The organism is Streptomyces sp. NPDC085460, assembly GCF_044541975.1.
In the GTDB taxonomy this organism is placed as follows: Bacteria; Actinomycetota; Actinomycetes; order Streptomycetales; family Streptomycetaceae; genus Streptomyces.
Genome location: NZ_JBITTO010000001.1, coordinates 849,800 through 954,835, shown reverse-complemented (window position 1 = coordinate 954,835; position 105,036 = coordinate 849,800). Strand labels below are relative to the sequence as shown.

The window sequence follows — 105,036 nt, the reverse complement described above, 5'->3', positions numbered from 1 at the left end:
AAGCACGCCGCCAGCGTTCGTCCTGAGCCAGGATCAAACTCTCCGTGAATGTGTACCGGTAATCCGGTTCAACACTCGCGTTGAGCGGGACGGTCAAGTCGGAATGTGACCGACCGTCCACAGCGTCCTCGCTGTGTTTTGTTTCAAAGGAACCTCGACCAACCGAAACCGGCTGGACGGGGTATCAACTAATCTGGCGTTGATTTTTGGCACGCTGTTGAGTTCTCAAGGTGCGGACGCTTCCTTCGTTCCTGTTTCCAGGCCCTCCGGGCGCTTCCTTCGTTTCCGACTCTATCAGATCCTTTCGGCGTCTGATTCCCAGTCAGCGGGATTTGTCTTTGCGGCTGTTGGGCCGTTCCGACGAGTGAGACTTTAGCGGATTCCCCGGCTCCGAAGCGAATCGGGGCCTGCGCTCCGACTTCGAACGCGGATTCCTCATTCCGCAAAAGCCGACGGGAACCGGAAAGGCACGACGAATCGCGGCCGTCCGGCTTGTTGGTCTTGCGGAATCGCTGTCCGGGGCCGACCGGAGTCGGTGCTCACGTCGGACAACTCGGAGAACACTACGGACCGCTCCCCCATGTGTCAACTCCGGTCCTCGCCGCTCACCCCCGGCTCACGGGCGGAGGCTGGAGACCACCTCGGCGGTGGCGGCCACGCCGTTCTGGATGGTGGGGGCCATGCTCGTGCCGGCCAGGAAGAAGCCGAGCAGAGCGCAGACGACGGCGTGGGTGATCTTCAGGCCGCCGCTGCGGATGAAGACCACGGCCAGTACGAGGAGCAGCACCACGACGGAAACGGAAACGGCCATCGCACTCACGTCCTTCTTCTGCCGCACCGGAATTGCGGCGTTCGGCGGACAGTGTGACGGAATGGGCGATCCGTCCGGGGGAACGGCGGGGCGGCCATACGGGTGAGATCCGAGTGGATCAAAGGACGAGGGTCTCCGCGAGGGTGGGTGCGCGGACCGCTTCCAGGTCCCGGTCGGCGAGGAGGTCCGTGATGAGGGCCCCGCTGCCGAAGACCTCCGTGGCGCTCAGGTCCACGTTCGTCACGACGAGCCAGCTGCCGTCGGCGGCCCACCAGGTCGCGGGGAAACAGTGGTGGGGCGCGGCCTCGTGGTGGGCGGCGGCGTCGGAGAGCGGGCCGCGCCACGCGATGAGGGCCTCGACGGGCTCCGGGGCGGTGCCGGGCGGGACGCCGGGGCTGTTGGTGACGGGGGCCTGCGCGGCGCCGCACGGGGTGGCCTCGCCGGTGGCGCTGTGGCGGGCGAGGTGGGGGACGAGGGCGGTGAGGGTGGCGCGGTCCATCTCGCCGCCCATGGCGCCGTCGAGCGCGTCGGTGCCGGCGACGCCTTCGAGGGAGAGGTACGAGAAGGGGCGCGGCCGGTCGGAGAGGCGGGTGCCCGCCCGGGTCAGGACGTCGCGCCAGCGGTGCCGGGCGCCGGTGTCGTCGTACAGGGGGGTGAGGAGCCAGCAGTGGTCCTCGTACCCCTCTCGGGGTTCGTAGCCGCAGTCGGCGGCGGTGAGCCGGTCGCGCAGTCCGTCGAGGGGGTCGTCGGCGGTGGCGCGGGTCCAGGCCCGGGTCACGGGGTCTTCTCGGCCGGCAGGCAGTCCCGCCACTCCACCGTGCGGTCGCACCAGCGGTCGAGGAGGACGCGGTCGTGGCCGACGGCGAGGAGGCCGGCGCCGGTCTCCTCGCGGTAGGACTCGACGGCGGCGACCAGGGCGGCCGTGGTGGAGGCGTCGAGCATGGCGGTCATCTCGTCGCAGACGAGCCAGCGGGGGCGGAGGGTGAGGGCGCGGGCGAGGCAGGCGCGCTGGAGTTGCCCGTCGCTGACCGCGTGCGGGCGGCGGGTGAGGAGTTCGGGGGTGAGGCCGACGGCGGGGGCGAGTTCGGCGACGCGGTCGGCCGCCTCGGCCTTGCGGCCGGTGGCGCGGAGGGGTTCGGCGATGAGGTCGGCGAGGGTGAGGCGGGGGTCGGCGGCGGTGCGGGGCTGCTGGAAGACGACGCCGACGGCGGTGCGCCGCTCGCGCGGGGCGCGGTGGCGCCAGGCGGTGATCTCGGTGCCGTCGAGGACGAGGCGGCCGGCGTCGGGCCGGTGGAGGAGGGCGGCGACGCGGGCGAGGGTGGACTTGCCGCAGCCGCTGGGGCCGAGGAGGCCGACGGACTCGCCGGGGGCGACGGTGAGGGAGGCGCCGCGGAAGACCGGCTTGCGCGGCTCGTAGCCGGCGGTGACGGAGTCGAGTTCAAGCACGGGGGCGCTCCGGGTGGTGGCAGGCCACGCCGGCGCGGAGGTCCGGGACGGTGGCGCAGAGGTCGGTGGCGCGGGGGCAGCGGGGGGCGAAGGCGCAGCCCTCGGGGAGGTCGGAGAGTTCCGGCGGCATGCCGGGGATCGCGGTGAAGGCCCGGTCGGGGAGGGCGTCGAGGAGGCCGCGGGCGTAGGGGTGGTCGGGTCCCGTGGTGCCGAAGAAGCGGTGGGCGGGGGCGATCTCGACGATCCGGCCGGCGTACATGACGGCGACGCGGTCGGCGATGCGGGCGGCGGCGGTCAGGTCGTGGGTGATGAGGAGCAGTCCGCGGCCGTCGTCGGCGTGGCGGCGGAGCTCGTCGGCGGTGCGCTCGACGAGGTCGCGGTCGAGGCCCGTGGTGGGTTCGTCGGCGAGGAGGAGCGGGGCGTCGCCGATGAGGGCGAGGGCGGTGGCGGCGCGCTGGGCGAGGCCGCCGGAGAGTTCGTGGGGGTAGGCGTCGAGGTGGGTGGCGGGGAAGGCGGCCCGGTCGGCGGCGTCCTCGGCGGCCTTGCGGCGCCCGGCGCGCGGGGTGTCGGTGAGGGCCCGGACGGTCTCCTCCAGGTGCGCGCGGACGGTGCGGACCGGGGTGAGGTGGGCGGCGGGGCTCTGCGGTACGAGGCCGACGCGCCGTCCGCGTACGGAGCGGGCGAGGGTCTTCTCGTCGGCGGCGAGCAGGTCGGTGCCGTGGACGAGGGCGGTGCCGGCGGTCTCGGCGTTGCCGGGGAGCAGGCCGAGGAGGGCGGAGGCGAGGACGGACTTGCCGCAGCCGGACTCGCCGACGAGGGCCAGGCACTCCCCCGGCGCGAGGTCGAAGTCGGCGTCGGTGACGGCGGCGACCGTCCGTCCGCCGCGCAGGCGGAACCGGACGGTGAGGCCGCGGACGCTGAGCAGCGCGTCCTCGGCACGCTCGGCGGTGACGGCGTCCAGGGCGCGCGCGACGCGGGCGTTCACAGCATCAGCTCCGATCGGCGGCGGGGGTTGAGGCGGTCGCGCCAGACGCCGGCGAGGCCGGCGATGGCGAGGGTGGGGACGATGAGGAAGAGGCCGGGGAAGAGGGTGGGCCACCAGTCGCCGGCGAGGAGGGAGGAGCGGGCGGACTGGACGAGGTTGCCGAGGCTGGCCTGGTGGCTGGGGAGGCCGAGGCCGAGGAAGGAGAGGGCGGACTCGTGCCACATGGCGTGCGGGACCATCAGGACGGCGGCGAGGCCGGCCTGGGGCAGGACCGCGGGGAGCAGGTGGCGGGTGGCGACGCGGCGGCGGGAGGCGCCGCCGGAGATGGCGGCCTCGATGTGGGGGCGGGCGCGCAGCGAAAGGACTTCCGAGCGGACGATGCGCGCGGTGGAGAGCCAGTGGGTGACGGCGACGGAGACGATGACGGGCCAGACGCCGGGGCGGAAGAGGGCGACGACGAAGATGCCGAGGAGCAGGTGCGGCACGGAGGAGAAGGCGTCGACCAGGCGCATCAGGGTGCGGTCGGTCCAGCCGCCGAGGGCGCCCGCGGCGGCGCCGACGGCGGTGCCGAGGACGGTGGCGACGAGGGCGGCGACGAGGCCGACGAGGAGGGAGATCCGCAGGCCGTAGACGCAGCGCAGGAGGAGGTCGCGGCCGACGTCGTCGGTGCCGAAGGGGTGGTCCCAGGAGGGCGGGAGGAGCTTCTGGGAGAGGTCGACGGCCTGTTCGTCGAGCTGGACGATCGGCGGGACGAGGAGGACGGCGAGGGCGACGGCGCCGACGATGACGGCGGAGGTCCACAGGCGGAGGCGGTGGGTGCGGGGGTCAGCCATCGAAGCCCACCCTCGGGTCGGCGAGGCCGTACAGCAGGTCGGAGAGGAGGTTGCCGAGGAGGACGGCCGCGGTGGCGAGCACGGTGAGTGCGGCGAGCAGCGGGAAGTCGACGGCGGTGGCGGCCTGGACGGTGGCGGCGGCGATGCCGGGCCAGCTGAAGACGGTCTCCACGAGGAGGGCTCCGGTGATGACTTCGGGCACGCGGGAGCCGATGAGGGTGAGCATCGGGAGCATGCCGGAGCGCAGGGCGTGGCCGGTGAGGACGGTGCGTTCGGCGAGGCCGCGGGCGCGGGCGCCGCGTACCGGGTCCTCGTCGAGGGCGTCGCCGACGCCTTGGCGGACGTAGAGGAAGAACCACGGCAGCTGGGAGATGCCGAGGACGAGTGCGGGCAGCACGAGGTGGCGGGCGACCTGGTCGAAGGTGACGGTGTCGCTGGCGGTGTCGGTGAGGCCGCCGGCGGGCAGGACGCCGAGCTTGAGGGCGAAGAACCAGATGGCGAGGAGGCCGAGCCAGAAGGCGGGGGCGGCTTCCAGGGTGTACGCGAGGGAGCTGACGGCGCGGTCGAGGAGGCCGCCGCGGCGGCGGCCGGCGAGGACGCCGAGGAGGGTGCCGAGGGCGATCGCGATCAGGAAGGCGGTGACGGCGAGGAGGACGGACCAGCCGAGGCGTTCGGTGATGACGTCGGCGACGGGACGGCGCATGACGGCGGAGTCGCCGAGGTCGCCGGTGACGGCCGAGGTGAGCCATTCCCACCAGCGGGTGAGGAGGGGCTGGTCGACGCCGAGGTTCTGGCGGAGCTGGTCGAGGTTCTCCTGCGAGGCGGTGAGGCCGGCGGTGCCGGCGTACGCCTTGACGGGGTCGAAGGGGGATGCTTCGGCGACCGCGAAGACGGCGAGGGTGACGCCGAGGAGGACGGGGACGGCGGCGAGGGCGCGCCGTCCCGTCATCCGGGCCATGGCCCCCCAGGGGAGGCGGCGGCTCACTTCTTGTCGTCTCCGGCCTTCTTGGGCTTCCAGGCTTCGGCGTTCCACCAGGGGCCCGCGGCGAGGCCGTGGTCGTGCGGCTCGATCTGGGTGGTGAGGGGGGCGCCCTTGGCGTCGGAGTCCCAGGCGTCGTTCACGACGTAGAGGTGGTCGATGTGGGTGAGGAAGGTGTAGCCGGGGTTCTTGACGAGTTCGCGCTGGACGGTGTCGTACGCGGCCTTGCGCTTGGCGGGGTCGTTGGTGCGGCGGCCGTCCTCCAGGGCGCGGTCGACGGCCTTGTTGTCGTACCAGGCCATGTTGTTGAAGCCGTCGCCCGCGAGGGAGGAGGTGAGCAGGAGGTACTGGTCGAAGTCCGGGTCGCCGGGCGAGCCGCCGCCGGCGAGGACGGCGTCGGTCTTCATGCGGGGCTCGATGACCTCCCAGGTGCCGGCCTGGGTCTTGATCTCGATGCCGGCCTTGCGGGCGTCGGAGGCGTAGGCGAGGGCGTGGTCCTGGCGGAGCTTGTCGCCGGAGAGGTACCAGAGCGGGAAGGAGGCGCGGACGCCGTTCTTGACGCGGACGCCGTCGGAGCCGGGCTTCCAGCCGGCCTCGTCGAGGATCTTCTGGGCGCCGGCGAGGTCGTGGCGGCGCTCGGTGCCCTTGGCGAACCAGGGGCTGTCGGTGGGGACGGGGCCGTAGGCGGGCTTGCCGGCGCCTTCGAGGATCTTGTCGACCATGGTCTGGCGGTCGACGGCGATGTCGAGGGCGCGGCGGACGGCGGTGTCGCCGGCGACGGGGTTGTGGGTGGGGAGGGTGACCGTGCGGTAGTCGTAGGTCTTGGCCGCGTAGGTCCGCTTGCCCTTGTCGCTGCCGAAGCCGGCGGCGAGGTTGGGCGGGAGGATGGCGCCGTCGAGGTCGCCGGCGCGCAGGCGGGTGGCGCGGACGTCGTCGTCCTTGATGATCGCCATGGTGAACTTCTTCACCGCGGGGGCGCCGTTCCAGTACTTCGGGTTGGCCTTGAAGCTGATCTTCTCGCCCTTGGACCAGTTGGTGAGGACGAAGGGGCCGGTGCCGATGGGCTGGGTGGTGAAGGCGCCGGTGTTGACGTCCTGCTTCCCGGCGACGTGCTCGGGGGCGATCGCGTGGACGGTGCGCTCGGCGAAGGGCGCGTAGGGGTACTTGAGGCGGAAGACCACGGTGTCGTCGCCGACGGCCTCGACGCTCTTGAGGGCGTCGAGTTCGGTGCGGGAGGGGTTGTTGGTCTTGGGGTCGAGGATCGTCTTGTAGGTGAAGACGACGTCCTTGGCCGTGAAGGGGGCTCCGTCGCTGAAGGTGACGTCGGTGCGGAGGGTGTAGGTGTACGTCAGGCCGCCGTCGCTGACGTGCGGGAGCTTCACGGCGAGGGCCGGCTTGAGCTTCATGTCGGCGTCGAAGGCGAGGAGGCCGTCGAAGATCTTGGAGTTGCCGTCCTTGCCGTAGCCGAGGAGCGGGCTGAGGCTGTCGGGCTCGTAGGCGATGCCGACGACCGCGGAGTCCTTGGGTCCGCCGGTGCCGGCGGTATCGGCGCCGGGGTTCGTGCAGGCCGCGGCGGTGAGGGCGAAGGCCCCCGTGGCTATCGCGGCGGTCGCGCGGCGGACGGTTCGGGCGGCCATCGGGTCCACACCCCTTTTTGAAGATCAACAGTTATTGCGAGCAGCATGCAATTAAACCCCATGGTGCGAAGGAGCCCCAGGTGGGGTAATGCGTCCCGGACGACGGACTCCGGGAGGGGCGATGAGCGGGACGCACGAGGAGCGGGACGGCGCGGCGGGGCGGGACGGCGGGGAGGAGGGGGTGTCGGGGGTCGGCGACGGGGTGTTGGGGGCCGCCGAGCTCTTCGACGGGGTGGGGATCGACTACGAGCGTGCCTTCGGGCGGCTGCCCGCTCAGCTCGCGGCGGTGGAGTGGCTGAAGGGACGGCTCTCCCCCGGCTCCCGGGTCCTGGACGCGGGCTGCGGTACGGGGAGGCCGGTGGCCGCGCTGCTCGACGCGGCGGGGCACGCGGTGACGGGGCTGGACGTCTCGCGGACGATGGTCGAGCTGGCGCGGGCGCGGGTGCCGGGGGCCCGCTTCGTCCAGGCCGACCTGCGCGAGCACGTCCCCCCGGCGGGCGGTTACGACGCGGTCTGCGCGTTCTTCCCGCTGCTGATGATGGAGCGGAAGGAGCAGATCGCGGCGCTGCGGCGGATGGCTTCGTGGCTGGTGCCGGGCGGGCTGCTGGTGTCGGCGACGGTGCCGGCCGACGTCGAGGGGATCGAGATCACCTGGATGGGGCGGCGGGCCCGGGTGTCCAGCTTCTCCGCCGAGGCGTACCTGGGGCTGCTGCGGGAGGAGTGCGGTCTGGAGGTGCTCCACCACGAGCTGTCGGTGTTCCGGCCCGAGGTGCCGGGCGGGGAGCCCGAGGAGCACCTGTTCTGCTACGCGCGCCGCGGGACGGCGTCGGAGGGGTGAGGGCGGCCGGGGGCCGGTCCAGAGCCTCGGCGTCGGAGGAGTGAAGGGGCCGGGGGCCGGTCCGGCGCCTCGGCGTCGGAGGGGTGAAGGGCGCGGCGCCGCCGACCGGGGCCGGGGGCCGGTCCGGCGTCTTGGCGTCGTACCGGCCCCCGGTCTGTTCTCGCTGGGCCGGTGTCAGGCCGGGGCGGGCAGGTCCATCAGGTCGGCGAGGACGTCCTGGTGGTGGCCGGTGGAGCCCAGGGCGAGCTGGTCGGCCTTGGCGCGCTTGAGGGCGAGGTGGGCCGGGTGCTCCCAGGTCATGCCGATGCCTCCGTGCAGCTGGACGCACTCCTCGGCGGCGCGGACGGCGACGCCGGAGCAGTACGCCTGGGCGACGGCGACCGTGAGCTCGGCGTCGGCCGCTCCGGCGGCGAGGGCGTCGGCGGCGGCGCGGGCCGCCGCGCGGGCGCCGACGAGGTCCAGCCAGAGGTGGGCCATGCGGTGCTTGAGCGCCTGGAAGGAGCCGACGGGGCGGTTGAACTGGAAGCGCTCCTTGGTGTGCCGGACGGTCTCCTCCAGGCACCACTCGGCGAGCCCGAGCTGTTCGGAGGCGAGGAGGCCCGCGCCGGCGAGCAGGCCGCGGCGGACGGCGGTGCGCGCCGCCTCGGGGCCGGCCAGGAGGGTGCCGGCGGCTCCGGAGGCGTCGACGGTGGCGAGGGGGCGGGTGAGGTCGAGCGGGGTGGTCGGCGTGACGGTGGCCTCGGCGGCGGGCACGGCGTACAGGCCGGTGGGGCGGGGCACGAGGAAGACGTCCGCGGCGACGGCGTCCGCGACGGCGCGGACGGGCCCGGTGGCCGTGAAGCCGGTGCGCGGGGCGGTGGTGAGGGGGACGGTCAGGACGGCGGTGCGCTCCCCCGCCGCCAGTTCGGCGAGGAGCGCGGCGGCGGGGCCCTCGGTCACGGGGTGGGCGGTGGCCGGGCCGTCCGTCGCGATGTGGGCGGTGGCCGGGGCTTCCGTCGCGGTGAGCGCGAGGAGGGTCTCGGTGGCGATGACGGCGGCGGTGAGGTACGGGGCCGGGGTGACCGCCCGGCCCAGCTCCTCCAGGACCACGGCGGCCTCGCGGTGGCTCGCGCCCTGGCCGCCCAGCTTCTCGGGGACGAGCAGGCCGGCGGCGCCGATGCCGGCGGCGAGGGCGGGCCAGAGGCCGGCGGGGTACGGATCGCCGGTCTCGATCCGGTCGAGCACGTCCTGGTGGCCGGCCCGGTCGGTGAGCAGGGAGCGGACCGCGTCCCGCAGGGCGTCCTCGGTGTCGGTGTAGAGGAGGTTCGGCTCGTGGCTCTGGTGGCTCTCGTGGCTCTCGTGGCTCTCGTGGCTCATCGGGCGAGGTCCTTCCAGGGGACGTCCTTGTCGTTGCGGGGCTCCGGCGGGAGTCCGAGGACCCGCTCGGCGACGATGTTGAGGAGCACCTCGCTGGTGCCGCCCTCGATCGAGTTGCCCTTGGAGCGCAGGTAGCGGTAGCCCGCGTCGCGGCCGGTGAAGTCGACCAGTTCGGGGCGGCGCATGGTCCAGTCGTCGTACGCCAGGCCGTCCTCGGCGAGCAGTTCGACCTCCAGGCCGCTGATGGCCTGGTTGAGGCGGGCGAAGCCGAGCTTCATGGCGCTGCCCTCGGGGCCGGGCTGGCCGGCGACGAGCTGCTGGCGGAGCCGTTCGCCGGTGAGCCGGGCGACCTCGGCGTCCACCCAGAGGTCGAGGAGGCGGCGGTGGAGGGCGTGGGTGCGCAGCTCGGGGCGGTCGCGCCAGACGGCGGCGGCCTTGCCGATCATGCCGCCTTCGCGGGGGATGCGGGCGCCGCCGATGGAGACCCGCTCGTTCATGAGGGTGGTCTGGGCGACCCGCCAGCCGTCGCCGGCCTCGCCGAGGCGGTGGGCGTCGGGGATGCGGACGCCGGTGAGGAAGACCTCGTTGAACTCGGCCTCGCCGGTGATCTGGCGGAGCGGCCGGACCTCGACGCCGGGGTCGGTCATGTCGCAGACGAAGTAGGTGATGCCCCGGTGCTTGGGGACGGCGGGGTCGGTACGGGCGATGAGGATGGCCCAGCGGGCGGTGTGGGCGCTGGACGTCCACACCTTCTGGCCGTCGACGATCCAGTCGCCGGTGGTCTCGTCGCGGACGGCGCGGGTGGCGAGGGCGGCGAGGTCGGAGCCGGCGCCGGGCTCGCTGAAGAGCTGGCACCAGACTTCCTCGCCCGTCCACAGGGGCCTGAGGAAGCGGTTCCTGACCTCGTCGGAGCCGTAGGCGAGGAGGGTGGGGGCGGCCATGCCGAGACCGATGCCGATGCGGCGGGGGTCGTTGTCGGGGGCGCCGGCGGCGGCGAGTTCGGCGTCGACGACGGCCTGGAGGGAGCGCGGGGCGTCGAGTCCGCCGAGGCCGGTGGGGTAGTGCACCCAGGCGAGTCCGGCGTCGAAGCGGGCCCGGAGGAAGTCGAGCCGTCCGGTGTCGGCGGGCGGGTGCGCGGCGAGCAGTTCCCGGGTGCGCTTCCTGAGTTCTGCGGCGTCGGTCATGCGCGGGCTCCTTCCGGGAGGACGACGAGGCGGCCGGTGGTGGTGCCGTCGGCGACGCGCTGGACGGCGTCGGCCGCGCCGGCGAAGGGGACGCGTTCGGCGACGAGCGGCTTGACGACCCCCTTGGCGGCGAGCGCGGTGAGGGTCTCGTGGCACTGGAGGACGGCGGCCGGGTCGCGCTGGGCGTACAGGCCCCAGTGCAGGCCGAGGATCGTGTAGTTCTTCACCAGGGCGTGGTTGAGGGCGGGAGCGGGGATGGTGCCGCTCGCGAAGCCGACGACGACGATCCGGCCCTCGAAGGCGACGCACTTGGCGGACTGCTGGTACGCCTCGCCGCCGACCGGGTCGTAGATCACGTCGGCGCCGCGGCCCGCGGTGGCGGCCTTGACGGCGGCGACGACGTCCTCGGAGCGGCGGTCGATGACGACGTCGCAGCCGAGGGCGCGGGCGGCGGCGGCCTTGCCGGGGCCGCCGACGACGCCGATGACCGTGGCGCCGGCGGCCTTGCCGAGCTGGACGGCGGCGCTGCCGACGCCACCGGCGGCGGCGTGCACGAGGAGCGTCTCGCCCGCCTGGAGGGCGGCGCGGCGGTGCAGGCCGAACCAGCCGGTCTGGTAGCCGATGTGGAGGGCGGCGGCCTCGGCGTCGTCGAGGGCGTCGGGCGCGGGGAGGAGTCCGGCCGCGTCGGCGAGGGCGTGCTCGGCGAAGCCGCCGTGCGGGAGCGCGGCGGTGGCGATGACCCGGCGTCCGTCACGGGTCTCGCCGCAGATCTCGACGCCGGGGGTGAAGGGCAGCGGGGGGCGGATCTGGTAGTGGCCGCGGCAGAGCAGCGCGTCGGGGAAGTTGACGTTGGCGGCGCGGACCCTGAGGAGGACCTGGCCGGGGCCGGGCTCGGGGACGTCCGCCTCCTCGCGGCGCATCACCGCGCCGGGTTCGCCGTTCTCGTGCACTCGCCATGCCTGCATCCGTCGAGCCTCCGTCCGTACCGTGCGGTCGGTCGCATACTAAGCGGTCGCTTGTCCCTGGCGGAACAGCTCGGCCCGACTTCGTGCGCGGGCCGTGTCGTCCGCCGGCCCGCCGGTCTGCCCGCCGGCCTGTCCGCCCATCCGTTCAGCCGGACTTCTTGGGCCGGGCCCGTACGTGCATCCGCTCCCCCTGCGGTCCGTACAGGCTCAGGAACTCCACCGGCCCGTCGGCGGTGGGCCCGAACCAGTGCGGGACCCGCGTGTCGAACTCGGCCGCCTCGCCGGCCGCGAGGACCACGTCGTGCTCGCCCAGGACGAGCCGCAGCTTCCCGGAGAGGACGTACAGCCACTCGTACCCCTCGTGGACCCGCGGGTCCGGCTGCTCGGACGCCTTCTCCTGGACCACCTTGTACGCCTGGAGGCCGCCGGGCTGGCGGGTGAGCGGATACATGGTGCGGCCGTGCCGGACGATCGGGCGGGCCCGCACCCGGGGGTCGCCGACGGGCGGGGCGCCGACCAGCTCGTCCAGCGGGACCTGGTGGGCGCGGGCGAGCGGGAGGAGCAGTTCGAGGCTCGGCCTGCGCTGTCCGGACTCCAGGCGGGAAAGGGTGGAGACGGAGATGCCGGTGGCGGCGGAGAGGTCGGCGAGGGTCACCCCGCGGTCGCGGCGGACCCGGCGGAGCCGGGGGCCGACCTCGGTCAGTACGGCGTCGATGCGGTCGTCTTCGGTCATGACTCCAGTGTTGCAGAAACGGCAAGTTTCCTTGCCGGGGGAGGGGGACGGGGTGAGGCTCGTGGCATGAACGCACCTAGGGAGGCACTCGTGGAGGCCCGCATGGACGACGAGAACGGCTACGAGGTCGTGGTGATCGGTGGCGGCGCGGCGGGGCTCAGCGCCGGGCTGATCCTCGGCCGGTCACGGCGGCGCACCCTGGTGGTGGACGCGGGCGAGCCCCGCAACGCGCCGAGCGGCCACATGCAGGGCTATCTGTCGCGCGACGGGATGAGCCCCGCCGAGTTCCTGGCCGTCGGCCGGCGCGAACTCCAGGAGTACGGGGTGGAGGTGCGGCCGGGTGAGGTGACGGCCGCGACCCGGGAGGGCGAGGGCTTCGCCCTCACGCTGGCCGACGGCACCGTGCTCACCGCCCGGCGCCTGGTCGTGGCCACCGGGCTCGTGGACGAGCCGCCGGCGATCGAGGGGCTGGCGGAGCGGTGGGGCCGGGACGTGCTGCACTGCCCGTTCTGCCACGGCTGGGAGGTCCGCGACCGGCCTCTGGGGGTCGTCGCGCACCCGGCGATGCCGGTGCACCAGGCGCTGATGGTCTCGCGGCTGTCCCCCGACGTGACGCTCTTCCTGAACGGCGTGGAGCTCACCGGGGAGGACGCGCGGCTGCTGGCCGCGGCGGACGTCCGGACCGTGGCGGGCGCGGTCGAGGCGGTCGTCGTCGAGGACGACCGGCTGACCGGGGTCCGGCTCGCCGACGGGCGGACGGTCGGCTGCGCGGCGCTGTTCGCGGCGGGGACGCGGCTGCTGCCCCGTGACGCGGTGCCGCGGCAGCTCGGCGCGGAGACGTACGAGACGCCGTTCGGCGCCTTCGTGAAGACCGACGAGACGGGCCGCACGAGCGTGCCGGGCGTCTGGGCCGCGGGCAACGTGACCGGCCCGGCCGAGCAGGTCGTGAACGCGGCGAGCGCGGGCTACCGGGCGGGCGCGGTACTCCACGGCGACCTCCTCATGAGCGACCTGGCGGCGCGGGCGGCGGGGGGAGCGGCGGGCTGAGGGGGCACGGGCGGCGGACCCGGCGGGACGCCGGGGCTACGACGCGGCGGGGCGGGGGCCGTGGCGCCGAGCTATGCGTACCGCAGCAGCGGCGGGACGGCGGGTGCGGCGGGCGCCGTGGTTACGGCGGGACGGCGGGCGCGGCGCGGCGGAGCGACGGGCGCGGGCGCCGCGCGGTGGTGGGGCGGGGGGCGTGGGCCGGGTGGGTGAAGCGGGGTGGGGGTGGTCGCGTCGTTCGGGTGGAGGGCCGGGGATCGGTCATGGTGGCGGGATCCGGACCGGACTCAGGACGACGGAAGGACGGCACCGCCCCATGCTCGGCACCCAGTACACCCACGGTTCCCCCTGCTGGATCGACCTCGGCACCCCCGACACCGCCGCCGCGGCGGAGTTCTACGGCGGCGTGTTCGGCTGGGAGTTCCGGTCGGCCGGTCCGGAGGCCGGCGGGTACGGCTTCTTCCAGCAGGACGGCGCGACCGTCGCCGCGCTCGGCCCGCTCACCGAGGAGGGCGCGCGGAGCGCCTGGACGGTGTACTTCCGGACGACGGACGCGGACACGTCCCAGATGGTGACGGCCGCCGAGGGCGGCCGGGTCCGGGTCCGCGCCATGGACGTGATGGACGCGGGCCGGATGGCGGCGCTCACCGACCCGGGCGGGGCCCAATTCGCCGTCTGGGAGGCGGGATCGGTGAAGGGCCTGGACCGCACCTCCTCGCGGAACACGCTCGTCTGGGTAGAGCTCCACACGCCCGATCCGGAGGCCGCGCTCGCGTTCTACCGCTCGCTCTTCGACTGGCGCTGGGCGGCGATGGAGGCGCCCGGCATGACGTACCGGGTGATCTCCACCGCCGAGGGCGACCAGGAGGCCGCCTCCTTCGGCGGCGCCGCCGAACTCCAGGACTCCGGCGAGCGGTCCCGCTGGATCCCGTACCTGGAGGTCGGGGACGCCGACGCGACGGCGGACGCGGTGACCGTCTCGGGCGGTACGGTCCTGCTCCCGCCCGCGGACATCCCGGACGTCGGGCGCCTCGCCTGGTTCGCCGACCCCTCCGGCGCCGAGTTCGCGGTCCTCAAGCCGGCGCCGATGGGCGGCTGACGGTCGGCGGCGGGCAGCACGCGCCCCTGGGGCGGAACTCGCCGTCCCGGCAGTCCCGTTCAGCGGGCAAACCCCGGCGCGCGGCCTAGCGGGGGAAGAGCTCGAACGGCACCGCCGGACGTCCGCCGAAGCGGCCGGCCGACAGGTCGGCGGTGGAGGTGAGGAACTCGCGGACGTACTCCTCCGGCTTCTGGTCCGTCAGGGCCTCGATGTAGGCGCGGTGGCAGAGGAGCGACTCGATCGCCCGCTCCATGCCGGGCCCCGCGTCGACGGCGTGGGTCGGGGTGCTGGAGGCGGCGACGGCGACCCAGCGGACTCCGTCCCAGGGCGCGAGGCCGTGCTCGCCGAGTTCGGGGAAGATCCAGCGGTTGCCCGCGTCCGAGGCCGCGTCGAGGGTGGCGCGGCCGACCGCCACGTGGTCGGGGGTGTTCCAGGGCGCGCCCGGCCCGTCGCCCCAGCCGTCGCGGTGGTTGAGGGTCACGACCAGCTCGGGGCGGTGGCGGCGGATCGCCGCCGCGATGTCGCGGCGCAGGTCGGTGCCGTACTCGATGACGCCGTCGCGGTGGTCGAGGAACTCGACGGTGTCGACGCCGACGACGGCGGCGCTCGCCCGCTGCTCCTCCTCGCGCAGCGGGGCGCAGACGTCCGGGGCGAGCGTGTCGATCCCGGCCTCGCCCCGGCTGACCAGCAGGTAGACGACCTCCTTGCCGGCGTCGGTCCAGCTCGCGATGGCCGCCGCGCAGCCGTACTCCAGGTCGTCGGGGTGGGCGACGACGGCGAGGGCGCGCTGCCAGTCGCCGGGCATGTCGAGCAGTTGGGGCTGTCGGGACAGGCCGGTGGCCTCGGTGTCGGTCATGCCCGAAGGATACGGGCGGCGTCGGCCGCGCTCGGACGGAACCCTCCGGCAAGGATGACGGAGCGTGACTTGTGGCGCGGGCGATCGGGGTTGAGGCCGCGACGGGCGGCGAGGGCGACGGCGAGGCGCTGGGCGCGGACCAGCGCGGCGACCGGATCGACCGCGTCGGCGGTGAACAGGGCTCCGGTGGACTCGACTTCCTCGCGGAGGCCGGCCGGGACGGGGCCGAGGCAGCAGACGAGGCTGGACCGGTCGCTGACGCCGATGGGGCCGTGCCGGTACTCCATCGCCGGGTACGACTCCGTCCAGACGCGGGCCACTTCGCGGAGTTTGAGGGCCGCCTCCTCGGCGAGGCCGACGGTCCAGCCGGTGCCGAGGAAGGTGAACTGGCCGCGCCGCTCCCAGGCGGTGGGGAGGGGTTCGTAGAGGGCGAGTTCGGCGTCGGCGACGGAGGGCGCGAGGTCCGTCCCGAGCCCCGCGCGCAGGAGTTGGAGCGCGGTGGTGGCGAACCTGGTCTGGACGACGGAGCGTTCGTCGGCGAAGGACAGGTCGACGACCTGGCCGGCGCGGCGGGCGGCGGGGCTGTCGGCGACGCCGGTGAGGACCAGGGTGGGCAGCCGTCCCGCCGCGTCCGCGAGGAGGTCGACGACCTCGGTGGTCGTACCGGAGCGGGTGAGGGCGACGAGGCGGTCGTAGCCTCGGCCGAGCGGGGTCCGGTCGGAGGCGGGGAAGGCGTCGGTCTCGCCCGCGCCGAGGGATTCCCGCAGGGCGGCGTAGGCGCGGGCCATCAGGTACGAGGTGCCGCAGCCGACGACGGCGACCCGCTCGCCGCGCCGCGGCAGCCGGTCGGCGAGCGGCCCGGCGAGGGCGGCGGCGCGGCGCCAGGAGTCGGGCTGGCCGGCGATCTCGGCGGTGACGTGTGCGCTCATGGACCGAGTTGTAGCGGTCCGGGCGGGGACGGGCCATGGGCGTTCGGGGTCCGGTGCTTGGACTTTCGCGCGGGCCGCGCGGGTACGCGGCCCCGCGCGTGATGCCTCGCCGGCCCGCGCGTAGTGTCTCGCCGCCCCGCGCGGGCCCCGTCGGCCCGTGCCTGGTGCCTCGCCGGTCCCACTCGCGGGACCGGCGGCGTACCGTCAGAGCTCGTCGCGCGAGAGGGCGAGCAGTCTGTCGAGGACGCGCGGGCCGCCGGCCCGCACCCCGTCGTGCTCGAACTCGTCGGTGACCCAGGTCCGCAGTCCGCGGATCGCGGCGGCGGTCTCCAGGGAGTGGGCGGTGTCGACGTACATGTCGTCGTGGTAGACGGCGGCGGCCACCGGCACCCGGTTGGCGGCGAGGACGCCGGGGTCGTACAGCGGGGTCCAGTCGTCCCGCCGGGCGAGGAGTTCGGCGGTCTCGCGCAGCGGGCGCAGCGCGGGGTCGGTGGTGAAGTGCCAGGGGTGGACGGTCTCGCCGGTGAGCAGCACGGGGCGGCCCGCGGCGAGCGCGGCGGCGGCGTCGAACTCCGGGAAGTCGGCGCGGACCCGTTCGGCGGCCCAGGCGGTGGGGCCCTGGCCCTGGGCGTAGATGGCCTCGTGGAGGACGGCGTAGAGCGGGTGTCCGGCGTACGAGAGGTGGCTCTGGACCTGTTCGAGGAAGGCGTCGGCGAGGGCGGGGCCCGCGGGGGTGGGGACGAAGGCGCCTTCCAGGAGGTGGTGGAGCTGGTGGGTGCCGTCGCCGGAGCCGAGGAGGATGCCGAGGGACTGGAACGCCTCGACGGTGAGGAGCCCGCCGCCGGGGAGGGTGACCTCGTGTTCCAGGAGGTGGGCGGCGATCGCGCGGACGCGTTCGGCGTCGCGCGGGTAGCGGGCGAAGTGGGCCTCGTTCTTGCGCCGGACGCGCGGGTAGGCGGCGGCGTACACCTCGTCGGCGGTGGCGTCGAGGGAGGGGAGGCCACCGGTGACGAGGACGCGCTCCAGGCCCTCGGGGGCGGTGGAGAGGTAGTGGACGGCGCAGAAGCCGCCGAAGCTCTGGCCGAGGACGGTCCAGGGGGCGCCCCCGGTCAGGCGGCGGCGGATGAGCTCGCAGTCCGTGACGATCGAGTCGGCGCGGAAGTGTGTCAGGTGCTCCGCCTGGGCGGCGGCGTCGCCGCGCAGCGGGAGGGTCTGGCGGTTGGCGGGGGTGGAACGGCCGGTGCCGCGCTGGTCGAGCAGGAGCACCCGGAACTCGCGGAGGGCGCGGTCGAGCCACGCCTGCCGGCCGATGAGGCGGCGGGCGCCGAAGCCGGGGCCGCCCTCCAGGTAGACGAGCCAGGGACGCCGCTCGCGTTCGGCGTCGCCGAGGCCACTGGCGACGATCTCGCGTCCGTAGACCTCGATCTGCTCGCCCTCGGGGCGCGCGTGGTCGAGGGGGACGGGGAAGTGGTGGTCGGTGACGACGACGCCGGGCTGGCGGTAGGTGGTCAACAGTGCTCCCGCTGCTGTTCCTGGTCCGTGATCCCCCATTCGCCCAGTGGATCACAGTCCGCCGCCGCCGGTCGCACCGGCCCGCCCGGGTGGGCGGTCGGGGTCAGCCGGTCTGCATCACCGCGATGGTGTTGCCCGCCGGGTCGGTGAACCAGGCGATCGCCGCCGGTCCGCCCTCTTCGTGCTCGCCCTCGCCGGGCCGGACGACGCCCTTGTCGTCGGCCTCGAACTCGGGGTAGCGCTCGAAGGTCGCGCCCCGGGCGACCAGGTCGTCGACGGCCCGGTCGATGTCGTCGACCTCGAAGTTGAGGACGGTGTAGGAGGCGGGGGTGTGGTTCTCCTTGGGGTAGACGAAGACCCGGGCCCCGCCCGGCAGGGTCAGGTACATCATCCGCATGTCCCCGGTGCCGGTCTCCTCCACGGTCAGGCCGAGCCGGTCGCCGTAGAAGGTCCGGGCGGCGTCGAGGTCGTCCACCGAGAAGCTGCTGTACGCCGTGGTCTCGCCGAACATGGCGTGCTCCCTTCCGGGGCCCCGGGGCGGGGCGCCCACCCTTCCAGGATCCGCCCGTTCGGCGCGGGGCGCTCAGGGCGCGATCGGCAGCTGCCGCTTGTGCTCGGTGAGGTCGTAGCGGCGGACGATCGCCGCGTGGGCGGCCTCTCCGACGGGCTTGCCCTCCAGGAAGTCGTCGATGTCGTCGTAGGTGACGCCGAGCGCGTCCTCGTCGGGCTTGCCCGGGTCGAGGGTCTCCAGGTCGGCGGTGGGGACCTTCCAGACCAGGCCGTCGGGGGCGCCCAGCTCGGCGGCGACGGCGCGGACGCGCCGCTTGGTGAGGCCGGTGAGCGGGACGAGGTCGGCGGCGCCGTCGCCGAACTTGGTGAAGAAGCCGGAGACGGCCTCGGCGGCGTGGTCGGTGCCGACGACGAGGCCGTCCTGGGCGCCGGCGACCGCGTACTGGGCGATCATGCGCTGGCGGGCCTTGATGTTGCCGTGCACGAAGTCCTGGTGGTGGGCGTCCCGGAAGACGACCCCGGCGGCCAGGGCGGCGTCGAGGGCGGCGTCGCTCGCCGGCTTGATGTCGACGGTGAGGACCTGGTCGGCGCGGATGAAGCCGAGGGCGGTCTGCGCGTCCCGCTCGTCGGCCTGTACGCCGTACGGGAGGCGCATGGCGTAGAAGGTCGCGTCGTGGCCGGCGGCGCGGGCGCGCTCGACGGCGAGCTGGCAGAGCCGGCCGGCGGTGGTGGAGTCGACGCCGCCGCTGATGCCGAGGACGAGCGAGCGCAGGCCGGTGCCGGTCAGGTGCTCGGTGAGGAAGGCCACCCGTCGTTCGATCTCGGCGGCCGGGTCGAAGGTCCCGGAGACCTGGAGCTCCCGGGCGATCTGGTGCTGGCGGGCGGTGGGCGCCGGGTCGGTCACGGAAATCTCCTCGTCGGGACGGGTACGGGCGACGGATCCGACTCTACGGCGTCGTGGGTGGGACGGGTCGCCCCGGCTCCGGGGTGCAGAGCACCTCGACGCGCTGGACGAGGTTGTTGGCGAAGCCGCCGCGGTTCCAGGGCGCGGTGAGGGGCTGGACGCGGCCGGTGGCGTCGGTGGCGCGGACGGTGAGGTGGCGCAGGCCAGGGGTGGCGGTCCAGGTGGTGTGCCAGGCGGCCCAGGCCCAGGGGTGGGCGGGGTCGGGGACGACCTCGGCGTCGGTCCAGGCGGCGCCGCCGTCCTCGCTGACCTCGACGCGGACGACGGGTCCGTGGCCGGACCAGGCGCGGCCGGTGAGGGGGACGGGGCCGGGGCGGACGACGCGGGCCCGGCTCATGAAGTCGGGGAAGCCGGGCGGGGCCATGAGGGCGCGGGGCGCGATGAGGGTGACGGGGGTGCCCTCCTCGCCGGGCTCCTGCCGCACGCGGTAGGCGGCGGTCTGCTGGTAGCCGGTGTAGGGGGTGGCGGTGAGGGTGATGTCGCGGAGCCACTTCACGTGGGCCATGCCGTACCAGCCGGGGACGACGAGCCGGAGCGGGCTGCCGTGCTGGGGCGGCAGCGGGGCGCCGTTCATGGCGTACGCGACGAGGACGTCCCGGGCGGGGTCGGCGGCGGTGGCGAGCGGGAGCGAGCGGCGGTAGTCCTGCTCGACGCCGCGTTCGACGCCGTGGTCGGCTCCGGTGAAGACGGCTTCGACGGCGTCCTCGGCGGTGCCGGCCTCGGCGAGGAGGGCGGCGAGGGGGACGCCGGTCCACTCGGCGGTGCCGACGGCCTCGACGAGCCAGGGCTGGCTGACCGGGCGGGGGGCGAGGCGGGCGCGGCCGTTCCCGGCGCATTCGAGGGTGACGCGGCGGGTGGTGGCGGGGCGGGCGCGGAGGGCGTCGAGGTCCAGGTCGAGCGGGCGCAGGACGCGGCCGCCGACGGTGAGCCGCCACTCGTCGGGGTCGGTGTCGGGGATGTCGTAGTGGACGAGGACGTAGTGGAGGCCGGGTGGGGTGAGGTCGTACCGGAGGGCTTCCAGCGGGAGTCCGTGGTTGCGGGTGGCGAGGGCGAGTTCGTGCGGGGTGATGGCCTCGTCGGGTTCCGCGACCCGCGCCGGCGTGCTGAGGGCGCCCAGGTCGCCCGGCGATCGGTCCATGTCCTCATGGTGCGCCGCGCGGGGTGGGGCCGCGCGGCGGCGGGGACGGCGCGGCGCCTCGGGCGGTCAGCCGGTGTCGAGGGCGCGGTCCAGGCCGGTCTGGGGGTGGTCGGTGAGGGCGCGGAGGAAGATCTCCTCGTAGGCGGGGTCGCCGAGGGCGGCGCGGACGTCGGCCGTGTAGTGGGCGTGGAGGGCGCGCAGGCCCGGCAGGCCGCGGCGGGGCTGGCCGGTGGCCCGCCAGTACGCCTCGCCGGTGCCGGAGGCGTCGGCCGCGCGGGCGCCGTCGCCCGCGGCGGCGTAGGCGGTGGCGAGGACGTCGAGGCCGAGGGCGGTGCCGAGTCCGGCGCCGAGGGCGCGGGTGCCGGCGAGCATGGCCCTGGCGTGGTCGGCGGCGGCGGCCGGGTCGCCTTCCAGCAGGCCGGCGAGGGCGAGCTGGTACTCCAGGGCGGTGCGGATCCAGTGTTCGTCGAGCGTGTCGCAGAGGGCGCGCAGGGCGAGGGCGTCGGGGCGGGCCTCGGCGAGCCGGCCGAGGCCGGTGAGGGCGAAGACGCGGACGAGGTGGCAGCGGAGCATCGCGGCGGAGTCGGCGGGGCGGCCGCGGGCCGAGGCGAGGACGTGGTCGACGACGAGGAGGGCGGCCCGGGCGCGGCCGGTGGTGAGGGCGAGGAGGCCGGCGAGGGCGGCGGCGTCGAGGGTGAGCTCGCCGGGGCGGTACGGCTCCGGGGGCGTGCCGGCCCGGTCCGGCGGGTGTTCGGTGTGGCGGGCCTCGCGGGCGCAGCGTTCGCTGACGTCCTGGGCGGGGCCGAGGTCGCCCTGGAGGACGAGGGTGACGCCGAGGGCCCACAGGGCGCGGGTGCGGGCGCGGCCCCGGGTCCCGCTGAGGAGGAGGGCCTGTTCGAGGCCGTCGCGGGCCTCGCGGAGCCGGCCGCGGCAGGACCAGGCGAAGGCGACGCAGCCGACGAGGTCGAGGGCGGCGTCGGGGTCGGTGCGCAGGAGGCGGTCGAGGGCGGTGCGCAGGTCGGTGTGGTGGGTGTCGACGGCCCGGTACCACTGGAGCTGGCGGCTGCCGTGCCAGGCGGCCGGTCCTTGTCCGGCGAGGGCGCGGAAGTGGGCGGCGTGGCGGTCGGCGACGGTGCCGGTCTCGCCGAGCCGGTCGAGCCAGCCGGCGCCGTACTCGCGGATGGTGTCGAGGAGGCGGTGGCGGCCGGCGCTGTCGGCGGGGCGGACGACGGAGGCGCGGACGAGGCCGTCGAGGGCGGCGGGGAGGGTGTCGGGGGTGAGGGGGCCGCCGGTGCAGACGGCGGCGGCGGTGGGGAGGTCGAAGGGGCCGCGGAAGACGGAGAGGCGGGCCCAGAGGAGGCGTTCGAGGGGGTCGGCGAGTTCGTGGCTCCAGCCGATGGCGGCGCGCAGGGTCTGGTGGCGGGCGGGCCAGACGCGTTCGGGGTGGGCGAGGAGGTCGAAGCGGGCTTCGGGGGGTGCGGTGAGGCGGCTGCCGAGCTGGTCGCGGACGGCTTCGGCGCCCTGGAGCCGGATCTGGGCGGCGGCGAGCTCCAGGGCGAGGGGTATGCCTTCGAGGCGGACGCAGATCTCGCCGGCGGGTCCGGCGGCGGGCAGGTCCACGCCGGCGGCGGTGCGGAGGAGGGCGAGGGCGTCGTCGCCGGCGGGCGGGAGCGGTTCGAGGAGGACGGTGTGTTCGCCGGGGACGCCGAGGGGGCGGCGGGAGGTGGCGAGGACGGTGAGGCCGGGGGCGGCGGCGAGGAGTTCGGCGACGAGGCGGCCGCAGGCGTCGGCGAGGTGGTCGCAGCAGTCGAGGACGAGGAGGAGGCGGGTCTCGGCGAGGCGGCGGCGCAGGGCGCCGGAGTCGGTGCCGGGGGTGTGGTCGGCGAGGTCGACGGAGTCGGCGACGAGGGCGACGAGGAGGCGTTCGCCGTCGAGCTGGCCGAGGTCGGCCCACCAGGCGCCGTCGGGGTGGCGGTGGCGGACGCGGTGGGCGGCGCGCAGCGCGAGCCGGGTCTTGCCGACGCCGCCGACGCCGGTCACGGTGACGAGGCGGTGCTCCGCCAGCGCGGCGGTGATGCGCTTCAGTTCCGTGCGGCGGCCTGCGAAACCCGGGTTCTCGTCCGGTAGATGTCCACGCACGGGAGCAGTGTCCCTCATGTCCGGCGCGAAATCTGCTGTCGGAAGCTACGGCTTGGGGGGCTCCCCCGGCGTGGCGAGGTCGTCGACGGCCTCGGCGGTGACGACGGCGCCGGTGGAGCGCTTGCCGCGGCGCAGCCGGCGTTCCAGCCGGTTGGCGACGGTGGTGAGGGCGAGGTTGAGGAGGACGAAGAGGACGGCGACGACGGTGAAGCAGGCGATGGTGTTGGCGCCGTAGTTGGCGCTCATGGGGCGGACGGAGGCGAGGAGTTCGGAGAAGCCGAGCATGGCGCCGCCGAGGGCGGTGTCCTTGACGATGACGACGAGCTGGCTGACGAGGGCGGGCAGCATGGCGGTGACGGACTGGGGCAGCAGGACGTACGTCATGGTCTGGCCCTTGCGCATGCCGATGGCCTTGGCGGCGTCGGTCTGGCCCGCGGGGAGGGCGAGGATGCCGGCGCGGACGACCTCGGCGAGGACGGAGGCGTTGTAGAGGACGAGGCCGGTGACGACCGCGTAGAGGGGGCGGGTCTCGGGGCTGATGTCGGTGAACTCGGCGTAGGCGGCGTTGGCGAAGAGCATGAGGATGAGGACGGGGATGGCGCGGAAGAACTCGACGACGGTGCCGGCGGTCGCGCGGACGGTGCGGTGGTCGGAGAGGCGGCCGATGCCGAGGAGGGCGCCGAGCGGCAGGGCGAGGACCATGGCGAGGGCGGCGGCGACGACGGTGTTCTTCAGGGCGGGCAGGAGGTAGGTCTCCCAGACGCGCGGGTCGGTGAGGAACGGCTCCCATTTGACCGCCTCCAGCTGGTTCTTGGCGGCGAGGCCGTCGATCACCCACCAGACGACGGCGCCGAGGGCGGCGAGGAAGAGCACCGTCCACAGCAGGTTGCGGCGGCGGGCGCGGGGGCCGGGGACGTCGTAGAGGACGGTGGCGGGTTCGCCCTTGGCGGCGCGTTTGCCGGAGGCGCGCCGGGCGGGGCCGGACGTCACCGTTTGACCGCCACTTTCTTCGCGAGCCGTCCGAGGAGGAGGCCGGTGGGGAGGGTGAGGCAGATGAAGCCGAAGGCGAAGAGGGCGGAGATGAGGATGAGCTGGGCCTCGTTCTCGATCATCTCCCGCATGAGCAGGGCGGCTTCGGCGACGCCGATGGCGGCGGCGACGGTGGTGTTCTTGGTGAGGGCGATGAGGACGTTGGTGAGGGGGCCGACGACGGAGCGGAAGGCTTGCGGGAGCACGATGATCCGCAGGATCTGGGGGAAGCTGAGGCCGATCGCGCGGGCGGCCTCGACCTGGCCGAGGGGGACGGTGTTGATGCCGGAGCGCAGCGCCTCGCAGACGAAGGCGCTGGTGTAGGCGGTGAGGCCGAGGACGGCGAGCCGGAAGTTGATGGTGGTGAAGCGGTCGGCGCCGAGGTCGACGCCGAGGGTCTGGAAGAGGCCGAGCGAGGTGAAGACGATGATGACGGTGAGGGGGATGTTGCGGACGATGGTGACGTAGGCGGTGCCGAAGCCCCGCATGAGGGGGACGGGCCCGACGCGCATGGCGGCGAGGAGCGTCCCCCAGACCAGGGAGCCGAGGGCGGACCAGAAGGTGAGCTGGACGGTCACCCAGAAGGCGCCCAGGAGGTCGTAGCCTTCGAGGAAGTCGAACACGGCGGCCGGCTCACTCGACGATCACGCCGATCTTCGGGGCGGGTTCGTTCTGGTAGTTCGCCGGGCCGAAGTTCTTCTCGACGGCCGCGTCCCAGGAACCGTCCTCGACCATCTTCTCCAGCGCGGTGTTGATCTTGTTCTTGAGGTCGCTGCCCTTCTGGACGCCGATGCCGTAGTTCTCGTTGCTCAGCTCGAAGCCGCCGAGCTTGAACTTGCCCTCGAACTCCTCCTGGGCCGCGTATCCGGCGAGGATGGAGTCGTCGGTGGTGAGGGCGTCGATGACGCCGTTCTCCAGTCCGGTCAGGCACTCGGAGTAGCCGCCGTACTCCTGGAGCTGCGCGTCGGGGGCGATCTCGTCCTTGACGTTCTGCGCGGAGGTGGAGCCGGTGACGGAGCAGAGCCGCTTGTCGTTCAGGTCGGACGGCTGCTTGATGGAGTCGTCGTCGGCGCGGATCAGGACGTCCTGGTGGGCGAGGAGGTAGGGCCCGGCGAAGTCGACCTTCTCGGCCCGCTCGTCGTTGATCGAGTAGGAGGCGGCGATGAAGTCGACGTCGCCGCGCTGGAGCATGGTCTCCCGGTCCGCGCTCTTGGCCTCCTTCCACACGATCTGGTCGGGGTCGTGGCCGAGTTCCTTCGCGACGTACGTGGCCACGTCGACGTCGAAGCCGGTGTAGGTGCCGTCCGGGGTCTTGAGGCCGATGCCGGGCTGGTCGAACTTGATGCCGATGGTGATCTCCTCCCCGTCGTCGTGGCCCGCCGGGACCGCGCCGTGGGCGAGCGAGGCGGAGCCGAGGGCGAGGACGACGGCCGTCGCGGAGGCGACGAGGGTCCTGGTGGTCCTGAGCGGGTTCATGGTCATCACCCCGTGGGTCTCAGTGGTGGAGGATCTTGGAGAGGAAGTCGCGGGCGCGGGCACTGCGCGGGTTGCCGAAGAACTCCTCGGGGGTGGCCTCCTCGACGATCCGGCCGTCGGACATGAAGACGACCCGGTTGGCGGCGGAGCGGGCGAAGCCCATCTCGTGGGTGACGACGGCCATGGTCATGCCGTCCTGGGCGAGCTGCCGCATGACCTCCAGGACCTCGTTGATCATCTCGGGGTCGAGGGCGGAGGTCGGTTCGTCGAAGAGCATCACCTTCGGGTCCATGGCGAGGGCGCGGGCGATGGCCACGCGCTGCTGCTGGCCGCCGGAGAGCTGGGCCGGGTACTTGTCGGCCTGTTCGGCGACGCCGACCCGGTCGAGGAGGGCGCGGGCGCGTTCCTCGGCTTTCCCGCGGTCCTTCTTGCGGACCTTGATCTGTCCCAGGGTGACGTTGTCCAGGACGGTCTTGTGGGCGAAGAGGTTGAAGGACTGGAAGACCATGCCGACGTCGGCGCGGAGCCGGGCGAGCTCCCGGCCCTCGGCGGGCAGGGGGCGGCCGTCGATGCGGATCTCGCCGCTGTCGATGGTCTCCAGGCGGTTGATCGCGCGGCAGAGGGTGGACTTGCCGGAGCCGGAGGGGCCGATCACGACGACGACCTCGCCGCGTCGGATGGTGAGGTCGATGGAGCGGAGGACGTGGAGCGTCCCGAAGTGCTTGTCGACCCCGCGCAGGACGACGAGCGCGTCGCCGTCGTCCGGGACGGGAACGTGCCCGGCGGGAACTTCCGGGACGGGCATGTCACCCTCCTGGCTCACGCCCCCCCTCGGCCGTTTCCTCCTCGGTCTCATGCTCCGCCCTGCACCGCCGGGACGCACCCCGGGACGCCTGCCGGGGCTGCCGGGGGCGGGGGCCGGGGCCGTCCGCCGCCTGCGGACCGGTCGCGGCGGGCGGAGACTGGGAGCGGAGCCGTACGCGCGAGGAGGAGGGCCCGTCATGAGGAGTGCCGCACCCAAGGTCAGCACGCTGCCGGCGGAGCACCGCGAGCGGCTGATGGCCTTCGCAGAGGATGTGTACTTCGATTCCGGAGACCGGCTCTTCGAGGAGCAGCAGCACGCGGAGCGGTTCTGGATCGTGAAGACCGGCGCGGTGAGTCTGGACGCGAAGGTGCCGGGGCGGGGTTCGCCGGTGATCGAGACACTGCGCCACGGGGAGCTGGTCGGTCTGTCCTGGCTGTTCCCCCCTTATCTGTGCCAGTCGGGGGCGGAGGCGATGACGCCCGTGCGGGCGTACGAGTTCGACGCGACGGCGGTGCGGTCGATGTGCCACTCGGACCTGGAGTTCGGGTCGGCGGTGTACTTCTGGGTGGGGTCGATCCTGGCGCACCGGCTCCAGGTGACCCGGGTGCGGCTGCTCGACCTGTACGCGCCGCACGGGAGCGGAATCATGGCCTGAGGGTCTGAGGGGCCTGAGGCTCCGGGCGTGCGGGGCCGCGCGGTTCGGCGCGTTCGGGTTTTCGCCGCGCGGGAGTTGAAGTCTCGGGGGTGGGGCCGTACGGTCCGCGCGTACCGCTCCTCCCCGGATGTCAGGAGCAGCCCATGGACCCGCTCGCGCCCGTGTCCGGCCGCCGGCGTGCCTGGCGGGCGTGGCGGCGGAGGCGGCCGTTCGGCGCGGGGCTGCTGCTCGTGCTCGGCGGGGCCGAGATCCTGCTGGTCCAGCGTGCCGGGCCCGGCACTCTGCTCGCGGCGGGGGCGGACGTGCGGTACGCGCTGCCGCTGCTGATGTGCGGCTGCGGGGTGCTGCTCCTGGCCGCTCCGCACGGGCGGCGGGCGGCCGCGGTGGTCGGCGTCCTGGCCTCGCTCGGGTCCTGGGTGGCGTCCGACCTGGGGGGCTTCCTGCTCGGCATGGCGCTCGGGATCACGGGCGGTCTGCTCGCGCTCGGCCACCGTGCCGCACCGGTGGCGCCGGGGCCGGGGTGATCTCCGCCGCACCCGGGCCGGGGGCCGGTCCGGGGCGGCTACCCGGCGGTACGGTGACGGGACCGGGCGACGGGCGGGAGGCCCCGTATGACAGCACCTGCGAACGCGCGCGAGGCCCTGGCCCTCGTCTCCGACGACTTCACCGAGCTCCCCGGCGAGGACGGCCCCCCGGACGACCGGGGAGACGGCTATGGCGACGGGCCGATCGGCTGGCCCGGGTACGGGCGGGCCAGGGCCGCGGCGGCGGCCCGTTCCGGCGCGTCCGAGTCGGTGGTGTGCGGCACCGGCACGGTCGGCGGGACGCGGACGGTGCTGGTCTCCTTCGAGTTCGGCTTCCTCGGCGGCTCCATCGGCGAGGGGACCGGTGCCCGGGTCGCGGCGGCGCACGCCCACGCGCGGACGCACCGGCTGCCCGTGACCGTGCTGCTCGCGACGGGCGGCAGCCGGATGCACGAGGGGATGCGGGCGCTGGTCCAGCTCCAGCGGCTCGCGGGTGAGTCGGCGCTCACCCGGGCCGCCGGTCTGCCCCAGCTCGCGGTCCTGCGCGACCCGACGACCGGCGGGGGCTGGGCCACGCTCGGGGCGGGCTCCGACGTGGTCCTCGCGCTGCCGGGCGCGCAGGTGGGCTTCGCGGGGTCCCGGGTCCGGCCGGTGGACGCCGACCCGGCCGCGTACACGGCCGAGTCCCAGCTCGCCCACGGCCATGTGGACGCCGTCGTCCCCGCCGGGGAGCTGCGCGGGGTGCTGGGCCGCTGGCTCTCGCTGCTCACCCGCCCCGCCGTGGGCTCGGTGCCGCCGCCGTATGCGCTCGGCGGCACCGAGCCGTCCGCGAGCGGACGGGAGGCTGTGGCGCGGGCCCGCCGTCCTGAGCGGCCCCGCGCGGACCGGTATCTCGCGGAGGTGTTCACCGAGCGGGCGGAGCTCTCCGGAGACCGGGTCGGGGGGACGGACGCGGGGATGCGCTGTGGCTTCGGGCGCCTCCCGGACGGGCGTACGGCGGCGTACGCGGCGCAGTGCGGGACGGCGACCCGGCCGGCCGGGTTCCGTACCGCCGCCCGGCTGGTGCGGCTGGCCGGGCGGCTCGGGATCCCGGTGCTGACGCTGATCGACACCCCGGGCGCCGCCAACGACGCCGAGGCGGAGCGGGCGGGCGCGGGTCCGGCCATCGCGGAGCTCTTCGGCGCCGTCGCGGAGGCACGGGTGCCGGTCACCGCGCTCCTGGTCGGCGAGGGCGGCTCGGGCGGCGCGCTCGCGCTCGCCGCGCCCGGAAACACCTGGGCGACCCCGGACGCGTACTTCTCGGTGATCGCCCCCGAACTCGCCACCGCCATCCTGAAGCTGCCACCGGAGGAGGCGGACAGGACGGCCGACCGGCTGCGGCTGCGGCCCGAGGACCTGGTGGAGCTCGGTGTGGTCCGCGGCGTGGTCGGGGCCCGGCCCGCGGATCCGGGGCGCTGACGCGGGAGGCGGGGGCGGACCCCGGCAGGGGCGGGCGCCGGGGTCCTCGGTGGTTCAGTGGTCCTCGGTGGTTCAGTGGTCCTCGGTGGTTCAGTGGCCGAGCTTCTTCTTCAGTTCGGCCTTGTTCATCTGCGACCTGCCGTGCAGGTTGCGGCGCTGGGCCTCGGCGTAGAGCTGGTCGTACGTCGGGCCCTCGGCGCCGCTGTGCGAGCGCTTGCCGCCGCGCCGGTACGAGGACATGTCGTCGAGGGAGCTCTTGCTCGCGGTCTTCGACTCGCCCGCGCGGGCCCGTTCCTTGTTGACGGTCCGGGCGGCGATCTCCTCCGCGCGCTCCTCGCTCTCGCCTCGGTCCAGCACGCTCTCCTTGATGTGCTCGTACTGCCTCTCGCGCTTGGCGTTCGATCCGCGGGGCATGGTGCGCTCCTCTCGTACGGTTCAGTCGGCGGGCCGTCCGCCGCCCGCGTGGCGCCGGGTCCAGCGGACCACGAGGCGCAGCAGCAGGATCAGCGTGACCACCCATGCGGCGGCGAAGGCCCAGATCAGGGCCGGGGCGGAGGTCGCGACGGCGAGGACGAGCAGGGTCAGCGTCGCGGCCCCGAGCAGGGCGGCGGCCGGCGCCCCCAGGCGGCCGGCGGGCGGCGCGGGGAGGCGGCGGGCGGGCCGGTGTCCGGTCATGCGCCGGGCGAGGCCGCCGTCGGCGCTCAGGTCCTCCTCGATCTCGGCCAGTACGCGCCGCTCGTACGCGGAGAGCCGGGTCTCGTCCATCGCGGCCACCTCCTCCGATGCGGAATCCCCCCACCGGGCGGCGGGGTCGTCCCATCCGGGCTGCTACCCGCCCCGGGCCCCTTCAGACAGCCCTGTCCGGGCCGGTGGCGGGAAGGAGATCTCGCACCAGACCGTCCGGCCGCGCTCGCGCGGCACCCAGCCCCAGGCGGCGGCGAGCCGCTGCACCAGGTAGAGGCAGTGCCCGGACGGCTGGGCCGGCCGGTGCCGGCCGCCGGGGCGGGGGCGGTCGGCGGCGGTGTCGCTCAGCTGGAGCCAGACCCCGTCCACGGAGCGGTCGATGCGGAGCTCGTACGGGACTCCCCCGCGCCGTGTCGCGTGGGCGACGAGCTCGGTGACGAGCAGCTGCACGTCGGCGGCGGCCGTCCGGGTGGCCGGGGTCAGGGGGCCGTACCAGTCCGTCACGGCCTGCGCGGAGAGATCGCGGAGCCGGCCGGCGGTGCCCGGTCCTCCGCCGAGGACGTACCGACGCGACGACGCCGTCCCGCCGCTCCACTCCGCCGTCCCGCCGGTCCGCTCGCTTTCCGTCATGGTCAGCGCCTGACCATGACGAGCGGAATAAAACCCCATAAATGACTCAAATCACCCAGAGGGGGAATCCTCCTTACAAGGACGCTCAACCGACGGGCCGCGACACCCGCCACCCCCCGATGGCGGCGCCGGTCCCCCGGAACCGTCGATCGGAATCCCATGGCCATCGGCCACGTCGCACACCGTCCGTCCCCGCGCCTCCACGACGATCACCGCACGCCCGCCGGCACCACGACCGCCGCCGCCGTCCGGCATCGGGCCCTCGGGGGCCTGGCCGAGCCGGAGAACCCGACGGCGGCGACGACGGACGACGCCCGGACCCTCTCGGTGGCTCTCTTCCAGCGGCTCCGCGCCCTCGACGTGGGCACCCCGGAGCACGCGTACGTCCGGAACACCCTGGTGGAGCTGAACCTGAGCCTGGTGAAGTTCGGTGCCCGCCGGTTCCGCGGCAGGCCGGAGCCGGCCGAGGACATCGTGCAGGTCGGGACGATCGGCCTGATCAAGGCGATCGACCGCTTCGACCCCGGCCGGGGCGTGGAGTTCTCCGCCTTCGCGCTGCCCACGATCGTCGGCGAGATGAAACGATTCTTCCGGGACACCGGCTGGGCCGTCCGGGTGCCGCGCCGCCTCCAGGAGCTGCGGATCGACCTGGCGAAGGCGTCCGACGCCCTGGAGCAGCGGGACGGTCACCGGCCCGGCCGCGAGGCGCTGGCCGAACGACTCGAGCTGACCGTGGCGGAGGTCGCCGAGGGCGAGCTCGCCTCGAACGCGTACACGGCGCACTCGCTGGACGCCCCGATCGGCGAGGACGACGACGAGCGCGCCCCGCGCGGCACCGACGGGCGGCGCACCGCCGTCGAGGAACCCTCCTACGAGCTGATCGACGACCTGGACTCGCTCCGGCCGCTGCTGGAGCGGCTCGACGCCCGCGACCGGCTCATCCTGTCGCTGCGCTTCGGCCAGGAGCTGACCCAGGCCGAGATCGGCCGGCGGATCGGCCTCTCCCAGATGCACGTCTCCCGGCTGCTCGCCCGGATCCTCGGCGAGCTCAGGTCCGGTCTCCTGGACGACGGCGCCACGGCGGACGGGACGGCCGGCTGACCTCCAGCCACACCACCTTGCCCGTGGCCGCCGGGCCCCGGTCCGTGGAGCCCCAGTCGCTCGCCAGCCGGTCGAGGACCATGAGCCCGTGGCCGCCGGGCAGCGAGGGCGAGCGGGGCGCGAGGCGGCGCGGGTGCTCGGGGCTGCGGTCGGCGACCTCGACGCGGAGCAGGCCGTCGGCGTGCCGGAGGACGAACTCCTCGGGCCCGCCCCCGTGCAGGCACGCGTTGGTGACCACCTCGGAGACGAGCAGCAGGACGTCCTCGACGCGTTCGCGCGCCCGGGGGCTCTCGGCGGGGATCCAGCCCCAGTCGGCGAGGGCCCGCGCCGTGAAGTCGCGGCAGCGGGAGACCGCGCCCGCACTGCCCCGCAGCAGCAGCCTGCGGGTCTGCGCGGGTGTCCCGTCTCCCTGGGCCATCTCGCCCTCCCGCACGACCGGCGGGCCCGTCACACCGGATCCCCGGGGCGGGCGTCCCCCGCCCCGTCGGCGGCCAGCGCCTCGGCCACGTCGGCGTACACCTGGAAGACGCGGTGGGCCCCGGTGATCTCGAACATCCGGTCCACCGGTGGTCGCAGCCCGGCCAGGTCGAGGCGCGCCCCGGACTCCAGGGCCCGCGCGCGGGCCCTGAGCAGCAGGTTCAGGCCGGTGGAGTCGCAGAAGTCGAGTCCGGCGCAGTCGACGACGATCCGCGCCGCGCCCTCGTGCTTCTCCAGCGCGGTGCGGAGCGGTTCGACCGTGTCGTGGTCCAGCTCCCCGCGCGGCGCGACGACGACGGCGTCCGTGCCCCAGTCGGCCCGGACGTCCACCGTGAAGCGATCGCGCCGCGCGGGCGGCGGCCCGTCGCCGAGCGCGCCCTGTTCGCTGTCCATGCGCACCTCACCTTCGCCGGTGAGACCATTTTCGGCCAGTTCGGCACGGTATGCGAGGAGAGGCCGCCGGGCGGGGTCAGACGGTGACCGGGGGTGGGGGGCAGATGGCGGCTGGGGCGGGCTCGGACGGTGGCCGGGGGCGGGGGAAGGAGGTGGCCGGGGGCGGGGAACGAGCTGGCCGGGGCGGGGTCAGACAGTGACCGGGGGTGGGGTCCAGCGGCGGTTGCGGGCCACGCCCCCGTCGACTCCGTACTCCTTCCTCAGGTGCTCCGGGATGGCGTAGTGCATCACGCGGCCCCGGGTGAGCGTGGACAGCTCGAAGACCGAGGTGAGGTGGCCGAGCCGGTCGAGCGCCCAGGCGGCGAACGGCGAGGCGTCCTCCACCGACTCCAGGACGCCGAGCAGCGCGGGCAGCGCCTTCACCGCCGTGTCCCAGCGGCTGCGCGGTACGTCGAGCCAGTCGCCGGAGGTGTCGCCGACGAGGTGGCGGATCAGGGCGGAGACGACCGGGTCGAAGAAGGTGCCGGGGACGACCTCCTCGTACAGGCCGATCAGCTGCCGGGTCAGCAGGACGCCCTCCTCGGAGGGGCCCATGTGCCGCAGCAGGTAGAGGTCGAGGTAGCGGCGGGCCTCGTCGAGGGTCTTGGGCACGGCGGTCTGGTCGACGCCGAGGATCGCGCCGACCACCCGCCAGGCGTAGTAGTACGCCTCGGCGCCCTCGGTGGACATGTGGATGCCGAGCCGGTGGAGGCTGTCGAGGACGAGCATCGAGAAGAACATCTGCCCGCCGATCATGTCCTCCTGGCAGATGGGCACGCCGTCGGCGGCGGTGTCCCAGCGGTCGGAGCGGATCAGGTGGTGGCGGATCGAGGCGTGCAGCAGACGGACCTTCTGGGCGGCGGGGACGAACCGTCCGCCGGCCTCGAAGGCGTCGGGCCGCATGAGGTAGACGGTGAACTGGCCGGTCTCGGCCATCCGCTTGCTCGGGTAGTGCAGGCCGTGGGTGGCGGAGAGCAGGCGGGCCACGCGCGGGACGACGTAGCAGGCGGGCATGGCGGCGAAGGAGAGGGCGGTGTTGATGTGGACGTTGTTGTCGGTGGAGAAGAGCCGGGCCTTCTCCATCTCGTTCCAGTCCACCCAGGCGGGCGCGACGGCGGTGGTCTCCAGGTACTCGCGGGCGACGTCGGGGAGGCCCGGGGGGAGCTCCTGACCGGAGACGGAGACGTACCGCATGAGGGAGTTGAAGAGGCCGACCTCGCCGCGCTCGAAGAGGGTGGCGACGACCGCGTCGGCGAGCTCGTCGCCGCTGTTCCGCAGGGCGTCGAGGGACGCCTCGGTGTACGGGGTGGTGGTCACGGGTGCGCTCCTGGGGTGGTTCCGGGGTCGTTCCGGGGTCGTGCCGGGTCGGGTACGGAGTCGGGGCCGGCGTCCGGGGCCGGGGTCGGGGCCGGCGTCCGGGGCCGGGGTCGGGGCCCGGGGCCCGGGGTCCGGGGCCGGGAGTCCGGGGCCGGGGCCGGGGTCGGGGTCGGGGTCGGGGTCGGGGTCGGGTCAGTGGTGGCGGACGGCGGCGCGGTGGGCCAGGTCCGTGAGGGCGCGGTGGGCGGTGCCGGGCAGGTCCAGCTCGTCGAGGGTGCGGACGGCCTCCTCGACGCGGCCGGCGATCATCCGCTCGACACGGGCGGGCGCGCCGAGTTCGGCCATCAGGGCGCGCACCTCGCGCAGCGCGTCCTCGCCGGGCCCGTGGGGCTCGTCGTGCGGTCCGTGCCCGGCGAGCGTCCGGCGCAGCAGCTCGCGCTGGGCGGGGTCGGCGGCGCGCCAGGTCTCGGCGAGGAGCACGGTGGGGCGGCCGGTGCGGAGGTCGTCGAGGGGGGCCTTGCCGGTGCGGGCCGGGTCGCCGTAGAGGCCCAGCAGGTCGTCCCGCAGCTGGAACGCCTCGCCGAGCGGCAGCCCGTAGCGGGAGAGTCCCTCGCGGAGCGCGGTGGGGGCGCCGGCGAGGAGGGCGCCGAGCAGGAGGGGCTGTTCGACGGTGTACTTGGCGGTCTTGTAGCGGATCACCTTGAGGGAGGTGCCGGTGTCCGGGAGGCCGCCGGTGTGCAGGATCTCCAGGGCCTCGCCGGCGATGAGTTCGCGGGCGAGGGCGGCCCAGAGGGGCCGGCCCCGGGAGAGGTACGCGGCGGGCAGCCCGGACTCGGCGTAGAGCCGGCCGGCGAGGGCCATCAGGTGGTCGCCGAGGAGCAGGGCGAGCGCGCGGGCCGCCGCGCGGGGCCGGCGGCGGGGGTGGGGCGGCGCGGCGAAGGCGTCGTGGGCGGTGGTGCGGGGATGGGGCAGCGCGGCGAAGGCGTGGTGGGCGGTGGGGCGGCCGTGCCGGAGCGGGCTGTCGTCGATGAGGTCGTCGTGGACGACGGCGGCGGCGTGGACGAGTTCCATCGCGGCGGCGGCGCGCATCAGGGCGTCGCTGTCGGGCTGTCCGGCGGCGCGCCAGCCCCAGTAGCAGAAGGCGGCGCGGAGCCGTTTGCCGTGCCGGGCGGTGGAGCGGAGGGCCTCGGCGAGCGGGTCGAGGGTCTCGTCGACGGCGAGGAGTGCGGTGGCCTCCTCGTCGAGGAAGCCGGCGAGGACGGTGTCGGTGCGGGTCTTGAACGCCGCCGGTTCCCAGTCCTCACTCATCGGGGTGCGCCCCGGCGGTGGCCCTGCGGGCGGTGGCCTCGCGGGCCAGCACCTCCATGTGGGCGAGGCCGGCGGCTCCGTCCCGGTCGGGGGCGAGGCGGTCGAGGGCGAGCCGGCCACGGGCGCGGAGGTCGGCGGCGGCGTCCTGGGCGAGGTCGGTGGCGTCGGCGCGGCCGAGGAGGGAGCGGAGGGATCCGGCGGCGCCTCCGATCGTCTCCACCACGAGGTCGGCGAGGCCGGCGGCCAGCAACAGGGCCTGTTCGTCGGGGCGTTCGCCCGGTGTGGTGCGGTGCGTCATGCGGTCCGGCTCCTGGAGGAAGGGGCGCCCGCGCCGGGCGCGTACCGGGCCAGGATGGACCATGGGCGGGCGGCTCGGGCGGGCCGCTCACTCGTTCAGGTGATCATGGTCGGGAGTTCCGGCGAGCGGGGTTCCGGACCCCCTCAAGTCTCCTTTCACGAGTGGTGGTTGAGTGCCCCCATGAGGCTCATGTCGACGGTTCTCGCGCCGCGCGTTCTGCGGCGCCTCCTGCCGGCCTCCGGCGCGGTGGCCGCCGTCGTGGCGCTGGCGGCCGGCTGCCAGGCGGACTCGGAGGGGCCGCGGGACGTGGCGCTGCGGTTCACGGTCACCGACCCGGCCGAGGGCGGCCGGGTCGTCTACGACCGTTCCACACGGGTCGAGTTGAGGGTCTTCCACCCGAACGGGGAGGGGTGCGGTCCCGCCGTCCGGCAGGGAGGCGCCCGCGCGGACCCCGTCCGGGGGCTCGTCACCCGGGACTGACCCTGCCGGGCCGACCGACCCTGCCGGGGCGGCCGACCCTGCCGGGGCTACGGGACCCAGTGGTTGCCGGAGACCGTGATCATCACCTGGAGCTGGATGCTGGCGGAGAAGTAGCTGCCGGTGTCGATCGGGGTGGCGAGCATCTTGTTCCACAGGGCGTCGAGCCATGCCTGGCTGCCGGAGTCCGTCATGGCGGCGACGGCGAAGGGGGCGAAGAAGGCCGCCTCGCTGCCGGCGGAGATCTGGGTGCCGTTGAGCTTGTAGCCCATGGCGATCTTGTTCGGGTCGCCGCCGGTCTTGCCCTTGATCCAGCTGTTCATCTTGCGCGCGGCGGCGAGCGACTTGCTGTCGCCGCTGGTCACGGCGTCGTCGGCGATGCGCCACGGGGTGCGGCAGGCGTTCCACCAGTACTGGCCGTCGTTGGGGTCCTCCAGGACCTGGTTCGGGGCCGGCTTGGGGCTGGTGTTCGTGTCCGCGACGAAGTCGGGGAGGAGCCCGGTGCCCGGGGCGTACCCGGACTGGAGGTTGGCGATCTGGGTCTGGTGGGCCGTGCGGACGGCGTCCCACGTGGTGTCGCCGGTGGCGGCCCTGAAGGCGCGGAAGTGGTCGACCATCCAGTCCGAGGTGCGGGAGATGTAGTAGTACTGGTCGCCCGCGCTGGACCAGTCACCCAGCTTGAGCAGCTTGGTGGTGGGGTTCAGCTCGTCCTTCTTGATGGCGGCGATGTGCTTGAGGGCGAGCGCCTTGTAGTCGTACGTGCCGCCGCTGCCCCACTGCTTGTCGGCGAGGAGCAGGCCGTAGGCGACGTCCATGTCGCCGTCGGTGGCGCCGTCGCCGCCGTTGACGCTGCGGCAGTTGACGTCCTGCTCGGCTGCGAGGAGGTCGGGGTTGATCGACGAGGGGTGGTCGAGCTTCCACTTGACCAGGCCGTCGAAGATCTTCTTCGCGTCGGGGTCGGCGCCGGCCATGGTGGCCGTGACGACCATGCCGTAGCCCTGGGCCTCGGCGACGTACGGGTGGTCGGCGTCGGGCGAGACGACCTGGTACCAGCCGTTCCCGCAGTTCTGCCGGACGAAGGCGGACTTCCAGCGGTTGTAGTAGTCGACGACCTTCTGGTCGAGCGCGGCCTGGCCGCCGGAGGGCTTGAGCATGCCGGCGGCGTAGGGCTTGAGGTGGCTGCCGAAGGGGACGGCGGGGCCGGTGCCGCCGCCCGTGCCGGTGGGCGAGCCGTAGACCTGGAACTCCCAGAGCGAGTAGCCGTACGGCGTGCCGCGCCCGGTGCCGTACATGCGGACGTAGCGGCCGCTGCCGGAGACGGCGAGGTCGTCGACGGCGCCGTCGCCGGTCGTCGTGGTGTGGATGTCGGTCCAGGTGGTGCCGTCGGCCGAGGTCTGGATCCGGTACGTCTTCGCGTACGCGGCCTCCCAGTCGAGCTTCACCCGGGACACGGTGTGGTTCGCCCCGAGGTCGATCCGGATCCACTGCGGGTCGACGCCCTCCAGGCTGGCCCAGCGCGTGCCGGTGCTGCCGTCCACGGCGAGGCCGGGGGCGAAGCCCGCGCCCTCCACGGAGGAGGAGGTGGCGGTCTTCCCGGCGGAGACGAGACCGTCGGCGGCCTCGGCGCGGGACTCGGGCAGGAGGGTGAGGGGCAGGGCCAGCAGAGCGGCGAGTCCGAGCGGGATGACGCTTCGTCGGCGCATGACAACTCCCTTTCTCTTCGGTTCTCTTCACGTCCACCGCTCGTTAGGAAACGTTCCTAACTATCGGCGGGCCGAGCGTAGAGAGCGGCGGGGGCCCCGCGCAAGACCTCTGCGCGGGGCCCCTGCGGTACGCGGCCGGAAAGGTCCTATCGCGGCGGCGGGGGCAGGGTCAGCGCCGCGGCGAGGGCGGCGGCGAAGCCGTCCGGGTTGTCCAGCATCATGTTGTGGCCGGCGGCCGGGACTTCGAGGACGGGGACGCCCATGGCCGCGGCCTGCTCCGCGGCGGTGTCCGGCAGGCTCTTCTCCCCCACCAGGAACACCCGGGGCACGGCGAGCCCGGCCAGGAGGTCGCCGGGCTCGGGGTCGCCGCCCTCGACGAGCGCGACCGCGCTGCGGTGCACGGCCCTCGGGTCGGCGAGCCGCAGCCGCGCCGCGTAGTCGGCCCGGTCGGCGAGGGCGAGCATCCGCGCGAAGCCGCTCGCCACGAACTCCTCCTCCGGCTGGCGCGCCACCGGCCTGCTGAACGCGCCTCCGCCCGCGTACAGGTTGGGCTCGGCGACGACCAGCCGGGCGATCCGCCCGGGCCGCGCCGCGGCCAGGTGGAGGGCGACGGCGCCGCCCATGGAGTGACCGACGAGGTGGACGCCGGTCAGGTCGAGGTGGTCGAGCAGCGCGGCGACGGCGGCGGCCTGCCCCTCGGGCCGGTAGTCGAAGTCGGCGGGCCGGTCGCTCAGCCCGTACCCGAGCAGGTCGACGAGGAGCGCGCGCCCGCCGCCCAGCGCCGGATGCGCGGCGATGTGCGCGAAGTCGGAGGCGGCGGTGCAGCCGAGCCCGTGGAGGAAGACGCGCACGGGCCCGTCACCCGGAAGCTCGATCCACCGCAGATACGCCTGCCGGTCCGTCAGGAACAGTTCTCTCATGCGGCCAGCGTACGAACGGGGAGGCGGGGGCGTACGCGCAGGTGGCGGGGGGGGCGGGGCGTACGCGCAGGTGGCGGGGGTCGGGGCGTACGCGCGCGTGGCAGGGGTCGGGGCGTACGCGCAGGCGGCAGGGGTCGGGCGGCCGGCGCGGTGGGGACCGGAGTACGGTGAGCGTCCATGGCATCGAGCACCGCACTGTGGTCCTTCGCGCTCGTCGTGGGACTCCTCACCCTCACTCCGGGCCTCGACACGGCTCTCATCCTGCGCACCGCCGCGCTCGGTCGCCGCACCCGGGCGTGGGGCGTCGTCCTCGGCATCCAGACCGGCACCCTGATCTGGGGCGCGCTGACCTCGCTGGGCGTCACGGCCCTGCTGACCGCCTCGCACCTCGCGTACGAGATCCTCCGGTGGGCCGGCGCCGCCTACCTGCTGTGGATGGCGGGACGCATGATCGCCGCGACCTTCCGGCGCGACGGCGACGGCACCGGCGCGGGCGCGGAGGTGGAGGTCGGCGGGGCGGACACGCTCTCCGGCGGCTGGCGGCAGGGCACGCTCACCAACCTCCTCAACCCCAAGGTCGGCGTCTTCTACGTCGCCGTGCTGCCGCAGTTCATCCCGGCCGAGGCCCCGCACTTCGCGATGGGCCTCGCGCTGACCTCCGTCCACGTCCTCCTGGGCATGGTCTGGTCGACGGTCCTGATCGCCTCCGCGACCGCGCTGGGCACGTGGCTGCGCGGGGCCCGCGCCCGGCGGGTCCTGGACCGGGTCACGGGCACGGTGATCGGCGCGTTCGCGGTACGCCTCGCGGTCAGCGACTGACCTGACCTCCACGGCCCCCGGAGCGCTACTTGTACTGGGCGATCTGGATGAGGTTGCCGCAGGTGTCGTCGAGGACGGCGGTGGTGACGGGGCCCATCTCCACCGGCGGCTGGGTGAAGCGGACGCCGAGCGCCGTGAGGCGGGTGTGCTCGGCGTGGACGTCGTCGACGGCGAAGGAGGTGGCGGGGATGCCGTCGGCGACCAGCGCCTCCTTGTAGGGGCGCACCGCGGGGTGGCCGGAGGGCTCCAGGAGGAGTTCGGTGCCGTCGGGGGCCTCGGGGGAGACGACGGTGATCCAGCGGGCCTCGCCGAGCGGCACGTCGTGCTTGAGCTCAAAGCCGAGGACGTCGGTGTAGAAGCGCAGCGCCGTCTCCTGGTCGTCGACGAAGACGCTGGTCAGATTGATCCTCATGGGGTGTCCTCCGGGGGTGCGGGGGCGAGCCATCGCGTGACGATGTGCTCCAGCGGGCGGGTGTCGAGGTCGTGGAACTTGTAGCGGCCCTCACGACGGGCCGTGACCAGGCCGGCGGCCTCCAGCACGGCGAGGTGCTGGCTGACGGCCTGGCGGGTGAGGGCGAGGCCGTGCCGGGTCGTCAGCCGGGCGCATATCTCGAAGAGCGACTGTCCGTCCCGTTCGGTCAGCTCGTCGAGGATCACCCGGCGCGTCGGGTCGGCCAGCGCCTTGAACAGATCCTCCTCCATGCCGCCACGATAGGCAAGCCGCCACTTGCCTATCAACTCGGGGGCGGCTGTCGGTGGCGGCGCCTATCGTGGGTCGCATGCCCGCACCGCCTGCGCGGGTCGCGTTCCCGGGTCGCGTACCGGCCCGCCCTGACGAGGGAGAAAGCTTTGAGCACGGCCAAGCGGAAGGGCGCCACGACGGCCGCCGCGCACCTCGCCGACAGCCATGAACTGATCCGCGTGCTCGGCGCGCGCGAGAACAACCTCAAGGACGTCAGCGTCGAGATCCCCAAGCGTCGCCTGACGGTCTTCACCGGGGTGTCCGGCTCCGGCAAGAGCTCGCTGGTCTTCGACACGATCGCCGCCGAGTCGCAGCGGCTGATCAACGAGACGTACAGCGCCTTCGTCCAGGGCTTCATGCCGACGCTCGCCCGGCCGGACGTCGACGTGCTCGACGGTCTGACCACCGCGATCATCGTCGACCAGCAGCGGATGGGCGCCGACCCGCGCTCCACCGTCGGCACCGCCACGGACGCCAACGCGATGCTGCGCATCCTCTTCAGCCGGCTCGGCACCCCGCACATCGGCTCCTCGCGCGCCTTCTCGTTCAACGTGCCGTCCGTGAGCGGCGCCGGCGCCATCACCGTCGAGCGCGGCGGACGGACCGTGAAGGAGAAAGCCAGCTTCTCCATCACCGGCGGCATGTGCCCCACCTGCGAGGGCCGGGGCCGGGTCTCCGACATCGACCTGGCGCAGCTGTACGACGACACCAAGTCGCTCGACGAGGGCGCGCTGACCATCCCCGGCTACACGGCGGACAGCTGGTACGGCCGGATCTTCCGCCTCTCCGGCTTCCTCGACCCGGCCAAGCCGATCCGGAAGTACACCAAGAAGGAGCTCGACGCCTTCCTCCACAAGCCGGCCACCCGGATCAAGGTCGAGGGCATCAACGTCACGTACGAGGGCCTGATCCCCAAGCTCAAGAAGTCCTTCCTCGCCAAGGACGTCGAGTCGCTCCAGCCGCACATCCGGGCCTTCGTCGAGCGGGCCACCACCACCCAGGTCTGCCCCGACTGCGACGGCACCCGGCTCAACGAGGGGGCCCGCTCCTCGAAGATCAAGGGCGTCAGCATCGCCGACGCGTGCGCCATGCAGATCAGCGACCTGGCCGCCTGGGTCGGCGGTCTCGACGACCCGTCGGTGGCGCCGCTCCTGGAGTCGCTGCGCCAGACCCTGGACTCCTTCGTGGAGATCGGCCTCGGCTATCTGGCCCTGGACCGTCCGGCGGGCACGCTGTCGGGCGGCGAGGCGCAGCGGGTCAAGATGATCCGGCACCTCGGCTCGTCCCTCACCGACGTCACCTACGTCTTCGACGAGCCGACGGCCGGTCTGCACCCGCACGACATCCAGCGGATGAACGAACTGCTGCTGCGGCTGCGGGACAAGGGCAACACGGTCCTCGTCGTGGAGCACAAGCCGGAGACGATCGCGATCGCCGACCACGTGGTGGACCTCGGTCCGGGCGCCGGCAGCGGCGGCGGCACGGTCTGCTTCGAGGGCACCCTGGAGGCGCTGCGCGGCAGCGGCACGGTGACCGGACGGCACCTGGACGACCGGGCCTCGGTGAAGGACGAGGTGCGGACGGCCACCGGGGTCCTGCCGATCCGCGGCGCGACCGCCAACAACCTGCGGAAGGTGGACGTCGACCTGCCGCTCGGCGTCCTCGCGGTGGTCACCGGCGTCGCGGGCTCCGGCAAGAGCTCGCTCGTGCACGGCTCGATCCCGGCCGACGCCGGGGTGATCTCGGTCGACCAGAGCCCGATCCGCGGCTCGCGGCGCAGCAACCCGGCGACGTACACGGGTCTGCTCGACCCGATCCGGAAGGCGTTCGCCAAGGCCAACGGCGTCAAGCCGGCGCTGTTCAGCGCCAATTCCGAGGGCGCCTGCCCCAACTGCAACGGCGCCGGCGTCACGTACACCGACCTGGCCATGATGGCCGGTGTGGCCACCACCTGCGAGGAGTGCGAGGGGCGGCGGTTCCAGACCGCGGTCCTGGAGTACAAGCTCGGCGGGCGGGACATCAGCGAGGTGCTGGCGATGCCGGTGTCCGAGGCGGAGGAGTACTTCGGCGCGGGCGAGGCGCGGACGCCGGCGGCGCACCGGATCCTGGAGCGGCTGGTGGACGTCGGCCTCGGCTACCTCACCCTGGGGCAGCCGCTCACGACGCTGTCCGGCGGCGAGCGGCAGCGGCTGAAGCTGGCCACCCACATGGGCGACAAGGGCGGGATCTACGTCCTCGACGAGCCGACCACCGGTCTCCACCTCGCCGACGTGGAACAGCTCCTCGGTCTCCTCGACCGGCTGGTGGACTCCGGGAAGTCGGTGATCGTGGTCGAGCACCACCAGGCGGTGATGGCGCACGCCGACTGGATCGTGGACCTCGGTCCCGGCGCGGGCCACGACGGCGGCCAGATCGTCTTCGAGGGGACCCCGGCCGACCTCGTCGCCGCCCGCTCGACCCTCACGGGCGAGCACCTGGCGCAGTACGTGGGCGCCTGATCAACCCCGGCGGCCGGTCACCGGCCCCTCCCGCAAGGTCGCCGGCGGTGTTTCCGTCACCGAGGCCGGCGGGGCTTCCCGTACCGCCGTCGGCGGGGCTTCCCGTCCCGCCGTCGGCGGGGCTCCGAGGAGCGCCGCCGGCGGGAGGAGGGCCGGCCGGCCGGTCGACACCACCGCGGCCACGGCCGCGCGCCGGTGGTCCGTCCACTCGGTGAGGTGGCGTACGGCCTCCGGCTCCGGCGGTCCCGCCTTGAAGCGGGCCTCCGCTCGGACCCAGGCGCGCAGCAGTGCCGGGCCTGGGTCGGGGTGGTCCGCCGCCTCGCGCAGCTCGGCCTCGGGCAGCAGGCGGCGGAGGACCCGGAGAGGGCCGGGGCGGCGGCCCGACGGCTCGACGTCGACGCCCGTGGCACCGGGCCCGGCCGCCGCGGCGACCAGGCCGTCGGCGTGGCTCAGGCTGAGGCCGAGCCCGGGATGGCCGGGAAGGTACGGGCGGCCGTGGCCGTCCCGGCCGCACTCCAGGCAGCGCTGGGCGAGCCCGGTCGCGGCCGGGGGCCGCCCGGTGAGCCGGGCGGCGCAGAGCCGGAGCAGGAGGCGGGCCGCCAGGACGTCCTCGCGGCGGGCCGGGACGCGGATCGCGTCGAGGCGGCGCAGCTCCCAGGGGGCGAGCAGGTGCGGCCCGATGCCGGGGAGGTCGAGGACCTCCCGGGTGGTGGCCAGGACCGCGAAGGGGGCGGTGGTCACCCGGCGGGGGTGAGGAAGCGTTCCCGGACGCGGGCGAGGGTGCGGAAGTCGTCGATGGTGACCTCCTGGAGGTCGATCGACGTGCCGGAGATGTCCTCCAGGAGGTCGATGAACTCCAGGAAGTCCATGGAGTCGATGAGCCGGGCCTCGATGAGGTCCTCGTCGACGTCGACGGGCCCGTCCAGGCCGGGGTTCTTCTCGTGGAGCCAGGCGGCGACGCGTTCCATCGGGGTGGTTCTCCTGTCGGTGCGGTGGTGTCAGGCGGTGGCGGCGGTGGTGGCGGTGGTGGCGGTGGTGGCGGTGGCGGTGGCCTCGTGGAGGCGGTCGAGGGCCTGCTCGGGTCCGCCGTGGGCGAGGAGCAGGGCGTGCACCCAGCGCTCGACGCCGAAGGCGACGCAGGCGCTGTAGGCGGGGCCGTGGCTGCCGGCGCGGATGTCCAGGCGCTCGCCGAAGAAGTTGCGGTGGCGGTTGACGGAGGCGATGGCGGTGCCGTCGGGGGCGCTGAACTCGTGCTTGACGGGGTCGAGGGCCATCAGCCGGGCCCGGGAGCCGCCCTTGTCGTAGAAGGGGTCGTCGGCGGTGGCGCGGGTCAGGTCGAGGCCGAGGAGGGCCGCGGTCTCCTGGATGAACTCGCCGCCGCGTTCCAGGTGTTCGACGGCGCCGTCCTTGGTGCCGAGGTAGACGACCTCGCGCATGTGGAAGCCCCAGAGGCGGCGCAGCCCGTCGTAGTGCGTCTCGTTGCGGAAGCAGCGGCCGGCGGCGGAGATCCGCAGGCCGTCGTCGCCGACGTCGGTGCCCTCCAGGGAGAGCAGCAGTCCGTAGCAGGTGGCGGAGGGCAGGAGGTAGCCGGTGGGTTCGAGGGGGCGGCCGGCGGGGCTCAGGCCGGCGGCGAGCGGGTCGTGGGCGTCGGGGGTGAACCGGCCCGCGGAGACGCCGAGATGGGGGAAGTTGCGGAAGTAGTCGAGGCGGGCGAGTCCGTCGGCGGCGAGCAGGGGCGGGCCGGTGACCTCCGGGGCGGAGAGCCGGGCGGCGAGGCCGGTGAGCAGCCCGTCGAGGCCGCGCAGCAGGGCGGTGTGCACCGGGTCCAGCGTGATCAGGCCCGGGCCTGGGCTCCGCAGGCCGATGGCGGGCGGGGTCGTGGCGCTGGGTGTGCTCATGGAACCGTTCCCTCTCGGCGTGGTGGTCGGTCGAAGGCGTCGGTCGCGCGGGAGCGGGCCGACTCCCGTCGCCGTTCCTGCCGGGCGGGGGGCGGCGGGCGGGGCCCTGCACGCGGTCGCCGTCGACCGGGGCGCAGCGGTCGTGCCGGGTCCGAGGGGTCGGGTCGGCTCCGGCTCTGCGCACTGGGACAGTAGGCCAGCCTCACGATGGTTGTCTAGACCAAAGATCACGCGTCAAGTGAGCGCGTGAACAGTCGATTTCGGGCGGTTGGCCGACACGCGGGGCATACCGGCGGGTCACTTGACACCGGCGATGGTCTACACCAATTCTGTCCCTCGTCCCCCGCGGTCCCTCCGTCGTCGCCAGGTCCGCGCCCCGTCCCGCCGTGCCTCCGCTCCCCCATGCCCGCACGCCGTCCGACTCCCGCCTGGAGGGACCCTTGACCGCACCGTCCACCCCCGCCGCCGCGCGCCGCCCGCGCACCCCGTACCTGCACCGGGCGGCGACCGAGCGCCCGTACTTCAGCGAGGACGGCGAGTCCTACCTGGCCGCGACGACCCTGCGGGAGCTGCGGAAGTCCCGGCCGCTGCGTGTGCTCTCCGAGGAGGACTTCGCACACTGGCAGACGTACGGCTACGTCATCGTCCGCGGGGCGATACCGGCCGCGGCGGCCCGCCGGCTCCTCGACTTCACCTGGGACTTCCAGGGTCTCGACCCGGACCGGCCGGACAGCTGGTACGAGGACCGGCCGTTCCGCTCCGAGCTCGACCAGCAGCTGCACATCTACGGCTTCGTCGAGGCGTACCACCACCAGCTGCTCTGGGACAGCCGCCAGGCCCAGCGGGTCTACGACGCCTTCGTCGACGTCTGGGACTGCGAGGAGCTGTGGGTCACCCTCGACCGGCTCAACCTCAACCCGCCCAACGTCCGCAACCGCGACCGGGCCCTGATCGAACCCACCGACCGGGGCTTCGACATCGAGCTGCACTGGGACATCGACACCACCCTCGGCGTGCCGCCGCAGCGCGTCCAGGGCATCATCGCGCTCAACGACACCAGCCCCGAGACCGGCGGCTTCCAGTGCGACCCCGAGCTCTTCCGCCGCTTCGAGGAGTGGAAGCTCGGGCAGCCCGAGGGGCGCGACCCGATCCGCCCCGACCTGGACCGCGCCGAGTTCCCGGTCGTCCGCCCCGACCTGCGCCCCGGCGACCTGCTCATCTGGAACGGCCTGCTCGCCCACGGGGTGGCCCGCAACGCCTCCGCCGACGGGGTCCGCGCGGTGCAGTACCTGTCGATGATGCCGGCCCTGGAGGAACACGCGAAGCTGCGCCGCTCCCGGGTCGAGTCCTGGCGCCACCTGCGCACCCCGCGCTGGAACCGCACCCTCGTCGGCGACCCCGTGCTGCACGAGTCCAAGCGCTACCCGACCGCCGAACTCACCGAGCTGGGCGCCAAGCTGCTCGGGCTCACCTCCTGGCACGAGCCCGCGGGCGAAGCGGCGGAGCCGGTGGCCGCGCCGACCGGGGAGACCGCGTGCGCCGCGTCTGCCTGACCCTGCCCACCCACCGCGCCTGCGCGGCCACGATCGCCGCCGTCGCGGAGGAAGCCGCCTACGGGGCCCGGGAGTTCGGCGTCGAGGTGCACCTGCTGGTCCTGGACTCCTCCGCGCCCGCCGACCTCGCGGGCCACCGGGCCGCGGTGGCCGCGCTGCCGCCGGCACCGGGCGTCGTCGTCCACCACCTCGACGAGGACCGGCAACGCGCCTTCCTGGAAGAGGTCCTGGCGGCGTCCGGGCTCGCCGGGGCCGACCGGCTGCTCGACCTGATGCTCCCGGACGGGGTGTCGTACGGCGCCTGCACCAACCGCGCCTTCCTGATCGCCGAGGCACTGGGCTGCGCCTCGGTGCACCGCCGCGACTCCGACAGCCGCTACCAACTCCTCGACGGCGAACCGGTCTTCCCGATCCGGCACGAGCTGACCGCGCTCGGGCGGCGGGCGGCGGACCTCGCCGGCGACGTCACCCGCGGCCGGCTCGACCCCGGCTGCGCGGACCGGACCGTCGTCCTCGCCGGCGCGTCCTTCATCGGCGAGCTCTCCGTGGACCTCGCCGAGCTCCGCGCCCTCGACCCGGAGGCGTACCACGAGGTCGTCGGCCTGTCGGTGCCCACCGACTACCCGGAGATCTGGCGGCGGAACCTGATCGACGAGGCGTTCCGGGGCGCCGGCGACACGCCGTTCACCACCGACCTCACCACGCTCACCCTGGTCGCCCCGACCCGCGTCGACATGTGCAACGTCGCCCTCGGCCGCGAGGTGTACGGGCGGGTCCCGCTGCCGCCGGCCACGGACACCATCGGCACCGACTACTTCCTGCTCCACCTCGTCCAGAAGGCCCGGCTGCCGGGCGTCCTGCACAACCGGCACATCGTCAACTACCACACCGACGAGCGGCGTTCGGACAGCGGCTTCCTCGCCTACCAGCTCCGCTTCGCCAAGTACCTGCTCGCCACCGCCCACCTCGACGCCGTGTACGCGGGCCTCGCGGCGGCCGGGGACACCCTCCTCGACCCCGCCGGACGGCTCCGGCCCGCCGCCGTCGCCGCACTCGTCCGCGAGAGCACCGCGATCGACCCGGCCGGCAACGCGGCCCGGCTCGACGTCCTGGACCGCCGCTACCGCTCCCTCGGCGGCCGGTACGCCACCGCCGCCGCCCTCTTCGCCGAGCGGCGCGGCCGGCTCCTCGCCGAAGCCCGCGACGACATGGCGGACTTCGCCCTGCTCGTCGACGCCTGGGGCTCCCTGACCGCGCACGCGAAAGGCACCGCAGTGAACCACCCGCCTCACCCGCCGACGGCGGCCGGGACCGCGCCCGCCCCGGCCGTGGCGCCGTGACGACCACGCACGCCCCGGACGGCGTCACCGGCTCCCGCACCCTCACCGTCCGCTACGCGGGCGGCGGCACCCGCCGGGGCCCCGTCACCATGGGCCAGGCCAACATGATCCGCTGCATCCTGCGGGACGAGCCCGGCAGCATCAACATCCACGACGTGTGGCCGGTCCCCGACGGCACCGGGATGGACCGGGCCCTCGACGCCCTCGCGGCGCTCGCGGTCCGCCACGAGGCCCTGCGCACCACCTTCCCGCGCGAGGCGGGCGGCGGCGCGCCCACCGAGCAGGCCGTCGCCGCCGCGGGCTCGTTCACGGTCACCGTCCTCGACCACGACGCCCTCCCCGAGGACGCCGACGCGTACGCGGAGGCGGTGGCCCGCGCGGCCCGGGACACCCGCTTCCGGCTCGACCTCGACTTCCCGCTGCGCCTGCGGATCCTCGCCCGCGCGGGCCGGCCCGTCCGGGTGGCCCTCGCCGCCAGCCACGCCGTCACCGACGGCAGCGCCCTCGGCGTCCTGCGCGACGAATGGCTCGCGCTCCTGACGGGCGAGCCGCTGCCGCCGGTCACCTCCCCCACCCCGCTGGACCTCGCCGCCGAGGAGCGGACCCCGGCGGGACGGCGCAAGTCCGCCGCCTCCCTGGCCCATTGGGAACGGATCCTGCGCACCGGACCGCAGGCCATGTTCGCCGAGGACGGCGCCACCGGCACCGAGACGGACACCCCCGGCCTCACCCTCCGCTCGGCGCGCGGCGCCCGCGCGCTGGCCGCCGCCGCCCGGCGTACCGGCGCCCTCCCGGGCACGGTGCTGCTCACCGCCTGGTGCGTGCTCACCGCCCACCGGGCCGGCCAGTCCGTCTGCGTCGCCGCCGTGCCCACCTCGAACCGCTTCCTGCCGAAGCTCGCCCGCTCGGTCGGCACCCTCTCCCAGGACGCCCTGCTCGACCTCGACGTCCGCGCGCCGTCCTTCGACGCGCTGCTCGCGAAGGCGTGGGGCGCGGCGATGAACGCGTACCGGCACAGCCGCTTCGACGCGCTCGACCTGTGGGCGCTGATCGGCCGGGTCACGACCGAGCGCGGCAGCCAGTTCGCGCGCGACGCGGTCTTCAACGACATCAGCGCCCTGCCCAGCACCCTCGCCGCGGCGGCGGCCCCCGACGAGGCCGCCCCGGAGCTCGAACTCGTCTGGGGCGAGGCGCAGGCGCTGCCGACCCGGCTGCTGACCTTCGTGTACGAGACGGAGCCGGTGCTGCGCCTCGCCACCTGGGCCGATCCCGCGCTCTTCCCCCGGACGGCGGCCGAGGAGCTGGTCACCGGCCTGGTGCTGCTCCTGGAGGCCGTCGCCGAGGGTGATCTGCCGCTCGACCCGCACGGTCTGACCGGGGTGACGGGGGTACGGCCGGCGGCGCGCGGGCCCGAGTGGGTGCGGGTGGACGGCTGCTGGGTCTCCCCCGCCGCCGTCGCCGCCGCCCTGTCCGGGGCGCTGGGCGGACGGGCCGTCGAGGTCGTGGCGGAGCCCGACCCCGACGGGGACAGGGTCGGTGACGGTGACGGGGACGGGCGTCTGCTCACCGCGTACATCGGGACCGACGAACGGGCCTGGGCCGGGCAGGAGTCGACACCTCAACAGGCCCACACGGCGCTGATGGCGGTGCTGCCGGGACGGCCCGGGGTGCTGGCCCCGCACCGGTACGTGTTCGTCGAGGGCCCGCCGCGGCAGCCCGCCGCGGCGCAGCGGATTCTCAGGGAAGGGACCGGCCGGGGCCGGGATGCCACATGACCACCGATGACACCGCCGCGGAGCACGCGGCGGGACCCCTGCCCAGCCCGTGGCGGTCGCGGCTCTTCCGGCTCTTCTTCACCGCCCGCAGCGCCTCGCTGCTCGCCGACGGCATGCTGATGGTCTCGGTGACCACGTCGGTCCTGGGCGCCGGGTTCGGGGCGACCGGCGTGGGGTACGCCCTCGCCGCCTGGATGGCGCCGATCGTGCTGCTCATCCTCTTCGGCGGCGTGCTCGCCGACCGGTTCTCCCCGCAGGTCATGATGGTCGGCGCGGACGCCGTCCGGGTGGTGGCCATGCTCGCCATGGCGGGCCTGTTCGCCGGGGGCGGGGTACGGCTCTGGCAGATCATGGCCCTGATGGCGGTGAGCGGCGCGGCGACCGCCATGTTCCAGCCGGGCCTGGCGAGCATCGTGCCGCGGGTCGCGGACGACATCCAGCGGGCCAACGCGCTGCTGCGGATCTCCGAGTCGATGAGCACCCTCATCGGCCCGGGACTGGCCGGCTTCCTGGTGGCGTACTGGGACCGGGCCGGCTCCTTCGTGGTGATCGCGGTGGCGTACGCCGTCAGCGCCGGCGGACTGCTGCCGCTGCGGAGGCTCGCCCCCGCCCGGGACGCGGGTGACGAGAGCGACGATCCGATGTGGCGGCGCCTCGCCACCGGATGGCACGAGTTCCGCTCCCGGTCCTGGCTGTGGGGCGTCATCTCGCTGTGGGCGGTGTACGGCCTCTTCGTCTTCGGCCCGTCGCTGCCGCTGGGCGCGGCGCTCCTCACCGAGCAGCACGGTGCCACCGGCTACGGCTGGATCGCCTCGGCCGACGGTCTGGGCACGATCATCGGCGGTCTGCTGGGGATGCGGGTCCGGCCGCGCAGGCCCCTGGTCGCGGGGGTGTGCGCGATGTTCTTCTTCGCCCTCAACCCGCTGGCGCCGGCGCTCGGCTGGAACTTCTGGCTCACGGCGATCACGGGCATGGTGGCCGGCTGCGGGTTCGCCTTCTGGGGCGTGATGTGGGCGACGAGCGTGCAGTCCCACATCCCGCTGGCCGTGCTCAGCCGAGTCTCGGCGTACGACATCGCCGGTTCGATCATGGTGATCCCGCTGGGGCGGGCCCTGGCCGGTCCCGTGGCGGAGTCGTTCGGCGCGGACCGGGTGCTGCTGTTCTCCTCGGCGGTGTCGTTCCTGCTGCTGGGCGCGATGCTGTGCGTCCCGGCCATCCGCGGCCTCGGCAGGCGCGACCGGCCGGCACCGGACCGGGAGAAGGCCGCCCCCGCCGGGCCCGCCTCGCCCGCCGCCCCCACCGCCACGGACCCCGCAGCGCCCGCCGCCCCCGTCGCCACGGAGCCCGCCGCGCCGGAGCCCGCGGCGCCCGCAGCGCCGTGAGCGCCGGGGCCCGGCCGGGAAGCGTCCGGCCGGGCCCGCGGCGTCACTCCCAGTCGTCCCAGGACGGCTCGGTCTCGTCCTCGCCGAAGAAGAGCGGCTCGTCCTCGGGTGCCGCCGGGGGGCCGGCCGGCCGGGCCGCCGGGGCGGACTTCCGGGCGGCGGGGGCCGGCTTCCGGGCGGCAGGAGCGGACTTCTGGGCGGCCGAGGCGGGCCCGCCGCCGGCAGCGCGGGCCGCGCGCTGATCGGCCGCCGGCGTCCCGTCGCCGGACGGGGTGGGGGCCGTGGCCGTGGCCGTGGCCGTGGCCTGAGTCGTACCGCCGGGCGACGTCTCACCGTCGGCCGGGGACGTGTCGCCGGGGGAGGACGGGGCGGCGCTCGCTCCGCCCTCGGCCGTGAACTCGGCGAGGGCTTCCAGCAGGCCCTCCCCGTACTTGGCGAGCTTGGCCTCGCCGACGCCGCCGACCGTGCCGAGCTCGGCGACGCTCGTGGGGAGCGTGGTCGCGACCTCACGGAGCGTGGCGTCGTGGAAGACGACGTACGCGGGCACACCCTGCTCACGCGCGGTCGCCGCGCGCCACGCGCGCAGGGCCTCGAAGACGGGCAGGGCCGCGGCGGGCAGGTCGACCGGGACGCGGGACTTGCCGGAGCGGCCGCCGCTCTCCTTGCGCGGCGCCGCCGCCTTCGCCGCCTCCTTGCGCATCGGGACCTGGCGCCGGCCGCCGAGGACCTCGCCGCTGGCCTCGGTGAGGACGAGCGTGCCGTAGTCGCCCTCCACGGCGAGCAGCCCGAGCGCGAGGAGCTGGCGCACGACCCCCCGCCACTCGGCCGTGCCGAGATCGGCGCCGATGCCGAAGACGGAGAGGGTGTCGTGGTCGAACTGGATGACCTTGGCGGTCTTCTTGCCCTGGAGGATGTCGATGATCTGGCCGGCGCCGAACTTCTGGCGCCGCTCCCGGGCCAGCCGCCACACGGTGGAGAGCAGCTTCTGCGAGGCGACCGTGCCGTCCCAGGACTCGGCGGGGGTCAGGCAGGCGTCGCAGTTCCCGCAGGGCCCGGACTCCTGGCCGAAGTAGGCGAGCAGGCGGACGCGCCGGCACTCGACGGTCTCACAGAGGGCGAGCATGGCGTCGAGGTGGGCGGCGAGGCCCCGCCGGTGGTTCTCGTCGCCCTCGGAGCCGTCGATCATCTTGCGCTGCTGGACGACGTCCTGGAGGCCGTACGCGAGCCACGCGGTCGCGGGCTCGCCGTCCCGGCCCGCGCGGCCGGTCTCCTGGTAGTAGCCCTCGACGGACTTCGGCAGGTCGAGGTGGGCGACGAAGCGGACGTCGGGCTTGTCGATGCCCATGCCGAAGGCGATGGTCGCGACGACCACGACGCCGTCCTCGCGCAGGAAGCGCGCCTGGTTCGCGGCGCGGGAGGCGGCGTCCATGCCCGCGTGGTACGGGATCGCGTCGACGCCGTGCTCGGCGAGGAAGGCGGCCGTCTTCTCCACGGACGACCGCGACAGGCAGTAGACGACTCCGGCGTCACCCGCGTGCTCGGCGCGGATGAGGTCGAGGAGCTGCCGGGTCGGGTTGTTCTTGGCGACGATCCGGTACTGGATGTTGGGCCGGTCGAAGCTGGCGACGAAGTGGCGGGCCTCCTCCAGGCCGAGCCGGGTGGCGATCTCGCCGTGGGTGGCCTCGGTGGCGGTGGCGGTCAGCGCGATCCGCGGCACCTTGGGCCAGCGCTCGTGGAGGAGGGAGAGGGCCAGGTAGTCCGGCCGGAAGTCGTGGCCCCACTGGGAGACGCAGTGCGCCTCGTCGATCGCGAAGACGGAGACCGTGCCCCGGTCGAGCAGCCGCTGGGCGCCCTCGGTGCGCAGCCGCTCGGGGGCCAGGTAGAGGAGGTCGAGCTCCCCGGCGAGGAACGCCTGCTCGACGGTCTGCCGCTCGTACGGGTCCTGGGTCGAGTTGAGGAAGCCCGCCCGGACGCCGAGCGCGTTGAGCGCGTCCACCTGGTCCTGCATGAGCGCGATCAGCGGGGAGATGACCACGCCCGTGCCGGGCCGCACCAGGGCGGGGATCTGGTAGCACAGCGACTTGCCGCCGCCGGTCGGCATGAGCACGAGGGCGTCGCCGCCGGCCACGACGTGGTCGATGATCTCCTGCTGCTCGCCCCGGAAGGAGCTGTAGCCGAAGACGCGGTGGAGCACCTCCAGGGCGTCGGAGGATCCGTCGGGGCGCGGTGCGGAGGAGTCGGAAGAAGCGTCGATGAGGGCCACCCGAAAAGCCTATCCGCCCGGACACCGCCACCGAGCCGACCGTTGGAACCTGTGGACAACTCGTCCGGGCGGGCGCGCCCGCCGGCGCTATCCACAGGTCAGGGGCGCCCGCGGGGGTCCTGCCCGGCGGGACAGGGGTCCCGGCGGCCTCGATACTGGGGAGGAACGCCTCCTCCCCCGAGAGAGGAACCGGCTCTCATGTCCCAGCACACCGACAAGCAGCCGCACCGTCCGGCGACCGTGACCGTCAAGGGACGGGACATGCGGTTGCGGACCATCGGATTCCTCCTGATCGCCGCGCTGGCCATCTGGTTCATCGCCGCCAACACCGGCTCCGTCACCATCCGGCTGTGGGTCCCGACGGTCACGCTGCCGCTCTGGATCGTCCTCACCGTGACGCTCCTGGTCGGCGCCGTCCTCGGCTTCTTCCTCGCCCGCCGGCGCGCACGGCGCTGACGGGGCTGCCGACGGCGCTCGTCGCGGTCAGGAGTTCTCGGGTTCGTCGGATTCCCGGGCGGCCAGGAGTTCCAGCAGCCCGGCGATCTCGTGCCCGGCCTCCGCGGGGTGCCGGAAGGGGGCGTCCGGGTTGACGCGGTAGCGGTTGCGGCGGCCGTCCGCGGCCCGGGCCCGGGCGAGGTAGCCGCCGTCTTCGAGGTCGGCGACGATCGCCTGGACGGTCCGCTCCGTCACCCCGCAGCGCGCCGCCACGTCACGGAGCCGTGCCTCGGGGTCGCGGGCGACGGCGAGCAGGACGCGGGCGTGATTGGTGAGGAAGGTCCAGCCGGCCGGGCCGCTTCCATTCGCTCCCATACGAGTCCACTCCCCCGGATCACGCCGGATCATGCGAAGCGCATTTCATGCAAACATTTACGCATTTCCCCACAAAGCGGACACTCGGAGTGAGGCGTCGCCCGTGCGGCGCCCTGGAGGACCGGAGCCTTCCATGAGCCGCGAACTCGTCCACCAGGTCCAGACCGTGCTCGCCGACGCCGGATTCGGCCCCGACAGCGGCCTGACGACCCGGAGCGAGGGGGTGGCGGTGATCGTCTCCTGGCATCCCGACCGGCTCATCCGCCCCACCATCGCGGCCCACGCCGCCGACCCCGACGTCCATGCCGCCGCCGAGATCACCGGCATCCGTACCGCCCTGGACACCGCCCTGACCAGCGTCTTCCTCGCCGCCGGCCTTGTCCCGCTCACCCGCCCCGAGGGCTCCATCCGCGTCACGACGGCGCCTGTCCGCGTCACGACGCCGCCTGTGCACCGAGCCCGGGGTCGCTGAGCCCGGGGAGGACCCTCTTGGCGCCGAGCAGGACGCCGTACCGCTCCCGCGCCGCGAAGTCCTCCGGCCGCCACACCACCGGACGCCCGGCCTCCGCGCACAGGTGGAGGATCTCGCCCTCCCCCGCCCAGACGCCGACGTGGGCGCCGTAGGCCCGGTCGACGGAGTTGAACAGGAGCAGGTCGAGCGGGCGGAGGCCGTCGACCGGCACACGCACGGTGCGCTCCGTGTCGTCCCACAACTCCGACGAGCGCAGGTCCGGCGGGTTCAGGCCGAAGTGCCGGAGCACCTCGTAGGCGTACAACTGGCAGTTGGCACCCGGCCCGAGGCCCGGCCGGGCGGCCACGGAGGCGGCGCCGGGGAAACGCGAGCCGTCGTAGCGCACGGACAGGAACTCCGCCGGCAGACGGGACATGAGCGACTCCATCCCGCCATCATCGCCCACCCCGCGCGGTGCGCGCACCGCCGCCGCGCACGGCCCGTCCCGGAGCTCTCCCCGCCCCTTCCGGCACAGCGGTCACAGGCGCCCCAGAGGCTCCCGGCGGAACCCTTCCGTGACATTTTCACAGCAGGGTCACCCCCTGATGACCAGTGGGTTCGCACGCCTTTCCAGCGGTGTCGGGCCCGCCCTAAGCTTGCTCTGCGTGCCGGTCGACTCGCGGCGTGTGAGACAGGAACCGCCGCCCGTCGCCGGCTTGCTTCGCGTTTCGTCATCGGATCCGTGACCAATGGAATTGGGTGACCATGCCTCCTCGGCTCGTCGGCCATCAAGGCTCCCTGACCGGACAGCAGTTCCCGATCGGCACCTCACCGGTGACCCTGGGTCGCAACGGCGACAACAGCATCGTGATCGTCGGTGAGAACGTCTCACGCTTTCACGCCGAAGTGCGCCGTGAGAACCACGGATTCGTCCTGTACGACAGCGGCAGCAGCAACGGGACACACGTCAACGGCGCACGGGTCACCTCGCACGAACTCCAGCCCGGGGACCTCATCGGGATAGGCACCGAGACGTTCCGCTTCGAGGCGGCCGACGCCATGGAGACCATCCTCGACCTCTCCGTCCTGCGTCCGCTCGGCGTGTCCTCGCAGGCGACCCTGGCGGCGGGGCCGGTCCTCGACGTCACCGTGTCGGGCGGCGGACCCGTCGGCCTGAGCTTCGCGCTGCTCCTCGAACACCTCATGGGGCACCGCGTCGCCATCACCGTGTACGACGGCCGCTGGACCCAGGACGGGGCGCGTGTCGTCTGGAAGGGCGAGAACGAGGGCAACGTCCGCCGGCAGCAGGTCGTCACGGTGCAGAGCCGCCAGTACCTGAACCTCCCCGAGGAGGTCCAGGAACGCCTCTTCCGCGACGGCGCGTTCACCGAGATGTGGCCGGTCGGACCGGATTCGATCCGCGGCCGCAGCCCGAGAAACCTGCGGATCGCCTATATCGAGGACACGCTCCTCGAACTGGCCAACGAGAAACCGGACCGCATCCGTCTGGTCCCCGCCGCTTTCGACCCGGCCGAGCACCAGAATTCCGACGCGAAGAACCATGTCCTCGCGATTTGCGAAGGGGGCCGGTCCCGGACCCGGGAGCATTTCGCGGACAAGTTCGGGAACGCCGACAAGTCCATCTATTCGCTGCACGGCCGGCACGTGCAGGACGTCGTCCTGGGTCTGCGGGTCAAGTCGGCCCTGAGCGACCCCATGACGGTGCTGCTCACCGTCGCCCAGAACCGGTTCCTCCTCAACGCCCTGCGCGGCGAGGGGTTCCTCAACATGCGGCTCACCGACGACGAGGCCGCGGAAGTGGTCGGCATCGACCCCGTCCGGCACGTGTTCGAGGACTGCATCGCCTCGCGCCCGTGCGTCATGGGCCGCGACGACCACGGCGACTTCCAGTGCTCCACGCACAGCACCCTCTTCCTGCCCGCCATGGTCAGGGGTTCGGCCCTGTGGAAGCGGGTGCGGGAGGGGCTGGCGCTGTTCGGCGTCGCCGAGGAGGACCTCAGCGCCGTCACCGCCTTCCGGCTCGACATGGTGCAGCGCCCGAGGTTCACCACTCGCCTCACCCCGGCCACGCCGACCTCGCCGGGGACGTACGGCTTCCTCCTCGGGGACGCGGCCAACGCCATCCACTTCTGGCCGGGCCGCGGGCTCAACAGCGGTCTGGGCTCGGCGATCTCGCTGGCCCGGTCCCTCAACGGGGCCTGGACGGGGCGCCCGTTCCGCGACGCCGACTTCGCCCGCCACGAAGCGGCCATGTCCATGCTCCAGTACCGGCACAAGAGCCGCGCCTGGAACACGATGATCACCACCGACGAACACGGCGTCAGCCGCCCGATCAAGGAGAAGATCGCCCAGAGCATCGCGGAGCACGAGGGCAAGGACCTCGACAGGAACGCCGACCTCGACGCCCTGATGGAACGGCTGCGGTCGATCCGCGGCCGGCTCGCCTCCCGCCTGCCCGGCATGCCCGACGACCCGACGCTCCGCGGCCACCTGGAGTCCCTCGGCGCCTCCACCCTGCGCACGCTCTGGGAGAGCGGGGCCTGGGACACCCTGATCGTCGGCGGCGAAGAGGTGGACATCGACATCTTCTACCGCCAGGACGCCCCTCCCGCAGCCGCTCCGGCCCGGACCCCCGCCGTGCCGTAGCCCGGACGACGACGCCCCCGGCTCACGCCGCCCCGGCACGGCCCCCGGCTCAGGCCGCCCCCGGCGACCGCGGCCGGGGGCCGTGCCGCGCCCCGACCACCCCCTCGCCACCCTCCCCTCACCGCGTTGTCAGTGGGGCGGCATAGCGTCTTACCCATACCGCAGTTCGGGGGTCGTCGTGCCCTCTGGTTCGGGCTGCGTGGACACTTCGGTTCCCAGGGAGGGGCGCGGCTCATGGTGTGGCTGGACGCGGGTGAGGGGTACGAGGTCACCCTCGACGACGGAGGGCGGGTGGTCGCCCGCCGCGCCGGCGGGCGGGTGCTGAAGACGGTGCCCAAGGCCCTGCGGGACGACCCGGGGGTGGACCGGCTGAAGCAGCTGGCCGAGTGGCTGGACCGGCACGCGGACGCGTGCGTGGCACAGGTGGATTCCTGGATGGTGTCCTCGCTCCCGGTGCCCACCGAGTTGATCGCGCGGGTGTGGCCTGACGAGGCGTGGCGGGCCGCGCTGCGCGACATGGCCGTGGTCGGGGACGACCCGGACGAGGTGGGCTTCCTGCGGGACGTGTCCGGGGACGGCGGGCTGAAGGTCGTCGACCTGGACGGTGAGACGGTGCGGATGACGCCGCGCACGGTGACCCTGCCGCACCCGGTGCTCCTCCCCGACCTGGAGGACGTCCGGGAGTTCGCGGCCGAACTGGGCATCACGCAGCGCGTGGAGCAGATCCACCGCGCGACCTGGACGCGCCCGGAGACCCTCGCGGCGAACGCGACGGAGGTGCGGGAGTACGCGGGCGGCAGGTTCGCCTCGCGGTTCGGGCTCGCCGCGCGGGCGACCGGACTCGGCTACCGGGTCTCCGGCGGGTACGCCACCTGCAAGGTCCGCGACGGCGGCCGGAGCGTCGAGGCGTCGGTGTGGATCGGCGAGCCGTACTGGGACGGGGAGTCGGAGACCGGCGGTCTGAGCTGGCACGACGAGGACGGCCGCGCGATGCGGCTCGACGGGGTCGGGCCGGTGGCCTGGTCCGAGGGAATGCGCATGGCCGCCGCGCTGTACGCCGGCCGCACGATCGAAGAGGGTGGGAACGCGTGACCGGCACGACCGCGACGAACGACATCGAGCTGCTGAACGCCGGGGCCGTGCTCCCGGCGGACACGGTCGGGGCGGGGCCCTCCGCCGTGGAGCTCACCGCCCGGACCTACCGTCACCCCGTGTTCGCCGAGGACCGGGTCGTGGTGCGGCTGACGGCCGCCGAACTCGGCGCCGCCGAGGACCTGGCCGCGGGCTTCCTCGGGCTCGAACCCGCCGCCGAACCGGCCGTGGTCGGCCTCGGCAGGCGCCAGGAGCTGGGCTTCCCCGAGTGGGTGCTGGTGCACCACCCGGAGGACGGGCACCACGCGCTGGCCGTCGTGCCCGAGCTCGACCGGCTAGCGCGGCAGGCGAAGAGCAAGCCGAAGGCCGCGCTCGACGCCTGCCTCGAACTCGCGGGGCGGCTCGCCTCCTCCGTGCCGCACTTCCTGCCCGTCTTCTTCGAGCAGGCCGCCCGGGTCTTCCTGGCCGTGGAGAACACCACGTACGCGGGGCAGTTGTTCGGCCGCGCCCGCACCAGCGAGGCGCAGCACGGGCTGCCCGTGGACGAGGACCGGCTGGACGCCGTGTTCCTGGAGTTCGCGCTCGCCGGCGCGCTGCCGGTGAAGGTGCTCTCCGGGTACGGCAAGGAGCTGTCCGCGCGGCTCGCGCCGCAGGAGGCGTACGAGCGGTTCCGCCGGCTCTGCGTGCGCCGCACGGCGGGCGGTCTCGCTCCGTCCGCGCAGGCGGCGACCGAGCTGCGGCGGCTCGCGCGGGCCGCCGGGCTGCCCGCCGCCGAGGCCGAGCAGGACCATCTCGCGGAGCTGCTGCCGCTGCCGGCCACACTGCGGGCGGCGACGGGCTGGTGGAAGGCGCAGCGCGCCGCGCTGGTCGCGCTGGCCCGGCGGGTGCCCGAGGCGCGCGGCACGCTGCTGACGCTCGCCCCGTCGTCGGACGACGGCGCCCTGAGCGAACTGTGGCTGGACATCCTCGCGGAGTCCGGGGCCGACGCCGGACTGGTCGACGCGGACCTGCCCGCCGAGGAGCGGTGCGCCGACGGCGCGGCCGGCTGGCTGGAGCGCTTCCACGCCGCCCGGCACAGCGGATGGGGCCGGCGGCCCACCCCGACGCCGCTGCTCGACCTGGTCGAGCGCGCGGCGGGCCGGATCCGGGCCGATCTCGCGGACCGGCCCGAGGGCGGCCGCGCGCTGCGGATCGGGCTCGAGGACACCAACCTGCTGGACCTGCTGCTCGCCCTGGACGTGCCGGTCACCGACCCCGAGCAGGACGAGCGACGGCAGGGCCCCGCCCTGGACCTGACGGACTGGCACCAGTCCGAGCGGCCCCGGGACCTGGCGGCGCTCGCCGCCGACCCGCGCTTCCACCGCGCGTTCGACCGGGCGGCGAGCTCCTTCAACGGCGCCGGTCACAGCGCGGACGTCATCCGCCGGCTGGCCGCGGCCGAGGGCGGCCGGGTGCTGCTCGCCCGCTGGACCCGCGCGGTCGCCCGCTCGTCCGTCGCGGCCGGACTTCCCGGCCTGCCGGAGGCCCTCTCCACCCTCGGGTGGCTGCCGTCCGAGGCGCTGGCCCTCGCCCCCGACGAGGTGGCCGCGGCGGCGGGCGCCGACCTCGGCGAGACGCTGGCGCGCACCCTGCGCGGCGGCCTGTGGGAGGAGTTCCACTGGCCGGAGTGGGAGCGAGCGGTGGCGGAGCTGGCCCCCGCGGCCGCCGACCCGTCCGAGCTGACCGTCGTCGAGGCGTGGCCCCACCTGATCGTGGCGAACGCCTCCCAGGCACGGGTGATCGGCGCCGAGGAGACCCTCCTCGTGCACGACCTGCGCATCCCGCGGTCCACGGCGTCGTCGATCCGCAGCCTCGGCTTCCACTACGTGGACGGCGCCCTGCTCGTGTTCTGGACCGAGTACGGCGGCGGCCCCGCCCGCGCGTACTGGCACACGGCGCCCGACCGGCCGTTCACGCTCGACGACGTCAACGTGTGGTCGCTCCGCCCCGGCCGGGCCAGCCTGGAGCTGCCGGGCGGCGGGCGCACCACCGGCCGTGGCGTGCTGCACGCCGGGGACACCCGGCTCCCGGCGGAGGTGCCCGTCATCACGGACGGGACGTCGTACTGGGCGTACGAGAACGGCGGCGGGCAGGAGGAGAGCGGCTGGGTCGAGTACGACCCCGTCGAGGGCGCCTACGGGCGCCGCTCGCAGCCCGGCTTCCTGGCGGACGCGCTGCGGCCGCACGCCCCGGGCGCCCGGCTGGGCGACTTCTCGTCCTGGCTGCGGCCCGCCCCGGCCGTCGAGGACTCCGCCGTGGGCGCGCCCGTCGACGGCCTCCTCGGCTGGCGCGTGGTGCGCCTGCCCGGGAACGGCTGGCACGCGGGCGACCTCGCGGGCCGCGAGGTCACGCTGCCGGAGGGGTCCGACATGCCGCTCGCGGCGCTCACCTTCCCCGGCGACGCCCGCCCGCGCGCGCTGACCCGTGAGTGGCGGACGCTGTCGCTCACCGACCCGGACGGCGTCGTCACGGCCACCTGCGACAGCGGCCGGAGCGAGCTGTTCCGGACCGCGACGTCGCTGCTCCCGCCGCTCGAATTCCTGTACGCGCTCCGCACCCGCGACCCGCGCGGTTCGGCCCTGCTGCGCGCCGCCGACGCCGAGACCGCCGGGGCGCTCCTGAAGGGCGCCGTCGCCGCGGAGCGCGCGGAGGACGTCCCCGCGCTCGTCGGCACGACGCTGCCCGGGCTCTCGCCCGAACTCGCCGCCGGTGTCACGAAGGTGCTGCGCTTCGCGGTGTGGCAGCAGAAGGCGCTGGACGCGGTCGCCGCCCGGCTCCACCCGGCGGACGAGCCCGTCGTGTCGCGGGTCGAGGGTACGTACGACCGGGTCCTCTCCCGGGCGCTCAACGGCGTGGTGGGGTCCGGCTACTCCCGGTGGGGCGCCGGCTCGGACGTGACCCACCAGTACCTGGAGCGGCTGGCCTCGGTGTGCGCGGCCACGGACGCGCCGGCCGTCCCCGGCCGCCTCCACTTCGACCTGCCGACGCTGCCGTGGTCCGGGCTGCCGTTCACCCCGCTCCTCGACACGCCGGCCGTGCTCGCCTACCGCGCGGTCGCGCCCGGCACCGAACCCGCGAGCCGCGACGCGCTCCTCGGCGTCCTCGGCCAGGCCGACGCCCTCGGCCTGCTGTCGGCGGCGGGATCCGCCGACCGCTGGCGCCGGGTCCTGCTGCACCTGCCCGAGGCGCACCTGACCGCCCCGGACGGGCTGGCCCGGAACGGGTCGCACCGCAGTGTGGTCCCGCTCGGCGGCGGCGCGGCGCTCGGCTTCACCGAGCACAGCGACGGCGTGCCGGGCGGGCGGGACTTCGGCGCCCTGCTGTACGACCCGAGCGGCCGGTTCGAGGTGCCCGGCCCGTACGCGGTGCGCGGCAGCGCGCTCGTCGGCGACCCCGAGCGGCCCGCGGGCTGGGCGTCCGCGTTCCTGGCGGAGGCGGAGGCCCGGGGCGTCCCGGCGCCGTTCCCGCCCGCCGCCGCCGAGGAGTTCGGCCGGCTCACCGGCGCCTCCCGGGCGCTCGCCGCGCTCGTCCTCGCCGGCATGCCGGGGATCGACAGCCACGAGAACAACTTCCTGCCCGTGGAGCTGCGCAAGACCCTCGGTGTGAAGGTCGTCGAGGCCGCCCACGCCAGGAACGAGCTGCGGGCCCTCCCGGTCGAGGCGCGCCAGGCGGTCGTGGCGGCGCTGCTGCCCGAGGACCCGGCCCGCCTGTGGACCGACGGCCCGGACGTGGCCGCCGCGGCCGAGGTGTGGAACGCGCGCGTGGGCCGCCGGGTGCAGGTGCCGGACTGGCTGACGGCCGAGGCGGCCCGCGCGGTACGCGGGAACTGGCCGGCTCCCCGTGCGCTCGCCGCGCTGCTCGACCCGGCGAACTCGCCCGAGCTGGGCACGGACGTCGCCTGGCACATCAGCAACGACAAGCCGGAGCCGGTCGTGCCTGCGGCGGCGCCGTTCACCGGCGCCGTCCTGACGGGCGCCGTCGGTCTGATGGCGTGGATGGCGCACCGGCTCCCGGCGGGCGACCCGCTGCGGGCGGCGCTGCCGAGCGCGCTGACGGCGGTGCGGCGGCGGCTCGCCTCGCCGGAGCTGCTGGTCGCCGTCGGGCACTACACGAGCCTGGCCGAGTTCCGGAAGGTGGCCGGGGCTCCGACGGAGACCGCGCCGGACCACGAGCGGTACGGGGCGGTGCTCATGGCCACGTACGACGGGCAGCCGCTGCCCGCGCTGCGGACGGCGCTGCTCGACTCGACCGGCTCCGACCCGTACCTGGCCGCGCTGCGCGGGGACGACCAGCGGCCGACGTCGGTCGAACTGGCGCTGCGGCTCTGCCACGACCCGGTGTTCGCGCGGCTGTTGGCCGATCCGGGTGCTCCGGCGGCGGGCGGGACGGCCGACGACGGCACGTGGTGGCCGCAGGACCCGTCGCGGTCGGTGCCCGCGCTCGTCGCGGAGGCCGCCGCGGCGTACGGCCTCGGGGCGGACGCCGCGGCGCTCTACCTGATGCTGCTGGCCCTGCCCGACCCGACGGACCGGAACACGGCCCGGTGGACGGGGTGGAAGCCGGCCCGGCTGAAGGCGGCGCGGGCCGAACTGGCCGCCACCGACCTGGTGGTCTCCGCCGTACGGGCCCGCGCCGGACGCTCGCTGTTCCTGCCGGGCGCCTGGGCGGAGCAGTCCGCGCCCGTGCCGCCCGTCGAGCAGTGGAAGCTGGCCCTGTACGGCGTCCCGGCGGACGGCCGGCCCGTCCTGGGCGCGCTGGTCCCGGCCGAGCCGGTCGCCGAGCTGTACGCCCGCGCGTGGCGGCGCGTCCTCGACGGCGACCTGCCGCGCTTCGAGGAGCTGAAGGTGAAGCGCACGCGCCGCCGGCGCTGACCACCGCGCCCCGGGCCGACGGATCCGGCCTCCCCCGCCCCGGCGGGACGCCGGATCCGTCGCCCGGAGGCCGTCCCCCGTATCCGATCATCAGGGCGCCCGCGGGCGCCCCGTGAACCTCCCGCCGACCGACGCGGGACCGTCCCGAAGGAACCGCGCATGACCGTCACCGACCACCCCGCCCCCGCCCGGCAGGTCCGGCCCGCCGAGGAACGGCACGCGGCCGAACTCGCCTTCCTCGCCGCCCAGGATCCGGGCCCGCGCCCGCCCGGCTGGCTGCTCACCCCGCGGGCCGTCGTCACGTTCGTCTGCGGCAGCGGAGGCGTCGAACTGGCGCTGCCCGAGAAGCGCGACGGCCTGCCGGCGAAGCTGGCGATCAGCCCGAAGTTCGTCGGCGAGCGGGCGCTGGTGGAGCGGTGCGTCGTCACGCTGGCCGGGGAACGCGGACTGCTCCTGACCGGCGAGCCCGGCACCGCCAAGTCGATGCTGTCCGAACTCCTCGCCGCCGCCGTGTGCGGGACGAGCGCCCTCACCGTCCAGGGCACCGCGGGCACCACCGAGGACGCCTTCCGGTACGGGTGGAACTACGCGCTCCTGCTCGCCCAGGGCCCCACCCCGCAGGCGCTGGTCGACTCCCCCGTCCTCTCGGCCATGCGGACCGGCCGGGTGGTGCGCGTCGAGGAGATCACCCGCTGCCTGCCCGAAGTGCAGGACGCCCTGGTGTCGCTGCTGTCGGACCGGCGCGTCACCGTCCCCGAACTGACCGCCACCGAGGACGCCGTGGTGAGCGCCGCGCCGGGCTTCACGGTCATCGCGACGGCCAACCTCCGGGACCGGGGCGTCTCCGAGATGTCGGCCGCCCTCAAGCGCCGCTTCAACTTCGAGACCGTGGACCCGATCGCCGACGCCGACGCCGAGGCGACCCTGATCCGGCGTCAGGCCGTCGCCGCGGTGCGGCGGGCGGGCGCGGAGTTCGGCGTCGACGACGCCGTCCTGGACGCGCTCGTCACCGTCTTCCGGGACCTGCGTTCGGGCCGGTCCACGGAGGGCTGGGACGTGGAACGGCCGGGCACGGTCATGTCCACCGCCGAGGCGGTGCAGGTGGCGGCCTCGCTGGGCCTCTCGGCCGCGTACCTGCCCTGCGGCGACGTCCTCGACCTGCTGCCCGGGCACCTCCTGGGCGTCGTCCGCAAGGACGATCCGGCGGATCACGCCCGGCTGCTCGGCTACTGGGACGGGCCCGTCCGCCGCCGCGCCGAGACCGGCTCGGCCATGTGGCGGCGCCTGTGGGACCTGCGCGGGAGCCTGCGGTGACGATCCCCGACCCCAGGGCGGCCGTCGACGCGCTGGCCGCGTCGCGCACGCCCTACCTGCTGGGCGTACGCCACCACAGCCCGGCGCTGGCCGCCGTGGTACCCGCGCTCCTGGACGCGGCGGACGCCGAGGTGGTCTGCGTCGAGCTGCCCGCCGACTTCCAGCCGTGGCTGGAGCACCTCGCCGATCCCGAGACCGTGGCGCCGGTGGCGCTGGCCGGGGCGGGCGAGGGCGGACGGCTGTCGTTCTACCCGTTCGCGGACTTCTCGCCGGAGCTGGCGGCGGTGCGGTGGGCCCGCGCCCGGGGCGTCGAGGTCGTCTGCTGCGACCTGCCGCTCGGCGACCCGGGCTGGAGCGCGGAGCCCGCCGTGCCCGCGGACGGGACCCCCGCTCCCGGGCCGACGGGGGCGAGCGCCCCCGGACGGCGTCTCTTCGCCGACGCGCTGACGGCCGCCGGAACCGGCCGGGACGGCGACGACCTGTGGGACCGCGCCGTCGAGGCGCCCGCACCGGGGTGCGCGCCCGAGGCGGTGCGGCGGGCTGCGCTCGGCGTGGGCTGGGCGCTGCGCGCCGACACGGCCGTACCCGCCACCGACCTGGCGCGCGAGGCCCGGATGCGCGAGGTCATCGCCGGTGCCGCCGCGAGCGGCCGCCGCGTGGCGGCCGTGATCGGCGCCTTCCACGCCCCCGCGCTCGTGACGGCGGGAGCGGCGGCTCCGGGCTCCGGCGGCGCCGTCACGGACGGGCATGCGGGCGGTACGGCGGGGAGCCCGAGGCCCGGGCGAGAGGGAGGTACGGCGGGTGGTGCGGTGCTCGGTACGGCGGGGGGCGCGACGCCCGGGCAGCCGGGAGACACGGCGCCCGGGACGGCGGCAGGTGCGGCGCCGGGGACGGCCGGAGGCACGGCGCCCGGGACGGCGGAAGGTGCAGCACCCGGGACGGCGGCAGACACGGCGCCCGGGGCGGCCGGAGGCACGGCGTCCGGGACGGCGGAAGGTGCAGCACCCGGGACGGCCGGAGGTGCGGTGCTCGGGGCGGCGGTGACGTCCTTCGTCCCGTACTCCTTCGATCTCCTCGACTCCCGTTCCGGCTATCCGGCCGGGATCCGCGATCCGCGCTGGCAGCAGGCCGTGCTGGAGGCGGGCGGCGTGCCGGAACGGCTGCGGGAGGCGGCGTCCGTCGCGCTGACGGGGCTGTGCCGGGAGCTGCGCCGCGCGGGCCACACCGCCGGTACGGGCGAGGCGGCCGAGGCCCTGCGGGTCGCCTGCGACCTGGCGGCGCTGCGCGGGCTGCCGGCGCCCGGCCGGAGCGAACTCCTCGAGGCCGTGACCACCGTGCTCGGCCAGGGCGAACCCCTCGGCCGCGGCCGGGCGCTCGCCCGCGCCCTCGAGGCCGTGTTCGTCGGCACCGTACGCGGCAGGCCCACCCCGCACGCGCCCCGGTCCGGCCTGGGCCCGTCCGTCGAGGACGAACTGGCCCGGCTCCGGCTGCCGCGCCCCGACGAGCCCGAGCCGCGCGAGGTCCGCCTCGACCCGCTGCGGTCGCCGCTCGACGGCCGGCGCGAGGTGCTGCTCCAGCGGCTGCTGGTGATCGGCGCGTCGTACGGGGAGCCGGTCGCCGTCGCGGCGACCGGGGACGGTACGGCGCTGGGCACCAAGTGGCGCCTCGCCTGGACGCCTTCGGTGCCCGCGCGGCTCGACCTGGCCGGGGTGCGCGGGGTGACCGCCGCGCAGGCCGCGGCGGGCGCGCTGAGCGAGACCGCCCGGCGCGAGGCGGCGGACGGCGGCCCGACGCCGGCCCAGGTCCTCGCCGGGCTGACCGCCGCCGCCCGCTGCGACCTCCCCGACCTGGTCGGGGAGCGGCTGGCGGAGGCCGCCGCGGTGCTGCCCGAGACCGCCGCCCTTCCCGAACTCCTCGACGCCCTCGACCTGCTGGACGGCCTGCGGCGCGGGCACTACCCGGGCACCGCCACGGAGGCGCGCGAGGCCGCGGGCGCGCTCTCCGGAGTCCTCCTGGACGCGGCCGTCCGCGCGCTGCCCGGCCTCGCCGGGAGCGACTCCCCCGCCGACGCGACCGCCCTGGTCGCGCTGGCCGACCGGACGGCCGCCCGGCAGCTGGGCCTCCGCATGGACCGGGCCCTGGCCGAGCTCGCCGCCGACGGCTCGCCCCTGGTCCAGGGCGCGGCCCTCGCGGTCCGCGTGCTGCTCGACCTGGACCCGGCCGCCGGGCTCGGCGAGCGGGCGGCGGGCTGGATCGACGCCGCCGCCGGTCCCGGCACACGGCGGGCGCTGGTGAAGCGGCTCGCCGGGCTGCTGACCGCCGCCGGTCCGCTGCTCCAGGTGTCCCCGGACGCCCTCACGCCGCTCCTGGACCGGATCGACACCCTGGGCGACCAGGAGTTCCTCGACCGCCTGCCGGCCCTCCGGGGCGGTTTCGACGCGCTGTCGCCGGCCGCGCGGGAGCGCCTGCTCGGCGCGGTGACCGAGCGGCTCGGCGACCGACTCGACCTCGCCCTGGACGCACCGCCCGCACTGCTCGCCCTGTGGGCGGCGGCGGACGCGGCGGGGCTCGCGGCGCTGAAGTCACTGGCCCTGCCCGGCGAGGAGCCCGCGCGCGGCGCCGGAGCGGAGCCCGTACGGACGGCTCCCCCGCCCGCGCCCGCCGCGGAGGCGAAGCCCGTACACCCGGCTCCCGCGCTGCCCGCCGAGGCGGAGCCCGTACCGGCGACTCCCGCGCCCGCCGCCGAGGCGCCGCTGCTGCCGGTGCCGGAGCGCGGCCTCGCGACGGCGGACCGGTGGCGGCTGCTGCTCGGCCGGCACAAGGACCGGCTGGACGGCAGGGCCCGGCGTTACGCGCACGCCCTCGACGAGTTGTACGGACACGGCCGCGGCGAGGGCTCCGACGGGCTCGGCGGCGGGGCGTCCGGGCAGGGCGGCGGGCAGGAGGCGTCGTTCCCGACGGCCCGTGAGTGGGCGGACGAGCTGGAGGTCCTGTTCGGGGCCGACGTCCGCGAGGAGGTCCTGGCGGACGCCGCCGACGCGGGCCGGTCCGACGTGCTGGCCCAGCTCGACCCGGCCGCCGTCCGACCCTCGGTCGAACTGCTCTCCTCGGTCCTGTCGCTGGCCGGCGGTCTGCCCGAGTCCCAGGTCGCCCGGCTGCGCCCGCTGGTGAAGCGGCTCGTCGACGAGCTGACGAGGGAACTGGCCACTCGGGTGCGTCCGGCGCTGTCCGGGCTGTCCTCGCCCCGGCCCACCCGTCGTCCCGGCGGCCGTCTCGACCTGGCCCGCACCCTGCGGGCCAATCTGGCGCACACCCGGCGGCTCGACGACGGCCGGGTGGTCGTGGTGCCCGAGCGCCCGGTGTTCGGCACCCGCGCGGGCAAGGAGGCGGACTGGCGGCTGATCCTCGTGGTCGACGTGTCCGGCTCGATGGAGGCGTCCGTCGTCTGGTCGGCCCTGACCGCCGCCGTGCTGGGCGGCGTACCGACGCTGTCCACGCACTTCCTGGCGTTCTCCACGCAGGTGGTCGACCTGACCGACCGCGTGGCGGACCCGCTGTCGCTGCTCCTGGAGGTACGGGTCGGCGGCGGCACCCACATCGCGGCGGGCCTCGCGCACGCCCGGACGCTCATGACCGTGCCCAGCCGCACCCTCGTCGTCGTGGTCAGCGACTTCGAGGAGGGCGCCCCGCTCTCCGGGCTCCTCGGGGAGGTCCGCGCGCTGGCGTCGTCCGGCGCGCACCTGCTGGGCTGCGCCGCCCTCGACGACACGGGCGCGCCCCGCTACTCGGTGCCGGTGGCGCGCCGGCTCGTCGCCGCCGGGATGCCGGTGGCCGCCCTCAGCCCGCTCGCCCTCGCCCGCTGGGTCGGGGACCGCCTCCGTGGAGAAGCCCGTTGAGCACCACAGCCCTGCCGCCCGTCGCCCCCGAGGTCCTCGCCGAGGCCGTCGAGCACCTGACCGCGCGGCTGCGCAAGAAACTCGACGCCGCCGTCGCGGAATGCGGCGACCGCGCCGGGGCGGGCCCGGACGGGGCGGTGGAGGTGCGCTTCGGCGAGGACACCCTCGTGACCCTGCGGCCGGGCCCGTCGGGCGCGGTCACCGACCCGGGCCAGGCGGTCTGCACCTGCCTGCTGGCCCCGCGCTGTCTGCACCGCGCGGCCGTGCTCGGCGCCGCGCCGCTGGCGGACGCCGCGCCGGTCCCGGAGGCCGGAGAGGCGGAAGAGGCCGGGGAGGCCGGGCGTCCGTCCCCCGCCGCGGAGGCCCCGCCGCCGGCCGCGGACGCGGAGTCCCCCGCCGAGCCCGTGGCTTCGGGCGCCGGAGCGCCGGGGCACACCGTCACCTCCCGTCCGGCGGCGCCCGCTCCCGCCGTCGTACCGGCACCGGCACCGGCACCGCTCACCCCCGCCCAGGCCGCCGCCGCGTCGGCGCTCTGGGGCGCCGCCGCCGAGGCCCTCGCGGCGGGCGTCGGCGCGGGAGGGACGGTCGTGCAGGCCGAGCTGCTGCGCGCCGCCCACTCGGCGCGGCTCGCGGGGCTGGTGCGCGCGGAGGCCGCCGCGCTCAGGGTCGTACGCGGGCTCAGGACCGCGCGCGAGCAGGCGCGGGGCCAGCGGCTCGCCGACCTGACCGCGGCCTTCCGGGAACTGCTCGCGGGGGTGGCCGCCCTGTCCTCGGGGGCGGCCGGTCCCGGCGCGACGGCGTCCGCCCGGCGCGCGTACGGGCAGGGCGGCAGCCTGCGCGTGTACGGGCTCTGCCGGGAGCCGGTGCTGTCGGCGACCGGGTACGGCGGGGTGACGACCCATCTCCTGACCCCTGACGGCGACTTCCACACGCTGTCCGACGTGCGGCCGGGCGGCATCGCGCGGACCAGGGGCGCGGGCACGGCGTCCGTCGCGCTCGGCGGCGCCGTGCTCGACCATGCCGGGCTGGCGCGCGGGGGTCTGCTGATCGCCGGCGCGACCGTCTCGCCCGACGGGCGGCTCGGCTCGGGCCGGGGCGTCCGCGCCACGCCGGTCCGGGGCGCCGCCTGGTCGGAGGAGCCCGTCGCGGCGCTCTTCGCCCGTCCGGTACGGGAGGCGGTGGCGTCCGCGCTCGACGCGGCGGAGCGTCCGGGCGAGGCGGGCCCGGCGTTGCTGGGCTGTGACGTGGAGGTGCTGGGCGCGGCCGAGGACCATCTCGTCGCCCGGCTCCTGGGCGGGGGTCCCGTGGTGCGGCTGCGGGTCGCGCATCCGCACCCGGAGCTGCCGCACACCGCCAACCTGCGGCGCATCGGCGAACACCCCGGTGTCGTCCTGCGCGTCCTGGGTCTCCTCGACCCGGACCGCGCGGCGACGCTCCGCCCCCTGGCCGTGGGCCCGGTCCCGGACGCCCCGGACTCCCTCCGCCTCCCGGAGGAGTGGAGCGGCCGCGCGGACCTGGGGTACGACCGTCTCCAGGGCGACCACTTCCCCCGTGCGGGCTCCGGTGCGCCGGTGCTCGTCCCGACCGTTCCGGACCCGTTGGCCAACGCTCCTCTCTGGCGGGTGCGCCGACTGCTGGAGACGGGGGTGGCCGGTGGGCGCCGTGCCGTCGCCGAAGCGTCCCGGGGCGCCGACCGCGCCTCGCTCACGGCCCCCCTCCGCCGGGCGGGTCTCCCCGGCGCCGCCGAGCTGGTGGAAGTCCTGACGGCCGAGGCGGACCGCAGACCGAGGGACTCCTTCGGCCGCCTGGAGGACGCCTCCTCCGACGCGTACGCCCGGGCGTGGCTGGCCTCGGCCCATCACCTCCACGCCGCCGAACGCTCCCTGGTCACGGCCTCCTGGAGCTGACCCTCCTCGTCCGGCCGAACGGAACCGTCGTCACAAAGGAGTTGATGTCGTGGACCCACCCCACTAAGGTCACTTAGGCAAGCCTCACCTAAGTAGAGTTGGTGATCGCATGGCCAAGGAGCCCGTCGAGCTGGGCACCGTCCAGGAGACGCTGCTCATTCCGCTGTACGGCCGGGCGCTCGACGCGCGGGCGCGGCGTCCGATCCTGGCGGACGCCGAGGCGCGGAGGATGGTCGAACGGATCGACTACGACTTCGCGAAGTTCCGCGGGCCCTCCCTGGGCGGCTCCGTCCTGCGCAGCGCGATCTTCGACGGGTGGGTGCGCCGTTTCCTGGCCGAGCACCCGGACGGCACCGTGGTCGAGCTCGGCGCCGGACTCAACACCCGCTCGCGGCGCCTGGACAACGGGCGGGCCCGCTGGTTCGACCTCGACCTGCCGGACACGGCGGAGCTGCGGCTGCGGTTCCTCCCCGACTCCGAGCGGACCGAGACCGTCGCCGCGTCGGTGCTGGACACCGACTGGTTCGAGCGCGTCGCGGCGACCGGAGGGCCGTACTTCTTCGTCAGCGAGGCCGTACTCCTCTACCTCGAACAGGACCAGGTCCGCGGGGTCGTGGACGCGCTGGGCCGGCGCTTCCCCGGGGCGGCCCTGAGCTTCGACACCGGCGGCGGGGCGATGATGCGCAACCAGGACCGCAACCCGGTGTTCAGGGCCGTCGACGCGCGGATGACCTGGACCTGCGACGACCCGAAGTCCCTGGAGGGCTGGGGGCTTCGGCTCCGCGAGAGCAGGACGTTCGCGACGCCGCAGCCGGACGTGGCCCGCGCCTGGCCGTGGCGGCACCGCTACGGGATGCCGCTGCTGGCCCGGCTGGCCCCGCCGGTCGTCAACACCTACCGGATGAACCTGTTCACCCTGGAGGCGGCCCGGTGACCGCCGCCGGGGCGCACGTCCAGGGCACCCCCGTACAGGTCCCTCTCCCGGACGGGCGGCGGCTCCACGCGAGGGTGCGGAACGGCCCCCGGCAGGACGGGCCGACGGTCGTGTTCGAAGCAGGGGCGGGTGCGGGCGGGTCCTCGTGGGGCCTGGTCCAGCCGGCGGTCGCGCCCCACGCCCGCGCGGTCGTCTACGACCGCTCCGGCCTCGGCCGCAGCGCGCCCGATCCGGCCGGCCGCACCCTGGCCCGGATGGCCGACGACCTCGGCGCGCTGCTCGACCACTTCGGCCCCGGCCCGTACGTCCTCGTCGGGCGCAGCGCGGGAGGCCCCCTGGTCCGCCTCGCCGCCGCGCGCGAGCCCGGACGCGTCGCCGGACTGGTCCTGGTGGACTCCACCGACGAAGCGGCGGACGTCCTGTTCGGCCGCGGCTTCCGCCGGATGGAGCGCACGGCCCTCCGTCTCGGCCTCGCGCTCGCCGCCCTCGGGCTGCTGCGCCCCCTGTTCCGCCGTCAGCTCGCCCTCCTCCCCCAGGACGTACGCCAGGACATGGCCCGCGAGGGCTTCACGACCGGGGTCCTGCGCACCCAGCGCCGCCAGGCCCGCACGTACCTCGACGAACTGGCCGCCTGGCGCGACGCCCCGCCGGACACCGGCGGGATTCCGATCACCGTCGTCTCCGGCGGCCTCCCCGGCGACGGCATGAACGCCGCCGTCCGCGCCGCCGCGAACGCCTCCCACGCCCGTCGCGCCGGCCTGGCCCCGGGAGGCCGGCACGTCATCGCCGAGAGGTCCGGCCACTACGTCCCGCTGACCGAACCCGGCACCGTCGTCCGCGAGATCGTGGCCCTCCTGCCCGGCTGAGGCGAACGGACGGCGGAACCGGCACTGAACGGACGGCCGACCGGACAACCGACCGGAGAGCCGCGCGGACAGCCGCACGGACAACGGCACGGACAACGGCACGGACAGCCGCACGGCCAACGGCACGGATAACCGAGCCGATCCGCGAGAACACCCGTCCTCTCCCTCGTACTTGACGCCCTCGATGCGGTGCTGCCACCATCGACCCCTCCGATGATTGCGTAAACATCGCCTCGTCGGACCCTTCTCCGGGACCCCGCACCGGACATCGCCGCGCCCCGCCGCTTCCCCAGGCCGGCGCGGGCACTCCGGCCGGGTCGACCCCCATGACACCGTTCAGGAGCTGACCCCCATGGGCAACCGCACCACCCGCAGACTCCTCGGCGCGCTCCTCGCGGTCTCCGTCACCGGTCTCTCCGCGACGGCGTGCGGCTCCGCCGCCCACGGCGGCGACGGCCCCACGGGTCCGGAGGACGTCAAGTCCGCGCTGGAGAAGGGCGGGAAGGTCACGGTCTGGGCGTGGGAGCCCACCCTGAAGAAGGTCGCGGCGGACTTCGAGAAGAAGTACCCCAACGTCGACGTCGAACTCGTCGACGCCGGAACCGGCGGCAAGCAGTACACCGCCCTCCAGAACGCCATCGCCGCAGGCGATGGCGCACCCGACGTCGCCCAGATCGAGTACTACGCCCTCGGCCAGTTCGCCATCGGCAAGACCGTCGAGGACCTCTCCCCCTACGGCGCCCTCACCCACGCCAAGAGCTTCACGTCCGGCCCCTGGCACGCCGTCCACCAGGACGAGGGCGTCTTCGCCCTGCCCCTGGACTCGGGCCCCATGGCGTTGTTCTACAACAAGAAGGTCTTCGACCGGCACGGCGTCGACGTCCCCACCACCTGGGACGAGTACGTGAAGGCGGCGCGGGCCCTGCACCGGGCCGACCCGAAGATCTTCATCACCAACGACACCGGCGACGCCGGCGCCACCACCAGCCTCATCTGGCAGGCCGGCGGCCGCCCCTACCACTCCCGCGGGACCGACGTCAGCATCGACTTCGGCGACGAGGGCACGAAGAAGTACACCGCCACCTGGCAGAAGCTGCTCGACGAGAAGCTCGTCGCACCGATCAGCTCCTGGAGCGACGCCTGGTACAAGGGCCTCGCCGACGGCTCCATCGCCACCCTCTCCATCGGCGCCTGGATGCCCGCCAACCTCACCTCCGGCGTCGCCTCCGCCTCCGGCGACTGGCGCGTCGCACCCCTCCCCCAGTGGACCAAGGGCGACACCACCAGCGCCGAGAACGGCGGCAGCTCCCTCGCCGTCCCCAAAGCCGCCAAGAACAAGGAACTCGCCTACGCCTTCACCGAGTTCGCCACCACCGGCACCGGCGCCACCGGCCGCGTGACCGAAGGAGCCTTCCCCGCCACCCGCGCCGACCTCGAATCCAAGGCGTTCCTCGACAAGCCCTTCCCCTACTTCGGCGGCCAGCAGGCCAACCGCATCTTCGCCGAATCCGCCCGCAACGTCAGCGAGGACTGGACCTACCTGCCGTTCCAGGTCTACGCGAACTCGATCTTCCACGACACCGCCGGCGAGGCGTACGCCTCCCGGTCCGGGCTCGCCGACGGCCTCGACGCCTGGAAGGACGCCTGCGCCGCGTACGGCAACGGCCAGGGCTTCACGGTGAACCGGTAGGCAGCGGCGGGCGCGCCTCGGCGCGTCACGGCCGACCACGTGCGGCGGCCCGCGCACACGCGGGTGCCCCTCCACCGCGAGGATGGAGGGGCACCCGGAGGGAGCGTCACCGTCAGGCGGTGGCCCGGTCCCACTGCTGGTTCTGACCGTCGTTGCAGGTCCACTGGTCGATCACCGCGCCGTCGGCGTACGAGTACTCCGAGACGTCCAGGCACTTGCCGCTGTGCCGGGCGACGAGCCGGCTGTAGCCGGCGTCGCCGGACGGCTCGATCTTCCAGTGCTGGGACTTCTGGGAACCGCAGGTCTTCTGGACGACCGCGGCGCCGTCGTCGACGGAAGCGCCGTCCACCTCAAGGCACTTGCCGCTGTTGCGGGCCATGATCTGGACGTAGCCGCTGGTACCCACGTTCTTGAACCAGTACTGCTGGTTGATGTCCCCGCCGCAGCCCCACTGGACGATCCCGGCGCCGTCGGCGGAGTCGAAGTTGGCGACGTCCGCGCACTTGCCGCTGCTGCGCACCGACAGGGACTCCCAGACCACGTTCATGCCGCTCACCTTGCCGGCCGCCGCGTCGATGGTGAGCCGGGGCGAGTAGTCCATGGTCATGGTCGTCTTGGTGGGGAACTTCAGCGGCATCCAGACGTACTGGGAGTCGTTCACCATGCCGCCCATGGAGTTGCCCCAGCGGTCGCCCATGTAGAGGTACGACGTGGCCGACGTGCCCTGGACCGGCAGGACGTACGCCGTCTGGGAGCGGAAGGCGGTCGAGTTGCCGATGTCCTTCAGGCCGCTCCAGGTGCCGGTGACGCTGGTGGCGGTGGCGTACTTCTGCTGGTTGGGGGCCCAGCCCGTGGCACCGGAGGTCAGCAGGAAGTAGACGCCGTTGCGCTTGAACATCGCCGGGGCCTCGCGCCACTGGCCGGGCCACAGCTTCTTCACCTGGGTGTCGATGGCGGTGTAGTCGGCGGTGAGGCGGTAGACGTGGAGGTCGGCGTTCTCGTTGGCTGCGGAGATCATGTAGCCGGTGCCGTCGGTGTCGACGAACGTGGTGATGTCCCGGGACATGTGGCCGAGCGGCCGGAAGCTGCCCCGCCAGGTGTAGTCACCGTCGACGGTGTCGGAGACGGCGACGGCGGCCCGCGCCTCCGAGTAGTCGGTGGCGCTGCCCTCCTTGTGCATCCACATGACGAACTGGCCGGTCGAGGCGTTGTACATCACCTTCGGCCGCTCGATGTTCGCGCCCTGGAGCTCCGGATCGGTCTCCTGCTTGAGGACGTGGTTGCGGAACTCCCAGGTCTTCAGGTCGGTGGAGCGGTAGGCGGAGACGTACTTGAAGCTGTTGTCGGCGTTGCGGTTCTCGCCGAACCAGTAGTAGTACGTGCCGACCTTGACGACCCCGCCGCCGTGGGCGTGGACGGGGTTGCCCGCCGGGTCGGTGAACTGGACCGCGTTCGTGACGGTGACGGACGCCGCGTGAGCGGTGCCGACGGCGGTGAACAGGGACAGGAGGAGGGCGGACAGAGCGGCGAAGACCGCCGATGCGCCGAATCTGGTACGCGACATGATCACTTGCCTCGTGGAGTGGGGGCCTGCCGCCTCCGGTACGCCTCGACGGCGGACCGGAGGTGGTCGTGAGGGGTGCGTGCGTGATGCACGTGGAGGAGGGGAGGGGAGGTGAGTGCGGGACGACCGTCCGGCTCGATGGAGGGTGCGGCTTCGGCGGTCGGGGCCTCGCCACCCTCGCGCTGAGGGGCGCCGCCGTGTTACGGCCGTGCGCCACCTCGTGATGTTTACGTTAACGCGGGGTGTTGGGGATGAGTCTGGAAGGCGCGCGGATGCCTGTCAAGAGGACGGAAGCGACAGACCGGCGCACGGACGGCGCCACGCCCCGCTCCCCGTCTCCGCCGGTCACCCGTCGATGGCTTCGGACCAGTTCTCGCGCACCACCCGCAGCGCCTTGCTCAGCTGCGCGTCGCTGGGGAAGACCGGCGGACCGCCCTCGACCGTCGGCAGGCGCGCCGCCTTCTCCTCGTCGAGGGTGCCGTCCTTCGCCATCACGTCCATGAGCACCGGGCGGGCGAACCCGCTCAGCCGCAGGTTCTGGCCCTCCGTGCTCGCGAGGTACTCCAGCCACAGCCGCGCCGCCGCGGGGTGCGGGGCGTGCTTGTTGATCGCCTGGGCGTAGTACTGCGAGAAGCTTCCGTCGAAGGGGATGGACACCTTCCAGCGCACGTCGGTGCCCCGCAGCTCGTCGACGTGCCGGAGGTTGAGGAAGTCCCACTCGATGCTGATCGGGGTCTCGCCGCGGGCGATCGCCTCGGGGTTGGGGTTGCCGCGGTTGTAGTTGCCGACGTCGTCGAGTTTCGCGAAGAAGTCGATGCCCGGCTGGATGTCGTCGAAGGAGCCGCCGTTGGCGAGGGCGGCGGCGTAGACGGCCCCGAACGCCGAGCCGGCCGTCGTCGGGTTGCCGTTGAGCGCCACCATCCCGCGGTACTCGGGCTTGAGCAGGTCGGCGAAGGAGACGGGGCAGACGTCGACCCTGTTGTCGTCGCAGCCGATCGCCACGTACCCCCCGTAGCTGTTGAACCAGGCTCCGTCCGGGTCCTTCTGGTTCGGCGGGACGCTGTCCCAGGCGGCGACGCGGTAGGGGGCCAGCAGGCCCTCGCGCGCGGCCGACTGCGCGAAGGCGTCCCCGAGGTCGAGGACGTCCGGTGCGTTCGCCTTTCCCCGGTTCCTGCGGATGTCCTCGATCTCCTGCTGGCTGGAGCCGAACGGGTTGCTGTTCACGATCTCGATGCCGTACTTCTTCTCGAAGCCGTCCATCAGGCCGCCGTAGTTCGCCCAGTGGCGCAGCAGCGTCGTCGTGTGCAGCGTGCCCTCCTTCTTCGCCGCCGCGACCAGCGCGTCCATGCCGCCGGCCTCCTCGGCGGAGCCGGCGACGGCAGGGGCCACCACCCGTACCGGCTCGTTCTCCCCGCCGCAGGCTCCCAGGCCCAGAGCCGCGACGCACAGACAGGTCGCGAGGGTGACGGCACGCATCCGGGGGAGGTCGACCACGGCGTCTCCGCAAGGGCGAGAGGGAAGCGAGGGAAGCGAGGGAACGGTGGCGGCGGGTCTCCCAGCCTACGCGGAGCCTCCCCCGGTGTCCGTGTGGGAGCGCGCCCTCTCCCGCGTACGGGGCGCCCCCCCCACGCCACGGCCCGCCGCCCGCCCTCACAGCTCCGCGTCGTCCCACTGGCCGAGGATGTCGTCCTCCCCCAGCTCGTCCATGTCGGGTCCGGCGCCGGGGGCGGTCGCCTGGGCGGCCCAGATGGTCTTCCCCCGGGGGGAGTAGCGGGTGCCCCACTTCTCGGCGTACTGGGCGACGAGGAACAGACCGCGGCCTCCCTCGTCGGTGTCGGCGGCGCGGCGGATGTACGGGGCGGTGCTGCTGCCGTCGGACACCTCGCAGATCAGGGAGCCGCTGTACAGGAGGCGCACCCGGACGGGGTCGAGGCCGTAGCGGACGGCGTTGGTGATCAGTTCGCTGAGGATGAGTTCGGTGCCGAAGGCGATGTCCTCCAGGCCCCACTCGGCCAGCTTGCGGGCGCAGGCGTTGCGGACGGGGCTCACGGCCGCCGGGTCGCGGGGCACGTCCCATACGGCGACCCGGTCGGGGGCCAAGCGGCGGACGCCTGCCACGAGCAGGGCGACGTCGTCGCCGGACCCCGTCGGCAGCATCGTGCCGATGACGGCGGCGCAGGTCTCCTCCGGGGTGCGGCCCGGCCCGGTGAGGGCGTCGCGGAGGGCGGCCAGGCTGTCGTCGGGGTCCCGGGTGCGGTCCTCCAGGAGGCCGTCGGTGTAGAGGACGAGCCTGGAGCCCTCCGGCAGGATCGTCCGGGCCGTCTCGACGGGCATGCCGGCGCCCAGTCCGAGGGGCGGGGAGACAGGGGGCTCCAGGAATCCCACGCTTCCGTCGGGCCGCACGAAGGCGAGCGGCAGGTGGCCCGCGCTGGCCACGGCGACCTCGCCGGAGACGGAGTCGTACACGGCGCACAGGCAGGTGGCTCCGGTGATCGTCTCGCCCCAGACCTCGGAGGGTTCGTCCACGTCGATGAGGGCCACGAGCTCGTCGAGGCGCCAGATCAGTTCGTCGGGCGAGAGGTCGAGCGCCGAGAAGTTGTGTACGGCGATCCGCAGCCGGCCCATGGTGGCCGCGGCGTGCAGGCCGTGGCCGACGACGTCGCCGACGACCAGGGCCACGCGGGCACCGGGCAGGGGGATCACGTCGAACCAGTCGCCGCCCACCCCGGACTCCGCGGGCAGGTAGCGGGAGGCCACGTCGAGCGTCTCGTCGCCCGGGAGACTGCGCGGCATCAGGCTCCGCTGGAGCGTGACCGCCATGGTGTGCTCGCGGGTATACCGGCGGGCGTTGTCGATGGAGACGGCGGCCCGGTTGCCCAGTTCCTCGGCGAAGGACAGGTCCTCGTCGGTGAACGGCGGGGAGGCGCCCGAGCGCCAGAAGTTCGCCACCCCCAGCACCACGCCCCGCGCGCGCAGCGGGACGACGGCGAGCGAATGGATGCCGTAGCGCAGGACGCGCCGGGCCCGCTCCTCGTCCTGGGCGCGCCACCCGGTGGAGGAGGCCAGATCGGTCACCACCACGGAGCGGCCCTCGGTGACGCTGGTGTCGACGGGTGATCCGGGGACGAAGCGGATCAGCTCGCCGGAGGGGTAGAGGGGGTGGTCCTCGGTGAGTCCGGCGAGGGCCGTGCGGCGCAGCTCGGTGCCGGCCCCGGCCGGTTCCTCCCCGCTCAGGACGGGGTCCAGGAGTTCGACGGTGACGACGTCCGCGAAGCCGGGCGACGCGACCTCCGCCAGCTCCTCCGCGGTGCGCACGACGTCCAGGGTGGTTCCGATGCGGACCCCGGCATCGTAGAGGAGGGTCAGCCGTTCCCTGGCCACCTCCGCCCGTCCGGAGAGCGAGCGCAGCTCGGTGGTGTCCCGCAGGGTCACGACGCTGCCGTGCTGGCCCCCTGGGGGCAGGGTGACCCGTTTGTTGAGGGCGAGGAGGCGGTCGGCGGCCAGGTGCACCTCGTCGGTGGCGATCCGGTCCGACGCGAGGAGGGCCGTGAGGGAGGGTTCGAGGCCCAGTTCGGTGACGGGGCGGCCCTCGGCGTCCTCGGGCAGGTCGAGCAGCCGGCGGGCCTCGTCGTTGGCGAGCAGCAGCCGGTGGTCACGGCCGGTGATGAGCACGCCCTCGCGGACCGCGTGGAGGACCGCGTCGTGGTGCTCGTACATCCGGGTCATCTCCGCGGGGCCCAGGCCGTGGGTCTGGCGGCGCAGCCGTCGGCTCACGAGGCCCGTGCCGAGGGCCACGAGTCCGAGGGCGCCGGCCGCGCTGCCCAGGATGACGGGAAGCTGCTGGTCCAGCGAGTCCTGGACCTTCTCGACCGTGACGGCGGCGGAGACGATGGCGACCACGTCGCCGCGGGCGTCGCGGACGGGGGCCGCCGAGACGACGGAGAGTCCCAGGGCGCCCTGGAAGGTGCGGGTGAAGGGGCGGCCCGCCGCGGCTTCGGCGTACGGTCCGATGACGTGTTTGCCGAGCTGGGTGGGGTCGCTGTGGGTGAGGGTGATGCCGTCGAGCTCGTAGATGATCAGGGCGTCGATGCCGGCGGCCTTGCGGGCGCCTTCGGCGAGGGGCTGGAGTTCGACCGTCGGGAAGTCGTTCTGGAGGGCCCGGACGAGTCCGGGCGCGTGCGCGAAGGACTGGGCGGCGGCGATGGTCCGGTGCCGGGCGTCGGCCATGGTGTCGCGGCGGGCCTGGACGACGAGGGCGACGACGGCGGCGGCCACGAGGAGAACGACGAGGGCCAGCTGGAGGAGGAAGACCTGGCGGGCGACGCTGCGGGTGGTCAGCCACGCCGTGAGGCGCCGGCGTCCTCCGGAGGGAGCGTCCGGGGGACCACCGCCTTTATGGCCAGCTTCGCCACTCATACTCCACATTTATCCCTATTCGATCGACGCCTGGCAACCATGGGTCGACTTCGGGGCGGGGCCGGGGGGCTCACGCGTGCGTCGTGCCGGCCAGGATCAGCCTGCCGACCTGGCCGTTCAGGGTGGACCGGGCGTCCTCGGCGAGGGCGTCGTCCGTGACGAAGTAGTCGATCTCGTCGAGCCCGGCGAACCGGCTCAGCCCCACCACACCCCACTTGGTGTGGTCGGCGACGACGGCGAGCCGGGTCGCCGACTCGATCAGCGCCCGGTTCGTCCCCGCCTCGGCGAGGTTCGGCGTGGTCAGGCCCGCCCGCTCGGACACCCCGTGGGCGCCCATGAGGAGGAGGTCCACCCGCAGCGAGCGGATCGCCTGGTCGGCCAGCGGCCCCACCAGCGACGCCGACCTCGTCGGCGCGCCGCCGGTCAGGAGCACGGTCGGGGCGCCCGCGTCCGGCTCCTCTTCCTCGGCGACGTGCCGGAGCAGCTCGGCGACGGGCAGCGAATTCGTGACGACGGTGAGACCGGGCGTATGGCGGAGCCGAGCGGCCACCGCGTAGGCGGTGGTGCCGCCGGCCACGGCGACGACACTGCCCGGCCTCACGAGACCGGCCGCCGCCGCGGCCACCGCGTGCCGCGCCGCCGGCTCCGGGGCGCCCTTGGTCTCGTAGCCGAAGCCATCACCTTGCGGCATGGTTGCGTCCTTCCGAGGGGGGAACGGACGGCGCCCGCTCCGGTGGATGACAGCCGACGAAGGGCGGGTCCGGCGGCCGGACGGGCCACCGGACCCGCCGCCGGCCGCTACGAGGTGGTGAACTGCTGGTTCGGGGCGGCGGAGCAGCCGTACTGGACGACCTCGGCGCCGTTCGCCGTGGAGACCCCGCTGACGTCCAGGCACTTGCCGCTGTGGCGGGCGAGCAGGGTGGCGAAGCCGTCGGGCGACCGGTGCACCGACCACTGCTGGTTGTCGCCGCCGTTGCAGGCGTACTGGAAGGCGAGGGCACCGTCGGCGGTCGACTGGCCGGTGACGTCGAGGCACTTGCCGCTGTGCCGGGCGACGACGTTCACGTAGCCGCCGCCGGCCGGACGCAGGGACCACTGCTGGTGGGTCGCCCCGCCGCAGGTGTACTGGACCACCTGGGCGCCGTCCGCGGTGGAGGCCCCGGTCACGTCGAGGCACTTCCCGCTGTGCCGCATGCGCAGCGGGGTCCAGGTGTCGGCCGCGAGGGAGCGGAGGGTCCAGGACTGGTTGGCCCCGGTCGTCGGGCGGTAGACGCCGACGGGCGCGCCGTCGGCCGTGGACTCGCCGCTGACGTCGAGGAGCTTGCCGCTCGCGCTGTTGACGAGGGTGTGGTGTCCGTCGCCCGTGGTGGACAGCATCCACTTCTGGTCGGCGGAGGTGCCCGGGTTCACCAGGGTGAGGGAATCGCCCTGGGCGGCGAGCGCCTTGCCGTTGGCGACGCTGGTGACGCGGTAGGCCGCGGTGTTGCCCCAGTCGGCGGAGGCCAGCTTGGTGAACTTCCACTGCTGGGCGGTGGTGCTCGGGCTGGAGGTGCGCTGGACCAGGGTGCTCTGCCCGTTGCTCGTGGCGACGGCGAGGGCCTTGCCGCTGTGGTCGTTGAGCAGCTGCCGGGCGGCTCCGGTGGGGGCCGTGGTGTCGGAGACGTTCACGCCCTTCGCGGCGGGCAGCACGAGGGTCGTGACGGAGCCCGCGCCGACGGTGACGGTGAGCGTCTTGCCCGCGGCGGCGAGGTCGCTCTCGCGGTGGAGGTTCTTGGTGCCGTCGGTGGTGTAGCGCTGGACGGCGCCGGTGCCCACGGTCTGGAAGCCGCCGAGGTTCAGGGTGAGCCGCTGCGGTTCGCCGGTGGGGTTGGTGTGGACGACGACCGCGCCCTGGCCGGCCGGCCGCAGGGCGGCGAAGGTGTCGGCGTTGTCGGTGTTGATGACGCGGGCTCCGGGACGGACGAACTTGGTGTAGTTCGCCATCGCCCAGTACTTCTTGTTCTTGCGAAGCGGCTCGGTGGCCGCGTCCTGCGGGGTGAAGTCGGTCTGGATCAGGCCCCAGTTGGAGTTCTCGCGGCCCGGCGTCATGTTCTCGTAGTCCTCGACGGCCTGCCACAGGACCCAGGCGCGGGGCTCCAGTTCGCGGAAGTCCTCGTTGACGCGCTGGGTGAGGTCGAGGGCGGGGCTCATGTCGGTGAAGCTCTGTCCGACGCTGCCGCCGAGGTCCACCTCGGACATCCACAGCGGGGTGCCCGAGCCCTTGGCGATGTCGCGGACCCCGGTCCGGCCGCCGGTGCCGTAGGTGTGGGTGTTGAGCCTGCCGATGGAGGACTTGACCGCCGGGTCGTAGCTGTCCCAGTCGGTGCGGAAGACGTTCGGGTTGGTCTCGTCCATGGCGGCGATGGGGGTGGTGACGCCGTCGGCGTTCAGCCGGGACCGCATGGTCGTGATCATGCGGGCCTGGGAGGCGGGGTCCCAGTGGGAGCCTTCCTGGCGCCCGCCGGCCCGCCAGTAGTCGGTGTTCGGTTCGTTGATGGGCGAGAGGGAGTCGAAGGTGACGCCGGTGGCGGCCTCGGCGCGCTGCATCGCGCCGGAGAGGTACGCGGCGAAGCGCTCGTACTGGTCGGAGCGGAGGTTGTCGTGGTTCGGGTCCCACGCTCCGGAGACGAGGCCGCTGTTCGTCATGAAGTACGGGGCGGAGTTGGAGAACGCCTCGAAGGTGTCGGCGCCCCGGGCCTTGGCCGCGGTGACCCACCAGCGCTGGTTGGCGTCGGCGTCCGGGTTCCAGTGGGCGGGGTTGTCGGGGTCCCACCAGTCGGGGGACTCGGGCCCGGGGCGGTTCCACCAGCCGGGGACGGCGCCGCCGGGCCGCATGTAGGGGGCGGTCTCCGGGCTGTCGCCGCCGCCGATGTTGTAGCGGGCGATGGTGAAGCCGAGGCCGTCCGCGCCGTAGAGGGCGTCGGCGAGGGCGTTGCGCTGGGCGTCCGGCCAGCCTCCGGTCACGTTCGCGAACCAGGCCAGGGCGGTGCCCCAGCCCTCGAACGGCTGCTGCTGGTAGCTGGGGTCGAGGCGTACGGTGACGGCCTGGCCGGCCTCCTCGGGCGCCGCGGAGACGGCGGGCGTGAGACCGGGCGCGAGGAGCGCGGCCGCGGCGGCGGCGCCCAGGACCGCGCCGCTCCGGCGCGCGCGGGTCGGGGGTCGTTCTCTGGTGGAACGCATGGTCGAACTCCCTGAGTGGATCGGTGGTGTCGTCGATCGCCGGGGGGCCGCGGGCGACGGGGCCGGAGCGGCCTGGTGTGCGGAGGGGTGGGGCGGTGTGGGGCGGGGTGGCGCGGGGCGGTGTGGGGCGGGCCCTTCGGGGGCGCGGGGCCCGCCCCGGTGTGGTCCGGACGACGGTCAGGCGGCCGTGCGGGTCCACTTCTGGTTGGCGCCGTTGTTGCAGCTCCACTGGATGAGCGCCGTGCCGTCCGCCGTGGACTGGTTGGTCACGTCGAGGCACTTGCCACTCGGCGAGGCGGCCAGCTGCACGGTGCCGCCGGTGGCGGTCACCCTCCACTGCTGGGCGGTCGTGCCGTTGCAGGGGTACTGGACGATCGCGGCGCCGTCGGCGGTCGAGCCGTCCTTCGGGGCGAGGCACTTGCCGCTGTAGCGCGACACGATCTGCACCCGGTTCGTGCCGGCGGCCTTCAGCCAGAACTGCTGGTTGACGCTGTTGGCGCAGCCCCACTGGATGAGGGCGGCCCCGTCGGCGGTGGAGCGGTCGGCGACGTCGGCGCACTTGCCGCTGTGGGCGGCGGTCAGCGACTCCCACGTCCCCAGCCCCTTCACCGTGCCGGCGGCCGTGTCCACGGTGATCTGCGGGGAGTACTCCATGGTCATGGTGGTGGCGGTGGGGAACTTCAGCGGCAGCCAGACGTACTGGGAGTCGTTCACCATGCCGCCCATGGAGTTGCCCCAGCGGTCGCCCATGTAGAGGTACGAGGTGCCGGAGGTGCCCTGGACCGGCAGGACGTACGCCGTCTGGGAACCGTAGGTGGTCCCGTCACCGATGTCGCTCAGGCCGCTCCAGGTGCCGGTGACGCTGGTGGCGGTGGCGTACTTCTGCTGGTTGGGGGCCCAGCCCGTGGCACCGGAGGTCAGCAGGAAGTAGACGCCGTTGCGCTTGAACATCGCCGGGGCCTCGCGCCACTGGCCGGGCCACAGCTTCTGCACCTGCGCCGCGATCTCGGTGTAGTCCGGGGTCAGCCGGTAGACGTGGAGGTCGGCGTTCTCGTTGGCGGCGGAGATCATGTAACCGGTGCCGTCGGTGTCGACGAACGTGGTGATGTCCCGGGACATGTGGCCGAGCGGCCGGAAGCTGCCCCGCCACGTGTAGTCACCGTCCACGGTGTCCGACACCGCGACGGCGGCCCGCGCCTCCGAGTAGTCGGTCGCGCTGCCCTCCTTGTGCATCCACATCACGAACTTGCCGGTCGAGGCGTTGTACATCACCTTCGGCCGCTCGATGTTCGCGCCCTGGAGCTCCGGATCCGTCTCCTGCTTGAGGACGTGGTTGCGGAACTCCCACGTCTTCAGGTCGGTGGAGCGGTAGGCGGAGACGTACTTGAAGCTGTTGTCGGCGTTGCGGTTCTCGCCGAACCAGTAGTAGTACGTGCCGACCTTGACGACCCCGCCGCCGTGGGCGTGGACGGGGTTGCCCGCCGGGTCGGTGAACTGGACCGCGTTCGTGACGGTGACGGACGCCGCGTGGGCGGTGCCGGCGGCGCCGAGGAGGGACAGGAGGACGGCGCAGAGTGCGGTGAGCACGGTGGCCGTCCCCGAGGTGGTGCGTCGCATGATCGCGTACCTCGTGGTCTGGAGGGGGGATGGGCTGGTGTGGCGGATGGGGCACGTGGCGGCGCGGCTTCCGCACGGGAAGCCGAGGGCCTGGGGAACGCGCTCGCGGGATCGCAGCCGGTCCCGGGACGCCGACGGCGGGTGATCGCCGCGTTACCGGAAGGTGTCGACTTGTGTCGTGTTCGCGTTAACACGAGCGCTTGGGTCGAGAGTTTGGAAGGGGCGACAGGGGCTGTCAAGGATCCGGACACGATCCGCCGAAGATTGACCGACTGGTATGTTTGCGCCAACACGCCCTGCGCCCCCTCGCGGGCCGGCCGCACATTCGCGACGGAAGGTCATCGATGGCGACGGACAACAGAACAAGGTCGCCCCGCTCCCGGCCGGCCCGCCAGTGGCCGTCCATGGCGGACGTCGCCACGCTGGCCGGCGTCTCGTCCCAGACGGTGTCCCGGGTGGCGAACAACCGGCAGAACGTCGACTCCGCCACGCGCGACAAGGTGCTCTCCGCCATGCAGACGCTCGGCTACCGCCCCAACACGGCGGCCCGCGCGCTGGTCACCGGCCGGTTCGGGGCACTGGGCGTGGTCAGCTTCGACGTCGGCGCGCACGGCAACGCCCGCACGCTCGGCGCGATCGCCGACGCCGCCCGGGAGGCCGACTTCTCCGTGAACTTCATGGGCGTACGGGCCCAGACCGAGGCCGCCGTGCGCCACGCGTTCCAGCACCTGATGCTGCAGTCCGTCGACGGCATCGTGCTGGTCGAGTCCCAGATGCTCGACACCCCGTCGCTGCGCCTGCCGCCCTCGATGCCCGTGGTCGTCGCCGACGGCGACACCGGCCACGAGTACTCGCACGTCGACTTCGACCAGGCGCACGGCTCCCACAGCGTCGTGTCCCACCTGCTCGGCCTCGGACACCGTACGGTCTGGCACCTCGCCGGCCCGCCCGACTCGTTCGCCGCGCGCCGGCGCGCCGAGGCGTGGCGCCGGACGCTGACGGACGCGGGGGCGCCCGTGCCGCCGGTGGCGTACGGGGACTGGTCGGCGCGCTCCGGCTACCGGGTCGGGCTCGACCTCGCCCGCCGGCCGGAGGTCACGGCCGTCTTCGCCGCGAACGACCAGATGGCGATGGGTCTGATGCGCGCGCTGCACGAGGCGGGCCGGAGCGTGCCCGGCGACGTCAGCGTGGCCGGTTTCGACGACATCGCCGAGGCCGCGTACCTCCTCCCGCCGCTGACGACCGTGCACCAGGACTTCGAGGTGGTCGGCAAGCACTGCGTCGCGCTGCTGCTCGACCAGATCGAGGGCCGGACGGACGGACCGCGGCGCAGGGCGGTGGAACCGGTCCTCGTGGTGCGTTCGAGCACGGCCCCGCCCCGGCCGGGCGCGTCGGCCTGACACGGGCGGCCTGGCGCACCGCCTGACACGGACGACCGCGCGCACCGGCCTGACACGGACCGCCGGGCGCACCGCCTGACACGGCGACCGCACGCACCGGCCTGACGCGGGCGACCACGCGCACCGGCCCGACACGGACGACCACGCGCACCGGCACCCCCACGGCGCGGACGCCGCACCCGCGCGGCGGAGGGTCAGCTCTCCCGTGTCCGCGCGGCGGGGGGCGCCGTGCTGTCGCGTTCCACCAGGGTGGTCGGCACGAGGCGTACGCCCGTGACCGACTCCCCCGCCAGCTCCCGCAGGACCGCGTCGACGCACCACTCCCCGACCCGCGCGAAGTCCTGGTGCACGGTCGTCAGCGGCGGGATGAAGGAGGCCGCCTCGGGGATGTCGTCGAAGCCGACGACGCTGACGTCCTCGGGGACGCGCACGCCCCGGTCGTGGAAGGCCCGCAGCAGCCCGAGCGCCATCTGGTCGTTGGCCACGAAGACCGCCGTGAGGCCCTCCTCCTCGGCGAGCCTCAGGCCGGCCTCGTACCCCGACTCGGGGGTCCAGTCCCCGCGCAGCACGGGAGGCACTGGCCGGCCCCCGGTCCGCAGCGCCTCCTCCCACGCCTCGGCGCGACGGCCCGCGGCGAAGGACTCCTCGGGCCCCGCGATGTGCCACACGGTGTCGTGGCCGAGGTCGAGCAGGTGCCGTACGGCGGCGCGGGCGCCCTGTCGCTGGTCCGTGTCCACCACCGGGAAGCGATCCGTGGCGTCGGAGTCCACCACGACCACCTTGACGTGCGGCGGCAGGGTGAGGGCCGCGGCGTCCAGCAGGTGCACCTCCATGATCAGCACGACGGCGTCGACCGCCAGCTCGTCGAGACGCGTGAACGCCCCCTTGACGTTCTCCTGGGTGGGCGCGTCGAGCGGGATGAGCGTGACCGCGTAGCCCGCGCGGGACGCCGATCCCGCTATGGCGTCCAGGGTCCGGACGTTGCCGGTGCTGGTGAGCCCCATCGTGATGACGCCGATGGCCCGGAAGTCGCCCCGCTTGAGGGCGCGGGCCGCGCTGTTGGGACGGTATCCCAGCTCCTTCATCGCGTCGAGAACCCGCTTCCGGGTGGCCTCGACGACGGCCGCGTCACCGTTGGAGACGCGCGACACCGTCTGCGAGGACACGCCCGCCAGCTGGGCGACGTCCGCCATGGAGACGCGGCGCTGCCTGCCGCGCGCACCCCGACGGCCGTCGTTCGCGGCCACGGCCTGCCGGCCGGTCGCGTTCTGCTCGGTCACCCGATTCCCTCTCATTCGCTGCCACTTCGTGCTTGACGCCCCCCTGCGGGAATGTCACCATCACGCTACCGATGATTACGTAAACATTTCTCGTCGGCCAGTCCTTCCACAGGGCCGGTTTCCGGCCATAGGCCGCTGTACGCCACAGGCCGCCACAAGCCTCGGGCCCCTGCGCCCGAGGCCCGTACGTCTCAGGCCCCCACGCCTGGGGCCCCGAACGCCCGAGGCGCCCCGCGCGCCCGAGGCCCCACCCGCCCCGAACTCCATACCTTCGCTCCCGTCTTCCCGGACCGACCGGTCACCGACGCTAGGACCACGCCATGACGCTCCTGTCGACGCGCGCTACGGCAGCACCACCGCCCCGCCCACGAGCCCGCTTCCGCCTCCGCAAGGAGGCCCTCGTGGGCTGGGGGTTCGCCGGCCCGTTCGTCGCGGTCTTCGGCCTCGTCTTCCTCGCACCGATCGGCTACGCCGGGTACCTGAGCCTCTTCCAGGACCGGCTCATCGGCGGGACCTCCTTCGTCGGTCTCGACAACTACGGCGAGGCCCTCACGGACCCCCGCTTCTGGGACGGGCTGATGCGCGTCGGGCTCTTCCTGCTGGTGCAGGTGCCCATCATGCTCGGCATCGCCCTCCTCGCGGCCCTCGCGATCGACAGCGGCCGCCTCTACGGCAAGACCTTCTTCCGCGTCTCGATCTTCCTTCCGTACGCCGTGCCCGCCGTGGTGGCCAGCCTCATCTGGGGCTTCATGTACGGCGACCAGTTCGGCCTGGTCGGCAACATCAACGAAGCGCTCGGCGTCAGCCTCCCCAACCCGCTCTCGCCCTCCCTGGTCCTCGCCGCCATCGGCAACATCGTCACCTGGGAGTTCGTCGGGTACAACATGCTGATCTTCTACTCCGCCCTCAAGGTCGTCCCCCGCTCGCTGTACGAGGCGGCGGCGATCGACGGCGCCGGGGAGTGGCGCGTGGTGACCTCGATCAAGCTGCCGGCCATCCGCAGCGCCCTGGTCATCGCCACGATCTTCTCGATCATCGGCAGCTTCCAGCTCTTCAACGAGCCGAGCATCCTGCAGAAGCTCGCCCCGAACGCCATCACCAACGACCTCACTCCGAACCTCTACACGTACTCGCTGTCCTTCTCGGGACAGCAGCACAACTACGCGGCGACCGTGGCGATCGTGATGGGCGTGATCACCGCGATCATCGCCTACGCGGTCCAGCTGCGCGGCATGCGGAAGGGCTGAGCCATGACCACCTCCATGACCACCGCGGCCGCCGAATCGACCCCGACGCCCCCGGAGCCGCGGACCGGCGGGACCCCGGCCGCCTCCCACGGCGCACGGCCCGCCACGGCCCGGAGCCGCGAGCGGCGCCCGCACACTCCGCTCAACCCCCGGCGCAGCGTCCCGCTGACCCTCCTCACGGGCCTGGTCCTCGTCTACACCCAGCTTCCGCTCGCCTGGCTGGTCATCAACGCCACCAAGAGCCAGCGGGGACTGCTCGACTCCTTCGGACTGTGGTTCGCGGAGGATTTCAACCTGTGGGAGAACATCACCCGCACGGTCACGTACGACGACGGCGTCTTCGTCCGCTGGCTGCTCAACACGCTGCTGTACGTCGCCGCCGGCGCGGGCGGTGCCACGGTCCTCGCCGTCCTCGGCGGCTACGCCCTCGCGAAGTACGACTTCCCCGGCCGCAAGGCGGTCTTCGCGGTCGTCATCGGAGCCGTGGCCGTCCCCGGAACGGCCCTCGCGGTGCCCACGTTCCTGATGTTCAGCAACATGGGCCTGACGAACACCCCGTGGGCCGTCATCATCCCCTCCCTGATCTCCCCCTTCGGGCTCTACCTGATGTGGGTCTTCGCCGCCGAGGCCGTCCCCACCGAGCTTCTGGAGGCAGCGCGCATCGACGGCTCGGGCGAGCTGCGCACCTTCTTCCGCGTAGCGCTGCCGCTCCTCGTGCCCGGCACCGTCACCGTGCTGCTGTTCTCCATGGTCGCGACCTGGAACAACTACTTCCTGCCGCTGATCATGATCAAGGACCCCGACTGGTACCCGCTGACGCTCGGCCTCAACGCCTGGAACGCCCAGGCACAGACGGCCGGCGGCGAGGCCGTCTTCGACCTGATCGTCACCGGTTCCCTGCTGACGATCGTCCCGATCGTGGTCGTCTTCCTGCTGCTCCAGCGGTACTGGCAGTCCGGCCTGGCCGCCGGAAGCGTCAAGGAGTGACCGCCCGCCCCTCCGGACCGCACGACATTCCGATCCGCCCGCCCCTCCGAACCGTCCCTCCCCTCCCGGAAGTCCCTCCCCACCCGTACCACCGACCAGGAGCACCTCCCATGCGCACCCACTCCTCCCGCAGACTGATCGGCGCCCTCGCCGTACTCGCCACGCTCTCGCTGACCGCCACGGCGTGCGGCTCCGACGACTCGGACACCGGCACCGGCGGCGGCGCCCCGAAGGACGTCACCGCCGCGCTGGAGAAGGGCGGCAAGGTCACGGTCTGGGCCTGGGAGCCCACCCTGAAGAAGGTCGCGGCGGACTTCGAGAAGAAGTACCCCAACGTCGACGTCGAACTCGTCAACGCCGGCACCGGCGACAAGCAGTACACCGCCCTCCAGAACGCCATCGCCGCGGGCAACGGCGCACCCGACGTCGCCCAGATCGAGTACTACGCCCTCGGCCAGTTCGCCATCGGCAAGACCGTCGAGGACCTCTCGCCCTACGGCGCCGCGAAGTACGGCACGAGCTTCACCCCCGGCCCGTGGAACGCGGTCACCGAGGACAAGTCGATCTTCGCCCTGCCGATGGACTCGGGTCCGATGGCGTTCTTCTACAACAAGAAGGTCTTCGACAAGCACGGCGTCAAGGTCCCCACCACCTGGGACGAGTACGTGGAGGCGGCCCGCACGCTCCACAAGGCCGACCCGAAGATCTTCATCACCAACGACACCGGCGACGCCGGCGCCACCACCAGCCTCATCTGGCAGGCCGGCGGCCGCCCGTACAAGACCGAGGGCACCGACGTGACGGTGAACTTCGGCGACGAGGGTACGAAGAAGTACACCGCCACCTGGCAGAAGCTGCTCGACGAGAAGCTCGTCGCACCGATCAGCTCCTGGAGCGACGCCTGGTACAAGGGCCTCGCCGACGGCTCCATCGCCACCCTCTCCATCGGCGCCTGGATGCCCGCCAACCTCACCTCCGGCGTCGCCTCGGCCTCCGGCGACTGGCGCGTCGCGCCCCTCCCCCAGTGGACCAAGGGCGACACCACCAGCGCCGAGAACGGCGGCAGCTCCCTCGCCGTCCCCAAGGCGGCCAAGAACAAGGAACTCGCCTACGCCTTCACCGAGTTCGCCACCACCGGCACCGGCGCCACCGGCCGCGTCACCGAAGGAGCCTTCCCCGCCACCCGCGCCGACCTCGAATCCAAGGCGTTCCTCGACAAGCCCTTCCCCTACTTCGGCGGCCAGCAGGCCAACCGGATCTTCGCCGAGTCCGCCCGCAACGTCGGCGAGGACTGGTCCTACCTGCCGTTCCAGGTCTACGCGAACTCGATCTTCAACGACACCGTCGGCAAGGCGTACGTCTCCCCGACGAAGCTCGACGACGGGCTGAAGGCGTGGCAGGACGCCAGCGTCAAGTACGGCAACGACCAGGGCTTCACCGTCAACAAGTAGCCGCACCCCCGGGCGGGCCCGACGCACCACCCCGGGCAGGCCCGACGCGCCACCCCGGACAGGCCCGACGCACCACCCCGGGCGGGCCCCGACGCACCACCCCGGGCGGCACCGACGCGCCGTCCGAGGGCCTGAGCAAAGCCTTGCCACGCCTGCCATGTTTACGCAAACATGGCAGGCGTGGCGCTCTCGACACCGCACCACCTCACATACAGGAGCAAACCGCGCATGCCCGTTCTCCAGACCGACAAGACCGGATTCCTGCTCGACGGACAACCCTTCCGATTCCTGTCCGGCGGGCTGCACTACTTCCGGGTCCACCCCGAGCAGTGGCAGGACCGGCTCCGCAAGGCCCGCCTCATGGGCCTCAACACCGTCGAGACCTACGTCCCGTGGAACCTCCACCAGCCGCGCCCCGACCGCTTCGTCCTCGACGGCGGACTCGACCTCCCCCGCTTCCTCGACCTCGCCGCCGCCGAGGGACTGCACGTCCTGCTGCGCCCCGGCCCGTACATCTGCGCGGAGTGGGAGGGCGGCGGTCTGCCCTCGTGGCTGCTCACCGAGCCGGACATACGGCTGCGGACCCGCGACCCCCGGTTCCTGGCGGCGGTGGACGACTTCTTCCGCCGGCTGCTCACCCCCCTCCGGCCGTACCTCGCCTCGCGGGGCGGCCCGGTCCTGGCCGTGCAGGTGGAGAACGAGTACGGGGCCTACGGCGACGACACCGCCTACCTGGAGCACATCGCCGACTCGCTGCGCGCCTGCGGCGTCGACGTCCCCCTGTTCACCTGCGACCAGCCGGCCGACCTGGAGCGCGGCGCCCTGCCCGGTGTCCTCGCCACCGCCAACTTCGGCAGCCGCTCGGCCCACCACCTGGCCGACCTGCGCGCGCGGCGCCCCGAAGGCCCGCTGATGACGACGGAGTTCTGGATCGGCTGGTTCGACCGCTGGGGCGCCCGCCACGTGGTGCGCGACCCCGACGACGCCGCCCGCGAACTCGACGAGGTCCTCGCCGCCGGCGCCTCGGTGAACTTCTACATGTTCCACGGCGGCACCAACTTCGGCTTCACCAACGGCGCCAACGACAAGCACACCTACCGCCCCACCGTCACCTCCTACGACTACGACTCGCCGCTGGACGAGGCCGGGGACCCGACGGAGAAGTACACCGCCTTCCGGGACGTCATCGCCAAGTACGCGCCCGTGCCGGACGCCCCCGTGCCCGCGCCGGGCGCCAAACTGGCCGTCCCCGACGTCGCGTTGGCGCAGAGCGCCGAGCTGCTGCCGAGCGCGGACGCGCTGACGTCGAGGACCGCCTCCCGGCGGCCGCTGACCATGGAGGAGCTGGAGCAGGACTTCGGCTTCGTCCTGTACGAGACCACCGTGCCCGTGCGCGGCCCCGCCCTGCTGGAGATCGAGCACGTCCGCGACCGCGCCCAGGTGTTCGTCGACGGGCAGCCGGTGGGCGTCCTGGAGCGCGAGAACCACGAGCACTCCCTGGCGTTCACGGCGCCGCGGGCGGGCAGTGTGCTCTCGATCCTGGTGGAGAACCAGGGCCGGGTGAACTACGGCCAGGGCATCCACGACCGCAAGGGACTGCTCGGCGCGGTCCTCGTCGACGGCGTCGAACCGACGACGTGGACGAACCGGCCCCTGCCGCTCGACACACTGGAGGACGTCCCCTTCGCGATCACCACGACGACCCCCGTCGGCCCGGCCTTCCACCGGGGCACCTTCGACGTCGCGGAGCCGGCCGACACCTACCTGCACCTCGACGGCTGGACCAAGGGCAACGCCTGGGTGAACGGCTTCCCGCTGGGCCGCTACTGGTCCCGCGGCCCGCAGAAGTCGCTGTACGTCCCCGCTCCCGTCCTGCGGGCCGGCACGAACGAGATCGTCGTCCTGGAGCTCCACGCCGGCCCCCGGGGCCGTACCGTCGACTTCCGCGCGACCCCCGACCTCGGCCCGACCGAGGAGTAGGTCCACCCGGCGACGCCGGGCTCGGGCACCTCCCCCGCGCGCCCGAGCCCGGCCCCTCTCCGTCCCAGCCCTCCCGGCTTCCGGGAGGGCTCTCGCCGTTTCCGGGCGGTGGCACCTGCGAACGTACGCGTGCGACGGCACCGCGCTCCGGCCCCCCCCCGCCCCCCCCTGTCTCCCGCCTCTGCTCTCTGCCCTCCGCCCTCCGTCCTCCGCCACGCGTACGCCATAAGGCCCGCTCCCCGAAGGGGGCGGGCCTCGTCCGTGCGCGGCTGCGTCGGTGTGGCGCCGGGGCGGCGTGTCGGGTCAGTGGGGAAGTCCGACCGCCCGTTCGCCGTTGCGGCGTTGCTGGATGACGACGGCGGCGACGAGCAGGGCGCCCTGGGCGACGTTCTGCCAGAAGGTGTTGATGCCTTCGACGGTGAGGCCGTTCTCCAGTGCGCCGAGGAGGGCGACGGCGAGGAGGGTGCCGCCCACGCCTCCCTTGCCGCCCTTGAGGGCGCAACCGCCGAGGGCGGCGGCGGTGATGGCCTTGAGTTCGAGGCCCTCGCTGCCGGAGACGGGCTGGCCGGAGCCGGTGCGGGCGGTGAGCAGGATGCCGGCGACGGCGGCGACGACGCCGATGAGGGCGTAGACGGCGACGAGGTACTTGTTGATGTCGATGCCGGCGAGGCGGGCGGCGGTGTCGTTGCCGCCGATCGCGTAGAGGTTGCGGCCGATGTCGGTGTACTTCAGCATCACGTGCACGGCGATCGCGACGACGATGAGGATCCAGACCATGACGGGCAGTCCGGCTATCTTGCCGCGGCCGAGGAAGACGAAGACCGGGTCGTTGAGGACGTAGCCCTGGGCGCGGCCGTCGGAGAGGAGTTGGGCGAGGCCCTTGTAGGCGGCGAGTCCGGCGAGGGTGGCGATGGTCGGGTTGACGCGTCCGTAGACGATGACGAGACCGTTGACGACGCCGACGAGGACGCCGACGCCGATGGCGGCGAGCATGCCGGCGGAGGCGCTGGAGCCGGTGCTGGTGAAGACCATGGCGCTGACGACGGAGGCGACGCCGACCTGGGAGCCGACGGAGATGTCGAGGCCGCCGCAGATGATGACGACGGTCTGGACGATGGCGAGGAGGCCGGTGATGGTGGCGGCTTCGGCGATCACCTGGAGGTTGGAGAGGCTGAGGTAGTTCTCGTTGAGGGCGCCGAACAGCCCGAGGACCACGACGAGCGCACCGATGAGGCTGAGGTTCTGCCCGCCGAGGGCGGCCAGCGGGGAGCGCTTGCGCGCCGCCGGCGGGGCCTTCTCTGCCCCGGCCGGGGAAGTGGTGGCGGTGGTGGTCATCGGGGGCCTCCAGGGGCGGAGTCGGTACGGGGCCGGGCGGCGGCCGGGGTGGGGGCGGGGTCGAGGGGCGCGAGGTCGTCGGCCATGGCGAGGTGGAGGATCGCTTCCTCTGTGGCCTCGGCGCGGCCGAGTTCGCCGGTGACGCGACCGCCCTGCATCACCACGACCCGGTCGGCGAGGCCCAGCACCTCGGGGAGCTCGGAGGAGATCACGAGCAGGGCGACGCCGTCCCGGGCGAGGTCGGCGATGATCCGGTAGATCTCCGCCTTGGCCCCGATGTCGATGCCGCGCGTCGGCTCGTCGAGGATCAGGACCTTCGGCCGGCGCAGCAGCCAGCGGGCGAGGACGACCTTCTGCTGGTTGCCGCCGGACAGTTTGCGCACCTCGTGCTCGATGGACGGGGTGCGGACCCTGAGCCGGTCGGAGAAGTCCTGGGCGACGGCCTTCTCCTGGCTCCGGCGGACGAAGCGCATCCGGCGCAGGCGTTCCAGGCTGACCAGGGAGGTGTTGTCGCGGATGGACCGGTGGAGGAAGAGGGCCTGGGCCTTGCGTTCCTCGGGGGCCAGGCCGATGCCGGCCCGGATGGCGTCCTTCGGGCCGCGCAGCCGCAGCGGGCGGCCGTCGAGGGTGATCCGGCCGGAGCGCAGGGGGCGGTCGCCGGCGAGGGCGAGTCCCAGTTCCGAGCGGCCGGCGCCCATCAGGCCGGCGAGGGCGACCACTTCGCCGGCCCTGACCCGGAGGCTGATGTCGGTGACGTCGTCGGTGGTGACGCCGTCCAGTTCCAGGACGACGTCGTCCCGGGCGACGTCCTGGCGCACGAAGAGCGAGGAGAGGTCGCGGCCGACCATCATCCGTACGACCTCGCCCTCGGTGGTCGCCGCGGCGTCGAGGACACCGGCGGAGGCTCCGTCGCGGAGCACGGCGATCCGGTCCGCGAGCCGGAAGATCTCCTTCATGCGGTGGGAGACGTAGATGATCGCGATGCCGCGGGCGCGCAGCCGGTCGATCAGGGCGAACAGGGCCTCGGCCTCGTTCTCGGCGAGCGAGGAGGTCGGCTCGTCGAAGGCGATGACCTTGGCGTCTCCGGTGAGGGCGCGCAGGATCTCCACCAACTGGCGTTGTGCCGCCGTCAGTTCGGATCCGAGCTGGTCGGGGTCGATGACCTTCTCGAAGCCGAGCCTGGCCAGGTCGGACGTGATCCTGCGGCGGAGCTCGGCGCGGTCGAGGCGTCGGCCGGCCTTGCGGGGAAGGGATCCGGCGTAGACGTTCTCCGCCACGGAGACGTGCGGGATGATCTCCGGCTCCTGCGGGATGATGCGGATCCCGGCGCGGCGCGCGTCGTGCGGCGCGGCGAAGGAGACCGGGGCGCCGGCGAGGAGGACGCGCCCTTCGGTGGGCTGGTGGTCGCCGGTGAGGATCTTCAGGAGCGTGGACTTGCCCGCGCCGTTCTCGCCCATGAGCGCGGTGACCTGTCCGGGCGGGAAGGTCAGGGTGACGCCGCTGAGGGCCTGGACGGCGCCGAAGCGCTTGGTGATGTTCTCGACGGCGACCCCGACACCTGGGGTCGCCTGGGTGGGGGGTGGGGTGCCGGGTGTGGTCATGCTGGCCTCACGTGCTGGAGTGACGGAAGGGGGCCGGGGCGAACGGAGAGGGCCGGTGCGGCGACGGGGGGCGGTGCGGCGTACCGGGGCCGGGGCGAAGGACAGGGCCGGTACGCCGGACGGGGGGGGCGGTGCGGCGTATCGAGGCCGGGGCGAACGGACAGGGCCGGTGCGGCGGACGGGGGGCGGTGCGCCGCACCGGCGTCGGGGGGCGGCGCTCAGCCGCAGGTGACTCCGGCGGACTTCCAGGTGGTGGCGTCGACCATGGTCGTGGGGGCGAAGGCTTCCTTCGGGAACGCCTTGCCGTTCTTGAGCTTGTCGTACATGGTCTGCACGGCCAGGGCGCCGACGTCCTCGCCGTTGATGAACAGCGCGGCCTTCATGCCGGAGGGCTTGCCCGAGCTCCAGTTCTTGCAGGCGAGGTAGGCGCCGAGGCCCACGCCGATGACGTCGTCGGCCTTGAAGCCGGCGTTCTCCAGCGCGGTCACCCCGCCCTGGACGTTCTCGTCGTTGCAGCCCCAGACCACCCAGTGCTTGACGTCCGGGTTCGCGGTGACGGTGGCCGCGATCTTGTCCTGCGCGCCGGTGGGGCTGTTGTCCGTGGGGACGTCGATGTTCTGGACCTCGGCACCGGCCCCGGCGGCGAAGGCGTCCTTCGCCGCCTTGACGCGGTCGGTGCAGACGGTCACGTCCTGCTTCCAGGCGGAGATGGTGCGGGTCTCCGCCGCCTTCCAGCCCGCCTTCTTGAACTCCGCGGCGGCGCGCTTGCCGACCTCGCCGCCCATCTGGGCGCCGCTGAAGCCGATCCGGGGCACGAGGGCGTCGGGGGGACAGGAGGACGGGTCCGGGCCGGTGGTGCAGATCTGGTCGTCGGAGGTGAGCAGGGCGACCTTGGCGTCCTTGGCGATCTGGGCGACCTGGGGACCGACGGCCGGGTCGGGGACGACGACGATCAGACCGTGGCTCTTCTGCGAGATCGCCGACTGGGCCTCGCTGATGGTCTTGTTGGCGTCGGTGCCGAGGTTGACGACCTTCAGGTCGATGCCGAGTTCGTCCGCCTTGGCCTTGGCGCCGGCCGCCTCGCCGACGAAGTACTCCTGGTCGCCCTGCTTCTGAAGGTACGTCAGGGAGATCTTGCCGTCGACCTTGGCGGCGCCTTCACCGTCTGCCGGACCCGCCGCCTGCTGGCCGCTGGAGCAGGAGGCCAGCGCGAGGACGGTGGCCAGTCCCAGGGCGGCCGTCGCCATCGACCGCCGGTGGTATTCAGTGAACATGTCATTCCCCTTGCTCGGACGGGCCGCGCTCGGCCGACCGGTGAGGCGCGGATCAGGTGAACGGCGGATGCTTCACGGACGTTGAAGTCACCACAGCACGCCATTAATCAACTGGATGCACCACAGAAAAGCGCCGTTTCCATCAGAAGTCAACATCCGGTCGGCGCGCACAGGGATCGATACACCCCCGTTACCGGCGTTCGCGAGGCCGACACCCCCATGACGGGCATCGAGATGTTGAAATTTGTTGGAGTTTCCCGACGGGAGGCGTCGACACGTGATCGAGCGGGCCTCGAACGCGGAGGCCAGGGCACCCGCGTCACGCCACCGCCGACCGCAACTCCTCGGCCGTCTCCCGGAGCAGGGCCAGGAAGGCCGTCGCCGCCGCCGTCGGCGACCCCGGCGCGGCCGCGCAGATCGGCCGGTACGGAACGTCCTCCGGGTGGAGGGTGACGAGGGCGACGTCCGGACGGACCGCCGCCGCCGCGAGCGCCGGTACGAGGGTGATGCCGAGCCCCGCCGCGACCGCGCCGAGCTTGGCGATCCAGTCGTACGCGAGCAGCCCGGTCCGCGGGCGCAGCCCGGCGTCGAGGGCGAGCCGGAAGAGCGCGTCCGCCGGCCCCTCGTGGCCGACGATCCACTCCTCCCCGGACAGTTCCGCGAGCCGTACGTCCCGCCGCCCCGCGTACGGGTGGCCCCGCTCCAGAGCCACCAGCACCGGCTCGTCCAGGAGGTGATGGAGCGTCACCCCGGGCGGCGTGGAGACGTCCGCCGCCGGACTGACCACCGCCAGGTCCTCCTCGCCGGCGGCCACCAGGCCCAAGTGCTTCGCCGACGGCCCCTCCACGCGGGTCACCACCACCCCCGGGTGCCGCTTCCTGAACGCCGCCTGGGCGCGCGGTACGAGGGCGGCCGTGGCACTGGAGAAGGCGCCGAGGCGCAGTGTTCCGCCGTCCAGGGTGCGCAGCGCGGTCAGTTCGGCGCGGGCGGCGGCGAGCCGGTCCCGCACCGCCTCCGCGTGCGGCAGCAGCACCCGGCCCGCCTCGGTGAGCCGGACCCCGCGCGGCAGCCGCTCGAACAGCTCCGCCCCCCACTCCTCCTCCAGGGACCGCACCTGACGGGAGACGGCGGACTGGGTGTAGCCGAGGGACCGGGCGGCGGAGGTGAAGGACCCGGAGCGGGCGACGGCGAGGAACGCCTCGTACAACCCATGCGTGATCAGCATGGGAACCATGCTAGACATTCGCTTGTCGCATACCGGTGCCGAATCTAGCGTCGCCCCATGGACACCACCCCGCAGAATGCGCCCACCGACCCCCGCCGGATCGCCTTCCTGGGCATCGGCTCCATGGGCCTGCCCATGGCCCACCGCCTCCTCGACGCCGGGCACCCGCTCACCGTCTGGAACCGGACCGCCGCCCATGCCGCACCGCTCGTCGACGCGGGCGCCGCCCTCGCCCCCACCCCCGCCGAGGCCGTCCGGGACGCCGACGTCGTCATCACCATGCTGGCCGGCCCCGCCGCCGCCCGCGCCGTCGCGGACGCGATGGTCCCCGCCCTGCGCCCGGACGCGTACTGGATCGACACCTCCACCATCGGCCCGGACACCACCCTCGAACTCGCCGCCCGGCTCCCCCGGGGCGTGACCCTGATCGACGCGCCGGTCATGGGCAGCGTCGACCGCGCCGCCACCGGCGACCTGCTGATCCTCGCGGGCGGCGACACCGCCCCGGTGGCGGACGTCCTCGCCCGGCTGGGCACGGTCACCGCCTGCGGCGGCCCCGGCACCGGCGCGGCCCTCAAGCTGGTCCTCATCAACGCGGTGATCGGAGGAGTCGCCCTGGTCGCCGAGAGCCTCGCCCTCGCCGAGGCGCTCGGCCTGCCCCGCGACCTCGCCCTGCGCACCCTCGGCACGGGCCCCCTCGCCGGCGCCGTCGGCCGGGCCACCGCCACCGGCTCCCACTTCCCCGTGGCCCTCGCCGCCAAGGACGTCGCCCTGGCCACCGAGGTGACGGAACTCCCCCTCCTGGAGGCCGTCCACCGCACGCTCCTGGAGGACCCGACCCTCCTCACCGAGGACCTGGCGGCGGTGGCCCGCTAGGGCGTGTCTGACAATTGGCGTCGGATCAGGCCGGGTCGTCCGGTGCGTGCGATCGGCGTGCGGCCGGGGCGCCCTTGTAGCGGAGCTACTTGGGCGTTTCGGCCGTGCGGCGAGCGTGCGTGCCGGGCGGGCCGGACCCGACGGGAATGGTCAGACACGCCCTAGGTCCCGCCCGGTACCGCCGACCGTGGCGGCTCAGGCCGTGGTCGCCTCCGCGATCAGCTTGGCGCGCAGCACCTGCCACTGGGCGGCCATGTCGTGCACGAGGTACAGGTCACGGCGCCGGGTCCATTCCTGCCCGGACTCGGGGTCGTAGGTACGGGGCATGGCGACGCCTCGCGGGGCGTAGGCGCTCATGCCCCGGTCGCGGGTCGTCTGCACGCACCGCTTGTGGTGGTCGGCGAACCCGACGACGCAGGCCGTGCCGATCCCGCCCGGGGCCTTCTTCCGGTGCTCGAGGACCTGCGCGGCGACACCGTCGGTGCTCAGATAGGTGATCGTGCCGTCCTCGGCGACGACCGGCTCGATCGACGTCACTCCGGTCATGCCGTACGTGGATTCCAGGAAACGGGCGATCTCCCACTGGGCGTACACCGGTACGTTCCGGCGGGAGCGGATCCGGGCGACCGTGCCCGCCAGGTCCTCGTTGACCGGACCGGGCTCGGGCAGAGTCGTCGCGGGGTCGCCCGACTTCGCGGGACGGTTTCCGAAGCCGTAGGCCACGACGAAGTCGAAGCGGTTCAGCTCCGCCGTCTCCGGGTGCCAGTCGAAGCCGACGTCGTAGAGGTACGGGGCCAGCGCACGGGCCGTCCGGGGGTCGTCGATCTCGTCGGCCAGGGCCCCGCGCATGTGCGCGGTCAGTCCCGTTCCCCCGCCGGAGCCACCTCGGTCGGCGGCCTGCGCCGGCGAGGCGCCGATGAGCGTGGGCGCGGTGAGGGCCGCGGCGAGAGCGGTGGCGAAGTCGCGTCGTTGCACGAGACGGCCTTTCTTCCTGAAGGGGCGGAACCGTTCGGATCTTCGCCCCCGGCCGGTACGGCGGGGTGAACGCCACACACCCCACAGCCGACCCGATAATGGCCGGTGTGCCAATTACCGGACGATCAGTCCGAGTACGTTCCTCGCCCGCAGCATCCGGATGAGCCCCCGCCGGCCGACGCGCTCGGCCCTGCGCCCCCTTATTCCGCGGACTCCCCCTCGGCGGACGGCGCGGCGAGGCCGGCCACCATGCGAGCGAAGGCGCGGGCGGCGCGTTCGTCCAGCTCTTCCAGGGGGATGCCGGTGTCGCGGGCGTACGCCTCGCGGAAGACGACGTACCCCATCTGGGCCGCCGCCGTCATGACGTGGGCGGCCACCGCGTCCGATCCTTCGGGCAGCGCGCCCTCGTCCCTGTCCCGGTCCAGGCTCTGACAGGTCTGCGCGAACCGGGGGAAGGCGCTGAAGCCCTCGTCCCCGTCGAGCGCCAACAGCGCTTCGAGCCCCACCAGTTCGGGCTCGTCCAGCCGGTGCCGGAACATGGCCTGCCGCCGCTCGGCGAACGGCAGCTCCCAGTGCCCCTCCCGGTCGACGCTCTGGCGTTCCACCAGGTCGGCCGCCGCCGCGCGGAGCAGGGACTGGCGGGATCCGAAGTACTGGTAGATCTGCCCGTGGTTGACCCCCGCCTCGGCGGCGATCTCGCGGAGGTTGACGCCGGCGAGCACACCGTCCCGCTTCAGCAGCCGACGCGCCGCGGCCAGCAGATCCGCCTCGGTCTCCTCACGGGTGCGCCGTCGCCGCCGCGTCCTGCCGGTCTCGCTCATCCTCTGCTCCCCATCGTCCCGGGACGAATCTTCGCATCGCGGGCCCTTGCCGCTCCGAAGGTGACCACTCTATGGTCCCACCAACAACGTTTCGTTAATAACGGAACGTGAATAAGGTTCGAAGGGACACCCATGTCGACACTCCCCCTGGCGGGCATCCGCGTCCTCGATCTGTCCACCGTGCTGGCCGCCCCGGTCACGGCCACCTTCCTCGGGGACTTCGGGGCCGAGGTGATCAAGGTCGAGGAACCGGGCACCGGTGACTTCACCCGAGGTACGGCCGCCGGCACCCGGTCCCCCTACTGGGCGCAGGAGGCGCGGAACAAGAAGTCGATCACCCTCGACCTGCGCACCGAGGCCGGCCGGCGGATCGCGCGGAAGCTGATCCCGCACTTCGACGTCGTGATCACGAACTACCGCCCGCCCACCCTGAAGAGGTGGGGCCTGGACGCGGAGACCCTGCACGAGCTGTCCCCCCACACGGTGCTGGTCTATGTGACCGGTTACGGACTCACCGGCCCGTACAGCGACCGCGGCTCGTTCGACCGGATCGCCAGCGCCTTCGCCGGGCTGACCTACGTCACCGGCGACGAGGACCGCCCGCCCGTGCGCAGCGGGTACTCGACGATCGACTACATGGCCGCCTACCTCGGCGCCTTCTCCGTCGTCACGGCGCTGTACCACCGCGACACGGCCGACGGCGGAGGCCAGGTGATCGACCTGGCCCTGTACGAGGCGGGGTTCCGCGCCTCGGAGGACGCGCTCACCACGTACGCCACCACCGGCCGGGTCCGTGAGCGACTGGGCAACCGCAATCCGCAGATCGTCCCCGCCAGCGACTTCACCACGCGCGACGGGCGCCGCGTGTCCATCCACGCCGGGACCGACGCGCTCTTCGGCAGGTTCGCGACCGTCATGGGCCGTCCCGAGCTCGCGGAATCCCCCCGGTACGCGACGCGTGCGGCCCGCGCCGAGCACGCCGGCGACCTGTACGCGACGATCGCGGACTGGACCGCCGGCCTGGACGCGGACGACGTGACCAAGCTGCTCAGCGCGGCCGGGATCCCCGCCTCGCCGCTGATGAGCATCGCGGACATCGCCGAGGACCCGCACTACCGGGAGCGCGGCACCCTCGTCACGGTCGAGGACCCCGACTTCGGGGAGCTGCCGATGGTCTCGCCGCTGCCCCGGATGTCGACGACGCCGGGAAGCATCCGCTCGACGGGCCCCGCCCTCGGCGCGCACAACGCCGAGGTCTACCGGGGCGTCCTCGGGCTGGGCCCGGACGAACTCGCCGCCCTCGCCGCCGACGGCGTGATCTGACCCCTTCTCCCCCGCCCTCTGGTCCGGGAGTTCCCGCGCTCATGACCGCCGCCCCGCCCTCGCACGCCGCCGCACTCGGGCACCGCCTCGACCGGCTCCCGCTCAGCTCCTTCCACCGCCGCCTGGTCATCGCCCTGGCCGGCATGATCCTCTTCGAGTGGGTCGAGACCTACTCCTTCGCCTTCGTCGTCCCCGCCCTGCGCGACCAGTGGGGCCTGTCGCTGTCGACCGTCGCCCTCGTGGCCGGCATCGGACAACTGGGCGCCTTCGCGGGCGGGATCCTCGGCGGGTACCTCGCCGACCGCGTCGGCCGCCGCCGCACCATGCTCGCCTGCGTGACCCTCTACTGCGCGGCCACTGTCGGATGCGTCCTCGTCCAGAACCCCTGGCAGCTGATCACGGCCCGTACCCTCGCCCACTTCGGCGCCCAGGGCATGGCCGTCGTCGCCATCGTCGTCCTCACCGAGTTCGTCCCGGCGGCCGCCCGAGGGCGCCTGCAGACCTACAAGGTGGCGGTCGGATCGCTCGGCATCCCCATCGCCGCCTGGGCCGGCTACTTCTTCGTGCCGCAGTGGACCTGGGGATGGCGTCTGGTGTTCGCCCTCGGGCTCTTCGGTGTCGTCTTCGCCTGGCTGATCCGCCGCTGGGTCCCGGAGAGCCCCCGCTGGCTGGCCGCCCGGGGCGATGTCGCGAAGGCCGACGAGATCGTCCGGTCCATCGAGCGGCAGTGCGGCGTCGTGACGCCGCCCGACACCGACGCGGGTACCGGTACCGCTGCCGCTGCCGCTGCCGCTGCCGACATGGATGCCGCCACCGCTCCTCCCGCCCTCCCGGCGTCCGGCCGTCCCCGCCTCGCCGAGCTGTGGACCGGTGGGAACCGCCGCAACTTCCTGGTCGTCGCCACCATGTGGGTGACCGGGCTCCTGGCCTACTCCGCGTACAACACCTGGACGCCCACACTCCTCTCGGAGACCGGCCTCGACCTCGACGACACCCTGCTGCTGTCCGCCGTCCTGGCGACGGCGGCACCGCTCGGCGCGCTCGTCTCCGTACCGCTCATCGACCGCTGGGACCGGCGCCGCACCCAGCTGGTCCTCGGCTCGCTGGCCGCCGCGACCCTGATCGTCTTCGGGCTCGTACGCGACACCGCGGCCGTCCTCGTCCTGGGCTGCCTGGTCACTCTCCTCTTCCAGATGACCATGCCCTTCCTCCAGGTGTACTCGGCCGAGGTCTTCCCCACCCGCGTCCGCGCGCTCGGCTCGGGCAGCGCCAACGCCCTGTCCCGCGTCTTCAACTTCGGCGCTCCCCTGCTCGTCGCCGCGATCTACGAGAACGCCGGCTACACAGCCGTGTTCGTCCTGCTGGCCGCCCTCAGCGCCACCGGCGGCCTCGTCGCCACGCTCTTCGGCCCCCGCACCACCGGCGTCAGCCTCGAAGACACCACCGCACCCACCCGTCCCGAGAAGCGGAAGGAACTCTCCGCCCCATGACCGACCTGTCCTTCGCCACGGCCACCGAACTCACCGCGCTGATGCGCCGCCGCGCGCTGTCGCCCACCGAGCTCATGCACCACACCCTCGGCCGGATCGACGCCGCCGACGCCGCCCTCAACTCCGTCGTCGCCCTCGACGCCGAACGGGCCCTCGCCGAAGCCTCCGCCATGGAGCGGCGCCTCGCACGCGGCGAGGAGGCGGGCCCGCTCGCCGGGCTGCCGATCCTCGTCAAGGACCTGGAGGACGCGGAGGGGTTCCCGACCAGCAGGGGCACCCGCGCCTACCGCGACAGCCCGCGCGCCACCCACGACAGCACCCACGTCGCCCGCCTGCGCGCCGCCGGAGCCCTCGTCATCGGCAAGACGAACCTGCCGCCCATCGGTGCCGGCGTGCACACCGCCAACGACGCCTTCGGCGTCACCCGCAACCCGTGGGACCCGGAACGCTCACCGGGCGGCTCCAGCGGCGGCTCCGCGGCTGCCGTCGCCGCCGGACTCGTCGCCCTCGCGACCGCCGGCGACGGCGGCGGCTCGACCCGCATCCCCGCGGCCCTGTGCGGCGTCGTCGGCCTCAAGCCCTCCCGCGGCCGCATCCCCCAGGGCCCTTCCCCCATGCCCTGCTGGCCGCAGCACGCCTGCCCCACCGGCATGGCCCGCACCGTCCGCGACACCGCTCTCCACCTCGACGTGACCGCGGGCCACCACCCGTCCGACCCGAACTCCCTGCCCTCTCCGCCCGGTTCGTACCGCGCGGCCCTCGACGATCCGCTGCCCCCGCTGCGCGTGGGAGTGCTGCGCACCCTCGGCGTGTCGGCACCCCACCCCGCGATGCTGCGCAGCCTGGAACGATCGGCCGACGTCCTGCGCGACCAGGGTCACGACGTCCGCGACGACGAGTCGGAGCTGCCGGGGTCCGACACCTTCCCGGCCCCCTTCCAGCTGCGCCAGCAGGTCCTCGCCTACAACCGGCTCCCCGGCGTGCTCGACGACTTCGAGACACGGCGCGGCGACTTCGAACCGTGGTTCGCCGATGTCCTGGCCGCGGGAGGAACCCTCACCTCCCGCGAATTCGCCGCCTACTGGGACCACCGGGCGCGGCTCGACCGGTGGACGGCCGGACTCTTCGAGCGGTACGACCTCCTGCTCATGCCGACCGTACCCACCACGGCGTGGCCCGCCACGGGCCCGGACGTCGCGGCCGCGGTACGCGAGCGCACCCTCCCGATCGCGTACACCTCGGTCTTCAACGACACGGGCCACCCGGCCATCAGCGTCCCCACCGGACTGGGCCCGGACGGCCTGCCCTGCGCCGTGCAACTCGCCGCCCCGCACCACCGCGACGAACTCGCGCTCGGCGCGGCCCAGTCGCTCGAAGCCGCCCACGGCACCCTGCGACCGCCCGCCTTCGCGGCGTGCCGCTGAGAGGCGTCGCGACACCACCCCTCCCAGGGCACGCCTAAGCCGGAGTCATGACCGGGCGGAGTTCGTCCGGGCATCGGACATGACGCGAACGTCCCAGGTCAGCGCACCCGACCCCGCGCCTTCAGCTGGGTCGGGGGGACCTCCGGAGCGTCGAGGCGGTCGCCGTCGTACCCCTTCACCTCGCCGAAGCGGTCGCCGGCCATCCAGTCCTGCCGCGCCTTGCGGATCTCGTCGTCGGTGCGGCCCACGAAGTTCCACCACATGACGATCTCCTCCTCGAAGGGTTCGCCGCCGAGGAGCATCAGGCCCGCGTCGGAGGCGGCGCGGAGCGGGAGGGACGTGCGGCCGCAGCCGAGGTAGAGCATGGAGCCGGGGAGGACGGGGACGCCGTCGACGTGGGCCTCGCCGGACATGGCGAGGACGGCGTACTCGAAGTCCGGGTCGAGCGGGAGCTCCGTCTCGGTGCCGGCCGCGAGAGCGAGGTCGGCGCCGACGATCGGGGTGTACGCGGTGCCAGGCGAGGTCGCGCCGTCGAGGGAGCCGAGGATCACCGTCGCCGTGAGACCGGGCGCGGTGACCTGGGGCAGCTCGGCGTGGTGCTGGAAGTGCGGTTCGACGTGCCGGTGCGCGTCGGGCAGGGCCACCCAGAGCTGGGCTCCGTGCAGGAGACGGGCGTGCGCGCGGGGGCTCTCCTCGGAGTGGGAGATCGCCCGGCCCGAGGTCATGAGGCCCAGCTCGCGGGGGCGGATCGTCTGGAGGCTGCCGGTCGAGTCGCGGTGCAGGACCTCGCCCTCGTGCAGCCAGCTGACGGTCTGGAGGCCCATGTGGGGGTGGGGCGGGACCTGCATGCCGGGCTCGTCGGCGATGTCGTCGGGGCCGTAGTGGTCGACGAAGGCCCAGGCGCCGACCATCCGCCGGCCGAGGTTCGGCAGGAGCCGGCGCACTTCCGTCGACTCGCCGAGCCGGACGTGACGGGGGCTGAGGAGTTCGCGTACGGGCTCGGCGACGACGAAGCCGCGGCCACCGCACACCGCGAGCTCGGCCTGGCGGTCGAGATTGCTCATCAGGGATCGGCACCTCTCCAGTGGGGGGTATCGGGGAGATCGAGACGAAAGCAGATGGTGGAATGTTCAACTACTCTAGTGCGTTGACGAGGGCGTGCCACCCCACAGGGTGGCAGATCGGGCACCCCGGAACAGGGAGAGCAAGTGAGCGACACGTACTACGAGTTCGGAACGGCCGCCGACCGCTGGGACCGGGCACGGCTGTTCTTCGACGCGAAGGAGTACCAGACCGCCGTCCGCATCCTGCGCGGCCTCGTCGCCGAGCACCCGGACCAGACCGCCCAGCGGCTGCTGCTCGCCCGCGCCTACTACCACTCCGCCCAGCTCAGGCTCGCGGAGACCGAGCTGCGGACGATCCTGGAGCGCGACCCGGTGGAGCACTACGCGCGGCTGATGCTCGGCCGCACG

Annotated in this window: 89 protein-coding genes (1 of these 89 running past the window's edge); 35 read left to right on the top strand and 54 right to left on the bottom strand. The window is 74.0% G+C overall.

Going from position 1 to position 105,036, the window contains the following annotated elements:
* Positions 1-616 precede the first annotated feature (616 nt).
* The 7 genes from ACIGHB_RS04075 to ACIGHB_RS04045 form a co-directional block, all read right to left on the bottom strand.
* Positions 617-811, bottom strand: coding sequence for a hypothetical protein (locus ACIGHB_RS04075; RefSeq protein WP_360321499.1), 195 nt, complete (start codon positions 809-811; stop codon positions 617-619).
* A gap of 118 nt (positions 812-929) precedes the next feature.
* Complete coding sequence (locus ACIGHB_RS04070) at positions 930-1,589, bottom strand: hypothetical protein (RefSeq protein ID WP_399909317.1); 660 nt, start codon at positions 1,587-1,589, stop codon at positions 930-932.
* Complete coding sequence (locus tag ACIGHB_RS04065; protein WP_399909315.1) at positions 1,586-2,257, bottom strand: ABC transporter ATP-binding protein; 672 nt, start codon at positions 2,255-2,257, stop codon at positions 1,586-1,588. The genes ACIGHB_RS04070 and ACIGHB_RS04065 overlap by 4 nt, the downstream gene beginning before the upstream one ends.
* The gene (locus tag ACIGHB_RS04060) at positions 2,250-3,242 is read right to left on the bottom strand and encodes an ABC transporter ATP-binding protein (RefSeq protein WP_399909313.1); all 993 of its coding nucleotides are present in this window, start codon (positions 3,240-3,242) and stop codon (positions 2,250-2,252) included. The genes ACIGHB_RS04065 and ACIGHB_RS04060 overlap by 8 nt, the downstream gene beginning before the upstream one ends.
* Entirely contained in the window at positions 3,239-4,075 is an 837-nt protein-coding gene (locus ACIGHB_RS04055) for an ABC transporter permease (protein ID WP_360321487.1), read from the bottom strand. Before ACIGHB_RS04055 ends, ACIGHB_RS04060 begins: the two co-directional genes overlap by 4 nt.
* On the bottom strand, positions 4,068-5,060 hold the full coding sequence (locus ACIGHB_RS04050; protein WP_360321484.1) for an ABC transporter permease: 993 nt from the start codon (positions 5,058-5,060) through the stop codon (positions 4,068-4,070). Before ACIGHB_RS04050 ends, ACIGHB_RS04055 begins: the two co-directional genes overlap by 8 nt.
* A complete protein-coding gene (locus ACIGHB_RS04045; RefSeq protein ID WP_360321481.1) occupies positions 5,057-6,691 on the bottom strand; it encodes an ABC transporter substrate-binding protein in 1,635 nt (544 codons plus the stop codon). The genes ACIGHB_RS04050 and ACIGHB_RS04045 overlap by 4 nt, the downstream gene beginning before the upstream one ends.
* A 121-nt stretch (positions 6,692-6,812) precedes the next feature.
* Here ACIGHB_RS04045 and ACIGHB_RS04040 point away from each other — a divergent pair, with 121 nt between their 5' ends.
* Positions 6,813-7,529, top strand: a complete 717-nt coding sequence (locus tag ACIGHB_RS04040; protein ID WP_399909310.1) for a class I SAM-dependent methyltransferase — start codon at positions 6,813-6,815, stop codon at positions 7,527-7,529.
* Between the two features lie 174 nt (positions 7,530-7,703).
* Here ACIGHB_RS04040 and ACIGHB_RS04035 read toward each other — a convergent pair whose 3' ends face one another.
* From ACIGHB_RS04035 to ACIGHB_RS04020, 4 genes are all read right to left on the bottom strand, one after another.
* On the bottom strand, positions 7,704-8,885 hold the full coding sequence (locus ACIGHB_RS04035; RefSeq protein WP_399909308.1) for an acyl-CoA dehydrogenase family protein: 1,182 nt from the start codon (positions 8,883-8,885) through the stop codon (positions 7,704-7,706).
* A complete protein-coding gene (locus ACIGHB_RS04030; protein ID WP_360321472.1) occupies positions 8,882-10,069 on the bottom strand; it encodes an acyl-CoA dehydrogenase family protein in 1,188 nt (395 codons plus the stop codon). The genes ACIGHB_RS04035 and ACIGHB_RS04030 overlap by 4 nt, the downstream gene beginning before the upstream one ends.
* Entirely contained in the window at positions 10,066-11,034 is a 969-nt protein-coding gene (locus tag ACIGHB_RS04025) for an NADPH:quinone oxidoreductase family protein (protein WP_399909305.1), read from the bottom strand. Before ACIGHB_RS04025 ends, ACIGHB_RS04030 begins: the two co-directional genes overlap by 4 nt.
* Positions 11,035-11,179: 145 nt before the next feature.
* Positions 11,180-11,767 (bottom strand): XRE family transcriptional regulator, encoded by a 588-nt coding sequence (locus ACIGHB_RS04020; protein ID WP_360321466.1) that lies wholly within the window; start codon positions 11,765-11,767, stop codon positions 11,180-11,182.
* A gap of 66 nt (positions 11,768-11,833) precedes the next feature.
* Between ACIGHB_RS04020 and ACIGHB_RS04015 the strand changes: the two genes are divergently transcribed.
* Entirely contained in the window at positions 11,834-12,814 is a 981-nt protein-coding gene (locus ACIGHB_RS04015; RefSeq protein WP_399909303.1) for an NAD(P)/FAD-dependent oxidoreductase, read from the top strand.
* 313 nt (positions 12,815-13,127) lie between these two features.
* The gene (locus ACIGHB_RS04010) at positions 13,128-13,910 is read left to right on the top strand and encodes a VOC family protein (RefSeq protein WP_399909301.1); all 783 of its coding nucleotides are present in this window, start codon (positions 13,128-13,130) and stop codon (positions 13,908-13,910) included.
* A gap of 85 nt (positions 13,911-13,995) precedes the next feature.
* Here ACIGHB_RS04010 and ACIGHB_RS04005 read toward each other — a convergent pair whose 3' ends face one another.
* The 11 genes from ACIGHB_RS04005 to ACIGHB_RS03955 form a co-directional block, all read right to left on the bottom strand.
* Complete coding sequence (locus tag ACIGHB_RS04005; RefSeq protein WP_360318669.1) at positions 13,996-14,766, bottom strand: PIG-L deacetylase family protein; 771 nt, start codon at positions 14,764-14,766, stop codon at positions 13,996-13,998.
* The gene (locus ACIGHB_RS04000; protein ID WP_399909299.1) at positions 14,763-15,695 is read right to left on the bottom strand and encodes an SIS domain-containing protein; all 933 of its coding nucleotides are present in this window, start codon (positions 15,693-15,695) and stop codon (positions 14,763-14,765) included. Before ACIGHB_RS04000 ends, ACIGHB_RS04005 begins: the two co-directional genes overlap by 4 nt.
* 204 nt (positions 15,696-15,899) lie before the next feature.
* The gene (locus ACIGHB_RS03995) at positions 15,900-17,246 is read right to left on the bottom strand and encodes an alpha/beta fold hydrolase (protein WP_360318674.1); all 1,347 of its coding nucleotides are present in this window, start codon (positions 17,244-17,246) and stop codon (positions 15,900-15,902) included.
* A 64-nt stretch (positions 17,247-17,310) separates the two neighbouring features.
* Positions 17,311-17,718 (bottom strand): VOC family protein, encoded by a 408-nt coding sequence (locus ACIGHB_RS03990; protein WP_399909297.1) that lies wholly within the window; start codon positions 17,716-17,718, stop codon positions 17,311-17,313.
* 72 nt (positions 17,719-17,790) lie between these two features.
* Positions 17,791-18,621: an ammonia-dependent NAD(+) synthetase gene (nadE, locus tag ACIGHB_RS03985; protein WP_399909295.1), complete on the bottom strand. Its 831-nt coding sequence runs from the start codon at positions 18,619-18,621 to the stop codon at positions 17,791-17,793.
* A 43-nt stretch (positions 18,622-18,664) separates the two neighbouring features.
* A complete protein-coding gene (locus tag ACIGHB_RS03980) occupies positions 18,665-19,819 on the bottom strand; it encodes a sulfite oxidase (RefSeq protein WP_399909293.1) in 1,155 nt (384 codons plus the stop codon).
* A gap of 66 nt (positions 19,820-19,885) precedes the next feature.
* On the bottom strand, positions 19,886-21,958 hold the full coding sequence (locus tag ACIGHB_RS03975; protein ID WP_399909291.1) for an ATP-binding protein: 2,073 nt from the start codon (positions 21,956-21,958) through the stop codon (positions 19,886-19,888).
* A 45-nt stretch (positions 21,959-22,003) separates the two neighbouring features.
* A complete protein-coding gene (locus tag ACIGHB_RS03970) occupies positions 22,004-22,948 on the bottom strand; it encodes an amino acid ABC transporter permease (protein WP_399909289.1) in 945 nt (314 codons plus the stop codon).
* Positions 22,945-23,610 (bottom strand): amino acid ABC transporter permease, encoded by a 666-nt coding sequence (locus ACIGHB_RS03965; RefSeq protein ID WP_360318686.1) that lies wholly within the window; start codon positions 23,608-23,610, stop codon positions 22,945-22,947. Before ACIGHB_RS03965 ends, ACIGHB_RS03970 begins: the two co-directional genes overlap by 4 nt.
* 10 nt (positions 23,611-23,620) lie before the next feature.
* Positions 23,621-24,463 carry a glutamate ABC transporter substrate-binding protein gene (locus tag ACIGHB_RS03960; protein ID WP_399909287.1) on the bottom strand — a complete coding sequence of 281 codons (843 nt, stop codon included), beginning with the start codon at positions 24,461-24,463 and terminating at the stop codon, positions 23,621-23,623.
* A 19-nt stretch (positions 24,464-24,482) separates the two neighbouring features.
* Positions 24,483-25,268 carry an amino acid ABC transporter ATP-binding protein gene (locus tag ACIGHB_RS03955; protein ID WP_360318690.1) on the bottom strand — a complete coding sequence of 262 codons (786 nt, stop codon included), beginning with the start codon at positions 25,266-25,268 and terminating at the stop codon, positions 24,483-24,485.
* Positions 25,269-25,464: 196 nt separating this feature from the next.
* Here ACIGHB_RS03955 and ACIGHB_RS03950 point away from each other — a divergent pair, with 196 nt between their 5' ends.
* From ACIGHB_RS03950 to ACIGHB_RS03940, 3 genes are all read left to right on the top strand, one after another.
* Complete coding sequence (locus tag ACIGHB_RS03950) at positions 25,465-25,923, top strand: cyclic nucleotide-binding domain-containing protein (protein ID WP_360318692.1); 459 nt, start codon at positions 25,465-25,467, stop codon at positions 25,921-25,923.
* A 143-nt stretch (positions 25,924-26,066) separates the two neighbouring features.
* Positions 26,067-26,447, top strand: a complete 381-nt coding sequence (locus ACIGHB_RS03945; protein WP_399909284.1) for a DUF6114 domain-containing protein — start codon at positions 26,067-26,069, stop codon at positions 26,445-26,447.
* 87 nt (positions 26,448-26,534) lie between these two features.
* Positions 26,535-27,905 (top strand): carboxyl transferase domain-containing protein, encoded by a 1,371-nt coding sequence (locus ACIGHB_RS03940; protein WP_399909283.1) that lies wholly within the window; start codon positions 26,535-26,537, stop codon positions 27,903-27,905.
* 90 nt (positions 27,906-27,995) lie between these two features.
* Here the strand turns inward: ACIGHB_RS03940 and ACIGHB_RS03935 are convergent, their stop codons facing one another.
* From ACIGHB_RS03935 to ACIGHB_RS03925, 3 genes are all read right to left on the bottom strand, one after another.
* The gene (locus tag ACIGHB_RS03935; protein WP_360318701.1) at positions 27,996-28,319 is read right to left on the bottom strand and encodes a plasmid stabilization protein; all 324 of its coding nucleotides are present in this window, start codon (positions 28,317-28,319) and stop codon (positions 27,996-27,998) included.
* Between the two features lie 21 nt (positions 28,320-28,340).
* On the bottom strand, positions 28,341-28,670 hold the full coding sequence (locus ACIGHB_RS03930) for a DUF3040 domain-containing protein (protein WP_360318703.1): 330 nt from the start codon (positions 28,668-28,670) through the stop codon (positions 28,341-28,343).
* Between the two features lie 63 nt (positions 28,671-28,733).
* Positions 28,734-29,219 carry an ATP-binding protein gene (locus ACIGHB_RS03925; RefSeq protein WP_360318706.1) on the bottom strand — a complete coding sequence of 162 codons (486 nt, stop codon included), beginning with the start codon at positions 29,217-29,219 and terminating at the stop codon, positions 28,734-28,736.
* Between the two features lie 159 nt (positions 29,220-29,378).
* Between ACIGHB_RS03925 and ACIGHB_RS03920 the strand changes: the two genes are divergently transcribed.
* On the top strand, positions 29,379-30,320 hold the full coding sequence (locus ACIGHB_RS03920; protein ID WP_399909281.1) for a SigB/SigF/SigG family RNA polymerase sigma factor: 942 nt from the start codon (positions 29,379-29,381) through the stop codon (positions 30,318-30,320).
* Here ACIGHB_RS03920 and ACIGHB_RS03915 read toward each other — a convergent pair.
* The 5 genes from ACIGHB_RS03915 to ACIGHB_RS03895 all read right to left on the bottom strand — a co-directional run bounded on the left by ACIGHB_RS03915 (position 30,268) and on the right by ACIGHB_RS03895 (position 34,152).
* A complete protein-coding gene (locus ACIGHB_RS03915) occupies positions 30,268-30,771 on the bottom strand; it encodes an ATP-binding protein (RefSeq protein WP_399909279.1) in 504 nt (167 codons plus the stop codon). The genes ACIGHB_RS03920 and ACIGHB_RS03915 overlap by 53 nt on opposite strands.
* On the bottom strand, positions 30,768-31,190 hold the full coding sequence (locus tag ACIGHB_RS03910) for an STAS domain-containing protein (RefSeq protein ID WP_399909277.1): 423 nt from the start codon (positions 31,188-31,190) through the stop codon (positions 30,768-30,770). Before ACIGHB_RS03910 ends, ACIGHB_RS03915 begins: the two co-directional genes overlap by 4 nt.
* A gap of 189 nt (positions 31,191-31,379) precedes the next feature.
* Positions 31,380-32,546: an oxygenase MpaB family protein gene (locus ACIGHB_RS03905; RefSeq protein WP_399909275.1), complete on the bottom strand. Its 1,167-nt coding sequence runs from the start codon at positions 32,544-32,546 to the stop codon at positions 31,380-31,382.
* 192 nt (positions 32,547-32,738) lie between these two features.
* The gene (locus tag ACIGHB_RS03900; protein ID WP_360318719.1) at positions 32,739-33,854 is read right to left on the bottom strand and encodes a polyprenyl synthetase family protein; all 1,116 of its coding nucleotides are present in this window, start codon (positions 33,852-33,854) and stop codon (positions 32,739-32,741) included.
* Positions 33,847-34,152 (bottom strand): polyprenyl synthetase, encoded by a 306-nt coding sequence (locus ACIGHB_RS03895; RefSeq protein ID WP_399909272.1) that lies wholly within the window; start codon positions 34,150-34,152, stop codon positions 33,847-33,849. Before ACIGHB_RS03895 ends, ACIGHB_RS03900 begins: the two co-directional genes overlap by 8 nt.
* A 180-nt stretch (positions 34,153-34,332) precedes the next feature.
* Here ACIGHB_RS03895 and ACIGHB_RS03890 point away from each other — a divergent pair, with 180 nt between their 5' ends.
* Positions 34,333-34,632, top strand: a complete 300-nt coding sequence (locus ACIGHB_RS03890) for a hypothetical protein (protein WP_399909269.1) — start codon at positions 34,333-34,335, stop codon at positions 34,630-34,632.
* 47 nt (positions 34,633-34,679) lie between these two features.
* On the opposite strand, the gene ACIGHB_RS03885 is transcribed toward ACIGHB_RS03890, so the two are convergent.
* Together ACIGHB_RS03885 and ACIGHB_RS03880 are read right to left on the bottom strand one after the other, a co-directional pair.
* Entirely contained in the window at positions 34,680-36,332 is a 1,653-nt protein-coding gene (locus tag ACIGHB_RS03885) for a glycosyl hydrolase family 8 (protein WP_399909267.1), read from the bottom strand.
* A 146-nt stretch (positions 36,333-36,478) separates the two neighbouring features.
* Entirely contained in the window at positions 36,479-37,252 is a 774-nt protein-coding gene (locus ACIGHB_RS03880; protein ID WP_399909265.1) for an alpha/beta fold hydrolase, read from the bottom strand.
* Positions 37,253-37,429: 177 nt separating this feature from the next.
* On the opposite strand from ACIGHB_RS03880, the gene ACIGHB_RS03875 reads away from it, so the two are divergent.
* Entirely contained in the window at positions 37,430-38,071 is a 642-nt protein-coding gene (locus tag ACIGHB_RS03875; protein WP_360318729.1) for a LysE family translocator, read from the top strand.
* A 25-nt stretch (positions 38,072-38,096) separates the two neighbouring features.
* Here the strand turns inward: ACIGHB_RS03875 and ACIGHB_RS03870 are convergent, their stop codons facing one another.
* Both ACIGHB_RS03870 and ACIGHB_RS03865 read right to left on the bottom strand, forming a co-directional pair.
* Complete coding sequence (locus ACIGHB_RS03870) at positions 38,097-38,483, bottom strand: VOC family protein (RefSeq protein WP_360318731.1); 387 nt, start codon at positions 38,481-38,483, stop codon at positions 38,097-38,099.
* The gene (locus ACIGHB_RS03865; RefSeq protein WP_360318733.1) at positions 38,480-38,773 is read right to left on the bottom strand and encodes a metalloregulator ArsR/SmtB family transcription factor; all 294 of its coding nucleotides are present in this window, start codon (positions 38,771-38,773) and stop codon (positions 38,480-38,482) included. Before ACIGHB_RS03865 ends, ACIGHB_RS03870 begins: the two co-directional genes overlap by 4 nt.
* Before the next feature lie 147 nt (positions 38,774-38,920).
* Between ACIGHB_RS03865 and ACIGHB_RS03860 the strand changes: the two genes are divergently transcribed.
* Positions 38,921-41,311, top strand: coding sequence for an excinuclease ABC subunit UvrA (locus ACIGHB_RS03860; protein WP_360318735.1), 2,391 nt, complete (start codon positions 38,921-38,923; stop codon positions 41,309-41,311).
* Here ACIGHB_RS03860 and ACIGHB_RS03855 read toward each other — a convergent pair whose 3' ends face one another.
* The 3 genes from ACIGHB_RS03855 to ACIGHB_RS03845 are packed head-to-tail and all read right to left on the bottom strand — an operon-like array spanning position 41,312 to position 43,209.
* A complete protein-coding gene (locus ACIGHB_RS03855; RefSeq protein ID WP_399909261.1) occupies positions 41,312-42,052 on the bottom strand; it encodes a 4'-phosphopantetheinyl transferase superfamily protein in 741 nt (246 codons plus the stop codon).
* Positions 42,049-42,279, bottom strand: a complete 231-nt coding sequence (locus tag ACIGHB_RS03850; RefSeq protein ID WP_360318741.1) for an acyl carrier protein — start codon at positions 42,277-42,279, stop codon at positions 42,049-42,051. The genes ACIGHB_RS03855 and ACIGHB_RS03850 overlap by 4 nt, the downstream gene beginning before the upstream one ends.
* Positions 42,280-42,309: 30 nt before the next feature.
* A complete protein-coding gene (locus ACIGHB_RS03845) occupies positions 42,310-43,209 on the bottom strand; it encodes a hypothetical protein (protein WP_399909259.1) in 900 nt (299 codons plus the stop codon).
* A gap of 440 nt (positions 43,210-43,649) precedes the next feature.
* Here ACIGHB_RS03845 and ACIGHB_RS03840 point away from each other — a divergent pair, with 440 nt between their 5' ends.
* The 4 genes from ACIGHB_RS03840 to ACIGHB_RS03825 are packed head-to-tail and all read left to right on the top strand — an operon-like array spanning position 43,650 to position 49,259.
* Positions 43,650-44,762, top strand: a complete 1,113-nt coding sequence (locus ACIGHB_RS03840; RefSeq protein ID WP_399909257.1) for a phytanoyl-CoA dioxygenase family protein — start codon at positions 43,650-43,652, stop codon at positions 44,760-44,762.
* Entirely contained in the window at positions 44,744-46,102 is a 1,359-nt protein-coding gene (locus ACIGHB_RS03835) for a DUF6271 family protein (protein ID WP_399909255.1), read from the top strand. Before ACIGHB_RS03840 ends, ACIGHB_RS03835 begins: the two co-directional genes overlap by 19 nt.
* Positions 46,099-47,877, top strand: a complete 1,779-nt coding sequence (locus ACIGHB_RS03830) for a condensation domain-containing protein (protein WP_399909253.1) — start codon at positions 46,099-46,101, stop codon at positions 47,875-47,877. The genes ACIGHB_RS03835 and ACIGHB_RS03830 overlap by 4 nt, the downstream gene beginning before the upstream one ends.
* Positions 47,874-49,259 (top strand): MFS transporter, encoded by a 1,386-nt coding sequence (locus tag ACIGHB_RS03825; RefSeq protein ID WP_399909251.1) that lies wholly within the window; start codon positions 47,874-47,876, stop codon positions 49,257-49,259. Before ACIGHB_RS03830 ends, ACIGHB_RS03825 begins: the two co-directional genes overlap by 4 nt.
* A 43-nt stretch (positions 49,260-49,302) precedes the next feature.
* Here ACIGHB_RS03825 and recQ read toward each other — a convergent pair whose 3' ends face one another.
* Positions 49,303-51,522 carry a DNA helicase RecQ gene (recQ, locus tag ACIGHB_RS03820; protein ID WP_399909249.1) on the bottom strand — a complete coding sequence of 740 codons (2,220 nt, stop codon included), beginning with the start codon at positions 51,520-51,522 and terminating at the stop codon, positions 49,303-49,305.
* 198 nt (positions 51,523-51,720) lie between these two features.
* Here recQ and ACIGHB_RS03815 point away from each other — a divergent pair, with 198 nt between their 5' ends.
* Positions 51,721-51,978 (top strand): LapA family protein, encoded by a 258-nt coding sequence (locus ACIGHB_RS03815; RefSeq protein ID WP_388883243.1) that lies wholly within the window; start codon positions 51,721-51,723, stop codon positions 51,976-51,978.
* A gap of 27 nt (positions 51,979-52,005) precedes the next feature.
* On the opposite strand, the gene ACIGHB_RS03810 is transcribed toward ACIGHB_RS03815, so the two are convergent.
* Complete coding sequence (locus tag ACIGHB_RS03810; RefSeq protein WP_360322063.1) at positions 52,006-52,332, bottom strand: helix-turn-helix domain-containing protein; 327 nt, start codon at positions 52,330-52,332, stop codon at positions 52,006-52,008.
* Between the two features lie 133 nt (positions 52,333-52,465).
* Between ACIGHB_RS03810 and ACIGHB_RS03805 the strand changes: the two genes are divergently transcribed.
* Positions 52,466-52,804, top strand: a complete 339-nt coding sequence (locus tag ACIGHB_RS03805; RefSeq protein WP_360322066.1) for a hypothetical protein — start codon at positions 52,466-52,468, stop codon at positions 52,802-52,804.
* Here ACIGHB_RS03805 and ACIGHB_RS03800 read toward each other — a convergent pair.
* The gene (locus tag ACIGHB_RS03800; protein ID WP_399909246.1) at positions 52,767-53,231 is read right to left on the bottom strand and encodes a hydrolase; all 465 of its coding nucleotides are present in this window, start codon (positions 53,229-53,231) and stop codon (positions 52,767-52,769) included. The genes ACIGHB_RS03805 and ACIGHB_RS03800 overlap by 38 nt on opposite strands.
* Before the next feature lie 317 nt (positions 53,232-53,548).
* Between ACIGHB_RS03800 and ACIGHB_RS03795 the strand changes: the two genes are divergently transcribed.
* The 9 genes from ACIGHB_RS03795 (at position 53,549) to ACIGHB_RS03755 (ending at position 72,059) form a co-directional block, all read left to right on the top strand.
* Positions 53,549-55,450, top strand: a complete 1,902-nt coding sequence (locus tag ACIGHB_RS03795; RefSeq protein ID WP_399909371.1) for an FHA domain-containing protein — start codon at positions 53,549-53,551, stop codon at positions 55,448-55,450.
* Between the two features lie 234 nt (positions 55,451-55,684).
* A complete protein-coding gene (locus tag ACIGHB_RS03790) occupies positions 55,685-56,542 on the top strand; it encodes a DUF4132 domain-containing protein (protein WP_360322072.1) in 858 nt (285 codons plus the stop codon).
* The gene (locus tag ACIGHB_RS03785; protein WP_399909244.1) at positions 56,539-61,452 is read left to right on the top strand and encodes a DNA-binding protein; all 4,914 of its coding nucleotides are present in this window, start codon (positions 56,539-56,541) and stop codon (positions 61,450-61,452) included. Before ACIGHB_RS03790 ends, ACIGHB_RS03785 begins: the two co-directional genes overlap by 4 nt.
* Before the next feature lie 159 nt (positions 61,453-61,611).
* The gene (locus ACIGHB_RS03780) at positions 61,612-62,766 is read left to right on the top strand and encodes an AAA family ATPase (protein WP_399909242.1); all 1,155 of its coding nucleotides are present in this window, start codon (positions 61,612-61,614) and stop codon (positions 62,764-62,766) included.
* Positions 62,763-66,662: a DUF5682 family protein gene (locus ACIGHB_RS03775; RefSeq protein ID WP_399909240.1), complete on the top strand. Its 3,900-nt coding sequence runs from the start codon at positions 62,763-62,765 to the stop codon at positions 66,660-66,662. The genes ACIGHB_RS03780 and ACIGHB_RS03775 overlap by 4 nt, the downstream gene beginning before the upstream one ends.
* The gene (locus tag ACIGHB_RS03770) at positions 66,659-68,569 is read left to right on the top strand and encodes a hypothetical protein (protein ID WP_399909239.1); all 1,911 of its coding nucleotides are present in this window, start codon (positions 66,659-66,661) and stop codon (positions 68,567-68,569) included. Before ACIGHB_RS03775 ends, ACIGHB_RS03770 begins: the two co-directional genes overlap by 4 nt.
* A 109-nt stretch (positions 68,570-68,678) precedes the next feature.
* Positions 68,679-69,503, top strand: a complete 825-nt coding sequence (locus ACIGHB_RS03765; RefSeq protein WP_399909237.1) for a class I SAM-dependent methyltransferase — start codon at positions 68,679-68,681, stop codon at positions 69,501-69,503.
* Positions 69,500-70,369, top strand: a complete 870-nt coding sequence (locus tag ACIGHB_RS03760; RefSeq protein WP_399909235.1) for an alpha/beta fold hydrolase — start codon at positions 69,500-69,502, stop codon at positions 70,367-70,369. Before ACIGHB_RS03765 ends, ACIGHB_RS03760 begins: the two co-directional genes overlap by 4 nt.
* Positions 70,370-70,721: 352 nt before the next feature.
* Positions 70,722-72,059 carry an ABC transporter substrate-binding protein gene (locus tag ACIGHB_RS03755; RefSeq protein ID WP_399909233.1) on the top strand — a complete coding sequence of 446 codons (1,338 nt, stop codon included), beginning with the start codon at positions 70,722-70,724 and terminating at the stop codon, positions 72,057-72,059.
* A 112-nt stretch (positions 72,060-72,171) separates the two neighbouring features.
* Here the strand turns inward: ACIGHB_RS03755 and ACIGHB_RS03750 are convergent, their stop codons facing one another.
* From ACIGHB_RS03750 to ACIGHB_RS03725, 6 genes are all read right to left on the bottom strand, one after another.
* Complete coding sequence (locus ACIGHB_RS03750) at positions 72,172-73,623, bottom strand: RICIN domain-containing protein (protein ID WP_399909231.1); 1,452 nt, start codon at positions 73,621-73,623, stop codon at positions 72,172-72,174.
* A gap of 345 nt (positions 73,624-73,968) precedes the next feature.
* Positions 73,969-75,117, bottom strand: coding sequence for an ABC transporter substrate-binding protein (locus ACIGHB_RS03745; RefSeq protein ID WP_399909229.1), 1,149 nt, complete (start codon positions 75,115-75,117; stop codon positions 73,969-73,971).
* A 156-nt stretch (positions 75,118-75,273) separates the two neighbouring features.
* Positions 75,274-78,039 carry a SpoIIE family protein phosphatase gene (locus ACIGHB_RS03740; RefSeq protein WP_399909227.1) on the bottom strand — a complete coding sequence of 922 codons (2,766 nt, stop codon included), beginning with the start codon at positions 78,037-78,039 and terminating at the stop codon, positions 75,274-75,276.
* A 70-nt stretch (positions 78,040-78,109) separates the two neighbouring features.
* Positions 78,110-78,730, bottom strand: a complete 621-nt coding sequence (locus tag ACIGHB_RS03735) for a DeoR/GlpR family DNA-binding transcription regulator (RefSeq protein ID WP_399909226.1) — start codon at positions 78,728-78,730, stop codon at positions 78,110-78,112.
* Positions 78,731-78,837: 107 nt separating this feature from the next.
* Positions 78,838-81,258, bottom strand: coding sequence for an RICIN domain-containing protein (locus ACIGHB_RS03730; protein WP_399909224.1), 2,421 nt, complete (start codon positions 81,256-81,258; stop codon positions 78,838-78,840).
* A 177-nt stretch (positions 81,259-81,435) separates the two neighbouring features.
* Entirely contained in the window at positions 81,436-82,875 is a 1,440-nt protein-coding gene (locus ACIGHB_RS03725; protein WP_399909222.1) for an RICIN domain-containing protein, read from the bottom strand.
* 404 nt (positions 82,876-83,279) lie between these two features.
* On the opposite strand from ACIGHB_RS03725, the gene ACIGHB_RS03720 reads away from it, so the two are divergent.
* Positions 83,280-84,275 carry a LacI family DNA-binding transcriptional regulator gene (locus ACIGHB_RS03720; protein ID WP_360316055.1) on the top strand — a complete coding sequence of 332 codons (996 nt, stop codon included), beginning with the start codon at positions 83,280-83,282 and terminating at the stop codon, positions 84,273-84,275.
* Positions 84,276-84,469: 194 nt separating this feature from the next.
* Here ACIGHB_RS03720 and ACIGHB_RS03715 read toward each other — a convergent pair whose 3' ends face one another.
* Entirely contained in the window at positions 84,470-85,468 is a 999-nt protein-coding gene (locus tag ACIGHB_RS03715; protein ID WP_399909370.1) for a LacI family DNA-binding transcriptional regulator, read from the bottom strand.
* 407 nt (positions 85,469-85,875) lie between these two features.
* On the opposite strand from ACIGHB_RS03715, the gene ACIGHB_RS03710 reads away from it, so the two are divergent.
* The 4 genes from ACIGHB_RS03710 to ACIGHB_RS03695 all read left to right on the top strand — a co-directional run bounded on the left by ACIGHB_RS03710 (position 85,876) and on the right by ACIGHB_RS03695 (position 91,220).
* The gene (locus ACIGHB_RS03710; protein WP_399909220.1) at positions 85,876-86,802 is read left to right on the top strand and encodes a carbohydrate ABC transporter permease; all 927 of its coding nucleotides are present in this window, start codon (positions 85,876-85,878) and stop codon (positions 86,800-86,802) included.
* Between the two features lie 3 nt (positions 86,803-86,805).
* Complete coding sequence (locus tag ACIGHB_RS03705) at positions 86,806-87,789, top strand: carbohydrate ABC transporter permease (protein WP_399909218.1); 984 nt, start codon at positions 86,806-86,808, stop codon at positions 87,787-87,789.
* A gap of 110 nt (positions 87,790-87,899) precedes the next feature.
* Positions 87,900-89,240: an ABC transporter substrate-binding protein gene (locus ACIGHB_RS03700; RefSeq protein ID WP_399909216.1), complete on the top strand. Its 1,341-nt coding sequence runs from the start codon at positions 87,900-87,902 to the stop codon at positions 89,238-89,240.
* 228 nt (positions 89,241-89,468) lie between these two features.
* Positions 89,469-91,220, top strand: coding sequence for a beta-galactosidase (locus ACIGHB_RS03695; RefSeq protein WP_399909214.1), 1,752 nt, complete (start codon positions 89,469-89,471; stop codon positions 91,218-91,220).
* 303 nt (positions 91,221-91,523) lie between these two features.
* Here ACIGHB_RS03695 and ACIGHB_RS03690 read toward each other — a convergent pair whose 3' ends face one another.
* The 4 genes from ACIGHB_RS03690 to ACIGHB_RS03675 form a co-directional block, all read right to left on the bottom strand.
* Positions 91,524-92,555 (bottom strand): ABC transporter permease, encoded by a 1,032-nt coding sequence (locus tag ACIGHB_RS03690; protein ID WP_360316069.1) that lies wholly within the window; start codon positions 92,553-92,555, stop codon positions 91,524-91,526.
* A complete protein-coding gene (locus ACIGHB_RS03685; RefSeq protein WP_399909212.1) occupies positions 92,552-94,156 on the bottom strand; it encodes a sugar ABC transporter ATP-binding protein in 1,605 nt (534 codons plus the stop codon). The genes ACIGHB_RS03690 and ACIGHB_RS03685 overlap by 4 nt, the downstream gene beginning before the upstream one ends.
* Before the next feature lie 218 nt (positions 94,157-94,374).
* Positions 94,375-95,430: a substrate-binding domain-containing protein gene (locus ACIGHB_RS03680; protein WP_360316075.1), complete on the bottom strand. Its 1,056-nt coding sequence runs from the start codon at positions 95,428-95,430 to the stop codon at positions 94,375-94,377.
* 319 nt (positions 95,431-95,749) lie between these two features.
* Positions 95,750-96,655 (bottom strand): LysR family transcriptional regulator, encoded by a 906-nt coding sequence (locus ACIGHB_RS03675; protein ID WP_399909209.1) that lies wholly within the window; start codon positions 96,653-96,655, stop codon positions 95,750-95,752.
* A 57-nt stretch (positions 96,656-96,712) separates the two neighbouring features.
* On the opposite strand from ACIGHB_RS03675, the gene ACIGHB_RS03670 reads away from it, so the two are divergent.
* A complete protein-coding gene (locus ACIGHB_RS03670) occupies positions 96,713-97,531 on the top strand; it encodes an NAD(P)-dependent oxidoreductase (RefSeq protein ID WP_399909207.1) in 819 nt (272 codons plus the stop codon).
* 195 nt (positions 97,532-97,726) lie between these two features.
* Here ACIGHB_RS03670 and ACIGHB_RS03665 read toward each other — a convergent pair whose 3' ends face one another.
* Positions 97,727-98,506, bottom strand: coding sequence for a hypothetical protein (locus ACIGHB_RS03665; RefSeq protein ID WP_399909205.1), 780 nt, complete (start codon positions 98,504-98,506; stop codon positions 97,727-97,729).
* Positions 98,507-98,706: 200 nt separating this feature from the next.
* Positions 98,707-99,327 (bottom strand): helix-turn-helix domain-containing protein, encoded by a 621-nt coding sequence (locus ACIGHB_RS03660; RefSeq protein ID WP_399909203.1) that lies wholly within the window; start codon positions 99,325-99,327, stop codon positions 98,707-98,709.
* A gap of 132 nt (positions 99,328-99,459) precedes the next feature.
* On the opposite strand from ACIGHB_RS03660, the gene ACIGHB_RS03655 reads away from it, so the two are divergent.
* From ACIGHB_RS03655 to ACIGHB_RS03645, 3 genes are read left to right on the top strand one after another with little or no spacing between them, the layout of a single operon-like run.
* Complete coding sequence (locus ACIGHB_RS03655) at positions 99,460-100,650, top strand: CaiB/BaiF CoA transferase family protein (RefSeq protein WP_399909201.1); 1,191 nt, start codon at positions 99,460-99,462, stop codon at positions 100,648-100,650.
* 41 nt (positions 100,651-100,691) lie between these two features.
* The gene (locus ACIGHB_RS03650) at positions 100,692-102,140 is read left to right on the top strand and encodes an MFS transporter (protein ID WP_399909199.1); all 1,449 of its coding nucleotides are present in this window, start codon (positions 100,692-100,694) and stop codon (positions 102,138-102,140) included.
* On the top strand, positions 102,137-103,564 hold the full coding sequence (locus ACIGHB_RS03645; protein ID WP_399909197.1) for an amidase: 1,428 nt from the start codon (positions 102,137-102,139) through the stop codon (positions 103,562-103,564). The genes ACIGHB_RS03650 and ACIGHB_RS03645 overlap by 4 nt, the downstream gene beginning before the upstream one ends.
* Positions 103,565-103,662: 98 nt before the next feature.
* Here the strand turns inward: ACIGHB_RS03645 and ACIGHB_RS03640 are convergent, their stop codons facing one another.
* Positions 103,663-104,628, bottom strand: coding sequence for a pirin family protein (locus ACIGHB_RS03640; RefSeq protein WP_360316096.1), 966 nt, complete (start codon positions 104,626-104,628; stop codon positions 103,663-103,665).
* 144 nt (positions 104,629-104,772) lie between these two features.
* Here ACIGHB_RS03640 and ACIGHB_RS03635 point away from each other — a divergent pair, with 144 nt between their 5' ends.
* Positions 104,773-105,036 carry the 5' portion of a tetratricopeptide repeat protein gene (locus ACIGHB_RS03635; RefSeq protein WP_399909195.1) on the top strand. Its footprint extends 81 nt past the window's final position, so the window shows 264 of its 345 coding nt (coding positions 1-264); the start codon lies at positions 104,773-104,775; its stop codon lies off the right edge, out of view.

What these genes read in the sequence shown, in the direction of transcription:
- ACIGHB_RS03925 (WP_360318706.1), bottom strand. Translation starts at nt 29,219, where the DNA reads ATGACGGAAAGCGAGCGGACCGGCGGGACGGCGGAGTGGAGCGGCGGG.
- ACIGHB_RS03730 (WP_399909224.1), bottom strand. Translation starts at nt 81,258, where the DNA reads ATGCGTTCCACCAGAGAACGACCCCCGACCCGCGCGCGCCGGAGCGGC.
- ACIGHB_RS03725 (WP_399909222.1), bottom strand. Translation starts at nt 82,875, where the DNA reads ATGCGACGCACCACCTCGGGGACGGCCACCGTGCTCACCGCACTCTGC.
- ACIGHB_RS04035 (WP_399909308.1), bottom strand. Translation starts at nt 8,885, where the DNA reads ATGAGCCACGAGAGCCACGAGAGCCACGAGAGCCACCAGAGCCACGAG.
- ACIGHB_RS03805 (WP_360322066.1), top strand. Translation starts at nt 52,466, where the DNA reads ATGAGCCGCGAACTCGTCCACCAGGTCCAGACCGTGCTCGCCGACGCC.
- ACIGHB_RS03980 (WP_399909293.1), bottom strand. Translation starts at nt 19,819, where the DNA reads ATGGACCGATCGCCGGGCGACCTGGGCGCCCTCAGCACGCCGGCGCGG.
- ACIGHB_RS03875 (WP_360318729.1), top strand. Translation starts at nt 37,430, where the DNA reads ATGGCATCGAGCACCGCACTGTGGTCCTTCGCGCTCGTCGTGGGACTC.
- ACIGHB_RS03735 (WP_399909226.1), bottom strand. Translation starts at nt 78,730, where the DNA reads ATGCCGCAAGGTGATGGCTTCGGCTACGAGACCAAGGGCGCCCCGGAG.
- ACIGHB_RS03890 (WP_399909269.1), top strand. Translation starts at nt 34,333, where the DNA reads ATGAGGCTCATGTCGACGGTTCTCGCGCCGCGCGTTCTGCGGCGCCTC.
- ACIGHB_RS03885 (WP_399909267.1), bottom strand. Translation starts at nt 36,332, where the DNA reads ATGCGCCGACGAAGCGTCATCCCGCTCGGACTCGCCGCTCTGCTGGCC.
- ACIGHB_RS03750 (WP_399909231.1), bottom strand. Translation starts at nt 73,623, where the DNA reads ATGTCGCGTACCAGATTCGGCGCATCGGCGGTCTTCGCCGCTCTGTCC.
- ACIGHB_RS04005 (WP_360318669.1), bottom strand. Translation starts at nt 14,766, where the DNA reads ATGACCGACACCGAGGCCACCGGCCTGTCCCGACAGCCCCAACTGCTC.
- ACIGHB_RS03700 (WP_399909216.1), top strand. Translation starts at nt 87,900, where the DNA reads ATGCGCACCCACTCCTCCCGCAGACTGATCGGCGCCCTCGCCGTACTC.
- ACIGHB_RS03655 (WP_399909201.1), top strand. Translation starts at nt 99,460, where the DNA reads ATGTCGACACTCCCCCTGGCGGGCATCCGCGTCCTCGATCTGTCCACC.
- ACIGHB_RS03870 (WP_360318731.1), bottom strand. Translation starts at nt 38,483, where the DNA reads ATGAGGATCAATCTGACCAGCGTCTTCGTCGACGACCAGGAGACGGCG.
- ACIGHB_RS03815 (WP_388883243.1), top strand. Translation starts at nt 51,721, where the DNA reads ATGTCCCAGCACACCGACAAGCAGCCGCACCGTCCGGCGACCGTGACC.
- ACIGHB_RS03825 (WP_399909251.1), top strand. Translation starts at nt 47,874, where the DNA reads ATGACCACCGATGACACCGCCGCGGAGCACGCGGCGGGACCCCTGCCC.
- ACIGHB_RS03675 (WP_399909209.1), bottom strand. Translation starts at nt 96,655, where the DNA reads ATGCTGATCACGCATGGGTTGTACGAGGCGTTCCTCGCCGTCGCCCGC.
- ACIGHB_RS04030 (WP_360321472.1), bottom strand. Translation starts at nt 10,069, where the DNA reads ATGACCGACGCCGCAGAACTCAGGAAGCGCACCCGGGAACTGCTCGCC.
- ACIGHB_RS03810 (WP_360322063.1), bottom strand. Translation starts at nt 52,332, where the DNA reads ATGGGAGCGAATGGAAGCGGCCCGGCCGGCTGGACCTTCCTCACCAAT.
- ACIGHB_RS03790 (WP_360322072.1), top strand. Translation starts at nt 55,685, where the DNA reads ATGGTGTGGCTGGACGCGGGTGAGGGGTACGAGGTCACCCTCGACGAC.
- ACIGHB_RS04025 (WP_399909305.1), bottom strand. Translation starts at nt 11,034, where the DNA reads ATGCAGGCATGGCGAGTGCACGAGAACGGCGAACCCGGCGCGGTGATG.
- ACIGHB_RS04010 (WP_399909301.1), top strand. Translation starts at nt 13,128, where the DNA reads ATGCTCGGCACCCAGTACACCCACGGTTCCCCCTGCTGGATCGACCTC.
- ACIGHB_RS03740 (WP_399909227.1), bottom strand. Translation starts at nt 78,039, where the DNA reads ATGAGTGGCGAAGCTGGCCATAAAGGCGGTGGTCCCCCGGACGCTCCC.
- ACIGHB_RS03685 (WP_399909212.1), bottom strand. Translation starts at nt 94,156, where the DNA reads ATGACCACACCCGGCACCCCACCCCCCACCCAGGCGACCCCAGGTGTC.
- ACIGHB_RS03990 (WP_399909297.1), bottom strand. Translation starts at nt 17,718, where the DNA reads ATGTTCGGCGAGACCACGGCGTACAGCAGCTTCTCGGTGGACGACCTC.
- ACIGHB_RS03765 (WP_399909237.1), top strand. Translation starts at nt 68,679, where the DNA reads ATGGCCAAGGAGCCCGTCGAGCTGGGCACCGTCCAGGAGACGCTGCTC.
- ACIGHB_RS04045 (WP_360321481.1), bottom strand. Translation starts at nt 6,691, where the DNA reads ATGGCCGCCCGAACCGTCCGCCGCGCGACCGCCGCGATAGCCACGGGG.
- ACIGHB_RS03755 (WP_399909233.1), top strand. Translation starts at nt 70,722, where the DNA reads ATGGGCAACCGCACCACCCGCAGACTCCTCGGCGCGCTCCTCGCGGTC.
- ACIGHB_RS03660 (WP_399909203.1), bottom strand. Translation starts at nt 99,327, where the DNA reads ATGAGCGAGACCGGCAGGACGCGGCGGCGACGGCGCACCCGTGAGGAG.
- ACIGHB_RS03640 (WP_360316096.1), bottom strand. Translation starts at nt 104,628, where the DNA reads ATGAGCAATCTCGACCGCCAGGCCGAGCTCGCGGTGTGCGGTGGCCGC.
- ACIGHB_RS03880 (WP_399909265.1), bottom strand. Translation starts at nt 37,252, where the DNA reads ATGAGAGAACTGTTCCTGACGGACCGGCAGGCGTATCTGCGGTGGATC.
- ACIGHB_RS03670 (WP_399909207.1), top strand. Translation starts at nt 96,713, where the DNA reads ATGGACACCACCCCGCAGAATGCGCCCACCGACCCCCGCCGGATCGCC.
- ACIGHB_RS03960 (WP_399909287.1), bottom strand. Translation starts at nt 24,463, where the DNA reads ATGAACCCGCTCAGGACCACCAGGACCCTCGTCGCCTCCGCGACGGCC.
- ACIGHB_RS03680 (WP_360316075.1), bottom strand. Translation starts at nt 95,430, where the DNA reads ATGTTCACTGAATACCACCGGCGGTCGATGGCGACGGCCGCCCTGGGA.
- ACIGHB_RS03950 (WP_360318692.1), top strand. Translation starts at nt 25,465, where the DNA reads ATGAGGAGTGCCGCACCCAAGGTCAGCACGCTGCCGGCGGAGCACCGC.
- ACIGHB_RS04075 (WP_360321499.1), bottom strand. Translation starts at nt 811, where the DNA reads ATGGCCGTTTCCGTTTCCGTCGTGGTGCTGCTCCTCGTACTGGCCGTG.
- ACIGHB_RS03935 (WP_360318701.1), bottom strand. Translation starts at nt 28,319, where the DNA reads ATGCCCCGCGGATCGAACGCCAAGCGCGAGAGGCAGTACGAGCACATC.
- ACIGHB_RS03900 (WP_360318719.1), bottom strand. Translation starts at nt 33,854, where the DNA reads ATGAGTGAGGACTGGGAACCGGCGGCGTTCAAGACCCGCACCGACACC.
- ACIGHB_RS03865 (WP_360318733.1), bottom strand. Translation starts at nt 38,773, where the DNA reads ATGGAGGAGGATCTGTTCAAGGCGCTGGCCGACCCGACGCGCCGGGTG.
- ACIGHB_RS04020 (WP_360321466.1), bottom strand. Translation starts at nt 11,767, where the DNA reads ATGACCGAAGACGACCGCATCGACGCCGTACTGACCGAGGTCGGCCCC.
- ACIGHB_RS03955 (WP_360318690.1), bottom strand. Translation starts at nt 25,268, where the DNA reads ATGCCCGTCCCGGAAGTTCCCGCCGGGCACGTTCCCGTCCCGGACGAC.
- ACIGHB_RS03710 (WP_399909220.1), top strand. Translation starts at nt 85,876, where the DNA reads ATGACGCTCCTGTCGACGCGCGCTACGGCAGCACCACCGCCCCGCCCA.
- ACIGHB_RS03995 (WP_360318674.1), bottom strand. Translation starts at nt 17,246, where the DNA reads ATGGGGGATCACGGACCAGGAACAGCAGCGGGAGCACTGTTGACCACC.
- ACIGHB_RS03720 (WP_360316055.1), top strand. Translation starts at nt 83,280, where the DNA reads ATGGCGGACGTCGCCACGCTGGCCGGCGTCTCGTCCCAGACGGTGTCC.
- ACIGHB_RS03800 (WP_399909246.1), bottom strand. Translation starts at nt 53,231, where the DNA reads ATGGAGTCGCTCATGTCCCGTCTGCCGGCGGAGTTCCTGTCCGTGCGC.
- ACIGHB_RS04015 (WP_399909303.1), top strand. Translation starts at nt 11,834, where the DNA reads ATGAACGCACCTAGGGAGGCACTCGTGGAGGCCCGCATGGACGACGAG.
- ACIGHB_RS03645 (WP_399909197.1), top strand. Translation starts at nt 102,137, where the DNA reads ATGACCGACCTGTCCTTCGCCACGGCCACCGAACTCACCGCGCTGATG.
- ACIGHB_RS04040 (WP_399909310.1), top strand. Translation starts at nt 6,813, where the DNA reads ATGAGCGGGACGCACGAGGAGCGGGACGGCGCGGCGGGGCGGGACGGC.
- ACIGHB_RS03940 (WP_399909283.1), top strand. Translation starts at nt 26,535, where the DNA reads ATGACAGCACCTGCGAACGCGCGCGAGGCCCTGGCCCTCGTCTCCGAC.
- ACIGHB_RS03850 (WP_360318741.1), bottom strand. Translation starts at nt 42,279, where the DNA reads ATGGAACGCGTCGCCGCCTGGCTCCACGAGAAGAACCCCGGCCTGGAC.
- ACIGHB_RS03845 (WP_399909259.1), bottom strand. Translation starts at nt 43,209, where the DNA reads ATGAGCACACCCAGCGCCACGACCCCGCCCGCCATCGGCCTGCGGAGC.
- ACIGHB_RS03910 (WP_399909277.1), bottom strand. Translation starts at nt 31,190, where the DNA reads ATGGACAGCGAACAGGGCGCGCTCGGCGACGGGCCGCCGCCCGCGCGG.
- ACIGHB_RS03695 (WP_399909214.1), top strand. Translation starts at nt 89,469, where the DNA reads ATGCCCGTTCTCCAGACCGACAAGACCGGATTCCTGCTCGACGGACAA.
- ACIGHB_RS04055 (WP_360321487.1), bottom strand. Translation starts at nt 4,075, where the DNA reads ATGGCTGACCCCCGCACCCACCGCCTCCGCCTGTGGACCTCCGCCGTC.
- ACIGHB_RS03690 (WP_360316069.1), bottom strand. Translation starts at nt 92,555, where the DNA reads ATGACCACCACCGCCACCACTTCCCCGGCCGGGGCAGAGAAGGCCCCG.
- ACIGHB_RS03930 (WP_360318703.1), bottom strand. Translation starts at nt 28,670, where the DNA reads ATGGACGAGACCCGGCTCTCCGCGTACGAGCGGCGCGTACTGGCCGAG.
- ACIGHB_RS03895 (WP_399909272.1), bottom strand. Translation starts at nt 34,152, where the DNA reads ATGACGCACCGCACCACACCGGGCGAACGCCCCGACGAACAGGCCCTG.
- ACIGHB_RS03795 (WP_399909371.1), top strand. Translation starts at nt 53,549, where the DNA reads ATGCCTCCTCGGCTCGTCGGCCATCAAGGCTCCCTGACCGGACAGCAG.
- ACIGHB_RS03650 (WP_399909199.1), top strand. Translation starts at nt 100,692, where the DNA reads ATGACCGCCGCCCCGCCCTCGCACGCCGCCGCACTCGGGCACCGCCTC.
- ACIGHB_RS03920 (WP_399909281.1), top strand. Translation starts at nt 29,379, where the DNA reads ATGGCCATCGGCCACGTCGCACACCGTCCGTCCCCGCGCCTCCACGAC.
- ACIGHB_RS03945 (WP_399909284.1), top strand. Translation starts at nt 26,067, where the DNA reads ATGGACCCGCTCGCGCCCGTGTCCGGCCGCCGGCGTGCCTGGCGGGCG.
- ACIGHB_RS03780 (WP_399909242.1), top strand. Translation starts at nt 61,612, where the DNA reads ATGACCGTCACCGACCACCCCGCCCCCGCCCGGCAGGTCCGGCCCGCC.
- ACIGHB_RS04000 (WP_399909299.1), bottom strand. Translation starts at nt 15,695, where the DNA reads ATGAGCGCACACGTCACCGCCGAGATCGCCGGCCAGCCCGACTCCTGG.
- ACIGHB_RS03705 (WP_399909218.1), top strand. Translation starts at nt 86,806, where the DNA reads ATGACCACCTCCATGACCACCGCGGCCGCCGAATCGACCCCGACGCCC.
- ACIGHB_RS03715 (WP_399909370.1), bottom strand. Translation starts at nt 85,468, where the DNA reads ATGGCGGACGTCGCCCAGCTGGCGGGCGTGTCCTCGCAGACGGTGTCG.